General features: G+C 67.0%; 104 protein-coding genes, 30 pseudogenes and 1 other annotated feature (2 of these 135 running past the window's edge). Of the genes and pseudogenes, 68 read left to right on the top strand and 66 right to left on the bottom strand.

Features of this window, described 5'->3' with window-relative positions; all coding sequences use genetic code 11:
• Together H0B43_RS39365 and H0B43_RS39360 are read right to left on the bottom strand one after the other, a co-directional pair.
• Window positions 1–464 carry the beginning of a GAF domain-containing sensor histidine kinase gene (locus H0B43_RS39365; RefSeq protein ID WP_185723533.1) on the bottom strand. It extends 631 nt beyond the left edge of the window, so the window shows 464 of its 1095 coding nt (coding positions 1–464); it begins with the start codon at window positions 462–464; its stop codon lies beyond the left edge, outside the window.
• Window positions 465–700: 236 nt separating this feature from the next.
• Entirely contained in the window at window positions 701–1066 is a 366-nt protein-coding gene (locus tag H0B43_RS39360) for a hypothetical protein (protein WP_005560602.1), read from the bottom strand.
• A gap of 471 nt (window positions 1067–1537) precedes the next feature.
• Between H0B43_RS39360 and H0B43_RS39355 the strand changes: the two genes are divergently transcribed.
• The 4 genes and pseudogenes from H0B43_RS39355 to H0B43_RS43400 form a co-directional block, all read left to right on the top strand.
• A complete protein-coding gene (locus H0B43_RS39355) occupies window positions 1538–3073 on the top strand; it encodes an AMP-binding protein (protein WP_005560605.1) in 1536 nt (511 codons plus the stop codon).
• Window positions 3074–3185: 112 nt separating this feature from the next.
• Entirely contained in the window at window positions 3186–3347 is a 162-nt protein-coding gene (locus H0B43_RS42715) for an EthD family reductase (protein WP_312033592.1), read from the top strand.
• Window positions 3340–3765: an SRPBCC domain-containing protein gene (locus tag H0B43_RS39345; protein WP_005560606.1), complete on the top strand. Its 426-nt coding sequence runs from the start codon at window positions 3340–3342 to the stop codon at window positions 3763–3765. The genes H0B43_RS42715 and H0B43_RS39345 overlap by 8 nt, the downstream gene beginning before the upstream one ends.
• Before the next feature lie 151 nt (window positions 3766–3916).
• Window positions 3917–4117, top strand: a pseudogene (locus tag H0B43_RS43400) (hypothetical protein); the annotation flags it as partial.
• Here the strand turns inward: H0B43_RS43400 and H0B43_RS39335 are convergent.
• The 7 genes and pseudogenes from H0B43_RS39335 to H0B43_RS39310 form a co-directional block, all read right to left on the bottom strand.
• Window positions 4098–4259 (bottom strand): annotated as a pseudogene (locus H0B43_RS39335) (IS256 family transposase); the annotation flags it as partial. The pseudogenes H0B43_RS43400 and H0B43_RS39335 sit on opposite strands and share 20 nt — an antisense overlap.
• A gap of 12 nt (window positions 4260–4271) precedes the next feature.
• A complete protein-coding gene (locus H0B43_RS39330) occupies window positions 4272–6563 on the bottom strand; it encodes a tyrosine-type recombinase/integrase (RefSeq protein WP_185726419.1) in 2292 nt (763 codons plus the stop codon).
• Window positions 6560–7204 carry a site-specific integrase gene (locus tag H0B43_RS43020; protein ID WP_312037659.1) on the bottom strand — a complete coding sequence of 215 codons (645 nt, stop codon included), beginning with the start codon at window positions 7202–7204 and terminating at the stop codon, window positions 6560–6562. The genes H0B43_RS39330 and H0B43_RS43020 overlap by 4 nt, the downstream gene beginning before the upstream one ends.
• Before the next feature lie 135 nt (window positions 7205–7339).
• Window positions 7340–7552: pseudogene (locus H0B43_RS43015) on the bottom strand (integrase); the annotation flags it as partial.
• A 148-nt stretch (window positions 7553–7700) separates the two neighbouring features.
• Window positions 7701–8807: pseudogene (locus H0B43_RS39320) on the bottom strand (IS256 family transposase); the annotation flags it as partial.
• 412 nt (window positions 8808–9219) lie between these two features.
• A pseudogene (locus H0B43_RS39315) lies at window positions 9220–9441 on the bottom strand (transposase); the annotation flags it as partial.
• Between the two features lie 214 nt (window positions 9442–9655).
• Window positions 9656–10862, bottom strand: a pseudogene (locus H0B43_RS39310) (IS4 family transposase).
• 109 nt (window positions 10863–10971) lie between these two features.
• Here H0B43_RS39310 and H0B43_RS39305 point away from each other — a divergent pair.
• Window positions 10972–11556 (top strand): heme-binding protein, encoded by a 585-nt coding sequence (locus H0B43_RS39305; RefSeq protein ID WP_005573216.1) that lies wholly within the window; start codon window positions 10972–10974, stop codon window positions 11554–11556.
• Between the two features lie 86 nt (window positions 11557–11642).
• Here the strand turns inward: H0B43_RS39305 and H0B43_RS39300 are convergent, their stop codons facing one another.
• From H0B43_RS39300 to H0B43_RS39290, 3 genes are all read right to left on the bottom strand, one after another.
• Window positions 11643–13283: an AMP-binding protein gene (locus H0B43_RS39300; protein WP_005568324.1), complete on the bottom strand. Its 1641-nt coding sequence runs from the start codon at window positions 13281–13283 to the stop codon at window positions 11643–11645.
• 161 nt (window positions 13284–13444) lie between these two features.
• Window positions 13445–14785 (bottom strand): MFS transporter, encoded by a 1341-nt coding sequence (locus H0B43_RS39295; protein WP_005568326.1) that lies wholly within the window; start codon window positions 14783–14785, stop codon window positions 13445–13447.
• Between the two features lie 120 nt (window positions 14786–14905).
• Window positions 14906–15451: a hypothetical protein gene (locus H0B43_RS39290; RefSeq protein WP_005568328.1), complete on the bottom strand. Its 546-nt coding sequence runs from the start codon at window positions 15449–15451 to the stop codon at window positions 14906–14908.
• 201 nt (window positions 15452–15652) lie between these two features.
• Here H0B43_RS39290 and H0B43_RS39285 point away from each other — a divergent pair.
• Window positions 15653–17102: pseudogene (locus H0B43_RS39285) on the top strand (IS1380 family transposase).
• 219 nt (window positions 17103–17321) lie between these two features.
• Here H0B43_RS39285 and H0B43_RS39280 read toward each other — a convergent pair.
• Window positions 17322–18110 (bottom strand): NAD(P)-binding domain-containing protein, encoded by a 789-nt coding sequence (locus H0B43_RS39280; RefSeq protein WP_185723520.1) that lies wholly within the window; start codon window positions 18108–18110, stop codon window positions 17322–17324.
• Between the two features lie 122 nt (window positions 18111–18232).
• Entirely contained in the window at window positions 18233–18646 is a 414-nt protein-coding gene (locus H0B43_RS39275; RefSeq protein WP_005562944.1) for a carboxymuconolactone decarboxylase family protein, read from the bottom strand.
• 108 nt (window positions 18647–18754) lie between these two features.
• Between H0B43_RS39275 and H0B43_RS39270 the strand changes: the two genes are divergently transcribed.
• On the top strand, window positions 18755–19372 hold the full coding sequence (locus H0B43_RS39270) for a TetR/AcrR family transcriptional regulator (protein WP_005562946.1): 618 nt from the start codon (window positions 18755–18757) through the stop codon (window positions 19370–19372).
• A gap of 86 nt (window positions 19373–19458) precedes the next feature.
• On the opposite strand, the gene H0B43_RS39265 is transcribed toward H0B43_RS39270, so the two are convergent.
• The 6 genes and pseudogenes from H0B43_RS39265 to H0B43_RS39240 form a co-directional block, all read right to left on the bottom strand.
• The gene (locus tag H0B43_RS39265) at window positions 19459–20217 is read right to left on the bottom strand and encodes a glucose 1-dehydrogenase (protein ID WP_005562947.1); all 759 of its coding nucleotides are present in this window, start codon (window positions 20215–20217) and stop codon (window positions 19459–19461) included.
• Complete coding sequence (locus tag H0B43_RS39260; RefSeq protein WP_005562949.1) at window positions 20214–21596, bottom strand: NAD-dependent succinate-semialdehyde dehydrogenase; 1383 nt, start codon at window positions 21594–21596, stop codon at window positions 20214–20216. Before H0B43_RS39260 ends, H0B43_RS39265 begins: the two co-directional genes overlap by 4 nt.
• Before the next feature lie 82 nt (window positions 21597–21678).
• Complete coding sequence (locus H0B43_RS39255) at window positions 21679–23304, bottom strand: NAD(P)/FAD-dependent oxidoreductase (RefSeq protein ID WP_005562951.1); 1626 nt, start codon at window positions 23302–23304, stop codon at window positions 21679–21681.
• Between the two features lie 64 nt (window positions 23305–23368).
• Window positions 23369–24304, bottom strand: a complete 936-nt coding sequence (locus H0B43_RS39250) for an alpha/beta hydrolase (RefSeq protein WP_005562953.1) — start codon at window positions 24302–24304, stop codon at window positions 23369–23371.
• 304 nt (window positions 24305–24608) lie between these two features.
• Window positions 24609–24920 (bottom strand): annotated as a pseudogene (locus tag H0B43_RS39245) (integrase core domain-containing protein); the annotation flags it as partial.
• A gap of 28 nt (window positions 24921–24948) precedes the next feature.
• Window positions 24949–25452 (bottom strand): annotated as a pseudogene (locus H0B43_RS39240) (IS30 family transposase); the annotation flags it as partial.
• 242 nt (window positions 25453–25694) lie between these two features.
• Between H0B43_RS39240 and H0B43_RS42340 the strand changes: the two are divergent.
• The 5 genes and pseudogenes from H0B43_RS42340 to H0B43_RS39215 all read left to right on the top strand — a co-directional run.
• Window positions 25695–26000 (top strand): annotated as a pseudogene (locus tag H0B43_RS42340) (transposase); the annotation flags it as partial.
• A gap of 76 nt (window positions 26001–26076) precedes the next feature.
• Window positions 26077–26556 (top strand): hypothetical protein, encoded by a 480-nt coding sequence (locus H0B43_RS39230; protein ID WP_005562957.1) that lies wholly within the window; start codon window positions 26077–26079, stop codon window positions 26554–26556.
• A 109-nt stretch (window positions 26557–26665) separates the two neighbouring features.
• The gene (locus tag H0B43_RS42710; RefSeq protein WP_005562959.1) at window positions 26666–27787 is read left to right on the top strand and encodes a tyrosine-type recombinase/integrase; all 1122 of its coding nucleotides are present in this window, start codon (window positions 26666–26668) and stop codon (window positions 27785–27787) included.
• A gap of 701 nt (window positions 27788–28488) precedes the next feature.
• Window positions 28489–30303: a site-specific integrase gene (locus tag H0B43_RS39220; protein WP_185723519.1), complete on the top strand. Its 1815-nt coding sequence runs from the start codon at window positions 28489–28491 to the stop codon at window positions 30301–30303.
• On the top strand, window positions 30300–30878 hold the full coding sequence (locus H0B43_RS39215; RefSeq protein WP_185723518.1) for a DUF6262 family protein: 579 nt from the start codon (window positions 30300–30302) through the stop codon (window positions 30876–30878). Before H0B43_RS39220 ends, H0B43_RS39215 begins: the two co-directional genes overlap by 4 nt.
• 214 nt (window positions 30879–31092) lie before the next feature.
• Here the strand turns inward: H0B43_RS39215 and H0B43_RS39210 are convergent, their stop codons facing one another.
• The gene (locus H0B43_RS39210; protein WP_252190984.1) at window positions 31093–32355 is read right to left on the bottom strand and encodes an IS110 family transposase; all 1263 of its coding nucleotides are present in this window, start codon (window positions 32353–32355) and stop codon (window positions 31093–31095) included.
• Between the two features lie 183 nt (window positions 32356–32538).
• Window positions 32539–32960, bottom strand: a pseudogene (locus H0B43_RS39205) (transposase); the annotation flags it as partial.
• Window positions 32545–32676: a sequence feature (AL1L pseudoknot), on the bottom strand. (Overlaps the previous pseudogene by 132 nt.)
• Before the next feature lie 97 nt (window positions 32961–33057).
• Here H0B43_RS39205 and H0B43_RS43395 point away from each other — a divergent pair.
• From H0B43_RS43395 to H0B43_RS39195, 3 genes and pseudogenes are all read left to right on the top strand, one after another.
• Window positions 33058–33330, top strand: a pseudogene (locus H0B43_RS43395) (alcohol dehydrogenase catalytic domain-containing protein); the annotation flags it as partial.
• A 157-nt stretch (window positions 33331–33487) separates the two neighbouring features.
• A complete protein-coding gene (locus H0B43_RS41100; RefSeq protein WP_397517420.1) occupies window positions 33488–33973 on the top strand; it encodes a zinc-binding dehydrogenase in 486 nt (161 codons plus the stop codon).
• A 13-nt stretch (window positions 33974–33986) separates the two neighbouring features.
• Complete coding sequence (locus H0B43_RS39195; RefSeq protein ID WP_185723517.1) at window positions 33987–35810, top strand: sigma-54-dependent Fis family transcriptional regulator; 1824 nt, start codon at window positions 33987–33989, stop codon at window positions 35808–35810.
• Window positions 35811–35949: 139 nt separating this feature from the next.
• On the opposite strand, the pseudogene H0B43_RS43390 reads toward H0B43_RS39195, so the two are convergent.
• A pseudogene (locus H0B43_RS43390) lies at window positions 35950–37087 on the bottom strand (3-hydroxyacyl-CoA dehydrogenase NAD-binding domain-containing protein); the annotation flags it as partial.
• 161 nt (window positions 37088–37248) lie between these two features.
• A complete protein-coding gene (locus tag H0B43_RS41085) occupies window positions 37249–38037 on the bottom strand; it encodes an enoyl-CoA hydratase/isomerase family protein (RefSeq protein ID WP_052024115.1) in 789 nt (262 codons plus the stop codon).
• A 267-nt stretch (window positions 38038–38304) separates the two neighbouring features.
• On the opposite strand from H0B43_RS41085, the pseudogene H0B43_RS39185 reads away from it, so the two are divergent.
• Window positions 38305–39468, top strand: a pseudogene (locus H0B43_RS39185) (acyl-CoA dehydrogenase family protein); the annotation flags it as partial.
• Window positions 39469–39507: 39 nt separating this feature from the next.
• Window positions 39508–39891 carry a WhiB family transcriptional regulator gene (locus H0B43_RS42705; RefSeq protein ID WP_312033593.1) on the top strand — a complete coding sequence of 128 codons (384 nt, stop codon included), beginning with the start codon at window positions 39508–39510 and terminating at the stop codon, window positions 39889–39891.
• Between the two features lie 147 nt (window positions 39892–40038).
• Here H0B43_RS42705 and H0B43_RS39175 read toward each other — a convergent pair.
• The 4 genes and pseudogenes from H0B43_RS39175 to H0B43_RS39160 form a co-directional block, all read right to left on the bottom strand.
• Window positions 40039–41488 (bottom strand): annotated as a pseudogene (locus tag H0B43_RS39175) (IS1380 family transposase).
• A gap of 27 nt (window positions 41489–41515) precedes the next feature.
• Window positions 41516–41644, bottom strand: a pseudogene (locus tag H0B43_RS42700) (IS3 family transposase); the annotation flags it as partial.
• A gap of 127 nt (window positions 41645–41771) precedes the next feature.
• Window positions 41772–42080 carry a transposase gene (locus H0B43_RS39165; RefSeq protein WP_185723516.1) on the bottom strand — a complete coding sequence of 103 codons (309 nt, stop codon included), beginning with the start codon at window positions 42078–42080 and terminating at the stop codon, window positions 41772–41774.
• Window positions 42081–43344: 1264 nt separating this feature from the next.
• On the bottom strand, window positions 43345–44520 hold the full coding sequence (locus H0B43_RS39160) for an AAA family ATPase (RefSeq protein WP_005574424.1): 1176 nt from the start codon (window positions 44518–44520) through the stop codon (window positions 43345–43347).
• Window positions 44521–44778: 258 nt separating this feature from the next.
• Here H0B43_RS39160 and H0B43_RS39155 point away from each other — a divergent pair, with 258 nt between their 5' ends.
• The 9 genes and pseudogenes from H0B43_RS39155 to H0B43_RS39120 all read left to right on the top strand — a co-directional run bounded on the left by H0B43_RS39155 (window position 44779) and on the right by H0B43_RS39120 (window position 51495).
• On the top strand, window positions 44779–45090 hold the full coding sequence (locus H0B43_RS39155; protein WP_005575208.1) for a hypothetical protein: 312 nt from the start codon (window positions 44779–44781) through the stop codon (window positions 45088–45090).
• Window positions 45091–45456: 366 nt separating this feature from the next.
• Window positions 45457–46510 (top strand): annotated as a pseudogene (locus tag H0B43_RS39150) (Ig-like domain-containing protein).
• Window positions 46511–46799: 289 nt separating this feature from the next.
• Entirely contained in the window at window positions 46800–47033 is a 234-nt protein-coding gene (locus H0B43_RS39145; protein WP_312033591.1) for a hypothetical protein, read from the top strand.
• Between the two features lie 353 nt (window positions 47034–47386).
• Window positions 47387–48586, top strand: a pseudogene (locus H0B43_RS39140) (ISAzo13 family transposase); the annotation flags it as partial.
• A 307-nt stretch (window positions 48587–48893) separates the two neighbouring features.
• On the top strand, window positions 48894–49199 hold the full coding sequence (locus tag H0B43_RS39135) for a hypothetical protein (RefSeq protein ID WP_052024045.1): 306 nt from the start codon (window positions 48894–48896) through the stop codon (window positions 49197–49199).
• 62 nt (window positions 49200–49261) lie between these two features.
• Window positions 49262–49675, top strand: coding sequence for a hypothetical protein (locus H0B43_RS42315; RefSeq protein ID WP_252190983.1), 414 nt, complete (start codon window positions 49262–49264; stop codon window positions 49673–49675).
• Window positions 49560–50126 carry a GAF and ANTAR domain-containing protein gene (locus H0B43_RS42310; RefSeq protein WP_312037658.1) on the top strand — a complete coding sequence of 189 codons (567 nt, stop codon included), beginning with the start codon at window positions 49560–49562 and terminating at the stop codon, window positions 50124–50126. The genes H0B43_RS42315 and H0B43_RS42310 overlap by 116 nt, the downstream gene beginning before the upstream one ends.
• A gap of 120 nt (window positions 50127–50246) precedes the next feature.
• On the top strand, window positions 50247–50843 hold the full coding sequence (locus H0B43_RS39125; RefSeq protein ID WP_252190982.1) for a hypothetical protein: 597 nt from the start codon (window positions 50247–50249) through the stop codon (window positions 50841–50843).
• A 181-nt stretch (window positions 50844–51024) separates the two neighbouring features.
• The gene (locus tag H0B43_RS39120; protein WP_185723514.1) at window positions 51025–51495 is read left to right on the top strand and encodes a hypothetical protein; all 471 of its coding nucleotides are present in this window, start codon (window positions 51025–51027) and stop codon (window positions 51493–51495) included.
• 200 nt (window positions 51496–51695) lie between these two features.
• Here H0B43_RS39120 and H0B43_RS39115 read toward each other — a convergent pair whose 3' ends face one another.
• The gene (locus H0B43_RS39115; RefSeq protein ID WP_213016568.1) at window positions 51696–51986 is read right to left on the bottom strand and encodes a hypothetical protein; all 291 of its coding nucleotides are present in this window, start codon (window positions 51984–51986) and stop codon (window positions 51696–51698) included.
• 833 nt (window positions 51987–52819) lie between these two features.
• Between H0B43_RS39115 and H0B43_RS39110 the strand changes: the two genes are divergently transcribed.
• Complete coding sequence (locus H0B43_RS39110) at window positions 52820–53788, top strand: hypothetical protein (protein WP_005565443.1); 969 nt, start codon at window positions 52820–52822, stop codon at window positions 53786–53788.
• A gap of 68 nt (window positions 53789–53856) precedes the next feature.
• Here H0B43_RS39110 and H0B43_RS39105 read toward each other — a convergent pair whose 3' ends face one another.
• The 3 genes from H0B43_RS39105 to H0B43_RS39095 all read right to left on the bottom strand — a co-directional run bounded on the left by H0B43_RS39105 (window position 53857) and on the right by H0B43_RS39095 (window position 55486).
• Window positions 53857–54270, bottom strand: coding sequence for a DnaJ domain-containing protein (locus tag H0B43_RS39105; RefSeq protein WP_005565445.1), 414 nt, complete (start codon window positions 54268–54270; stop codon window positions 53857–53859).
• Window positions 54271–54700: 430 nt separating this feature from the next.
• Complete coding sequence (locus H0B43_RS39100; protein ID WP_043789076.1) at window positions 54701–54991, bottom strand: hypothetical protein; 291 nt, start codon at window positions 54989–54991, stop codon at window positions 54701–54703.
• A 69-nt stretch (window positions 54992–55060) separates the two neighbouring features.
• Window positions 55061–55486, bottom strand: a complete 426-nt coding sequence (locus tag H0B43_RS39095) for an Hsp20/alpha crystallin family protein (RefSeq protein WP_185723530.1) — start codon at window positions 55484–55486, stop codon at window positions 55061–55063.
• Window positions 55487–55618: 132 nt separating this feature from the next.
• On the opposite strand from H0B43_RS39095, the gene H0B43_RS39090 reads away from it, so the two are divergent.
• Complete coding sequence (locus tag H0B43_RS39090; RefSeq protein WP_005574054.1) at window positions 55619–56116, top strand: MerR family transcriptional regulator; 498 nt, start codon at window positions 55619–55621, stop codon at window positions 56114–56116.
• Between the two features lie 234 nt (window positions 56117–56350).
• Here H0B43_RS39090 and H0B43_RS39085 read toward each other — a convergent pair whose 3' ends face one another.
• On the bottom strand, window positions 56351–56911 hold the full coding sequence (locus H0B43_RS39085; RefSeq protein ID WP_052024100.1) for an ANTAR domain-containing protein: 561 nt from the start codon (window positions 56909–56911) through the stop codon (window positions 56351–56353).
• A 2-nt stretch (window positions 56912–56913) separates the two neighbouring features.
• A complete protein-coding gene (locus H0B43_RS39080) occupies window positions 56914–57054 on the bottom strand; it encodes a hypothetical protein (RefSeq protein ID WP_185723513.1) in 141 nt (46 codons plus the stop codon).
• Window positions 57055–57125: 71 nt separating this feature from the next.
• Here H0B43_RS39080 and H0B43_RS42305 point away from each other — a divergent pair, with 71 nt between their 5' ends.
• From H0B43_RS42305 to H0B43_RS42295, 4 genes are all read left to right on the top strand, one after another.
• Complete coding sequence (locus H0B43_RS42305; RefSeq protein ID WP_252189595.1) at window positions 57126–57266, top strand: hypothetical protein; 141 nt, start codon at window positions 57126–57128, stop codon at window positions 57264–57266.
• 24 nt (window positions 57267–57290) lie between these two features.
• Window positions 57291–58163: a transposase gene (locus tag H0B43_RS43010; protein ID WP_312037657.1), complete on the top strand. Its 873-nt coding sequence runs from the start codon at window positions 57291–57293 to the stop codon at window positions 58161–58163.
• Window positions 58164–58804: 641 nt separating this feature from the next.
• Complete coding sequence (locus tag H0B43_RS42695) at window positions 58805–58927, top strand: hypothetical protein (protein WP_282555416.1); 123 nt, start codon at window positions 58805–58807, stop codon at window positions 58925–58927.
• A 284-nt stretch (window positions 58928–59211) separates the two neighbouring features.
• A complete protein-coding gene (locus H0B43_RS42295) occupies window positions 59212–59850 on the top strand; it encodes a hypothetical protein (RefSeq protein ID WP_005574050.1) in 639 nt (212 codons plus the stop codon).
• Here the strand turns inward: H0B43_RS42295 and H0B43_RS39065 are convergent.
• Entirely contained in the window at window positions 59838–60191 is a 354-nt protein-coding gene (locus tag H0B43_RS39065) for a hypothetical protein (protein WP_005574049.1), read from the bottom strand. The two genes, H0B43_RS42295 and H0B43_RS39065, sit on opposite strands and share 13 nt — an antisense overlap.
• 628 nt (window positions 60192–60819) lie before the next feature.
• Here H0B43_RS39065 and H0B43_RS39060 point away from each other — a divergent pair.
• Window positions 60820–61098 (top strand): hypothetical protein, encoded by a 279-nt coding sequence (locus H0B43_RS39060; protein WP_005574564.1) that lies wholly within the window; start codon window positions 60820–60822, stop codon window positions 61096–61098.
• Between the two features lie 96 nt (window positions 61099–61194).
• On the opposite strand, the pseudogene H0B43_RS39055 reads toward H0B43_RS39060, so the two are convergent.
• From H0B43_RS39055 to H0B43_RS39045, 3 genes and pseudogenes are all read right to left on the bottom strand, one after another.
• Window positions 61195–61481: pseudogene (locus H0B43_RS39055) on the bottom strand (IS5/IS1182 family transposase); the annotation flags it as partial.
• Window positions 61478–61626, bottom strand: a pseudogene (locus H0B43_RS39050) (IS3 family transposase); the annotation flags it as partial. The pseudogenes H0B43_RS39050 and H0B43_RS39055, both read right to left, overlap by 4 nt.
• 258 nt (window positions 61627–61884) lie before the next feature.
• Window positions 61885–62304, bottom strand: a complete 420-nt coding sequence (locus H0B43_RS39045) for a DUF6292 family protein (RefSeq protein ID WP_043793918.1) — start codon at window positions 62302–62304, stop codon at window positions 61885–61887.
• A gap of 202 nt (window positions 62305–62506) precedes the next feature.
• Between H0B43_RS39045 and H0B43_RS39040 the strand changes: the two genes are divergently transcribed.
• Together H0B43_RS39040 and H0B43_RS39035 are read left to right on the top strand one after the other, a co-directional pair.
• Entirely contained in the window at window positions 62507–62923 is a 417-nt protein-coding gene (locus tag H0B43_RS39040) for an ANTAR domain-containing protein (RefSeq protein WP_252189594.1), read from the top strand.
• A 192-nt stretch (window positions 62924–63115) separates the two neighbouring features.
• A pseudogene (locus tag H0B43_RS39035) lies at window positions 63116–63482 on the top strand (DUF3052 family protein).
• A gap of 79 nt (window positions 63483–63561) precedes the next feature.
• Here the strand turns inward: H0B43_RS39035 and H0B43_RS39030 are convergent.
• The 7 genes and pseudogenes from H0B43_RS39030 to H0B43_RS39005 form a co-directional block, all read right to left on the bottom strand.
• On the bottom strand, window positions 63562–63825 hold the full coding sequence (locus tag H0B43_RS39030) for a DUF2267 domain-containing protein (protein WP_005573320.1): 264 nt from the start codon (window positions 63823–63825) through the stop codon (window positions 63562–63564).
• Between the two features lie 237 nt (window positions 63826–64062).
• The gene (locus H0B43_RS39025; protein WP_185723512.1) at window positions 64063–64308 is read right to left on the bottom strand and encodes a hypothetical protein; all 246 of its coding nucleotides are present in this window, start codon (window positions 64306–64308) and stop codon (window positions 64063–64065) included.
• A gap of 36 nt (window positions 64309–64344) precedes the next feature.
• Window positions 64345–64572 (bottom strand): Hsp20 family protein, encoded by a 228-nt coding sequence (locus H0B43_RS42285; protein ID WP_005573323.1) that lies wholly within the window; start codon window positions 64570–64572, stop codon window positions 64345–64347.
• 79 nt (window positions 64573–64651) lie between these two features.
• Complete coding sequence (locus tag H0B43_RS42280; RefSeq protein ID WP_005560731.1) at window positions 64652–64894, bottom strand: hypothetical protein; 243 nt, start codon at window positions 64892–64894, stop codon at window positions 64652–64654.
• On the bottom strand, window positions 64894–65724 hold the full coding sequence (locus H0B43_RS39015; protein ID WP_185723511.1) for a hypothetical protein: 831 nt from the start codon (window positions 65722–65724) through the stop codon (window positions 64894–64896). The genes H0B43_RS42280 and H0B43_RS39015 overlap by 1 nt, the downstream gene beginning before the upstream one ends.
• 64 nt (window positions 65725–65788) lie before the next feature.
• On the bottom strand, window positions 65789–65926 hold the full coding sequence (locus tag H0B43_RS42275; RefSeq protein WP_005560733.1) for a hypothetical protein: 138 nt from the start codon (window positions 65924–65926) through the stop codon (window positions 65789–65791).
• A 207-nt stretch (window positions 65927–66133) separates the two neighbouring features.
• Window positions 66134–66439, bottom strand: a pseudogene (locus H0B43_RS39005) (transposase); the annotation flags it as partial.
• Between the two features lie 229 nt (window positions 66440–66668).
• On the opposite strand from H0B43_RS39005, the gene H0B43_RS39000 reads away from it, so the two are divergent.
• Window positions 66669–66809: a hypothetical protein gene (locus H0B43_RS39000; protein WP_185723510.1), complete on the top strand. Its 141-nt coding sequence runs from the start codon at window positions 66669–66671 to the stop codon at window positions 66807–66809.
• A gap of 91 nt (window positions 66810–66900) precedes the next feature.
• On the opposite strand, the pseudogene H0B43_RS38995 reads toward H0B43_RS39000, so the two are convergent.
• The 3 genes and pseudogenes from H0B43_RS38995 to H0B43_RS38985 all read right to left on the bottom strand — a co-directional run.
• Window positions 66901–67823: pseudogene (locus H0B43_RS38995) on the bottom strand (IS3 family transposase); the annotation flags it as partial.
• Window positions 67824–67948: 125 nt separating this feature from the next.
• Window positions 67949–68143: a hypothetical protein gene (locus tag H0B43_RS38990; protein WP_043791493.1), complete on the bottom strand. Its 195-nt coding sequence runs from the start codon at window positions 68141–68143 to the stop codon at window positions 67949–67951.
• Between the two features lie 136 nt (window positions 68144–68279).
• Entirely contained in the window at window positions 68280–69545 is a 1266-nt protein-coding gene (locus tag H0B43_RS38985) for an alpha/beta fold hydrolase (protein WP_005563254.1), read from the bottom strand.
• 402 nt (window positions 69546–69947) lie between these two features.
• On the opposite strand from H0B43_RS38985, the gene dnaK reads away from it, so the two are divergent.
• From dnaK to dnaJ, 3 genes are all read left to right on the top strand, one after another.
• Window positions 69948–71831, top strand: coding sequence for a molecular chaperone DnaK (dnaK, locus tag H0B43_RS38980; RefSeq protein ID WP_185723509.1), 1884 nt, complete (start codon window positions 69948–69950; stop codon window positions 71829–71831).
• On the top strand, window positions 71828–72778 hold the full coding sequence (grpE, locus tag H0B43_RS38975; RefSeq protein WP_005562286.1) for a nucleotide exchange factor GrpE: 951 nt from the start codon (window positions 71828–71830) through the stop codon (window positions 72776–72778). Before dnaK ends, grpE begins: the two co-directional genes overlap by 4 nt.
• Before the next feature lie 112 nt (window positions 72779–72890).
• The gene (dnaJ, locus tag H0B43_RS38970) at window positions 72891–74084 is read left to right on the top strand and encodes a molecular chaperone DnaJ (protein WP_043790713.1); all 1194 of its coding nucleotides are present in this window, start codon (window positions 72891–72893) and stop codon (window positions 74082–74084) included.
• Between the two features lie 71 nt (window positions 74085–74155).
• Here dnaJ and H0B43_RS38965 read toward each other — a convergent pair.
• The 4 genes and pseudogenes from H0B43_RS38965 to H0B43_RS38950 form a co-directional block, all read right to left on the bottom strand.
• Window positions 74156–74530: pseudogene (locus tag H0B43_RS38965) on the bottom strand (DUF4383 domain-containing protein); the annotation flags it as partial.
• The gene (locus H0B43_RS42270; protein WP_252190981.1) at window positions 74506–75891 is read right to left on the bottom strand and encodes an ABC transporter permease; all 1386 of its coding nucleotides are present in this window, start codon (window positions 75889–75891) and stop codon (window positions 74506–74508) included. The pseudogene H0B43_RS38965 and the gene H0B43_RS42270, both read right to left, overlap by 25 nt.
• Window positions 75888–76802 (bottom strand): ABC transporter ATP-binding protein, encoded by a 915-nt coding sequence (locus tag H0B43_RS38955; RefSeq protein WP_005564999.1) that lies wholly within the window; start codon window positions 76800–76802, stop codon window positions 75888–75890. Before H0B43_RS38955 ends, H0B43_RS42270 begins: the two co-directional genes overlap by 4 nt.
• A 33-nt stretch (window positions 76803–76835) precedes the next feature.
• The gene (locus H0B43_RS38950) at window positions 76836–77552 is read right to left on the bottom strand and encodes a TetR/AcrR family transcriptional regulator (protein ID WP_005564996.1); all 717 of its coding nucleotides are present in this window, start codon (window positions 77550–77552) and stop codon (window positions 76836–76838) included.
• A 198-nt stretch (window positions 77553–77750) separates the two neighbouring features.
• Here H0B43_RS38950 and H0B43_RS42265 point away from each other — a divergent pair, with 198 nt between their 5' ends.
• From H0B43_RS42265 to H0B43_RS38915, 7 genes and pseudogenes are all read left to right on the top strand, one after another.
• Entirely contained in the window at window positions 77751–78224 is a 474-nt protein-coding gene (locus H0B43_RS42265) for a UPF0182 family protein (protein ID WP_312033601.1), read from the top strand.
• A gap of 208 nt (window positions 78225–78432) precedes the next feature.
• Window positions 78433–79347 carry a tyrosine-type recombinase/integrase gene (locus H0B43_RS43005; protein ID WP_005564994.1) on the top strand — a complete coding sequence of 305 codons (915 nt, stop codon included), beginning with the start codon at window positions 78433–78435 and terminating at the stop codon, window positions 79345–79347.
• Window positions 79348–79372: 25 nt separating this feature from the next.
• A pseudogene (locus H0B43_RS38935) lies at window positions 79373–79660 on the top strand (transposase); the annotation flags it as partial.
• A 111-nt stretch (window positions 79661–79771) separates the two neighbouring features.
• Window positions 79772–80424, top strand: a pseudogene (locus H0B43_RS38930) (IS3 family transposase); the annotation flags it as partial.
• A 204-nt stretch (window positions 80425–80628) separates the two neighbouring features.
• Window positions 80629–80769 carry a hypothetical protein gene (locus H0B43_RS38925; protein ID WP_185723510.1) on the top strand — a complete coding sequence of 47 codons (141 nt, stop codon included), beginning with the start codon at window positions 80629–80631 and terminating at the stop codon, window positions 80767–80769.
• A 113-nt stretch (window positions 80770–80882) separates the two neighbouring features.
• Window positions 80883–81191, top strand: a pseudogene (locus tag H0B43_RS38920) (transposase); the annotation flags it as partial.
• Between the two features lie 431 nt (window positions 81192–81622).
• The gene (locus tag H0B43_RS38915) at window positions 81623–81940 is read left to right on the top strand and encodes a hypothetical protein (RefSeq protein WP_043788418.1); all 318 of its coding nucleotides are present in this window, start codon (window positions 81623–81625) and stop codon (window positions 81938–81940) included.
• A 44-nt stretch (window positions 81941–81984) separates the two neighbouring features.
• On the opposite strand, the gene H0B43_RS38910 is transcribed toward H0B43_RS38915, so the two are convergent.
• Both H0B43_RS38910 and H0B43_RS38905 read right to left on the bottom strand, forming a co-directional pair.
• Window positions 81985–82383, bottom strand: coding sequence for a hypothetical protein (locus H0B43_RS38910; RefSeq protein ID WP_185723578.1), 399 nt, complete (start codon window positions 82381–82383; stop codon window positions 81985–81987).
• 208 nt (window positions 82384–82591) lie between these two features.
• Window positions 82592–83092 (bottom strand): transposase family protein, encoded by a 501-nt coding sequence (locus H0B43_RS38905; RefSeq protein ID WP_252189611.1) that lies wholly within the window; start codon window positions 83090–83092, stop codon window positions 82592–82594.
• Window positions 83093–83668: 576 nt separating this feature from the next.
• Here H0B43_RS38905 and H0B43_RS38900 point away from each other — a divergent pair.
• Window positions 83669–84766 (top strand): annotated as a pseudogene (locus tag H0B43_RS38900) (IS110 family transposase).
• 2 nt (window positions 84767–84768) lie between these two features.
• Here the strand turns inward: H0B43_RS38900 and H0B43_RS42255 are convergent.
• The 5 genes from H0B43_RS42255 to H0B43_RS38880 form a co-directional block, all read right to left on the bottom strand.
• The gene (locus H0B43_RS42255) at window positions 84769–85503 is read right to left on the bottom strand and encodes an IS30 family transposase (RefSeq protein WP_252189614.1); all 735 of its coding nucleotides are present in this window, start codon (window positions 85501–85503) and stop codon (window positions 84769–84771) included.
• Window positions 85500–85784, bottom strand: coding sequence for a helix-turn-helix domain-containing protein (locus tag H0B43_RS42250; RefSeq protein WP_312033600.1), 285 nt, complete (start codon window positions 85782–85784; stop codon window positions 85500–85502). Before H0B43_RS42250 ends, H0B43_RS42255 begins: the two co-directional genes overlap by 4 nt.
• Before the next feature lie 198 nt (window positions 85785–85982).
• Window positions 85983–86609 (bottom strand): PaaI family thioesterase, encoded by a 627-nt coding sequence (locus H0B43_RS38890; protein ID WP_005574668.1) that lies wholly within the window; start codon window positions 86607–86609, stop codon window positions 85983–85985.
• Window positions 86606–87082 (bottom strand): universal stress protein, encoded by a 477-nt coding sequence (locus H0B43_RS38885; protein ID WP_005574667.1) that lies wholly within the window; start codon window positions 87080–87082, stop codon window positions 86606–86608. The genes H0B43_RS38890 and H0B43_RS38885 overlap by 4 nt, the downstream gene beginning before the upstream one ends.
• Before the next feature lie 12 nt (window positions 87083–87094).
• On the bottom strand, window positions 87095–88678 hold the full coding sequence (locus tag H0B43_RS38880) for an MFS transporter (RefSeq protein WP_185723576.1): 1584 nt from the start codon (window positions 88676–88678) through the stop codon (window positions 87095–87097).
• Window positions 88679–88807: 129 nt separating this feature from the next.
• Here H0B43_RS38880 and H0B43_RS38875 point away from each other — a divergent pair, with 129 nt between their 5' ends.
• From H0B43_RS38875 to H0B43_RS38865, 3 genes are all read left to right on the top strand, one after another.
• The gene (locus H0B43_RS38875) at window positions 88808–88948 is read left to right on the top strand and encodes a hypothetical protein (protein WP_252189610.1); all 141 of its coding nucleotides are present in this window, start codon (window positions 88808–88810) and stop codon (window positions 88946–88948) included.
• 24 nt (window positions 88949–88972) lie between these two features.
• The gene (locus H0B43_RS38870; protein WP_185723575.1) at window positions 88973–89110 is read left to right on the top strand and encodes a hypothetical protein; all 138 of its coding nucleotides are present in this window, start codon (window positions 88973–88975) and stop codon (window positions 89108–89110) included.
• 66 nt (window positions 89111–89176) lie between these two features.
• On the top strand, window positions 89177–89461 hold the full coding sequence (locus H0B43_RS38865; protein ID WP_100229439.1) for an IS3 family transposase: 285 nt from the start codon (window positions 89177–89179) through the stop codon (window positions 89459–89461).
• A gap of 29 nt (window positions 89462–89490) precedes the next feature.
• Here the strand turns inward: H0B43_RS38865 and H0B43_RS42690 are convergent, their stop codons facing one another.
• Both H0B43_RS42690 and H0B43_RS38860 read right to left on the bottom strand, forming a co-directional pair.
• Window positions 89491–89622, bottom strand: a complete 132-nt coding sequence (locus H0B43_RS42690) for a hypothetical protein (RefSeq protein WP_005560904.1) — start codon at window positions 89620–89622, stop codon at window positions 89491–89493.
• A gap of 281 nt (window positions 89623–89903) precedes the next feature.
• Complete coding sequence (locus H0B43_RS38860; protein WP_005560906.1) at window positions 89904–90905, bottom strand: AraC family transcriptional regulator; 1002 nt, start codon at window positions 90903–90905, stop codon at window positions 89904–89906.
• A 128-nt stretch (window positions 90906–91033) separates the two neighbouring features.
• Between H0B43_RS38860 and H0B43_RS38855 the strand changes: the two genes are divergently transcribed.
• The 11 genes from H0B43_RS38855 (at window position 91034) to H0B43_RS38805 (ending at window position 103432) form a co-directional block, all read left to right on the top strand.
• Complete coding sequence (locus H0B43_RS38855; RefSeq protein ID WP_005560908.1) at window positions 91034–91354, top strand: 2Fe-2S iron-sulfur cluster-binding protein; 321 nt, start codon at window positions 91034–91036, stop codon at window positions 91352–91354.
• A 25-nt stretch (window positions 91355–91379) separates the two neighbouring features.
• The gene (locus tag H0B43_RS38850) at window positions 91380–92768 is read left to right on the top strand and encodes a cytochrome P450 (RefSeq protein WP_005560910.1); all 1389 of its coding nucleotides are present in this window, start codon (window positions 91380–91382) and stop codon (window positions 92766–92768) included.
• Window positions 92765–93967 (top strand): NAD(P)/FAD-dependent oxidoreductase, encoded by a 1203-nt coding sequence (locus tag H0B43_RS38845; protein ID WP_005560912.1) that lies wholly within the window; start codon window positions 92765–92767, stop codon window positions 93965–93967. Before H0B43_RS38850 ends, H0B43_RS38845 begins: the two co-directional genes overlap by 4 nt.
• Before the next feature lie 68 nt (window positions 93968–94035).
• Complete coding sequence (locus H0B43_RS38840) at window positions 94036–95496, top strand: cytochrome P450 (RefSeq protein ID WP_005560914.1); 1461 nt, start codon at window positions 94036–94038, stop codon at window positions 95494–95496.
• Complete coding sequence (locus tag H0B43_RS38835; RefSeq protein WP_005560916.1) at window positions 95493–96218, top strand: transglutaminase-like domain-containing protein; 726 nt, start codon at window positions 95493–95495, stop codon at window positions 96216–96218. Before H0B43_RS38840 ends, H0B43_RS38835 begins: the two co-directional genes overlap by 4 nt.
• Complete coding sequence (locus tag H0B43_RS38830; protein ID WP_005560917.1) at window positions 96215–97744, top strand: aldehyde dehydrogenase family protein; 1530 nt, start codon at window positions 96215–96217, stop codon at window positions 97742–97744. Before H0B43_RS38835 ends, H0B43_RS38830 begins: the two co-directional genes overlap by 4 nt.
• Window positions 97741–98577, top strand: a complete 837-nt coding sequence (locus H0B43_RS38825; protein ID WP_005560919.1) for an SDR family oxidoreductase — start codon at window positions 97741–97743, stop codon at window positions 98575–98577. The genes H0B43_RS38830 and H0B43_RS38825 overlap by 4 nt, the downstream gene beginning before the upstream one ends.
• A 49-nt stretch (window positions 98578–98626) precedes the next feature.
• Window positions 98627–99694 (top strand): BtrH N-terminal domain-containing protein, encoded by a 1068-nt coding sequence (locus tag H0B43_RS38820; RefSeq protein ID WP_005560920.1) that lies wholly within the window; start codon window positions 98627–98629, stop codon window positions 99692–99694.
• Between the two features lie 83 nt (window positions 99695–99777).
• The gene (locus tag H0B43_RS38815; RefSeq protein ID WP_005560921.1) at window positions 99778–101409 is read left to right on the top strand and encodes a long-chain fatty acid--CoA ligase; all 1632 of its coding nucleotides are present in this window, start codon (window positions 99778–99780) and stop codon (window positions 101407–101409) included.
• A gap of 281 nt (window positions 101410–101690) precedes the next feature.
• Complete coding sequence (locus tag H0B43_RS38810; protein ID WP_005560922.1) at window positions 101691–102221, top strand: PaaI family thioesterase; 531 nt, start codon at window positions 101691–101693, stop codon at window positions 102219–102221.
• Window positions 102218–103432 (top strand): cytochrome P450, encoded by a 1215-nt coding sequence (locus H0B43_RS38805; RefSeq protein ID WP_005560923.1) that lies wholly within the window; start codon window positions 102218–102220, stop codon window positions 103430–103432. Before H0B43_RS38810 ends, H0B43_RS38805 begins: the two co-directional genes overlap by 4 nt.
• Window positions 103433–103688: 256 nt before the next feature.
• Here H0B43_RS38805 and H0B43_RS38800 read toward each other — a convergent pair.
• Window positions 103689–103976: pseudogene (locus H0B43_RS38800) on the bottom strand (MFS transporter); the annotation flags it as partial.
• Window positions 103977–104105: 129 nt separating this feature from the next.
• On the opposite strand from H0B43_RS38800, the gene H0B43_RS38795 reads away from it, so the two are divergent.
• Window positions 104106–104795: a TetR/AcrR family transcriptional regulator gene (locus H0B43_RS38795; RefSeq protein WP_005570696.1), complete on the top strand. Its 690-nt coding sequence runs from the start codon at window positions 104106–104108 to the stop codon at window positions 104793–104795.
• Between the two features lie 25 nt (window positions 104796–104820).
• A pseudogene (locus H0B43_RS41075) lies at window positions 104821–105131 on the top strand (phosphoadenosine phosphosulfate reductase family protein); the annotation flags it as partial.
• 461 nt (window positions 105132–105592) lie between these two features.
• On the opposite strand, the gene H0B43_RS38790 reads toward H0B43_RS41075, so the two are convergent.
• Window positions 105593–105787 (bottom strand): hypothetical protein, encoded by a 195-nt coding sequence (locus H0B43_RS38790; RefSeq protein WP_005573335.1) that lies wholly within the window; start codon window positions 105785–105787, stop codon window positions 105593–105595.
• A 163-nt stretch (window positions 105788–105950) separates the two neighbouring features.
• Here H0B43_RS38790 and H0B43_RS38785 point away from each other — a divergent pair, with 163 nt between their 5' ends.
• The 5 genes from H0B43_RS38785 (at window position 105951) to H0B43_RS38765 (ending at window position 109785) form a co-directional block, all read left to right on the top strand.
• The gene (locus tag H0B43_RS38785; RefSeq protein WP_005573336.1) at window positions 105951–106304 is read left to right on the top strand and encodes a hypothetical protein; all 354 of its coding nucleotides are present in this window, start codon (window positions 105951–105953) and stop codon (window positions 106302–106304) included.
• Window positions 106305–107280: 976 nt separating this feature from the next.
• On the top strand, window positions 107281–107859 hold the full coding sequence (locus tag H0B43_RS38780) for a TetR/AcrR family transcriptional regulator (protein ID WP_185723574.1): 579 nt from the start codon (window positions 107281–107283) through the stop codon (window positions 107857–107859).
• A 5-nt stretch (window positions 107860–107864) separates the two neighbouring features.
• Window positions 107865–108596, top strand: coding sequence for an ABC transporter ATP-binding protein (locus H0B43_RS38775; RefSeq protein ID WP_312033599.1), 732 nt, complete (start codon window positions 107865–107867; stop codon window positions 108594–108596).
• Window positions 108593–109375, top strand: a complete 783-nt coding sequence (locus H0B43_RS38770) for an ABC transporter permease (RefSeq protein ID WP_185723573.1) — start codon at window positions 108593–108595, stop codon at window positions 109373–109375. Before H0B43_RS38775 ends, H0B43_RS38770 begins: the two co-directional genes overlap by 4 nt.
• Window positions 109376–109401: 26 nt before the next feature.
• Window positions 109402–109785, top strand: a complete 384-nt coding sequence (locus tag H0B43_RS38765; RefSeq protein ID WP_005572287.1) for a hypothetical protein — start codon at window positions 109402–109404, stop codon at window positions 109783–109785.
• 368 nt (window positions 109786–110153) lie between these two features.
• Here H0B43_RS38765 and H0B43_RS38760 read toward each other — a convergent pair whose 3' ends face one another.
• The 3 genes from H0B43_RS38760 to H0B43_RS38750 form a co-directional block, all read right to left on the bottom strand.
• Entirely contained in the window at window positions 110154–111221 is a 1068-nt protein-coding gene (locus H0B43_RS38760; protein ID WP_005572286.1) for a TrkA family potassium uptake protein, read from the bottom strand.
• Between the two features lie 322 nt (window positions 111222–111543).
• Window positions 111544–112209, bottom strand: coding sequence for a TrkA family potassium uptake protein (locus H0B43_RS38755; protein ID WP_043793088.1), 666 nt, complete (start codon window positions 112207–112209; stop codon window positions 111544–111546).
• On the bottom strand, window positions 112202–112944 hold the 3' portion of the coding sequence (locus H0B43_RS38750) for a TrkH family potassium uptake protein (protein ID WP_397517421.1). Its footprint extends 580 nt past the window's final position; the window shows 743 of its 1323 coding nt (coding positions 581–1323); the start codon falls outside the window, past its right edge; the stop codon is at window positions 112202–112204. Before H0B43_RS38750 ends, H0B43_RS38755 begins: the two co-directional genes overlap by 8 nt.

The following is a 112944-nucleotide window of genomic DNA, read 5'->3' as shown; positions in this document are numbered from 1 at the left end:
GCCATCTCGCGCGCGCTGTCTGCGACCTCCATCGCCACCGCAGTCTGTCGGGCGAGGCCAAGCAGCTCGGCCCGGTCGCCGTCGGTCCACGGAACCGCGGACCGACGGGCCGCGTAGAGCAGCCCGTAGAGCCGGTGGGCGCGCACGATCGGGGCAGCCATCACCGCCCGCAGCCCCTCCGCCCGAACCGCGTGGTCGAAGTCGTGGGTGATGGCCCGGCTCAGGCAGTAGTCCTCGACCGCCGCGGTCCGACGCAACACCGCCGCCTGGCCCCCGAGGCCCGCCTGCGGCCCGACGACCAGCCCGTTGAGCTCCTCCGTGCACCCGCCCACCACCGCCACGACCTCCATCGTGTCGTCCTCGGCGATCCGGTTCGCACCGGCCGCTAGGTCCGCGCCGAGCACACGATGGACAATTTCCGCGCTGTGTCGCAGCGCCGCGGTTCGGTCGAGCAGGGAGAGCACAGGGTTGAACTCAGGATCGATACCTAGGACAGTCATGTCGACGCCCCCCTCTCTGCGGCGAGGTAGCCGACAAACATCACACTAACGCCTCCGAACCCGTCACGCAGGGCCGGAACCGCCGGCTGCGGTCCACGGGGTCCTTCTAACCAGGGTCGCCAACCGAGTAACACCACTTTTGGGGGCCCATCGCCCCGGTACCGTCAGCTGCCCGCAGGTGTCCAAGAAGGTGGCCTCGACTACGTCGCAGACGGGCTCCCGGGCGCCGAATGATCGGCCAGCATGCTGCGTATTCGGCCAAGCGCATCCCGTATGTCTTCGGCGATCCTCGACCCCACTTCGCCGTGATCCCCGACGAACGAACGCTGCCATTCGCCCCACCACGTACCCAGGCCGGGGCTCGCTTCCCGCACACTGACGGCCCAATCGGTGTCCCACCGAGATCGGGGTGCGGGCCTCGACAGCCGTATGACGAAATCCGCCTCCACAAAGAAGACGCGGAGCGCATCCGGCGAGGCCCGCACGTCGCGTACCCCGGGCAGCGACGCCGCCTCGAGCGCGGCAAGTTCGATTGGTTTGGTGAGTGCGGTTCCGCGGCGGTCCATGCTGGCTTCCTTAGGCTGGTGTCTGAGATCGATGTCCTAGGTGTGCAGGGCGGGCATGCAAGGGTGCCGATAGGTCGAAGCGGCCCTTTCGCGCTTTGAGCAGAGCGGCCGATTGTGGGTGCACGAGGAGCGCGCCAGCGAATCGCTGCCCCCACAACCACGCATTCCCCGTGCGGCCCGACTCCTCGCCCACTACCTCGGGCGACGGACAACCATCACTCACCGCCAGGCGCCCTGACACTTCGCGGCGGCAAGACTCACCATCACACCAACTGCATCCGGCGGACTACCTCCGATCGGAGGTAGGAGTTGTCGGTGGGGGTTCCGCACGCCCCGAGGTGCTACCTACAGTGAACCGTGGACCCGACGACGGGGCGGCGCGAGGCGGCGCTGGATTCAGGTTCGGCTTCGACCGGAGAGCTTCGGATGGCTCTTCTTGCCGGGTCTCGAGACAATAATGAGGAAAACTCCATGAGGGTTCCATTGACCACCAACGACTTTATCGATCGCGCCGAACTCGTCTACGGCGACCGGATCGGTGTGGTTGACGAGCCGATACAGCCCGCGGCCGCCGTCGAAGAATTGACCTACCGTGAAATGGCGCGCAGAGGTCGAGCAATCCAGGCCGGCCTCGATGAGCTGGGCGTACCCGAAGGTGCCCGGGTGGCGGTGGTCAGCCATAACTCGGCGCGATTGCTAGAGCTGCTGCTGGCGGTGCCCTCGTCGGGACGAATCCTCGTACCGGTCAACTTTCGTTTGCAGCCCGAGGAAGTCGCCTACATCGTCGGCGACTGCGAAGCCGACGTCATTCTGATCGACCCTGAACTCGACGACGACCTCATCGGTGTCGGCGCCCGCCACAGGTTCGTGCTCGGCGCCGACTCCGATCGGGCGTTGCTGCGGCTCGACATCGAACCGCGACGATGGCAACAACCCGACGAGGACGCCACCGCAACACTGAACTACACCAGCGGTACGACTGCAAAACCCAAGGGCGTGCGACTCACGCACCGCAACATCTGGATCAACTCGGTCACATTCGGGATGCACATGCAGGTCAGCGACCGCGATGTGCTGATGCACGTCCTACCGATGTTCCACTGCAACGGCTGGGGAATGCCCTACACCGCAACCGGGTTGGGCATCAAGCAGGTCGTCCTCCGCAAAGTCGACGGCGCAGAAATTCTGCGCAGAGTAGACGAACACGGGGTCACGTTGATGTGCGGCGCACCGACCGTGTGGAACATGGTCCTCGACGCCGCCCAGAACTGGGAAGGTGAGATCCCCGGCCGCGGGCAGGTGCGGCTGGTCGTTGCCGGAGCGCCACCGCCGTCGCGCACGATTGCCCGCATCGAAGAAGAACTGGGTTGGCAGTTCAACCAGATCTACGGCCTCACCGAAACCTCGCCGCTGTTGACCGTGAACCGCTCGCGCGCCGAGTACGACAGCCTTCCGGCGATCGAGCGCGCCAAGATGCTGTCCAAAGCAGGTGCGCCGTCGCTGGGAACCCGCCTCTGCACCGACGCGGACGGGGAAATACTGGTCGCGTCGAACACCGTGATGGACAGCTACTGGAACAATCCGCAGGAAACCGCCATCGCGATGCGTGGCGGACAATTCCACACCGGCGACGGTGGATCCATCGACGCAGGCGGGTATCTGACGATTTCCGACCGCAAAAAGGACGTCATTATCACCGGCGGGGAAAACGTCAGCTCCATCGAGGTCGAGGATGTCCTGTTCACTCACCCGGCGGTAGCCGAGGTGGCCGTCATCGCCGTTCCCGATGACAAATGGGGTGAAATGGTCACTGCGTTGGTGGTGCTTCGAGACGGCGAAAACGTGACCGAGACCGAATTGATCGACCACACACGTCACAGTCTCGCCGGATACAAGATCCCCAAACAAGTGCTGTTCACGGACAGCATCCCGCGTACCGCGACCGGAAAGGTCCAGAAATTCAGACTTCGCGCAGAATTCTGGACTGGTGGCCGCCAGGTGAACTAACAGCGACAACGCCGCTGTCAGACCGGTATCAACTCGATTTGCGACAGCATTCGTCTGGTCGTCCCGTGCCTGGCGCCCAGTACCTCAGAGCATTGTTCACTCCGACACTACAATGGAGGACAGGACCGCTATGTACCAGCTCACTGCTACCTACAACCACCCGCAGGACCCCGATGCATTCCTTGGGCACTACCGCTCCACACACGTCCCGATCGCCCGAGAATTCCCGAAAGCCGCAATTCGGCAGTCTCGAGGCGAGGGTGGCAATGACTGAGAAATCCTTCCGTTACCAGATCGCGGTCGCTGACCTCTTCTCGTTGTTGATTTCCGAGGACGCGGCAGGTCAATGGATGGGTGCTGTCGTCGAGTTGGAGCCGGAGGCTGGTGGGGTCGTAGTGGTTGCCGCGCCGGGATGGCCAGTGGTGTCAGGACACGTCGAAAGCATCCGCCAGCCAGACTCGGTGACATTCGTGTGGCGAGCACCGGACTGGCCAGGGCCGTTGCGGACCGTGATCACTCTCGAGCCGGAGGCAGATGGTGCCCGGCTACGTCTCACCGAGACCGGCTACGGCACCGACGACGACCTTCTGCGCAGGCGCGACTACCTGTGGTCGCACTGGCTTGTCCGGCTGGCCGCCACCGGTGCGCAGTACAGACCAGGCGGCGGTGCCGGCAGGAAATACAGGAAATAGAGGCCCGTAGGCTGAGCCTCCAATAGGGCGACTGACTCCTGTGCAACAACGAGATTCGCTCACTCGACGAGCCCACCGCTCGCATATTGTCGAGATGCGTGAAGCCCACGCCCCCATGCGAGCGACATCATCGACATAGGGCTGCGCGGTTGGCGATTTCACGACTGCCAGACCCAAACTCGCCGCCTACGCGGTCCTCGAAATAGGCAACGGAGTCCAGGCCTGGTTCAGCCCGTACGCGGAGTTCACCAAAGCTCAGGTCGCTCGCGAATACGGTGAGTTTGCGATCGGGAGTGTCAGAATATCGGTGGATCCAGTTCTGGCACATGAATCTAGATCATCGTTGGGGTGATGCGGCCTTCGAATGTGATAGCAAACGCGTTGAGGGCCGGCTTCCACCTCGTCACCCATCGTGCTCTTCCTTTACCAGTGGGGTCCAGTGCCCGGGTGGCCAGGTAGAGACACTTGAGCGCGGCCTGCTCGCTGGTTCTGTGGAATCAAGATTGTCAAGTTCGTGCTGGTCGGCCATGGTTGACGGCGACGATCGGCAACGGGGTGGCGGTCAGTTGGCGTGGTGTTGTTCCGGCCGGGGTCGGAACGTCGGCGAGGCGTTGCAGTAGCTGGTCGAGGGCGGCTTGGCCGTCTTCGACGGCTGCTTGTTCATCGTCGGTGAGTGGGATGCTGACGAGCATGCGCTGAAGGTTCGATTTCGCCTGCAAGAGTTCACTTTTGCTGGACTCTTTGGGTATGTAGAAGTCACAGCGGGCGCAGGCCATGCGGTGCGGGCATTGCTCGAAGAAGGTGTAGCTGCAGAATCCGTGGCCGAGGTCGTAGTGCTGCCAAGGCTCACCAACGGCGGCAGCGCCGGAAGTCGCAGCGTCGCGGTCAACGAGGACTTCGATGGTGCGGACGTTGCGCGCGAAGTAACCGGCGTCGTTGTATGCCTTGGCCAGGGTATTCGGGGTAATTCTGGCGTAGTGCTGGGTCGATTCCGGGCTGCGGTGCCCGAGCCAAGCCTGCAGCTCGAACAGCGTCATCGGTTCCTTGGCGTTGTAGAGCTGTGTCGCGATGGTGGAGCGAGCGCGGTGGCTGGTGATCGGCCCGCGAACGTCGGCGGCAGGAATGTCGGCCTTGCGGCAGAGCGCGGGGATGATCGTGTCGTTGATGTAGTTCTTGCTGATCCGCCCGGCCCGGACTGCGAACAGGAAGTGCACCTTCTCACCGGTTTTCCGGTCCAGCATCGGTGGTTGCGCGGGGCGCAGGGCCTGCCATGCTTCGATCGCCCGGCCCAACAACGGGTCGACGGGCTTGGTGAACGCGGTGCCAGTCTTGTGGGTAGGGATATCGAGCAGACAGACCGATGAGTCGGTCTGCTGTCGGTCATCGACGACGGCGGGCTGATCGTGTTGCCAGCGGATGCAGCCGACCCGAAGCCGGGCGATTTCGTCGCTGCGCTGGCCGGCGAACAGCCAGGTCAGCGTGACGGCGCGGACCATGTCGACCGGGTGGGCCCCGGGTCCTGCGGGCAGGTCGCCGGGATCGAGGTTGAGGCCGGCCCAGAGAAGTTTGGCCCAGAGGTCATCGGCGATCACTCGCGGGTCGGGTCCTTGCAGTGCCCGGATGCTGCGCGGGGTTTCCAATGCTCGCGCGGGGTCGAATCGACGCGGGATCCAGTCCCAGTCCTGGATATCGCGGAAGAAAGTGCGGACGATCCGGATGTAGGTGCGTTTCGTTTTCGCCGACAATGGTTTTCCGAGCTGTTCGATGCGGCTCTCACGCCAGCTCTCCGATTGGATGTGGTCGCCGACATGCATGCGGTCGACGGCGGCGATCCAGGCCGAGCAGGTCTGCCGTGTCCAGTCAGCGGGCCCGGTGATATCGGGATGGTCGGCGGCGAGCCAACGGCCGATCTTGGCCAGCACGACGCGATGGGTGTCGCGGGTACTCGGTTGGACCGTCGCGGTGGCGTGCCAGCGTTCGACCGCCTGCGCCCAGCCCGGGGCGGTGCCGGTGATGGGGACGGGCCCGTCCCCGTATCGCGGTGCCGGTGGAGGGCCGGTGTGGCCGAGCGTGGCCAGAGCCCGGTGAACGCCGTGCAGGTGGCGGCCGTGGAAGTGCCGTTCGATCGCCGCGTCCGCCCGCAGCCGGTCCAGCGCCGATGAGGTGAGCTCGTTCAGCATCGGGCTGCGGTTGAGCAGCAACAAGGTGCAGATCATCGACTCCAGATTCGCGGCACGATATCCCCATCCGTTCAGCACCGCGCGAACCGGCTCGACCGCCTGATCGACGCTGACGGAACCGAATATCCGCTGCGCCAACGTCTGCCGCGCGAACGGGCCGACCAGATCGAATGCGGTGAACCCGGTGAGCAAATAGGCATGAACGAGCAGATAGGGACGTGCCTGCATGCCGACCTGCCCCCGGAAACGCTCCCGCAGCTGCTGTGGGCGCAGCAGCTCGGCCCACTCCTGCGTCGACCAGGACCAGAAGTCGCGGCCCAGCTCACCGCAGCGATGCAGGACGATCGCGGTGGCGTAGCGGGCGAACCGTCGCTGGAACACGGTGTCGGGATGCCAGTGCAGAGCCGCGATCGCCTCGTCCAGTGGTGCGGTCAACCGCGCAATCGCCTGCCACTGCGGGTGTTCGCGCTCCCGGTCGAGCCGTAGCAGGTCGAAACCGAGGGTCTGCAGCGCATCGGACTCGTTCTTCGAGAGCCGCCCGTGGCGACGGAAACGATCCAGCCGTAGCGGCCACTCCCAAACGGATGGTGCTGTCTGCGAATTCATCATCATTGTCATCGGCGACTGGTCTCCTGCTCGTCGAGGCGAGCCAGCATCTCCACCCGCCATGAGTGGATGTGGTTCATGCCGAGAGCGAGCTTGTCGGCCAGCTCCCGCCCGGACAGGTGGATATAGGTGAGTGTGGTTTCGGTGCTGCGATGTCCGGCGAAGGTGGCGATCGCGTGTAGTTCCCAACCCGTCCGTGCCAGGTCCGTCAAGCACAGATGCCGGGTCGTGTGGGTGGAGAACTGCGGCACTCCCGCATCGACTGCGATGCGTCGCACCACTTTCGACCATGTCCACAAACTCAACGGATCGGCATGGTTGCGGCGTGACTCGGACAGAAACAGCGGTCCTCGGGCCTGGCTTATGGTCGCTCGATGCGTCAAATACTTTTGCAGCAACACCCCGGTTGGCGCCGAATACGGCACTATTCGCTCGAGCCGGTTCTTCGTCGTCTCCGCCCGCACTCGTAACATCCGACGAGCTGGATCCAGGTCGTCGGTGCGCAGGGAGCACAACTCCTCGCGGCGCAGCGCGGCGTCGTAGGCCAGTGCGAGCATCAGCCGGTTACGCGGCGGCTCGGCCGCGGCGACGGCGAGGATGTCGAGCCACTGCTGCTCGGTTGGAATCCACGGAAGTTTCACGAGCCGTGGCACCAGGCCACGCTGCTGTCCACCCCACTTCCGCCCTGGCGTATACCTGCCTCGACCAACAGGATTAGATTCCCGAACACCTTCCTCCACCAAAAAGTCGAAAAATAACCGCACCGGCACCAGCCGCTGCTGGATCGTGGCATTTGCCAATCCACACCCGGAATCGATCGACACCACGTTCCTGCCGCGACGGCTGGCCCGCCCGGTCAGCTCGCGAACGAACACCGCGACATCCGCCCGGTTCGCGGCGACCGGGTCGATGCCATGGTCCTCACAGACCTGCAGGAACTCCGCCAGCCCGCGCGCATACGCGTCGATCGTCCGCGGTGCTCGACCCAGATCGACCCACACTCGCAACCAGCCTGCCGCGCGTTCGTGTCTGCCGAGCACCGGCCACTTCTCCTCCAGCACCACCGTTCCCAAGCCTGCCTCCCAGTTCCGTGGTTTCCTTGGCCGAGATCGTTCCAGCCTCGTTCTGATTCCACGTAACTAATAGGAAGTGTCCCCTCGCCCGCACCGACCGTCGGTAGCGCGCGTTGAGGGACTCGATCGCGTTCGTCGAGCAAATGACCCGGCGGATCTCGGGGTCGTAGTCGAGGAACGGCACGAACTCGCTCCAGGCGCTCTCCCACAGGCGGACGATCGCCGGATACTTCGGGCCCCATTTGCCGGCAAACTCGGTGAACTGCTCCTTGGCCGCGGTCTCGTTGACTGCGGTGTATATCGGCCGCAGGTCCCGTGACATCTCGTCCCAGTACTGGCGTGATGCGTAACGGAAGGTGTTGCGCAGCAGGTGGATCAGGCAGGTCTGGACCACGGTTCGTGGCCACACGGTCGTGATCGCGTCGGGTAGCCCCTTGAGTCCGTCGCAGACGGCGATGCACACGTCGGTGACCCCGCGGTTGCGAATTTCCGTCAGGACGGCGAGCCAGAACTTGGCGCCCTCACCACCGTCACCTGCCCACAGTCCGAGGATGTCGCGTTGCCCGGCGGTAGTGACGCCGACCGCGACGTAGACGGGCCGGTTGGCGACCTGACCGTCGCGGATCTTGACGTGGATGGCATCGATGAACATCACTGGATACACCGGGTCGAGGGGGCGGACGGACCATTCGGTCATCTCCGTGAGGACCTTGTCGGTGATCTTGCTGATGGTCTCCTTGGAGACCGATGCGCCGTAGACGTCGTCGAAGTGTGCCGCGACTTCCCCCGTGGTCAGGCCTTTCGCCGAGAGGGACAGAATGATCTCGTCGACCCCGGTCAGGCGTCGCTGCCGTTTCCTGACGATCTGCGGGTCGAACGAGGCATCAGTGTCCCGTGGAACCTGGATCTGTACCGGTCCGATTTCGGTGAGCACGGTCTTCGTCCGCCTCCCATTCCGGGAGTTTTCGCCGTTTCGCCCCGTGACGTGGTGTTTCTCGTAGCCGAGGTGCTCGTCCATCTCGGCTTCGAGTGCGGTTTCCAGGACGTTCGCGGTGAGCTGGTTGAGCAGTCCGTTTGGGCCGACCAGCTCGACACCCTCGGCTTTCGCCTGCGCCAACAGTTGTTGGGCCAGCTTCTGGTGGTCAATCTTCGTCTGATCCATAGGATCGAGTGTTTCGGTCATTGTCTTGCCTTCTCGCCAAGCTAACTCGGCGTGTCGGCCAGATCCAGTTCAACCGTTATCCCGACAGTCCCTTGCGATCCGCATCGTCGGTGGGCCATCAGGTCGTAAGTGTTGACTATGACAGCTTGATTCGGGACCACTGTGACGGTTTGATCTGAGCCCATCTTCGACTCGCCGTGGTGGTGGTGACGGTTTGAGCTGAGCCCGGTTCAGTGGTGGTGGCATCTGGTTTATGCCGCCAGCATTGAAGGGCAGTGATGAGGATTCCCGTGGAGCTGTTTGCTCGGATTCGGCGTGACGCGCGGGTTGAGGAGTTATCGATTCGAGAACTTGCCCGTCGGCACCAGGTCGGGCGGGGGTCAAGTCCCGTGAGGTGGTGTACGACGTCGTCGTGTGATTCCTCGGCTGGTGGTTATGCGGTCAGGGCCGCCGGTGTCACCTCCTCGGCGGGTTCGGATGGTGTGTGGGTTCCGCGGGAGCGGGCCAGCACGTCGAGACCGAGGTAGCGGCGGGCTTCGATCCATTCGTCGTGCTGTTCGGCCAGGACTGCGCCGACGAGCCGGATGAGGGCGGTGCGGTCGGGGAAGATCCCGACGACATCGGTCCGCCGCCGGATCTCCTTGTTGAGTCTCTCCTTTAACCGCAATACCGTTCAGTTAGTGAACAAGGATGTGCATTTCGGCGGTTGAGTGGGTTGTGGATGGTGTTGGTGGTGTGCGCGTTTGGCGGGCCATTTGAGGACTTTGCGTTTGACGACGCGGGGGTTGGCGCGGTGTCGGCGTGCTGGGTTGATGCGGCGCAGGAGTTTGGCGATGCCCTGATTCCACAATCGGGTGGCGGCGTGGTGGTTATGAGGGGGAAAAAGAGCTGTGGGACAGGGATCGTCGGGTGATCCGCAGGGCGGCGACGAAGGACATCCGGTCTTCGGTCGTGACTGCCGGCGGTCGCGGCGTCGCGCATCAGGGTGCGGATGGCGTAGTGGCAGCACAGGTGCCCCCAGATTTCCTGCTCGACCAGCGGTGGGGATTTCGACCGCAGGACCGCTCGCGGCCCGCGTTGGTGGGTTTTGAGTTCGTCGAAGGTGTTCTCGATCTCCCAGCGTTGGGCGTAGGCGAGGGCGAGTTCTTCCGCGGATGCGTCGGCGGGGTCGAGGATGGTGGTCAGCAGCCGGTACTGCTCAGGGTTTCCCCGCCCGTCGTCGAGGGTGTAGTCGATCACGCGCACCGTCAGTGGTGTGCGCTGCTGCCGATTCTTTCCGGAGGTGGGGACGATCTGTGCCAGCCAGGATCCGTCGTCGAGGGTCTCGAGGTGGCGAGGTGAGAGGGTCGATGTGACCCGCCACAGTAGGTCGGCGCCGGTGGCGGCGGCCCGGGTCCACATGTCGAATCCGTACAGGCTGCGGTCGGCGAGCAGCAGCATTCCCGGTTCGAGGGTGTCGAACAGATCGTGCGCGAGCTCCCGCTCGGAGGTGCGGCACGGTCCGATCGCGGCGTCGAAGACCGCGTGGGTGCCGCATTCGGCGAGGGCCACCAATCGTGCCTGCGGGAACGCGGACTTCTCGCCGCGACTCGATCCGGGCCGCCCGAAATGCTCGGCGTTGGCCGGGGTGTCGGGCAGGTCGAGGCAGGTCCCGTCGAGGGCCACCAACCGGCGCCCGGCGAGCCAGGATCCGGGTGTATCCGCGTCGGCGAGCGGTCGTGCGACACGGCGGAACAGCTCCCGCACCGGTTCGTGCCCCAGCCGGGACCGGGCCTGGAAGATCGCCGATTTCGTCGGCGACGACCAGGACTGCGACCATCCCGACGACCACGACAAACCGTCGGTGAGCTGCTCGAAGACCTCCTCGTAGGAGCCTTGCGAATTCAATGCCATCCCGATCGAGAAATACGCCGTCACGCGAGCGGTCAACGACCTACTGCGCTGCTCGGTCCGCCCGCATTCCGCGATCACCTCATCGACCAGGGACGCGGGAAACACCCTGGTCAACAACCCCACCGACACCACATCCGACAACCGCCGATCCGAGACCGGTTTCACCCATCCACTCCGAGGCACACCTCATCGTAACGCAACCCGCACTAACTGAACGGTATTGCGGTAAAACCCGCAACACCGCAGGGTGTTACGGGTAGCCGTGAAGTACATACATCCGAAAGGCCCTCCGATGCGCACCTTCCACCGCCTGCCCCGCATTCTGGCGATCACCGTCCCGCTCGCCGCGATCGTCGCCACCTCGGCGTGCGGCACGTCCGCGTCCGACGAGGCGAGTCCGACGTCCATTCCGGTGGCGACCGCCGCCGCGCCGGCCGCGATCGACGGTGCGGACGGCGTGGTGAGCCAGAACCGTCTCGGTATCGGCACTGCGCAGGCCGCAGCGCAGGCGGCGCTCGCGAAGTGCCAGGCCGACGGGCTCGGGTTCGTCACCGTGTCGGTGGTCGATCGCGCCGGCAACGTGCAGGCGATGTTGCGCGGGGACAATGCCGCTCAGCACACCGTGGAGGCGGCGCGTCAGAAGGCGTACACCGCTGCCGCGTTCGGCGCGAACACCAGTGATCTGAGCGAACGGGCCAAGGGCGACGGCGCGACGGTCGCCGACCTTCCCGGCACGTTGTTCCTCGCCGGCGGGGTGAGCGTGAAGTCGGCCGGCGGGTCGATCGCGGGAATCGGCGTCGGCGGCGCTCCCGACGGAATGCGGGATCAGGCGTGTGCGGCCGCCGGGCTCGACGCGATCACCGGGACGCTGGGGTGAAGCGCCGCCCCGTGTCGACGCCCGAACTGGAACACACGCTGTTCGACACCGTCGCGACGTTGCTGCGGACCAGGTGACGAGGCGGGTCAGGTGCGCCCGATCAAAAGGTCGAGAGACTGCTCGCGCATCTCGACCTTGCGCACCTTGCCCGTCACCGTCATCGGGAACTCGTCGACGACGTGCACGTATTTCGGGATCTTGTAGTGGGCGAGCTTTCCGGTGCAGAATTCGCGCACCTTCGCCGCGTCCAGGGGTTCGGTACCGTCCTTCATCCGCACCCACACCATCAGTTCCTCGCCGTACTTCGCGTCCGGCACCCCGATGACCTGTGCGTCGAGGATGTCCGGATGCGTGTACAGGAACTCCTCGATCTCGCGGGGATAGACGTTCTCGCCGCCGCGGATGACCATGTCCTTGATCCGCCCGGTGATCGCGACGTAGCCGTCGGAATCCATCACACCGATGTCGCCGGTGTGCATCCATCGTCCGGCGTCGATCGCTTCGGCGGTCTTCTCCGGGTTGTTCCAGTACCCGAGCATGACCGAGTAACCCCGGGTGCAGAGCTCGCCCGGCGTGCCCCGCGGAACGGTCAACCCCGTTGCCGGATCGACGATCTTGACCTCGAGATGCGGGCCGACCCGGCCGACCGTCGACACGCGCTGATCGATCGTGTCGTCCGACCGGGTCTGCAACGACACCGGCGACGTCTCGGTCATGCCGTAACAGATGGAGACCTCGGCCATCCCCATCTGTTCGATGACCTGCTTCATCACCTCCACCGGGCAGGGTGATCCGGCCATGATTCCGGTCCGCAGGCTCGACAGGTCGAACGATGCGAAGTCCGGTTCGGCGAGTTCGGCGATGAACATCGTCGGCACCCCGTACAGCGACGTGCACTTCTCCGCTTCGACGGCTTGCAGCGTGGCTTTCGGGTCGAAGGACGGCCCGGGGATGACCATGGTCGCGCCGTGACTCGTGCAGGCCAGGTTGCCCATCACCATGCCGAAGCAGTGGTAGAACGGCACCGGGATGCAGACGCGGTCGTTCTCCGTGTAGTGGCACAGCTCGCCGACGAAGTACCCGTTGTTCAGGATGTTGTGGTGGCTGAGCGTCGCACCCTTGGGGAATCCGGTTGTCCCCGAGGTGTATTGGATATTGATCGGGTCGTCCGAGGACAGGGCCGCCTGCGCGGCAGGCAGCAGGGACGGGTCGGCGGCGTGCGCAGCCATGCCGTCCGACGCCAGCCGGCTCCACTCGGCACTGCCGAGGAGCACCACCATCTCGAGGTCGGGGCACTGGGGCCGGACCTCCTCGATCATGGCCGCGTAGTCGGAGGACTTGAACTCGGGCGCCGACACCAGCAGACGGATACCGGCCTGATCGAGCACATACTTCAACTCGTGCGCCCGGTAGGCGGGGTTGATGTTGACGAGCACGGCGCCGATCTTGGCCGTCGCGAACTGGATCAGCGTCCACTCCGGGCAGTTCGGCGCCCAGATCCCCACCCGGTCGCCCTTCCCGATACCCCGCTTCAGCAACCCCGCCGCCGCGGCGTCGACGTCCCGCCTCAGCTCCGCGTACGTCCACCGCCGCCCCGAGGGCCGGTCGACCAGGGCGTCACGATCACCGTGGGCTGCCACGGTCCGGTCGAAGTTGTCTCCGATGGTGTCGCCGAGCATCGGGGCGTCCCACACGCCGTTGGTGTAGCTGGGAAGCGGGGTTGTCATCACTCTTCCTCTCCAGGAGCCCGTTCGGGCACCTACGGGACGGGCAGACCCGAAGGCCCTTCCGCGGTCGAACTTACTCTTGGTTGATGTGATCCAGGGCATACTGCACGGCGAGGGGCGCCGGTATCTGTGCGAAGTCCGGACACCCCTCGCCGGCCCTGTCAGAGCGCGTCGTCTTTCGTTTCCACCAGGGCCTTCGTGCACAGCAGGCTGACCACGCCGAGGACGGCGAGCATCACGCCGATCGCGGCGCTGCCGTACGCGGACGCCAGCGGTGCGGCGATCAGCGGCGGCACGGCACCGCCGAGCACGCCGGCGAGGTTGTAGCCGAGTCCGGCGCCGGTGTAGCGGTAGCGCGTCTGGAACATTTCCGGAAGCAGAGCCCCGCAGGGGCCGTACGCGATTCCGAAGATGGCGAGCGTGACCATCACGCCGATCGTGAACGCGACGGGTGAACCGGTGTCGAGCAGCGGGAACAGCGCGAGCGCCCACACGACGGCCAGTCCGCAGGAGATCATGATGACCCGCCGACGCCCGATCCGATCCGAGTACAGAGCGGAGACGACGATCGTGAATCCGAAGACCACGGCCGAGGCGATCCCGACCGTCAGCACGAACGGGCGGCCGAACCCGAGGGTCTTGGTGCCGTAGCTGGTGAGAAACGCTGTGCCCATGTAGAAGAACGCGAACAGTGTGGCGAGCGCGCCGGCCGAGAGGAGGATCTCCTTGGTCTGGTACCGCCAGGCGTCCATCAGCGGGAGGCTCCGCGGGGTCGCGTCGGCACGGTCGGCCAGCTGGGCCGCGCGGAACACCGGTGTCTCCTCGATCGCCAGCCGCATGTAGAGGCCGATGCCGACCAGGACGGCACTGAACAGGAAGGGAATCCGCCACCCGTACTCGAGGAAGACCTCGTTGGTGTCGCCGAGCAGGGTGCCGGTGACGAGGAACGTGGCACTGGAGAGGATGAAGGCCACCGCGGGGCCGAGTTGCGGGAACATCGCGTAGAGACCGCGCTTGCCCGGGGGTGCGTACTCCGCCGTCAGCAGTGTGGCGCCCGCCCACTCGCCGCCGACGGCGAATCCCTGACCGAAACGCAGCAGCACCAGCAGGATCGGGGCCGCGACCCCGATCGTCGCGGCACCGGGCAGCAGGCCGATCAGGAACGTCGAGACACCCATCAGGATGAGCGTGGAGATCAGCGTCTTCTTACGTCCGATCCGGTCACCGTAGTGGCCGAACAGCATCGCACCCACGGGCCTGGCGACGAACGCGACGGCGAAGGTCGCGAAGGAGGCGACGGTGCCGGCGGTGGAGCCGAGGGCGGGAAAGAACACCGTGGGGAACACCAGGGCTGCGGCGGTGCCGTAGATGAAGAAGTCGTAGAACTCGATGGTCGTGCCGATGCCGCTGGCGATGGCCACCTTGCGGACACTGGTACCGCCCTGGCGCACCGGTGTGGGGGCATGGGGGGCGCCCGCACCCGAGTTGGAGACTGTGGTCACTCGATTCCTCCGTGGTCCGTGGGGAACACCCTGGTGGGCGTATCCCGGATGAGAGGAAAAGTAGTGATCCGGCTCACTGCGTCACCACCCCCGAATAGGGGGGTGGTGACGCGTGTCACGTCACTCGGCGGTGCCGGACGCGCCGAGCAGCTCCTTGCGGAGTTCGGTCCACACGGTGGCGTACGAGTCGATCACGGGTTCCGAGATCCACTTCGTCTCCCCCGCAGCCACTTTCGCGAGGGCGTCGGCGAACAGGTCCTGGTAGCGGGACAACCGGGGCACGAACGCCGACAGGTCGTCGAACACGACCGACGCCCGGCGGTCCAGGTCGGCCAGCTGATCGGCGTCGGCCGAATCGATCAGTCCGACGAACTCCTCATGGAACGGCACGAAGCTCTCGTACACCTCCGCGATGGAGTCCTCGTCGATGGACACCCGCTCGGCGTCGAGCTGATCCTCGAGCTCCGACAGTCCGGCCTCGGTCAGACCGATCCGGCCCTCCGAGACTTCCCGCGCCTTGCCCTGGGTCAGCAGCGCGTCGTAGGCGGCCTGCGCGGACGCGGCGCTCACACCGAGATGCTCGTCCAGAACAGCCGCGCTGACCTGCTCTTTCAACCGGACCGCCTGCAGCAGGGCCAACTCGTCCACATTGCCAGCGAAGGCCATAGATCTCTCCTCAGATCTCTCCTCGTCACACCCCGTCCAGGGCGGTTCTCCGCAGGCCCGGTCGGACCTGCCGCCCTTTAGCCTGGAAGCACCGATTGGTATGAGCGGCTGAGAGTGTCATAAAGGCGAAATGCCCTGTCGTAGTGGAAGAATAGGACTTCTCTAGGGTCGGATTCAGCCACACAGAAGGACATCTCGCGGATGCAACTATCTCACACCCGACCCGTCGCCGCGGCCAGGTTCGACGACCCCAATCTCGTGGCGACCGCCGGCCTGGTGCCGGTGATGGCATTGGCCCAGGCCAGCGGCCTGCTCACCCTCGCCGACGAGCACCTGAGCGTGCCGACGGACAAGGGTGCCAACCCGGGCCGCAAGGTCGGGTCCCTGGTCGGTGGGATGGTCGCCGGCGCCGACAGCATCGCCGACCTGGCACTGTTGCGGCACGGGGCGATGGGGACCGTCTTCGACCGGCCGTACGCACCGTCGACGCTGGGATCGTTCCTCCGTCAGTTCACCTTCGGGCACGTGCGGCACTCGATGCCGTCGCCTCGAGGTTCCTGTGCGCTCTCGCCCAGCGATCACCGCTGGTTTCGGGGATCGGCACCGGCCGGGTGCTGGTCGATATCGACGACACGATCATCGAAGTTCATGGTCACGGCAAGCAGGGTTCCGGATACGGGTACTCCGGGGTCCGCGGTCTGAACGCACTGCTCGCTACAGTCACCACCGACACCTGCGCGCCGGTGATCGTGGGGCAGCGCCTGCGCCGGGGTGCCTGCGGCTCGCCGCGCGGGGCCGCCCGGATGGTTGCCGACGCCCTGGCCACCGTCGACCGCCTCCGCACGGCGGCCACCGATCCAGCCACTGACGCAGCCACGGACGCCACGGACGTACCGAAGGCACTGGTTCGGGTCGACTCCGCGTTCTACGGATACCCCACCCTCGGCGCCGCGATCGCAGCCGGAGCCGACGTCTCGGCGACCGTACGCCTGACCTCCACCATCAAGGGAGCGATCGAATCGATCGACGACGACAACGCCTGGACGCCGATCGAATACACCGACGCCGTCTACGACGAGGACACCGAACAATGGATCTCGCGTGCGGAGGTCGCCGAGATACCGTTCACCGCGTTCGCCTCCCAGAAGAACGCACACCGGATTCCGGGGCGTCTGGTGGTGCGGCGCATCCCCGACCTGCGACCGAAGAGGGACCCGGGCCAAGGTGAGCTGTTCGATATCTGGCGGTTCCACGCGTTCTTCACCACCACCGACTCCGACGAGGTCGGTACCGTCGCCGCGCGGACAAGCTGCACCGTGAGCACGCGATCGTCGAGCAGGTGAACGCGGATCTGAAGAACTCCGCGCTCGCGCATCTGCCCTCGGGCCGGTTCACCGCGAACGCCGCCTGGCCGGTCTGCGCGGTGATGGCCTTCAATCTCACCCGCGCCGCCGGCACCCTCACCGACGACCCGAAGCTGGTCAAAGCGACCACCGGGACCATCCGGCGGACCGTGGTCGCGGTGCCCGCACGCATCGCCTCCTCCGCCCGGAAGTTGACGCTGCACCTACCCACACATTGGCCCTGGGAAACAGGATGGATAGCCCTGTTCGACAACGCATTCGGGCGCTCCGATCCGATCATCGTCTAACACCCGCGATACCTGTCCAGCATCGACGCGAAAGCTCCAGTGGAACAACCCGATACGAGAGATCGGACGATCACCCATGCCCGCACCCCACCCGCTGCCGCACAGCGACACTCACGGCGACCCCATCAGCTGATCGGTGCATTCGGGTTTAGAGGAATGACATCGACGCCGGACCGAGCAGTGGTGACGCGGGAACAGTTTCACCGTCCCGCACGAGGCTCATGCCTGGGGATCGGCGCCGAGCAGCGCTCTCGCCTGAAGGATCGCCTGTTCGACGTCGTCGTCAAGATTTGCGGCGGGCAGTGAACCGAGTTCGCCGCGGAGCAGTCCGACGTCCTTGAGCAGCAAGTCGTACTGGACGTCGACGAGGTTATCGCTCATCCAGCTCTGGCCGGTCGACACGCCGATCACCTCGAAAAGGCCCTTGGCCGGTACCCCGTGCTCGGCCGCGAGGTTGAGCATCCGCGCGGTGGCGGCCAGGTTGTAGGTGGCCAGCGCGTTGTTGAGGAGTTTCACCAGGGCCGGCTGCCCGTAGGACTCCATCGAGAAGACGCGGCCAGAGATGTCGGCCAGCAGCCGGTCCTCCGCGGGGGTGGTGGCGGGTCCGGCGAGGAAGATGGTCATCGAGCCTTGACGGGCACCCTGGGGGCCACCCGAGACGGGGGCCTCGAAGACGCGCCAGTTGCCCGGGGCCGAGGACATGATCTTCCGGGCGTCCGCGGGCGCGAGCGTGGTGTGGACGAAGACGGTCAGCGGCCGCGCGGTGTGGTCCTGGAGCGCCGTGAACACGGACGAGACCTGGTCCGCCAGCCGCACCGCGACGTGAACGCCGTCCACGGACGGCCAGTCGAGTGCCGCCAGGTCGCTGCCGGCCGGCGACGCGGTCTCCTCCGACCACTCGCGGATGCGCTCCGCGTTGAAGTCGTAGCCATAGGCTTCCTGCCCCAGCTCGGCGAGATGTGCGCCGATGTTTCCGCCGATGGGTCCGAGTCCGATTACCAAGTGCATGAGCGTTCCTCGAGTGTGAGAGAGAAGGTTGTGCGAGAAGGTGCCGGACCGGCATAGCAAGTCATCGAGCTGTCGGCGGGTTCGGCGGGCGTCATGAGGACGCCGGTGTGGGCGAAATCGGCTCAGTCCGTCGGGGATTCCGCGTCGAGACCCCGCTCTGCCATGACCTGCTTGACGAGGGTCAGGCCGTTGAGCACGCGCGGGAACCCGATGTAGGGGATGCACTGGATCAGGGCCCCGACGATCTTCTCTTTGGTCAGGCCCACGTTGAAGCCGGTGTTGATGTGCAACTTCAACTGGGGTTCGGTGCCCAGGGCGACCAGCGTGGAGATGGTCACCATCGTCTGCTCCTGCTGGGTCAGGCTGGTTCGGGAATAGATATCTCCGAAGGCGAAGGAGACGATGTAGTCGGACAGGTCCGCGTCCAGGCTCTTGTAGGACTCCACGAGCTTGACGTGGTCGAAGGTGTTCGTGTGCTCGGGTGAGACGAGCTCCATCATGCGGTCGAGGCCGCGCTGGTAGCGATCTGTGGTCATGGGGGATTCCTCTTCGATGTGCCGATAGGCGACGAGCCGTAGCGATAAAACGCTACGTTGCGTAGCGATGTTAGCATCTGCCTGCGGACAATGGAAAGGGCGACCGAAGTGAAATTCTCCAAGGCGGGCGGCGGCGGAACACCCCGGAGCGCAGGATCCGGGCACGACAAACGGCGCGCCCGGACGGAGCGGACGGTCCTCGACGCCACACGGGAATTGCTCGCGGAGAACGGATTCGGCAACCTGACGGTCGAAGGCGTGGCGGCCCGGTCGGGAGTAGCGAAGACCACGATCTACCGGCGGTACCGGTCCAAGAACGATCTGGCACTGGCTGTCCTGCTGGACATGGTCGATGAGGTGAGCACCCAGCCGTATCGTGCGGACACGTGGTCCGAACTGGTGATCCTGGTCGACCGGACCGTCGAGCTCATGTGCACCTCTCTGATGGGCCTGGTCATGAAGGGTCTGGTGTCGGAGGTCGCTGCGGATCCTGAGCTCGCACGTGTCTACCGGGACCAGGTGGTGAGCCACCGGTTGGCGGACGTGAGCGCGCTGGTGGAACGCGGCATCTCCAGAGGAGAGTTGAGGGCTGACCTCGACTCCGAAATGGTCACCGCTCTGTTGCTCGGCCCCATCTATTACCGGTTCTTCCTGAGTGGCGCGCCCATGGACGACGGTTTTGGGCAACGGCTGGTCACCACACTGCGCCCCTCTTTCGCATCCTGATCTGGAGCAGTCCAGAACGGCCGCAGTGCACCGCTCCTCGGCTGATGCCACCCGAGGTGCGGTGCACTGATCAAGCAAAGCCGCTCCTATTGAGCGATGTAGCCGCCGTCGACGACGACTTCGGACCCGGTCATGAACGACGATTCCTCCGAGGCCAGGAACAGCACCACGGTGGACACCTCCTCCGGCTGGGCCGCGCGGCCCAGGATGGTGGTGCCCAAGAGGGCCTTTTCCCCTTCGGGATCGGCCAGGATGTCGTTTGTCATCGCAGTGGCAATGACCCCCGGGTGCACAGAGTTCACGCGAATCCCGAACTCTTGCAGGTCCACTGCAGCGGCCTTCGTCAGAGTCCGCACGGCACCCTTCGATGCCTCGTAGGCGGCCGCATTGGGCGCGCCGATGATCCCGTACATCGATGAGATGTTGACGATCGACGGCGCCTTAGACTCTTTCATCGCAGGGATGATCGTCTTGCAGCCCAGGTACGTGCCCTTGGCGTTGACCGCGAAGATGCGGTCCCACACGTCTTCCTCGGTGTCCTGCAGTGACTTGAAGGCGAGGATGCCCGCATTGTTCACCAGGATGTCGACGCGGCCGTGGGCCTGGACGGCATGGTCGACGACTACCTTCCAGTCGGCCGAACTCGAGACGTCGTGCTGCACGAAAGACGCAGTTCCGCCGTCCTTCTCGATCAGCTTGACGGTCTCCCTGCCACCCTCGACGTCGATGTCGGTGACGACGACGGCGGCACCTTCTTTCGCCAACAGCTGGGCGTGCGTGCGTCCCATGCCTGTGGCACCACCGGTCACGACGGCGATTTTGCCTTCAACACGTTTCTTGGTCATTTCGTTCCCTTCGGATTTCGAACCAGCTTCTTGTTGGCAAACTCGTTGAAGCCGAACTTGGCGAGCTCGCGGCCGAACCCCGACCCCTTGACGCCGCCGAACGGCAGGTCCGGCGAACTCTTGCTGGTGCCGTTGATCCACACCATGCCGGTCTCGAGCTCCTCGGCCACGCGGTCGGCTTTTTCCGGGTCCGAGGTGAACACGCTGGACGAGAGGCCGAACGGGGAGTCGTTGGCCAGGTCGATCGCCTCGTCCATCGACCCGACGCGGTACACGACCGCCACCGGACCGAACAACTCCTCACGGAACGCACGCATCTCACGCGTGACACCCGCCAGGACGGTGGGCGGGTAATACGCCCCGGCCCCCTCCGGCCGGTTACCACCCAAGAGGGCCTCGGCTCCACGGGAGATCGCGTCCTGGACAAGCTCGTCGAGTTCCTCGACCCCCGCGTTCGACGCCATCGGTCCGAGCTTCGTCTCGGGGCTGGTCGGGTCGCCGGGCTGCCAGCCGGCCATCCCGTCGACGAATTTCTGCACGAACTCCTCGTACACACGTTCCTCGACGAGGAACCGCTTCGACGCGGTGCAGGCCTGCCCTCCGTTACCGAGCCGCCCGACGACGGCGGCGGCCGCCGCCGCCTCGACATCGGCGTCGTCGAGGACGATGAACGGGTCCGAGCCGCCGAGTTCGAGCACGCATTTCTTCATGTGCCGGCCTGCGACCTCGCCGACGGCGGACCCGGCCTTCTCGGATCCGGTCAGCGACACACCCTGGACACGGGAATCCGCAACGGTATTCGCGACCTGAGCGGAGGAGATGAAGGCGTTGAGGTACACACCCACGGGCAACCCGGCCTCGGCCAGCACCCGTTCGATGGCGAGGGCGGACTGCGGGCAATTCCGCGCATGCTTGAGGATGATCGTGTTGCCCAACGCGATATTCGGGGCGGCGAAACGGGCCACCTGGTAGTAGGGGTAGTTCCACGGCATGACCCCGACCAGCGGGCCGATCGGCTCGGTGCGCACGACGGCCGTGCCCGGCCCTGTGATGTCGAGGGGCTCGTCCGCCGTGTACTCCTCCACGTGGTCGGCGTAGAACTGGTAGATCGACGCGACCAGCGCCACCTCCCCCTTGGCCTGCGCGATCGGCTTGCCCATTTCCAGGGTGAGGACCTTCGCCAGCTCTTCGGCCTGCTCCCGGTGGATCTCGGCGGCCCGCGTGAGAACAGCGCGGCGCTGCTCCAACGGCGTGGTGCGCCAGGCGCGGTATGCCGCCGTGCTGCGTCCGATGAGATCGTCCAGTTCCGTATCCGAGATCTCCGGGTACTGGGCGATCTGATCCCCGGTGACCGGGTCGATGGTGGTGTACACACCCATGGGTGTTCTCCTGTGTGGTTGAGACGGGGCCGGGTGCCATCGGTCCGGTGGCACCCGGCGGTGCTCGACGAGGACTGTGGCGTCAGGCCGAGATGGTGTCGGCGGATTTCAGCGCGAAGCCGCGGTAACCGTCGGCGGTGACGTCGGCAAGGACGCTGCGGTAGTTGCCCAGGCCACCCAGATAGAACAGGACACTGGGCTTCTTGCCCGGGATGTTCGCGCCGAAGATCCACGAGTCGACCTTCGTGAATACCGTCATGTTGGCGATCTCGGTGCAGGTCTCGGTCCATTCGGCCTCGGCCTCCGGCGTGGGCTCGATCGCACGCAGCCCGGTACGTTTGGCGTAGTCGATGGTGTCGCTGATCCACTCGACCTGCGTCTCGATGCTCGGCGGCAGGTTCGTGAACGGGCCGTTGGGACCCAAAATCATGAACCAGTTGGGGAACTTCGCGGTGGAGATGCCCAGATAGCTGGTGGGCTGCCCGTCCCAGTGGTCGTTGATGTTCAGGCCGCCCCGGCCGCGGATCTCCATCCGCCGGTAATTGCCATCCACCGCATCGAACCCGGTCGCGAAGACGAGCACGTCCAGCTCGTGCAGGACCCCGTCCTCGGTCACCACACCCTTGGCGGTGACCTCGCGGATCGAATTCTCCTTGATAGCGACGGCCTCGACGTTCGGCCGGTTGAAGACCTGGAAATAGCCGTCGTCACAGAGCGGGCGCCGGGCGAACAGGCCGGTCGGCATCAGTTTGCGGGCCGTCTCCGGGTCCTCGATCGTCTCGGCGATCTTGGACCGGATGAACGAGGCCGCGGTCTCGTTGGCCTCCTCGTCCGTGGCAATGTCACCGAAGGTGGCGAACATGAACCGGAAACCGCCTCCATGCTGCCAGGCCTCCTCGTAGACGCGGTTGCGCTCCTCCTCGGAGACGCTCATCGCCGGCACGGCAGACTCCTCGAAGCCGAAGGCCACCGACGAACCCTTGACCTGCGTCCAGATCCCCTCGTACTCCGCCTTGACCGCATCGATCTGCTCCGCGGTCACGGGACGCTTACCAACGGGAACGGAGTACTGCGGGGTCCGGACGAACACGGTGAGGTGCTCGACCTCCGGCGCCAGGGCCGTGATGACCTGCTGGCCGGTGGAACCGGTACCGATCACCCCGACCCGGCGGCCGGCAAGGCTCTTGCCCTCGGGCCAGGCGGCGGTATGGATGGTCTCGCCCTCGAACGTGTCCAGACCGGGCAGGTTCGGGAAGTTGATGGCGGAGAGCAGTCCGACGGCGTTGACGACATAGGTGGCCCGGTACACGGCGCCGGTATCGGTGGTGACCTCCCACAGGCCCTCGTCGTCCAGGTAGATCGCAGACTTGACCTCGGTGCCGAAGCGGAAGTGGCGGCGCAGGTCGAAACGGTCGACGACACCCTCGAGGTACTCGAGGATCTCGGGCTGGGTGATATACGTGTGCTTCCAGGTGCCGTCCTGCAGCAAATCCTCGTCGAAAGAGAAACGGTAGACGTGGCTTTCCGTATCGGAGAGGGCGCCCGGGTAGCGGTTCCAGTACCAGGTCCCGCCGGGACCGTCCGCCTTGTCGAAACCGACCGTGGTGAGGCCGAGTTCGTTGTGCAGCTTGTGGACGGCGTAGATCCCACCGAAACCGGCGCCGATGACAACGGCGTCGACGGTGCGCAAAGAGGTCTGGGCAGACATGGCGAACTCCTGTGTCGTTCTGATGCAGGGAAAGAAGTGGTGAAAGATGAAGGGGGCCGGGTAGTTACGTGCGGTACCAGGCGGCGAGCTTCTCGAACTCCTCGGCCACGAGGGCGGAACGTCCGGCCAGGAACGGGTAGACGTGCTGCTGGCCCTCCCCGATGGACAGGGTGACATCCACACCTGCCGCCCTGGCGCGCTCCTCCACACGGGTGGCGTTGTCGAAGAGCGATTCGACGCTGCCGGCTGTGACGTACAGCCGCGGGAAGCCGGTGAAGTCGGCGTGCAGCGGGTTGGCCAGCGGGGTCGTCGGGTCGATCGTGTCCCCGAGGACGCCGGCGATCATGCCTTCGAGCAGTTCCGGGGTGATCAGGGCGTCGGTCTCGTTGTTGGTGGCAAGCGTCTCGCCCTTGTTCTCCATGTCGAGCCACGGGGAGAAGGCGATGACCCCGCCGGGGCCTTGCTTGTCCTGTTCCTTCAGGGCCAGCGCGATGGCGATGGCGAGGTTGCCGCCGGCGGAATCACCGATGGTGGTGATGCCCTGCGGGGCGATGCCGGAGGCTACGAGCGCATCGAACGCGGCCACCCCGTCCTCGACCTGAGCCGGGTGCTGGAACTCGGGGGCCCGGCGGTAGTCCAGCACGAAGCTGACGGAGCCGAGCGCCTTGGCGACGTGGGCGGCGAGCTTGCGGTGGCTGGCCGCCGAGCCGACGGCGAACCCGCCGCCGTGCGTGTAGAGGAGCACCTCGGACGTGTCCGCTCCCTCCGGCAGGCACCAGATGCCGGGAACTCCGCCGACGGTGTCCTCGCGATACGTCACGCCCTCCGGCTCGACCGTCGGCTGGTGCCACTCGTCGAACAGGGAACGGAACAGGCGCATGGTCAGGTCCGGCGTCGCCGCCATGATCTGGGACCAATCGGCGTAGAGGTCGCGCAGCACGTCCCGGCCTTCGGCATCGGTGGACGTGGCGTTGGGCTGTTCGGAGATGTTGGTGGTCATGGTTGCCTTCGTCTCGGTGTCGGACCAGGTGAGATGCCTCGTCCGCTTTGTTACCCATCTGCCGCGGCCGTCCCGATGTGATGGCCGCCACGGCGCTTGGGTCAACGGTAGGACTTGGTCCCACCCCAATCGTGTTCCGATGTGAAACACTCCGCGCCCGGAACTTGGGCACATGATGAGGAGATCCCTGACAGCCACACTGAATGAGGTGCCCCCGATGCATGCATTTGCCGTCCTCCCCGACGACACCACGATCCACGACCTGGATATTCTGAACTGCCCTGGATCGAGTGGAGACTCCGGTTCAGGCCACCTCAGGGGTTGAGGCGGCGGTGGGACGCTGTTCACGATAGCGGGTCTCGTACTCGATCGGCGACAGGTAGTCGATCGAGGAATGCAGCCGGTCCGCATTGAACCACCGCACCCACTCGGCGGTTTCCCGCTCCACCTCGGCCCGACCGCTCCACGACGCGGCACGGTCGATCAGCTCGGTTTTGTAGAGACCGATCGTCGATTCCATCAATCCGTTGTCGAGGGCGTCCCCGACGCTGCCGATCGAGCCCGCGATGCCCGATTCGGTCAGCGCGTCGACGAAGATCCGTGAGGTGTATTGGGCGAGTTCAACCGGTCGATGCAACACCGGGCTACTGGAGTGAGCGTAGCTGTTCGTCAAAGACCTCGGCGGGGGTTTTCCATCCGAGGACCTTCCGCGGCCTGTTGTTCACAGCCAAGGCGACCGCCTCGAGGTCCTCGACGTTCCACCGAGAGAGGTCGGTTCCCTTCGGGAAGTACTGCCGCAACAGACCATTCGTGTTCTCGTTCGTCGGTCGCTGCCACGGCGAGTGCGGATCGGCGAAGAACACCCTCGTACCGGTATCGAACGCGAACTGGGCATGACCGGAGAGCTCCTTCCCGCGGTCCCAGGTGAGAGTCTTGCGGAGCTGTCCGGGGAGTCCCGTCATCGAGGCCGTCAGAGCGGCGTTCATCGCGACGGCGCCGTAACCGCCGAGCGATGTACCGTTCTTCACGGGTGGTTTCTCGCCCCAGCCCTCCAGCCGAGGAAGATGCACGAGGAGTGTGGATCGGCTGCTGCGCTCGACGAGCGTGCCGATCGCGGACCGGCCCGTCCCGATGATCAAATCACCCTCCTTACGTTGTAGCGGTGGGCGATATCAGGGTCCGGATATAGGGTCTTGATCGCTCTCCTTGGGACAGCGGGTATGGCTGAGATCTCCCTGCCGCGTCGACGGCTCACTGGGAATGGCCGCCCGCTGTCCTGCTGTCAGCTCGACCGCTCATTGAGACTCGCGCACCGATCGTTGGGTAAGGACGTGCCGGCGTGGCTGTCAGGCAAGGAGGCACCACGCAAGACGACGACGGGAGGGATTTCGTGAGCGAGCTATGGGTTGGGGTCGATGCCGGTAAACGCGCCCACCACTGCGTCGCGATTGACGCAGCAGGTGCCGTGGTCTTGTCCAAGAGGGTCGACAACGACGAGAGCGCCCTACTCGACCTGATCGCGGCAGTGCTCACCATGGCGGACGGCGACCCCGTGGTGTGGGCCACCGACCTCAATACCGGTGGGCCGGCGCTGTTGATCGCTGTACTCGAAGCGCACGGCCAGCAGGTGCTCTACATTCCTGGGCGGATCGTGCACCACGCGGCGGCGACGTATCGCGGGGACGGCAAAACCGACTTGTTGACCGAACTATCGGGCCGGTCTTTTGGAAGGTGCGTGCGGGGTTCGACTGGGCTCGCTAGGTTCGCTTCTCATGACCGACGACGGGGATGTGCCGCGGGAGTTCTCCGGGTTGGTGGTGCCGCTGCTGGGGTCGCTCGAGGCGACAGGAGATCTGTTCGAGCCGTATCAGCTCGTTGACGGCGATGGCGCGGTGGTCGTGCCGGTCGCGGTGTTCTTCGCCGAGTTGGGGGCATGCGGGCGTCCGGCGACGACGCAGCGTTCGTATGGGATGGATCTGTTGCGCTGGTTCCGCTTCTTGTGGGCGCTCGGGGTGGGCTGGGATCAGGCGACTCGGATCGAGGCACGTGATTTTTGCCGCTGGTTGCAGGTCGCGGTCAAGCCGCACCGTCGGCATTGGCGTTATCCCGACGGTGATGCCCCGCAGTCGGGTGGGCAGCGGACCGCATCGGGGTCGAATGCGGTGACCGGCAAGGCTGTTCGCGGTGACCGGTACGAGGCGGCGACGGTTGCGCACTGTGAGAGCGTTATCTATAGGTGTTGTAAGGCGTGAGGCACGTGCGAAGCGCGTGCTCTTCTCTACGTCACTGAGAGGTATCTGCTAGGTGTCTGTCACATCTGTTACGTCTGTCTTTACGCAAAGATTCAGAGCTGAACGTGCCGTGTCTCCGACCGATGAGACCGTCGCGTGGGTTGTCGTCTCGGACTCGTACGAGATCCACCGCCAGGCGTCGACGTATCTGGAGTCGTTGCGGGCCAGGGACTGTTCGCCGAACACCGAGCGCGTGTATGCGGGCCGGCTCGCCCTGTATCTGTCGTATTGCGCTGCGCACGGCCTGGACTGGGCTGCACCGGGCTTCATCGCTCTGACGCGGTTCTTGCACTGGCTCGTGAAGGAGCCACTACCGCCACGGGGCCGGCGGGCCAGTACCAGGCCGCGCTACCGGGAGAAGTCGACCGCGAATCACATTCTGACGACGGTGGGTGAGTTCCTGAAGTTCTGTGTCCCGTTCGGATGGGTCGAGCCCGCGACGGCGGCGATTCTGTCCGAGACCAAGTACCTGTCGTTCCTTCCGCCCGGATACAGCGCGGGCGAGGACGAGCAGTTCCGGACAGTCGAGACCAAGACGATCAGGTACCGGGTCGCGGTACCGGGCTACGAGTGGCTGAGCGACGAACAGTTCGGGCAGCTGGTCGCGTTGACAGTGCGGGCCCGGGACCGCTTCCTGGTTTATCTGCTCGGGGCCACCGGCATGCGGATCGGTGAGGCCCTGGGCCTGCACCGCCAGGACATGCATCTGCTGCCGGACTCCTCGGTGCTGGGCTGCCAAGTCCCTGGCGCACACGTGCATGTGCGGCGGCGGATGAACACCAACGGCGCGTTGGCGAAAGCCCGCAGCCCACGGTGGATCCCGACCGACGCGGACGTGGCCAGCTTGTACTCCGACTACGTCTACGAGCGCGAACAGGTCCCAGAGGCCGCACAGAGCGAGATGGTGTTCGTCAACCTCTTCAAGGACCCGCTCGGGCAGCCGATGAAGTACCCGAACGCGAAAGACCTCTTCAACCGCCTGGCCGCCAAAGCCGACTTCGCCGCCCGCCCCCACATGCTTCGGCACACCGCCGCCACACGGTGGAAGCGCAACGGCACCCCCGACGACGTGACGCAGAACCTCATGGGGCACGTCTCCTCGTCCTCGATGGCTCCTTACGTCCACGCCACCGACACCGACAAGCGCGAGGCCGTTGAGCGGCTCACCGCCCTGCGGAAGGACCGCTCATGACCACCGCCCCCGAGTTGATCGAGCACCTCACACCACCCGCGGCACAACATGACGCTCGCCTGGAAGACTGGCGAACCTACCTCGCCGGCCGCATCGACCCCGACTGGCGCACAGACGAGTGGGATGCGGCTCTGTGGCTGTTCACCGGTGACCTGGACAACCCGCGAACCGTCTCCTACAGGTGTTGGACACCCGAATGCCCACGAGTGAATGCTGCCGCCAACATGAGGTGCAGGAGTTGCGAGAAAGCCTTCGCGCGAAGGGGGCTGAGTGTGGAGGAGTTCGACGCTACTTATATCCCCACCACAAGGCTCGAAGCCTACAAGGCGCCTGACCAATGTGTGGCCGGCCCTGAAAATGGCCGGTGCCAACGACGGGTATCGGTGCGTGGGCTCTGCAGATCTCATTACAGCCTTTGGGTCGCAACGTTCAAGCGGGAGAGGATAGAGGACTCCGACCGGAATCTGGCCATCTGGGCTGGCACGGCGCAAGGCTACGAACTACGGCCCCCGTGCTCGGTGCTCGGATGCTTCACGGAGTCCTCAGTCAGTGCGGGTCTATGTCCAACTCACTACGGCCGCTGGATGAAGAGCAACGCCGAGACACGAGGGGCAGTTGAGAACTGGGCTAGTCGACAGGCCCCTTACTTGATGGGAAATCAGATATCCCTGGCCCCGTTGCTACCCACAATGCGGCTTGAGGTGCTGTTCGCACTGCAGCAGCGGGATGCAGCCAGCAGGAAACTGGACCCGAGGGCCACACGATCGATCGTGTCCCGGGTTGTCAATCTACCCAGTCTTGTGCTCGCCCCTCCGGGGAGCGTCTCTCCAAATATGTTCGGCCGAACTACGAGTGTCATAGCCCATTTCCATGAAATGCTTCGGCATCTGCGTCTGGCCTTCGACCATTTCAACGGCATCGACCCCACCGAGCGGATTGTATGGGACCTGTCAGCGCTAGGGATAGGTTCGGCAACCGGTATCCGGGCTCGCCGCAATGCAGGAACGGCGGATTTTGCCGAGATTCAGCAACCATGGCTGCAGGCGGTCGTGATGCAGTGGGCCCGCAGCAGCAATCCCACCGGCTCCAAGCTGGCCACGCGTATCTCAGCGTGCATGGTGGCCTCCAAGGTCCTGACGCTTCGGCCAGGCGGAGGGATGGAACCCTCCGAGCTGGGATTCGCGGACATGACTGCCGTCGTTGCGGCCTTTCGCATACTGCTCAGAAAAGACGGAAACCCCTACAGCGAGAAGCGCCGGCACACCGCGCTTTCGAGCTTCTGGCAGGTTCTGGATTTCGGGCGCCTCGCAGGGATGCTCGATACTCTTCCGGCCCTGTTTGGTCGCCACCCTGAGCATCGAATCGCATTGCCTGAAATCAACGAAGACGAGATCGGAAAGGCGGTGCCCGAGACAGTGATCGCCCAACTTGACCGCTCGCAGGAAACGCTGGGTGATGGTACTTTCAACGGCTCCATGACTGCCGAAGACGTCAAGGAGATGTGTCGTACTCTTTACGCATTGATGCGAGATACGGGCCGCCGTCCCAACGAAATAGTTTCCCTGAAGATGGGGTGCCTGGAGAAGGTCGACGGCCACTACAACCTAATTTGGGACAACAATAAGGGTAAGCGGCTACGGCGGCGACTTCCCATCGATATCGAATCAGCGGGAATCATCCAGAAATGGCAAGCCACACGGGCATCCCTGGACGGTTTCGCGCACGGAGACGGCTACCTCTTTCCCGCCGCAACAGAGCGCAAAGAGACCGCACATTTGGGATCGGACTTCCTCTCCAGGATGCTCCGATCTTGGGTAGATACTCTTCCTCATCTGGACTCTGAGACACCTGGCCCAGACGGCGGCGCGTTGCCGTTTGAGCGGCCACTGATATTCCCTTACGCATTTCGCTTCGCGTTCGCGCAACGCTGTGCGGATGCCGGAATTCCGCTGGACATACTCAGAGAATTCATGGATCACAAAGACCCCAAAACAACACTTGGATACTACAAAGTCTCACTGAACCGGAAGCGGGCGGCGGTGGAACTGGTGCGCAAGCACGCCGTGGACCGTGGCGGACGCCCGGCGCCGATGCCATCGATGGCCGCCTACGAGCGAAGTTCCGTGGCGGCACCGTTCGGCGGCTGCGCTGAACCCAGCAACGTCAAGGCTGGCGGGAAGGCATGCCCGCTTCGCTTCCGTTGCGCCGGCTGCGACTTCTACCGGCCCGACCCGTCCTATCTACCCGTCATCGAGGACCACATCCGCACGCTGAAAGCCGAACGGGAGACCGCCGAAGCGTTGGACGCCGCGGCCTGGGTGACAGGGAACATGAATGACGAGATCGACGCCTACAAACGCGTCGCCGCCAACATGAAGAGAAAGATGGAGGAGTTGACCGCAGACGAGCGGGCCGAGATCGAGGAGGCGAGCAAGATCCTTCGCAAGACCCGGGCCGCGAACGGCCGCACCCTGTTTCCCCTGACCGTCGTCCAGCCGAACGGGGAAACACTGTGAGGGACAAGCGAGTACCGGCCGAAGTCCTCAAGGAAGCCCGGCGTCGAGACAGCCAGGCCAAGCGGACCAAAGTCCTCGCAGTCCTCCAGGACATGGTCGCCCGCGGCGAAGCGGTCACCTTTGCGACGGTCGCCAAGCAGGCCGGGGTATCGAACTGGCTGGTCTACGCCGAAGGCGTCCGCGAGCACATCGAGGCCGCCCGCACACGACAGGCCACGCAGCCGCAAAAGGCCCCCACGGGATCCGCGGTGGGTGCAGCCGGCCTCAAGACCGACCTGGCCCTGGCGCGGCACGAGATCGCCGAACTACGACATGAGCGAGACCAGCTCAAGGACGTCGTCCGACGGCAGCTGGGGCACCAGCTCGATCAGGTCGGCACGAGCGAACTCGTCGCACGCGTCGACGAACTGACCTGCCAGAACAGCGAACTCACAGCGAGAGTAGACGCCCTCCAGCGCAGCAACACCGACCTGCAGGAGAAGCTCACCGAGTCGGAGGACGATCTCCAAGCAGCCCGCACAAGCCTGCGAAGGATGATCCGCACACGGCCGGCCCCGTCCCCCGCCAGCACGTGACTCAACCGCCCAGCCATACAGGCACATCGCTCTATGGCTGGGCGTGGCGTGCCTAATGTGCCTGCAAAGAGCGCAACCGGTTTACCTGCAAGAAGACTTGACACCTATAGATAAAGAGCGTGTTGCGTGGCTTCTACGACTTCCATCTGGAGGCGGGCACTGGGCCGATGGTCAATCCGTTCCCATTGTCTCGGCAGCGCCGCGCAGGTCGGACTCATGCGCACCACAACCCGATGGATCCGTTCCCCGGGCAACGCAGCGGCCGGTATCGGCCGAAGGTCGTGACGCGGGCGCCGCGCTGCATCCCGGACGCCCGGTTCGATGAGCTGTTCGCACAGCTGGGTTCGCACCGTGACCGGGCACTGGTCGCGTTCTGGGCCAGTCGTTTGTTGCGGACCTTGCGGGCCTTGACGTAGTGCGATCGGCCTGATGACATTGTCACCGGCGCTGTGCCGGCGTACGAGCGAAGGTTGTTCGGGTGGGTGAATCGTTCAGGGTCGTCGCCGATTTCGCCGAGGACTCGAGCGGCCAGGACGGGGCCCAGGCCGGGCGCCGACCGCAGAATAGCGGCTTGCGGGTGCGCTTCGAACTGCTGCCCGAGCTGCGCCTCGAGGGCGTCGACGGCTTCTCGCATCGCCACCAGGACGGCGATCAGCCCGGTGGCGGTGTGGCCGTATGCGGTCTCGACTTGCGGGGGTTGCCGCAAAGCCGGTGCCCGCAGGAGGGTGAGGATCTGCTCGGCCAGGGCAGGGTGGTTGCCGCGACCCGAGCGTTGCAGCAGGGTAACGACGCGGCGGCTTGTCAGCTTGGCCGCAGCCGCGGGTGTCGGGACCGCCGCGAGCACAGTCGTCGCCGCGCGATGCTTGAGATTCGGGAATGCCTGCACCGCTTGTGGATAGAATTCCAGTAGCAATGAGCGGAGTCGGCTGACCGTTTGATTCAGCGCCCACACCGCCTCCTGATGTTGACGTGCGAGCGTCTTCACCGCGCGCCCCTGCTCGCTGATGGCCGGTAGCGGCCTGTGCATGTGCCGGTCGGTTCGCAGTACGTGCGCGAGGACCGCGGCGTCGCCCGGGTCGGACTTCCCGCCGGCTTGCCCGTGGCGTTCGCGGTAGCGGGCCACCGCGCGTGGGTTTATCGGGTATAAGGTGAACCCGGCGTCGGCGAGGGCGACGACAAGCAGATTCTTGTCGGTTTCGATGGCAATAGGGATGTCCTCGACGCTGTCGCAGTGTTCCGCTATCAGTGCCAGGAAATCAGTGAATCCGGCTGCGCCGGTGTCGATTCGGGTGCGTGCAATGATATCGCCATTCGTGTCGACCAAAGACACATCGTGATGCGCCTCGGCCCAGTCGATCCCGCAGGTGATGCCCATACATCCTCCTTGTGCCGGTGACCTTCCGTTGAGCTCAAGGCGGGTGCGGCAACCTAATGGACAGCGCTCTGTGGCGCGGCATCTCACCAGCCGTTCACACATACACCTCGTGGCGGACCGGCAGGGTCACCGTCTACATACGAGATCTCCGGTGCGTTCCGTGTCATCACATGCAGTGATCACCTGCCGGCAGCTCACCAGCTATTCTGCACCCGGATCCGTGGACGGGCAGTGATCTCCTGCCGGTTGCCTCTTCCGTGTCGGGACAAGCCGACCCACCCATTAGGTGGACGGGGCGATACTGATGCCGTGCTCGGTGAGCACGGCACAGATCGGGTCGACCCCGAAACGGGAACGGTAGGCGTCGATGAAGTCGACGATCACCGCAGTCGGCGGTCGACCTCCGCCGCCGCGAAAAACGCGCTCGCGGTCTTCAGAATCTCGTTGGCTCTGCGTAATTCGGATACTTCTCGGCGAAGCCGGGCGACCTCGTCCGACACGTCAGATGTTACAGACGATGCGCCGGGTGCCTGACGGCTCTCCTCCCGCTCGATCCAGTTCCGCAGCGTCGCCGGCGCGATGTCGAGCAGCTCGCCGACATGGCGACGGGCTGCGACCTTCGAGCCTCCGCGCTCCTCGATCCGGTCCCGATACATCCGGACGGCACGCTCCTGGGTCTCGGCGTCGTACTTCTTCGGTGCAGGCATACCAGCATTCTCCTTGCTAGATCAGCAGCATCCACCTCGTCCAGGACGGTTCATTCCGACCCCGAGCCCGGCCGGCCGGAAGGTCCTTTTGAGGGTCATGCGGGCCGGCGTCTGCCACACCGACACCCACCTGCGGGCGGGTGGATACGATCTGGGCAGCCGCGGGCTGATGAGCATGAAGGACCGCGGCATCGAGTACCCGATGGTGCTCGGCCACGAGGTGGTCGGCGTCGTCGAACAGGTCGGCGACGACGTCGAATCCGTTCGCGTGGGTGACGTGCGGCTGATCTACCCGTGGGTCGGCTGCGGCGAATGCCGGCACTGCCGCGACGGTAACGACAACCGTTGTGCGGCAGGACGAAACCTGGGTGTGGCCCGGCACGGCGGCTACGCCGAATACATTCTCGTGCCCGACGAGAAGTACCTCGTGGACATCGAAGGTCTCGACCCGAGTTGGGCTGCCACCCTGGCCTGTTCGGGTCTGACCGCCTACAGCGCGGTCGACAGGATACTTCCCCTCGAACCGGATGAGCCCGTCGTCCTGTTCGGTGCGGGAGGACTCGGCCTCACCGCCGTCGCGTTGCTCCGTGCCCGGGGCCACCGCAACATCTGCGCGGTCGATGTCGCCGAGGGGAACCTCTCCCTTGCCCGGGACATGGGCGCGTCGAGCACCGTCCTCTCCGGCGAGCGCCGTCGTCGACTTCGTCAACAACGGTGTCACGGCCACGTCGGCGTTCGAGGTCCTGACCAAGGCGGGGCACATGGTCCAGGTCGGACTCTTCGGCGGCGAAGTCACCATCCCGACCGCACTCCTGGCCCTGCGCATGATCCACATCGAAGGCAGCTTTGTGGGGACTCTTTCGCAGCTGCAGGACCTGGTGCGGATCGCCCAGAGCGGAAAGCTGCCGAACATCCCGGTCGTCGAACGGACGCTGTCCGCGGCGGAGGTCTCCCGCGCCCTGGACGACCTCACCGCCGGGGGCATTGCTGGACGCATCGTCTTGACTGCTTGACACTGGGATGGTGATGGAAAAGTCCCGCCGTGAGGACGAGGTCCGGAGTGCCCGCGAACTGCTGATCACGCAGGGGCTGGTCCGAGCCTCCGTTCCCGCGTCCCTCGTCGCCGAGGAGATCGAGCAGAGCTGGCGCCGCTCGGTCTCGCACCGCGTCGATCCCGGGGTCGGACCCCACATTCTGGGGGAGATCGACCCGGACAGCGCCATCCTCCGTGCCGCGGGCCGGATCCTGGACCAGTGGCAGACCAACCTCACCGACTCGCGGATGACTCTCTTCCTCGCCGACGAGGACGGGCGCATCGTGTCCCGGCGCATCGTCGACACCCAGGATGAGCGGGCACTGGACCAGGCCAACGCGGTGGAAGGTTTCGACTTCTCCGAACAGTCCCTGGGCACCAACGGTCTCGGCACCCCGATCGAGTCACGGGGCATCGTATTCGTCCGCGGCACCGAGCATTTCAACGATGCCCTCGCCCAACTGGCGTGCGCAGGGGCTCCGATCAAGCACCCCATCACCGGGCGGATCGTGGGTTCACTCTCCATCGCCTCTCACATCGACGTCGCCAGCCCGTTGATGGTCGCGATGGTGCGGCAGGCCGGATATCAGATCGCCGAAGCGCTCGAGCTCATGGCCGACTCCCGGGACCTCGAACTGGCGCGCACCTACCGCCTCTTCCGGTCGTCCCGGCACCCGGTCCTGGTCATGAACTCGGAAACGGTGATGACGGACTTGCCCGCCCTCGCCCACTTCGACGCGGAGTCGCACGCCGATTTGTGGGAAAAGCTACGCCGCCACCGCTGGGATCAGGACGAACTGCAGCTCGAGCTGCCCACGCTCGGCACCGAGGCCATGGTTCGGCGCCTCGGCCGCGCCGGTCAGGACGCGATCTTCGCACTGGAGTTCACCGAGCAGGCCGCCGCGGCCGCGTCCGAACAGGTGACCGTCGCCCACAGCCAGGACAGTACGGCCGGACCTGCCGACGGCGTTGCGCTGGACGGCGTGGCGTCCCGTCGGACCCGGCCGACCCCGTATGGCGACGTGCAACGGCAGCTCACCGCATCCGCTGACGTCGACGGGCTCATTCGCGTCGTCGGAGGCCCCGGCAGCGGCAAACGCCACCAGGCCTCGAGATGGCTTCGCCGGCGCACCAGCCAGGAGCCCGAGGTCATCGCCGCCCGCGACCTCGCTGCGGATGACGCGGTCCGGGCTCGCGGGGAAGCCGCGTTGCGCGACGGTCGCGGGATCGTCGTGGTGGGAGGAGACGATCTCTCCGGCGACCTGCGTGCGCGTCTCGGGGACTTCGCCATGATCCCTCGCCCCGGAGTCCCCGCGGGTGCCCGGGTCATCCTCACCGAACGCACCGGCGATGTGGACAACGGCGGTGCAGACGCCGGTCCGGCGGCGGTACGCGTCCCCTCCCTCACGGAACTGCGCGACGAGCTGCCCGCCGTCGTGCGCGAGGTTGCTGCCGAGCTCTTCCCGGGCGCGCCGGCATTCCGGTTCTCCCCCGCTGCGCTCCAGTGCCTGCTGGCCTGGCGTTGGCCCGGCAACGTCGCCGAGTTGACCCGGCTCCTCACCGCCCTGCCCCAGCCGGTTCGCAGCGGCCTGATTCAGACCAAGGACCTGCCGGCCGACATGCAGCAGACGTCCTGGTCCTCGCTGAGTCGCTACGAGAAGGCCGAGCGCGAGACGATCGAGGGCGCCCTGCGCGAAGCCGACGGAAACAAGGCGCGCGCCGCCAAGATTCTGGGCATCGGCCGCACCACCCTGTACCGCAAGATGCGGGCCCTGAAAATCGATGCCGACGAACGAATGATCGCCCCCGGTCGATGACCTCGAGGCCCGTCGGCCGCCACGGTGGACACTCCTGCGGTACGTCTCCGTGGACTGACCGCACGCTTCATGGGCTGCAGCACCGTCGCGCACCCAAGTCCCAGCGACTGGACCTGGGGCAACCCGTTGTGCCCGAGGTCTAGAAGCTGGTGCGGCCGTCGGCGACGAGTTGCTCGAGGAGCGGTGCCGGCGTCCAGGTTTCGCCGTGGATCTTCTCGAGGTGGCGGATCTTGCCGAGGCTCAGATCGAGGCCGAGGGTGTTCGCGTAGTGCATCGGACCCCCTCGATAGGCGGGGAATCCGTAGCCGTCGACGTAGACGACGTCGATATCGGAGGCACGTTGGGCGATTCCTTCACCGAGCAGTGTGGCGCCTTCGTTGACGAGGGCGAGGATGCAACGCTCGACGATCTCCTCGTCGGTGATCGTGCGGCGCTCGATCCCGTCCTCGGCGGCGCAGGCGCGGATGATCTCGTCGACGGCCGCGTCCGGGATCTGGGTGCGGCTGCCCTTCTCGTACCGGTAGTACCCGGCGCCGCTCTTCTGCCCGAATCGCTCGTTCTCACAGAGGATGTCGGCGACCCGCGCATACCGCAGATGCTTCGGCCGACTGGGGGCCAGCCGCTTGCGGGCGACCCAGGCAATGTCGAGACCGGCCAGATCCGACATCGCACACGGTCCCATCGCCATGCCGAAGTTCTGCAGCGCGGTGTCGATCTGCTGCGGGGTGGCGCCTTCCTCGAGGAGGAACTCCGCTTCGCGGCGATAGGGGGTGAGCATGCGGTTGCCGATGAACCCCTCGCACACCTTCGACAGCACCGGGATCTTCCCGATCGCCTTGGCCAGGCGCAGACCGGTCACGACGACGTCGTCACCGGTCGCCTTCCCACGGACGACCTCGACGAGCTTCATGATTGGCAGGGCTGAAGAAGTGCAGCCCGATCACGTCCTGCGGGTGGGAGGTGGCACGGGCGATCTCGTCGAGATCCAGTCGAGAGGTGTTCGACGCCAGGATGGTCCCGGGTGTGCAGAGCGCATCGAGCTTGCCGAACACCTCCGCCTTGACGCCCATGTCCTCGAAAACCGCCTCGACCATGAGGTCGACGCCGGTGACGGCATCGAAATGCAGGCTCGGCTCGATCAACGCGGTCCGCTCACGCGCCTGCGTGTCGGTGAGTTTGCCCTTCGCGGCGAAGGTTTCGTAGGTGCTGCGGATCCGGGCCAAGCCGCGGTCGAGTGCGTCCTGATCCTGCTCGATGACGGTGACCGGGAGGCCGCCGTTGGCGAATGCCATCGCGATGCCGCTGCCCATGGTGCCGGCGCCGATGACCGCGACCCGACCGATCGGGCGGGGCACGGTGTCGGCGGGGATGTCGGTGGCCTTCGCGGCGGTCTTCTCGGCGAGGAAGACGTGCCGCAGGCCCGCGGCGTCGGGGCTGTTCAGCAGGCGCAGCCGGCCAGCCCATCGGCGATCGGGAGCCGAGTGGCGGTCTCGACGGCGTCGATGGCGGCGAGCTGGGCGCGGCCGTTGCGGGTGCTCGGGCGCACCGTGCGGCAGGCGGCATCGAAGTCGATGCCGGTCGCGGCGGCCGGTGGCAGGGCGTCGACGACCGGCCCCGGGGTGCTGGTATCGATCTGGGTGCGGAGGAAGTCGAGGGCGGCGGTGATCGGGTCGCCGTCAACGCAGGCGTCGACCAGGCCGAGGTCGGCGGCCTCGGTGCCGGTGACCGGCACTCCCCGCTGAATCATGCGCAGCGCGGCCACGGCGCCGATCAGGCGGGGCAAGCGCTGGGTGCCGCCGGAGCCGGGGATCAGGCCGACGTTGACCTCGGGGAGGCCGAGCTTCGCGTCGGGGTGGGCGATGCGGTACTGGCAGGCGAGTTCGAGGCCGCCGCCGAGGGCGAAGCCGTGGATGGCGGCGATCACCGGCTTGGGTAGTTGCCCGATCGTGCTGAGTACGTCCGGGAGGGTGGGGTCGGCGGTGGCGGCGGGGGTGCCGAATTGGCGCAGGTCGGCACCGCCACAGAAGCCCTTGCCATCACCGACGAGGATGACGGCGTGCACCTGATCGTCGGTGGCGGCACGGCCGACGGCGGCGGCCAGGCCGACGCGGACGGTGTCCCCGAGGCCGTTGACCGGCGGGTTGGTGAGGCGGATGACGGCGGCACCGTCGCGGACCTCGTACCGCACGGTCGGTGACGGCTGGTCGAAATGCTGGGACGTACTCATGGACCCTTCCTCGATGCTGATGGCGGGCGTTGTGATCTACGCCGATATCTCCTCTCATCGTGTCCGATGCCGCGGCGGCGGGGTGTTCCGCTTTGGAACACCCCGAGGGCCGCGGTGTGACACATCATGGGAATACCGCGCCAGATAACCAATCGGCGCCTCGAGAGCGGCTGGAACGTGTGCGCTGAGGCACTGGTGCACCGCCGCGCACGCTTCGACCGATCCCGCCGGTCGGCCCATCATCAGGAGATTGACGTGACCTCAACCGTGAACAGTGATCCGACAACGCAGTTGGACGACGACGACTTCCGCGACATCCTGGCCCACACCCGGACCTTCGTTCGGAACGCGGTGCTTCCACGAGAGCAGGAGATCGACGAGGCCGACGCGATCCCCGCCGATGTCCGGGCCGCGGCCAAGGACATGGGGTTGTTCGGGTTCGCCATCCCCCAGGAATGGGGCGGTCTCGGCATGAACCTCGCGCAGGACGTCGAACTGGCGATGGAATTGGGATACACCACCCTTGCCCTGCGGTCGATGTTCGGAACCAACAACGGTATCGCCGGTCAGGTGCTGGTCAACTACGGCACCGAGGAGCAGAAGACGACCTGGCTCGAGGGCATCGCGTCCGGTGACGTGGTCGCCTCGTTCGCCCTCACCGAGGCCGGCGCCGGCTCCAACCCGGCCGGGCTGCGCACCAAGGCGGTGCGCGACGGCGACGACTGGGTGATCACCGGGGAGAAACGGTTCATCACCAACGCCTCGATCGCGAACCTTTTCGTGGTGTTCGCCCGCACCCGGCCCGCCGACGGCCCCGGCATCGCCGTGTTCCTGGTCCCGGCCGATACCTCCGGCGTTGCGGTGGGGGGCAAGGACCGCAAGATGGGGCACGCGGGATCGACCACCGCCACAGTCCACCTCGACGACGTGCGGGTACCATCCACGGCCCTGGTCGGCGGCAGCGAGGACGTCGGCTTCCGCGCGGCGATGACCTCGCTGGCCCGCGGCCGGGTGCACGTCGCGGCGCTGGCCGTCGGACAGACGCAGCGTGCGCTCGACGAGTCCGTCGCCTACGCGGCGACCGCGACGCAAGGCGGCACCGCGATCGGTGATTTCCAGTTGGTGCAAGCGATGCTCGCCGACCAGCAGACCGGCGTCATGGCGGGGCGGGCGCTGGTACGCGACGCCGCCCGCGCCTGGGTCGAGGACACCGACCGCCGGATCGCCCCGTCCGTCGCGAAGCTGTACTGCACCGAGATGGTCGGCAAGGTCGCCGACCTGGCCGTACAGATCCACGGCGGCAGCGGATACATCCGCGAGGTCGCCGTCGAGCGCATCTACCGGGATATCCGGCTGCTGTGCCTCTACGAGGGCACCAGCGAGATCCAGCGGCTGATCATCGGCGGCGGCCTGGTCAAGCAGGCGGTCCGCACCGCGGCGGGCGGTCCGCACCGCGGCGGGCGGTCCGCGGTGAGCGGACTGCGCCGGGAAGATTCCGCCCACCGCAGGAACACCGCCAGTACCGTTTCCGGCGACTGGTGGGCGCACGCCGCGTGCCGTGGCGCCGAACTGGCCGTGTTCTTCTCACCTGACGATGAGCGCGGCCACGCCCGCGACCGGCGCGAGGCGCGGGCGCGGCGGATTTGCCAGCGCTGCCCCGTGCTTGCGCAGTGCCGCGATCACGCGCTCGCGGTGGGTGAACCCTACGGTGTCTGGGGTGGCATGACCGAAGGGGACCGACGCACGCACCGCCGCCGATTCCGCCGCGGTGAGCGTCGACCGCTCGAATCCCTGCGCACGCGAACCGTTGCCGACGTCCCGCGGATGCGACGGTCTGCACTGGCTCTTCCTTAGCCCGAATGCACCGATCAGCTGATGGGGTCGCCGTGAGTGTCGCTGTGCGGCAGCGGGTGGGGTGCGGGCATGGGTGATCGTCCGATCTCTCGTATCGGGTTGTTCCACTGGAGCTTTCGCGTCGATGCTGGACAGGTATCGCGGGTGTTAGACGATGATCGGATCGGAGCGCCCGAATGCGTTGTCGAACAGGGCTATCCATCCTGTTTCCCAGGGCCAATGTGTGGGTAGGTGCAGCGTCAACTTCCGGGCGGAGGAGGCGATGCGTGCGGGCACCGCGACCACGGTCCGCCGGATGGTCCCGGTGGTCGCTTTGACCAGCTTCGGGTCGTCGGTGAGGGTGCCGGCGGCGCGGGTGAGATTGAAGGCCATCACCGCGCAGACCGGCCAGGCGGCGTTCGCGGTGAACCGGCCCGAGGGCAGATGCGCGAGCGCGGAGTTCTTCAGATCCGCGTTCACCTGCTCGACGATCGCGTGCTCACGGTGCAGCTTGTCCGCGCGGCGACGGTACCGACCTCGTCGGAGTCGGTGGTGGTGAAGAACGCGTGGAACCGCCAGATATCGAACAGCTCACCTTGGCCCGGGTCCCTCTTCGGTCGCAGGTCGGGGATGCGCCGCACCACCAGACGCCCCGGAATCCGGTGTGCGTTCTTCTGGGAGGCGAACGCGGTGAACGGTATCTCGGCGACCTCCGCACGCGAGATCCATTGTTCGGTGTCCTCGTCGTAGACGGCGTCGGTGTATTCGATCGGCGTCCAGGCGTTGTCGTCGTCGATCGATTCGATCGCTCCCTTGATGGTGGAGGTCAGGCGTACGGTCGCCGAGACGTCGGCTCCGGCTGCGATCGCGGCGCCGAGGGTGGGGTATCCGTAGAACGCGGAGTCGACCCGAACCAGTGCCTTCGGTACGTCCGTGGCGTCCGTGGCTGCGTCAGTGGCTGGATCGGTGGCCGCCGTGCGGAGGCGGTCGACGGTGGCCAGGGCGTCGGCAACCATCCGGGCGGCCCCGCGCGGCGAGCCGCAGGCACCCCGGCGCAGGCGCTGCCCCACGATCACCGGCGCGCAGGTGTCGGTGGTGACTGTAGCGAGCAGTGCGTTCAGACCGCGGACCCCGGAGTACCCGTATCCGGAACCCTGCTTGCCGTGACCATGAACTTCGATGATCGTGTCGTCGATATCGACCAGCACCCGGCCGGTGCCGATCCCCGAAACCAGCGGTGATCGCTGGGCGAGAGCGCACAGGAACCTCGAGGCGACGGCATCGAGTGCCGCACGTGCCCGAAGGTGAACTGACGGAGGAACGATCCCAGCGTCGACGGTGCGTACGGCCGGTCGAAGACGGTCCCCATCGCCCCGTGCCGCAACAGTGCCAGGTCGGCGATGCTGTCGGCGCCGGCGACCATCCCACCGACCAGGGACCCGACCTTGCGGCCCGGGTTGGCACCCTTGTCCGTCGGCACGCTCAGGTGCTCGTCGGCGAGGGTGAGCAGGCCGCTGGCCTGGGCCAATGCCATCACCGGCACCAGGCCGGCGGTCGCCACGAGATTGGGGTCGTCGAACCTGGCCGCGGCGACGGGTCGGGTGTGAGATAGTTGCATCCGCGAGATGCGGCGCCCGTTCTCCCGCATGATCCGCTCGACACGCTTGCGGCCGACCCGCACCCCGCGGCGACGCAGCTCCAACCAGACCCGCGGGGACCCGTAGGTGCCGGCGAACTCGTGTGAGGCGCGGACCTCGTCGATCCACCCGAGCAGCTCGGCATCCTCCCGCCGCCGCCGGGCGGGCAGCGTCGCCCGTGCCCGCCAGTCGTAGTAGGTCGACGAGGCGATTTCCAGGACCCGTAGTACGAGAGCGATCGGAAGTCATGGGCGTCGATGAACCTCATGACCGCCTCCGGGTCGGGTCGATCTCGGACGCGAAAAACGCACTCGCCGCCCGTAACACATCGTTGACACGGCGCAGTTCGGCGTTCTCCTTCGCCAATCGCCGGTTCTCCTCCAGCATCGACGTCGACGGCCGGTCGTCGCGCTCGCCGTGATCGGCCTCGGCCTGGCGGATCCAGTTCCGCAACGCCTCCGGGTGCACGTTCAGCTGCTCGGCCAGCCGTCGGATCACCGGCCTCGGCTCCGACTCCCGGTACAACCGCGCCGCACGCTCCCGCAGCTCCGGCGGATACTTCCTCGTTCCCACAGTGACATCCTCCTCCGTCTACCCAGGATCACACCTGGCGCGGAAGTCTTCGGGAAACGGGGGAAGCTCAACCCGGCGGCGAGCTCGTCGACCCGCGCGGCAGTACCGAGAACGGTGCTGGCGGTCCCCGCGGCGTGCGGGTTGTGGTTGTGGGCGGCCGGGACCGCTACCGGCGCCGCGGCGGTTGCCAGGACACGCCGGGTCCTGGTCCGGTCCCGGCTGCGGGTCTGGGTGTGGGATCAAGCCTGGGAGAAGTTCGCGCAACCACCGCGCTGACCCCCATGCTTCACCTCGGGAGCGTCGGCGAGGGTGCCGACGCGCTCCACCTCAACCTTCGCGTCGGCGAGGATGTGACGCAGGGCCGAATGCGGCGACGGTCAGCCGGCTGCGTTGCTCGCGGAGCCCGTTTCCGGTCGCGGCGAGGGCGGACCGGGCCGCACAGCCGACGAACCGGTGCCGAGCAGGTCGAAGAGGACGCTGAGCCCGCGCAGGATGACCTCATCGAGGCAGGCGACCATGGCCGTGCGATGGCCGCGGCGAGATCGCCGCTCCCCCACAGCACAACCGGCCCGCCGACAGGTTCGTCGATCTCGAGGGTGAAGCCGGTCTCGTCGGGATCGACCTGGTCCCTGGCCGCGGCACCATGCGCAACGGCGGCGTGTGCGGCCTACCGCGTCGTTCGACGAACTGCGCTGTGAGCCTGGATTCGAACGACTATCGGGGACCACCTGCGAGGGTCTCGGGTGCGGGTCGGAGAACCGCACCCGGCGCGGCTGGTACCTGTCGGGAACCGGCGACTGCGCGGCGACAAATGAGGCGGATATATTTCTGACCGCGACGAAACAGTCGCTGCCGACGCTCGCCATGGGTGGTCTCTCAGGTCGACGGTCTCCTCCAACCCGGCGTCGAATGGAGCGGCGACCCAGTAGTTCTCATGCGTCTCGCGGGTTCCGCGGGATCCGGGAGACCAACGTCGCCATCGTCACTGCGGAGTGATCCTGTGAGCGGGGCCTGGGAGCGGCTGGACATCCCGCCCCGCTCCCCGACCATGACCATGACCATGACCATGACCATGATGGTCCTGACGCGACCCACGCGCATCGGACGGGGAATCGACGATCGTTGCACCGCTGCCGTCACGACGAAAAGACACACGTGCGTTGAATTCGCACCCGTTGCGTGCCCCGCTTCTGCACCGACCGGGTTGTCTCCGGCGCGTCTGCGGGGCGTCGACAGCACGGCACGGCCGCATCGAGCAGTCAGGTCAGTCGTGTTCGCGGATGAACTGGTGGAAACCCGGCACCGTGAAGGCGAGGACTCCGCGTTCGGGCGCGTAGACGAGACCCTTCTTGATCAGTTCGTCGCGCGGAACCGACAGCGCCGACGCGCTGGGCTTGCCCATCGCCCGGGCCAGGTCCCGGACGACGACACCCTCGCCCTCGCCTTCCTCCGCCAGGGCACGCAACAGGTCCTTCTGCGCCGGTGTCGCACGGTCCCACCGCGACTGGTAGAGACCAGCATTCACCTCATCTCGCGCGATCTCGGTACCGACCTGCGCGTCCTCGACCGTGAAGACCGGGCCTTGGGCGTTGTTCCACACCGCCTTGCCCACCTCCTGCAGAAAATAGGGGTAGCCGCCTGCTGCATCCAGGGCCAGCCGCAGTGCCGCTTCGTCCCACTCGGCGTCCCGCTCGATGACCGGTTGGACAAGCGCCGCCCGCGAGTCCAGCTCGCTCAGGATCGACAACGCCCGGAACTGGTACAGCCGCTCGGCATAGCTGTTGGCCGTGGCCAACTGCGACGGCAGCGACGGCAGACCCGCCCCGACAAGGAACAGGGGCAACACCGGTGAGGTCTGACTGATCTGATGGATCGCGGTGCTGACCGCCGCCATCTCGTCGGCCGTGGCCTCCTGCAGCTCGTCGATCAGGATGAGCGCACCGACACCCAGCTCACGCACGGTCTCCCCGAGAACGACGAACAGGTCGGTCAGGTCGGTGGACAATCGGCCGGTATCCGCGAACCCGGCAGCCGGGTCGATATCGACGCCGACGGTGACCACACCGAGGTTCAGTGACACCGTGAACGACTTGAACACCCCCAACAACGGGGTGAGCTTGCTCGGGTCGAAGCGTCGCGTCGCGGTCCGCAGACTGGTAGCGAGCGTGGTGGCGAGTTCCTCGGCCAGCCGGTCACCCTTGCGAACCTCCAGCTTGGCGACAATCCAGCCACCGTTGATGGCCGTGCGCGCGAGTTCCCCGATCAACACGGTCTTGCCGACCCCGCGCAGACCGGTGAGAATCCAGCTGCGGTCCCCCTCGCCCAGTTCGGTGATCCGCCGACGCACGATGTCGAAGTCCCCGAACAGAGCGTCACGACCAGCAAGAATGGGCGGTCGCAGACCTGCCCCGGGCTTGAACGGGTTGAGGACAGGATCCATCCATCAGACATTATCAGTCTTTATAAGAACACCCCTTATAAAGGGCTATACGGGAGCGTCTCAGCGTGCAGCGCGGGGTGGCCGCGTGCACCGACCAGCGCCGATGTGACCGGGACGAAAACCCCTGACCCGTAGCTGCTTGCTGCTGCAACCACGGGGCGCGGATGCCACTGGCACCGTCGACGAGCCCGCGTGATGTGATTCGGTCCAGATGCCCGCGATCGACGACTGCCGTCGGCACGACAAGGGAGGACCGAGATGACCGAGGTCGACCACATCGACGTGGTCGGGGCGCAGTCCGTGCTCGAGGTGGCCGAAGTGGTCGCCGCGGTGCTCGGGGCCCGGATGGAGATGGGCGGCGAACCCGGCCGCATCGTCATCACCGAAGCGCCCGACCCCGATCTTCGAATCGTCATCGGGCTGGCGATCAACGACCGCGGCCTGCCCGACAGATGGACCCGGCGGATCACGATCACCCACGACCGCGGGAGCGCCGAACGTCGCGGCTGGACACAGCACCTCCACCGCGCCCTCACCGAGCGCCGCGGCTGGACACTCACCTCGCCATGAGGATCAGACCCTTGAACGGAAGGCCCGGGCTGGCCGCGCGGATTTCCCGTCGAAATTCCCGCCGCAGCACACCCATCGATACCCCCGCCCGACCGGTGCACTCCTCCCCCGGCCGTCACATCCCGGCGCCCACCGCCCGTGAGGGTGTGGTCCCCTCGCGAATCCAGCCTTGCGGAGAAAGGTCGGCCGCGAACACACGCCGCAGTGCCGGTCGCGCCGGCCGACGACGACCGCCGCGTCCCGCTGCCGTGGTGACGCCCATCGCCCGGTCACTGCATGCGCCCGGTCCCGTCTGCACGGAACAATGACTGTCATGCACGTCCGTCACACCGTCCCGGTCGGCTCGCCGAGGTCCTCGTCGTCCTGATGCTCGTTCTCGTGGCCGCTGCCTGCGCACCGTCCACCGACCAACCCGCTGGCCCGGCCGCGCCGCCCCATCGGGTCCTCCGATCGTCGTGGCGCCGACCGACGGCGCCGCCGCGGTCAACCCGCTCGATCCGGTAGTGGTGGCCACAAACCATGGCACCCTCGAGTCGGTCACCATGACCAACGACGAGGGCCGGGTCGTCGAGGGGATCTTCACCCCCGATCGGCTGTCCTGGAAACCGGGCGTGCCTCTCGGCTACGGTCGCACCTACACCCTCACCGTGTCCGCGGTCGGCGACCAGGGTGCCCGGAGCGAGAAGACCAGCACCTTCACCACGGTCACCCCCCGGCAACCAGACCATGCCGTCCTTCGTCACCACCGGCGGGAACTTGCTCGCCGACGGCGGTCACATTCGGCGTCGGCGCCGTGATCGTCACCCATTTCGACGAACCGATCACCGACCGCGTCGCCGCCGAGAAGGCCCTGCACGTAGACACCGCACCCCCGGTGACCGGATCCTGGTACTGGGCCGGCGATCAGAACGTGCACTGGCGACCGGAGAACTACTGGGCGCCGGGCACGAAGGTTACCGTCCGCGCCGACGTCTACGGCCTTCCGCTCGGGGACGACCTGTTCGGCCAGGCGGATGCGCAGACCTCGTTCACCATCGGCGACGCGCACATCTCCGTCGCCGACGACACCACACCAAAGAGGTCACCGTCACCGAACAACGGGCAGGTGGTTCGCACGATGCCGACCTCGATGGGCCGGGGCGGTACCGAAGTCGTGAATGGTCAGACCCTGTCGTTCTGGACCCAGCCCGGCATCTACACCGTCCTCGACAAGGCCAACGACGGCATCTACCTCCACGAACTCGCCGACACCAGCTGGGCGCAGGGCAACACCAACGTCTCGCACGGCTGCCTGAACCTCAGCCCCGACAACGCCCGCTGGTTCTACGACTTCTCGGTCCCCGGCGACGTCGTGGAGGTGCGAAACACCGGCGGCGCCCCACTCGAGCTGCGGCAGAACGGCGACTGGTCCGTGCCCTAGGAGCAATGGCAGGCCGGCAGCGCCCTGGACTGACGAGGAGACGGGCCGGTTCGTGACCGTCGCAGAGGCGCTCGTGCGTCCCCGACGAACCAAGGAGCCGAGGAGGTTGCTCCGCGCCGTTCGCCCAACGGTCCTCGTCGGCCATGTGATCACCCCCGCTCCTGGTGAATCCGCCCCGGGTGCACGGGCACCGTCACTGCGTTACGTGCCCGTGTCGCGGACGCGGTTTTGCCGTACACCGGTCCGGGGTATGTGGTGACTGGGGTGTGTTGTCGAGGTGGTGAGTGCGGTGTCCGATTCCTACGCCGACGTCGTCGAGCGGCTGTGCGGCGAATTCGACGGCCGGGTGCCGCTGCCGATGGTCACGCAGATCGTGCGGCAGTGCCGCCGCGAAGCGAGCGGCACCGACGCCCACTCCCCTGCCGACCCGAATCCACCCGGACTCGAAGGCCTCGCGCGCCAACGACTGCTGGCCGTCTCGACACCCGGCGGGACGACCTGCCGGGGAGACGAAACGTCCTGAGGCACTCCGGTCCGCTGACACCCGGGTGGGTGGTACCGGTACCGCCGGAACTGCGCGGCTCGGGGCCGCAGCGCGCCGATCCTGGCACCGGCGAACAGCCCGGCGGGGTTCTTGCGTGCTGCTGGGTGCGGTGGCGCCCGGGGCAGGGATGAGCGGTCGATGATCGAGGCTCACCAGTGTCCGAGATTTCCCTCCCCCAGCGCCGAGATGACGTACAAGACGATGACCAGCGGATAGTACCGATTGAGCACCGCACTCACCTCCGGGACAGGGGACGGACGGGCGGTTGTCGCCCTTAGGACTCGCGTCAAAATAGAGTAGGTTTTTGATGCCGCTGCGGCTACGGTTGTGCTATGGCAGGCAAGTCGGGCGTCGCGGAATCGGTCGCGTCGAGGTATGCGGTGCTACGCCCGCATCTTGACGAGCGACAACGTCGCCTACTGCTGGGGGTGGAGGCGCAGCAGTTGGGGCGGGGCGGAATCAAGGCGGTCGCGGAGGCGACCGGTGTTCATCCCGACACCGTGGCGCGTGGGGTGCGGGAGCTGGACGGCACGCCGGAACCGTCGGCGAGGGTGCGGGCTGCCGGGGGTGGCCGGAAGAAGCTGGCCGAGACCGACCCGGGGCTGGCGGTCGAACTGACGGCGCTGGTGGACCCGGAGACCCGCGGGGATCCGATGTCGCTGCTGGTGTGGACGACCAAGTCGACGAGGAAGCTGGCCGGCGCGTTGACCGAGGCCGGGCATCCGGTCTCCGAGCGGACGGTGGCGCGGATGTTGCGGGCGATGGGTTTCAGCCTGCAGGGCAACGCCAAGGTGATCGAGGGTCGCCAGCACGAGGATCGTGATGCCCAGTTCCGCTACCTCAACCGTTGTGTCGGTGAGCATGTCGATGCCGGGCAGCCGGTCGTATCGGTCGATACGAAGAAGAAGGAACCGGTCGGCGAGTTCAAGAACGGCGGCCGGGAGTACCAGCCGGCGGGGCAGCCAGAGCGTGTCAACGTGCACGACTTCGCCGACACCGAACTCGGCAAGGCCATCCCGTACGGCATCTATGACGTCTCGGCCAACTCCGGATGGGTGTCGGTGGGCACCGACCACGACACGTCCGCGTTCGCCGTACAGACACTGCGCCGCTGGTGGGACGGCATCGGACGCCACCGCTACCCGCAGGCCCACCAGCTGCTGATCTGCGCCGACGGCGGCGGCTCCAACGGTTACCGGATCCGCGCCTGGAAGATCGAGCTGGCCAAGCTCGCCGCCGAAACCGGTCTGGCCATCACCGTCTGCCACCTGCCACCGGGCACGAGCAAGTGGAACAAGATCGAACACCGGCTGTTCTCACAGATCACCATGAACTGGCGCGGAAGACCGCTCGAGACCCATCAGATCATCGTCGACCTGATCGGCAACACGACCACGACCACAGGGCTGACCGTTCACTGTGTTCTGGACACCGACCAGTACCCCATCGGCGTCAAATACTCGATGAAAGATGTTGCCGCCCTGCCGATCACACGCCACGACTTCCACGGCGAGTGGAACTACACCGTGCGCTCCGCGACACGCCCGTAACCACCGACCTTATTTTGACGCGCGTCCTTACCGGAGTTCGGGTACCCGCTGTGCCGGCGAATACCCGCGCACTTCCCCCCATCAGTTGTTGATGCCCCACGCGATCAGGCGAGCGCACCCCCCGCCGGACAGGTGACCGGTGGCGGCGCAGCACCGGCGGTGCCACACACCCTTCTCGATCTTGACCAGATGCCATAGATTTACTCCTCTCTGGATCGTAGAATATGTCCAGAATTTCGTTGGATGTTCGGGAGCACGTCTCCCGGTTCGAGCGGAAGGGGTGAGTGCCGTGGACAATCCGTTGCACACCGTGCCCGAGGCCGATCGCCTCGAACAGGACCTGCCCGCCGACCCAGGTCTGCTCCTCACTGCGTCCCCGACCGATGACTGGGACCCGGCGTGGGATGTTCCGGAGGCCGACCGGTTCGAGCAGATCCAACCGGTCGCCCCCGTCGACGACCCGCTGCACGCTGGTGGTCTCGAGGCGGGATGGGATGCGCCCGAAGGGGACCGGCTCGAGCAGGCAGTCTCCGTCGCCTTCGACGCCGAGTGGGATCAGACCGGTGATGAGGCGTTCGAGGAGGATCGGCAGTAGCAGCACGACCGTCGTTCCGCAGCCGTCCGGCCGGAACGGCGCCTCCCGGAAAGGGAAGCGTCATGAGGGAGAACACCACCGATCAACTGTCGCTGGCCGAGGCGGCGCAGGCCCTCGACACCGTCACCGATGCGCTGACGGAGCTGCGTGACGAGGGCGCCGCGCAGGAGCCGCTCGAGGAGGTACTCGGCCGGCTGGCCCGAACGGCGGCCGCGGCGGTGCCGGATGCAGACGCGGTCACCGTCACGCATCTCGACGACACCGGCCCCCGCACCGTGGCCCTGACCGACGACTCCGTCGCCGACATCGACGCCGACCAGTACGCCGCCGGCCGCGGCCCGTGCCTGCACGCGGCGCACCGTGGCCCTGACCGACGACTCCGTCGCCGACATCGACGCCGACCAGTACGCCGCCGGCCGCGGCCCGTGCCTGCACGCGGCGGCGTCGCGGCGGCCGGTGCGTGCGGTGGTTGGTGAGTATGCCGAGCGGTGGCCGGAATTCACCGCTGCCGCACGGGCGGCGGGGGTCCGGGCGTATCTGTCGGTGCCTTTGATCATCGACACCCCCGGCGAGGGCCCCGGGGAATTGGTGGGTTCGTTCAACGTCTACGCCCGCACCGCCGCGGCGTTCGATCCGTTCGACGAGAAGATGATGCAGTTGCTGACCACCGCCGCGTCGGCGGCGATCAGCAATGCCCGCCGGTGGTGGCGCGCACAGCGGCAGGTCGAGCAGCTCAATCAGGCGCTGACCTCCCGGGCGGACATCGATCAGGCCAAGGGGATGATGATGGTGATGCACGGCATCGGCGCCGACGAGGCGTTCGCCCGGCTGATCGAGATCTCCCAACGCACCAACACCAAGGTGCACCGCGTCGCCCACGACCTGATCGGCAAATTCAGCAGCCCGGACCGCTCTCCGACTCGGTGACATCACCGGTTGCATCGCAAGCGGCGGGAAGTGACGGTACGGCGATGACGGCGAGGGGGCATGCACGCGGGGTTTCGGCACGAACACTGAAGGCACAAGAGAACATCCGGAGGCGACACCATGGCGGGGCGGGCACCGGGTCCGGTGCGGTGGTGGCGGTTGCAGCCGTGCAGCCGTAATCCGTTGATGCGCCGCACCGATCGGGTCGAGTCGGCGCTGGTGGCGCTGGTGGTGGTACTGGTGTTGTTGTGGGTGCCGGTGTGCGCGGTGGTGGGGACCGAAACGTTCGCCTCGTTGCAGCAGCAGAGCCGGACGCTGCAGGCACAGTCGCGGCCGGTCCCGGCGGTCCTGCTGATCGACGCCGTCTCCGATCCGCAGGACGAACCGGCGATGCGGATCATCGACACCGGCACCGCCTCGTGGGCGCGGTGGACGGTGGACGTGGACGGGCGTGAGCACACCGGACAGGTTCCGGCTCCCCCGCAGGCCCGGTCGGGAGACACGGTCACCATCGAGGTGGGACCGGACGGGGACCTGCGTGAAGCCCACGGGAGCACCGAGAACGCGGTGCTGGCCGTCTCGGCCGCGTGCGGGTTGTGGGCGGCCGGAGCCGCCACCGGCGCAGCGGCGGTCACCGGGACACACCGGCTGCTGGTCCGGTCCCGGCTGCGGGGGTGGGATCAGGCGTGGGAGAAGTTCGCACAACCACCCCGCTGACCCGGCACCCCCGGTGTCCGGATACAGCCCCCGAGGGCCCTACCGACTGCCGTATCCGGACCGGACCGGAATGCACACCGGATCCACTTTCCGACGCTACTCCCCACCGCCCCCGCAGCGTTCCGCACTGCCTCACCCAGAGGTCAGGCACTCATCGATCGGTTGTGCGGGACGGTGCGCGGTGACCGGGCGCCGGCGCGGGGGGATCGGCTGGTCGCGCATGGGCCGCGGCGGCACCAGCTCCAGCACGGAGGCGGACCGGGTGTGGGCTGCGGTGAACGCGTCGGCGACGGTGCCGAAGCGCTGCACCGCATCGATCCCGGCGTGGTCGAGGATGCGGCGCAGGGGTCCGAGTGCGGCGACGGTCAGCCGGCTGCGTTGGCTCACGGAGTCGGGTTCCGGCGTCGGCGAGGACGGACAGTGCGGCGCAGCCGACGAAACCGGTGGGCAGCAGGTCGACGACAGCGCTGCGCCCGCGCAGGACGACTTCGTCGAGGCAGTCGGCCAGAATGGGGGCGGTGCCCGTAACGAGGTCGCCGCGCACCCGGAGCACGATCGGGCCGCCGACGGGTTCGTCGATCTCGAGGGTGAAACCGGTCTCGTCGGGGTCGGTCTGGTCCCAGGCGGCGGTCTGGGACAGGGCCAGGCGTAGATGCTGCGCGGTGTCGATGACGGAACGCAGATAGGCCATGGGTGTGCTCTTCCCGGGTGCGCGGTCGGGAGCCGAACTTCGGGGGAGGATGTCCCCCGCCAAGGGTGTTTTCGCACCGGCCACGGTGCGGGTTGACTGCCGGGCTGGTGTCTCAACCTGCGTCCTTTGACGGTAATCGGATCCGGTCGGCGACGGAACCCTCAACCGGAGGGTGATCCATGGTGGTCACTGCTCCGCCCCAGTTTCGGCGGTCCGCCGGATTCGGTGGAGAACGGGCTGACTCCGAGGTCGAGGACGTCGACGGAGACGGGCAGGCCGATCTGGTGCCAGCTGGTGGTCAGTGTGAGGGCACCGGTGCTCGGGTAGCCGGGGATCCAGTAGCGCGGCGCGGTGCGGTACGTCTCCGCCGGTGCGGGGGCCGCCGCACACGACAGCGGTTCGAACGGGTCGGCGTCCCCGGCGATGTCGCGACCAGTGCGTGGACTCATCACGGGGGGTCGGTCAGCGGGCGGGTCTCGTTGCGGGCTCGTTCGGCGGCACACCGGTGGCCACCAGGACCAGGCACACCGACACCCCGCCCGGGAACGCGGTCACCCCGTCAGCTGCACCGACACCTCAGGCCGAGCGATCAGGACCCGGTGGCCGTGCACCGCCACGCCACCGGTTCCGGGTGGGGCGATCCCGGGCCATCGGTTCCGCGCCATATCCCATGGTCGCACCGGGTTCGCCGCCGCTGCCACCTCCGCACCGGTCCACGTCGTCCCCCGCTCGCAGCCCGCCCGGTTCGGATGATCACCGCCCGCGCCGGCGTTGTACCGGAGGGAGAACGATCAACTACTCGGCGGAGGCGGCCAGGGCGTCGCCGGCACAGCGCCGGACGTTACCTGCCACCGCCGACCGATAGTGGGGTAGAGCACAAATGAACAGGCACGTGCGATACGCCGTCGCACGGTTCCTCGGGGTGGATCTGGCCGCAGAGCAGCTCCGGCGAGTCGACTTCTGCACCACCCTGGTGGAGGCGCAGGCCGTTCGAATATTGCTGCGGGCACCCGACTTTCACCCCTCCTGGGAGTTGAGACCCGGCGTCGCCGCGGGATCGCCACGGGATGGGCGAACACGCGGCTCCATCAACGATGGTCCGTTCGGTTGTACGGGAGCCGATGCATTGTGGTCTGCCGGGTCCGGTATCCCCCTCGCCCCTGGCGACCCGCGCGGCCCGGTCAGGGGTTTCCGGCTTCCCGAACGGGGTAGTCCTGCGAGCGGTGCCCCGTGGCGGGCGCCGCGCACCGATCCGAACCATTCTTCTGTGAAGGAGTGATGCCCTATGGCTTCGACCCCGAATACCGACGCCACCCTGCTGGCGCAGCTGCGCGCGATCCACGAGCTGACCCACACCGAAATCCAGATCGCCGAGACCCGCACCGCCCAGGCCCGCACCGAGGCGGTGCGCCGCGAGCTGGCCGAGAACGCCGACCACGCCCGCGAGCGTATGGCGGCGATCGAGGCGGCGATCCGCGACCTCGGCGGTCTGCCCGAGGTGGTCGGCCCGCTGGTCGGGCGCGCCGCCGCCGCGGTGAAGGCGGTGACCGAGCAGGCCCAGTCGTTCGACGAGGCCCTGCTCGGGGATCTCGCGCTCGAGCACCAGCTCCTGGACCGGGCCCGGTACCTCAAGGCCCTCGCCGTCGCCAGCAGACGCACCGACATCGAGGAGCTGGCGTTCCGGTTGATCACCGCGCACTCGGCCACCGTGGACTGGTTGACGACCGTCCTCGCCGAGGACGCCCTCGGTGGACCGGCGGCGTTGCGGCGCACCCCGATGCAGGCGGCGACTGGCACCGCGGTCCGATTGATCAACACCCCGATCACCTGGTCCGCCCGCGGCCTGGACCGGGCCATCGACACCGCCCGTGCCACCCGCCCACGGCTCGGGGCGCTGCTCGGCCGCGGCGCGCACGCTGGCGACGTCGCCGTCAAAACCCTGTCCGCCTCCCGCGACGCCGCCCTCGAGACGGCCGAAGACGTGACCCGGCGCGAAGGCGCCACCGCGGTCGCCGGGGTGATCCATTCCGCCCGCACCGCCGCCGGGGCCCTCGAACCCGGCGAGCTGCCGATCGGCGACTACGACGAACTCAACGTCCCCCAGGCTGTCGCCGCGGTCAAGGACCTGACCGACCCCGCCGACGTCCGGGCCGTCGTGGCGTACGAGGAAGCCCACAAGAGGCGGCACGGGGTGGTCTCCGCCGCCCAGACCCGGCTGGCCGCGATCGCCCAGGAGGTCGCCGGCATCGACTGACTCCTCGCGCCCAGCCCACCTGTCACCCGAGGTATCCCTTCTAGTCGATACCGCCGATCGGCCGCACCTCAGCGGTGCCGTCGTACCGGTCCGATCCACAATCCGGTCGCGGGTGGTCGCGGGGGCGGTGCGTCGACCACGACCACGCGGACGCGGGTCGGGGTGGTCGGCGAGATCGGGACCCGCGGCGCTCGCCCGGGTCGCCTCCGAGGGGAAGGCACTTTCACCTCGGCCGGCCCTGCTGCCGCCCGCTCAGTCACTGCCCGGTCGTAGACGGCCCGGACCTGCGGGTCGCGCAACAAGGCGTAGGCGGACAGGACCTGCTGGAGATGCTCGTCCGCCGCCGGGTCGGCCGGCGGATGAGCGGCGCGGGTGTCCGGATGGTGTGCGTGCACCAGGCGTCGGTAGGCGCTGGCAATCTCGGCCTGGGACGCCGAGGAGGACAGGCCCAGCACCCGATACGGATCCCGCTCGGTAGCCATCGCCTCGCCTCATTCGTGGTGCACGGGAAAAGGTGGTTCCGGGCTCGGGATGCCGGAACCACCAGGGCGGGGCGGGCCCCGGGCCGCACGAAGGGACCCGCCCCCGCTTGTCGGCGTCATTGCCGTCCGGGTGGGCACTACCGCCCGGAACGGCCGACGGGAGACCGTGTGCCAGTCAATGGCGATGCGCCCCGATCGAATTCGGCACCCGAGCGCGGGTTGCCGGATCGGTGGTCGGCGCCGCGGTGGGTTTCCGTGGGTCGGCGGTGCCGGGCGGTGTGCTCGAATGGGGCTCGCCGCGCCGCGCGGGGAGCAAAGACAGGTGAAGGAGGCGGCAGCGGGCGAACCCGTCAGCTGATGCACTCGTCTGGTTCATCACCCCTTGCGTGTTCGACGATCAACCGTGCTCGACTGTGGACAGATCGGATTTCTACGGTCTCGGAGGTGAGCGCTGCGTGGCCCGGATCTCCGGCAACGGTGGTGCCGTCACCGTCCACCACACCGGAGCGGGAGGGGATGGACGCGGCGGACCGGCCGGTGCGGTGGCCACCCGATGGAGCAGGACTACGGCCTGCGGCGTGAGCGCGTCGGCGAGGATGCGGTCCGAATCGGCCACGAGCAGTGCGTAGTCGAGCTCGTGCCACGGCCACACCGTCTCGCGTTCGGTGCGCCCCCCTGTCTCGGTGGCGTTCACCTCGGCGACCATGTTCGCCCATGTCATCGTCTGTTCACCCCCTCCCGAACCACTTCCATCTCGGTCAGGTGCAGCGGATCGTGTCATCCCGTGCGGTCAGGCGTTGACGGCCTTCTGTTCGGAATGACCGTTGCTGCTGATCTCGATCTTGCGGGGCTTGGCCTTCTCCGCGATCGGGATCGTCAACCGCAGCACACCGGCGTCATAGTTCGCCTCGATCTTGTCGACATCGAGATTCTCACCGAGGAACAGCTGCCGACTGAACACCCCACGCGGGCGCTCCGCGGCCACCATCTCCCGGTTCTCGTCCAGCGCGGCCCGTTCGGCGCGCACCGTCAGAGTGCTCTTCTCGACGTCCAGATCCAGCGAGTCGGCCTCGACCCCGGGCAGATCGAACTCCACCACGAACCGGTCCTCTTCCCGCCAGGCGTCCATCGGCATCACCGCCGGACGGGCCGCGGTACCGAAGATCTGCTGCGTCAGACGGTCCAGATCACGGAACGGATCCGTGCGCATCAACATCATGTCCACCTACCTCCAGAATCCTTTCACCCCATCAGGTAAACTTCCTACAGATGCTGTAGGTTCGTTATAGCATCTGCCGTAGACTATGACAAGAGAGTGTGCGAGAAAATTCCCGATCGGAGCAAAAAAATGTCCGAAGAATCCGCCCCCCGGGAGCCCGAATCGCCTTCGGTGCGTGGTGTTTACGGCATCTCGGTGGCCGCGGAGCTGTCCGGGTTCGGGGTCTCGGCGCTGCGCCTGTACGAGGAGTACGGGCTGATCACCCCGGGCCGCACAGGCGGGGGAACCCGCCGCTACAGCGACTACGACCTGGCCCGGCTCAAACGCATCGCCGAACTCATCGACGCCGGAGTCAACCTCGTCGGCATCGGCCGGGTCCTCGACCTCGAAACCCGCACCGGCGAACTCGAACGCGACAACCTGCGCCTGGAAGCGGACAACGCGCAACTACGCGCCGAACAAGACCCCGCAACCGCCACCGCCTCCGCCGAGGAAGACACCGCCGGTGAGGCGGCACCGGAGCCGGGGACCACCCGAACCGGGCGACGACGGCACCCGGCGTCCCGCGGCCGAACCCGCCTGGGGGACCGTCCCGCCCGGGAACGAGCCGGCGGCGACCACCACTGAGGGACACCGGGCCCTCACCCGGCCTCAACGAGTGCCGACCAGGAACTTCGCTGACGTCCGGACAGTGAGGGGCCCCGGCGTCGGGGGGTTACGTCGGGACCCGATGTTCCTCGAATCCGGACTCGGATAGGGGATTTTCTCGAGGAACACCGTCGAGAATACGCCGCACCCGCGGCGGTGAATAGCACCTTTTCACCCCGGTCACACGGGATAGCCGACCGACCCGGGACGGGGTCAGTCAGGTACCCGGTGCGACGGTGCGCGCGTCAGGTGCAGGTGTCCGTCGATCACCGCCTGGGCGACATCGTGCACGCTGGTGCGGTGCCGGCGGGCATGTCGGCGCAACCGGTCGAACGTCTCGTCGACGGTGAGGTTGCCCTCGGCGGCGACGATGCCCTTGGGCTGCTCGATCACCACCCGCGATTCCAGCGCGTTCTCGAGTTGCTCGGTCGACTGTTGCCGCTTCCGCAGGGTGGCATCGGTCGCCAGAGGCCCAGCGACCACCCGGACCAGGACCGCGGCCGCGGACAGATCGCCAGGCATCCACGGGCGTGGAGTGGCCGAATGCAAATCCAGGCATCCCAGGCTCTGCCCGCCCCACCGCAACGGCACCGCCGCGGTGGCGGCGATCCCGCCACGCTGCCGGCGGCGACGAGTCGGGCCACCGCCCCCGCGCCTGCGCCAGATCCCCACCGCCACCACCGCACCCCGGCGCTGCGCCTCGCAGGCCGGGCCGCGCCGGGATCGTTGTTTGGGCACGTTCGAGTCCTGCACCGGCGCCGATGCCGCGGCCACGGTCAACTCTCCGTCGGCGGGCAGTAGGACCGCGGCCCCGGCCAGATCGAACCCGATTCGGTCAGCTCGGAGCCGATGCCGCCGATCGGTGACGGCTCCTCGAACATCTGCAAGATCCGGCTCAGAGCTGCCACATACGACATGTGATGAGGACCCCCTCAGCTCGGGCGCACGATAGTGGCGTCAGAGTTTTCGGGAGCTTGAGGAGGTCCCAATGACTGTCGTAGGCGGGTTCGACGTGCACCGGCAGCAGATCACCTTCGACTATGTGGACACCGACACCGATCGGGTGTGGTGGGGGCAGATCCGTCCGGCGACTCGGCACACGCTGCGGGCCTGGCTGGCCGAGTACTGACCCGGCGGGGACGCCGAGATCGCGGTGGAGGGCTGCACCGGGTGGCGGTACGTCGTGGAGGAGCTGACCGCCGCCGGGGCGACGGCACAGCTGGCCGACCCGGCCGAGACCGCCGGGCTGCGCGGCCCGAAGAAACGCGCGAAGACCGACCGCGCCGACGCCCGGCTGCTGCGCACGCTGCTGCTGGAGGATCGGTTGCCGCGGTCGTGGATCCCGCCCGAACAGGTCCTCGAGGCCCGGACGTTGGGCCGGTTGTACTGCGCGTTGATGGACGAGCGCCGGGCCTGGCAGCAGCGCATCCACGCGCAGCTCTTCCATCAGGGCTGCCCGCCGATCACCGGACTGTTGACCGTGGCCGGCCGCGACGGGCTCGCCCGGGCCGAGTTGTCGGTCGCGGGCCGGCAGTACGTGGACACCGCACTACGCACGATCGACTCGCTCACCGTCGAGATCGACTCGCTGCGAAAACAATTGATGGCGTTCGCGCGCCGCCAGCCGGGCTGTCGGGCGCTGCAGGCCGACCACTACGGAGTGGGATGGCTCTGCGCGGTGATCATCTGGGCCGAGATCGGCGACGCCCGCCGGTTCCGCAGTTCCGACCAGGTGCGCTTCGCCGGACTCGACATCACCGTGTACTCCTCGGACGGCAAACGCTCACCAGGGCACCTGTCCCGGCAGGGCTCGCCGGAGCTGCGATGGGCGGCGTTCGAGGCCGCCCGGTGCGCCGCCCGCCGCGGGTCCCCCGACTACGCCTACTACCACAAGGTGGCCGCCGTGCTGGACGGCAAACGGCCCGCGTTGGCGGTGGAACGGAAACTGCTGCGCCGCTGCTACCACACCCTGCGTGAGCTGGGCGAGGTCTCGATGGCGCCGGTCATCGAACGGGAGGTCGCCTGACATGGCCTGTGCGCGTGCCCTGCCCATGATTCACCTGATGCCTGCGGTCGGCTCCCGCCAAGATCCTGACGCCACCCCGCCACGTCCCGGAAGAATGAGCAGCCGCACCCTTTTCGGCCCGGCATGCCGGGCACCCCATCGATCATCATGTCACCGGGCTCGTCGCCCGTGGACCCAGATAAGGCTGGGTGCCGGCACGCGCCACCACACACAGTTGCTCCCCGACCAGAACGCCGGGAGGCACCCGCGACCTGAACCACACGTGTTCGCCCTCGTCGTCCCGGGCTCTCAGCATGCGGCGGATCCTCGCCCGGCATCAAGGTCGTTCGTCCTCGCTGCGCTGCGGGCGCTCCACCTTGACCCCCGGCTGCGGTCCCCCGCGGCCCACGGGCGACAACGAGGGCAAACACTGGAAATGACCCAAATGACCAACGGATCCTACCTTTACGGGGGTCCGCATCACAGATAAGGATCCATGACCTCCCCCGCACCTTCACGCCGCACCATCGTCCGCCGACTGGGACTGGCAGCATCACGGATGCTGCCGCGGTGCCGGCACCGCGCTGTTCTTCTCCCCCGACGGCGAACGGGCATCGGCTGCCGGCTCCGAACGATCGCCCGCCCCGAAGGAAGGCATTCCGATGACCAACATTGTCCTGTTGCTCCTGGTGCTCGTCACCGGGCTCGCCGTGTGCCGGGCGCTGCACCATCACTTCGAGCACGCCACCGCACCCCCGAACATTCCGCCGACCCGATTCCGCTGACTCCGACCGCCCACCTCTTTGTGGTTCACGCTGGTGCGCTGCTGGGTTCGGGACTCGGTGGAACACCGGAACATCGGCCGGCGATTGGTGGCCGGGTCCGGCGGGCACCCTGAAACCCAGGAGCGGCAGTGGGACCGGTACCGGTGCCGCTACAGGTTCCGCGGGTTCAACAGTGAGCCCGCGGAACCGCCTGACCCCGCCACTTCACCGGCGCAGCACGGGCACCCGGCTATCCCCTCGCTCGTCAGGTCCTACACCGCCCGAACACAGTTGGGAACTTCCTCATGTGGTTTCCTCCGGACGCTGTCGCGTTCGACCTGAACCAGCCCACCCCGGCACCACCGGCCCTGACCCCACCGGGCGGGGTGGGGATTCTTGGCACCCTTATCGCCGCGCTCCGCATGCCCGGGCGGACCCCCGCTGCGACCGCGCGTCCGCGTCCGCGGATCGGATACCGCACGGCCGTGACCGCGGACCACGTCCACGCCACCACCCCGCAGTCCCGGATCGGGGGCCGGCTGCTGCGGGCGGTCGGCGAGCGGGACGTGCCGGCGGTGATCGAGCAGACGTGTGCGGTGGCCTGCGCGCACGGCCCCTGTGCTCCCCTGCTCCACCCGGTGATGCTCTGGCTGCTGACCCAGCTCGGGCTTCTGCTGCGCGAGCGCGTCGGAGTCGACGGGGAGTCGTTCGCGTTCGAGATGCTCACCGGGGCGGAGGTGCGGTCCGAGCCGACCGCACTGTCCGACGATGATGCCTGCGGCCTCCGGATCCGGGTGCTTGCCGCCCTGTCCCAGGACCACACGCCGCCGCCGTGGGCGCCGCGGACCACCGGTCCGGCCGTCGTCCCCATACCGCCGGAACGGGTCCGGATGCTGCTCGACGCCCTGCTCTGGCTCGACGACCTCCTCGATTACAACCTCTGACCCATCCTGACGGGGACGGTGGCGTGGTGACGGTGGCCGCTACCGGGTGGGCGGTGCAGGCAGGACAGTTCCCGGGCGGCGTCGTCGAGGCCGACGCAGGGGATCCCGCGGCGGCACACTTCCTGCAGGGTCTGCGCCTCGTCCGGGGTGCACAGGCCGTCGAGAACGTCGTCGGTGGCGATGGCGACCAGGGCGTCCTCACTGCAGGTGTGGACCTGTTCGACGTCGTGCCCGCGGGCCCATTCGGTGATGGTGGACCAGCGGTCCCGGTCGGCGGGATCGGTGAACGCGCCCAGCAGCACGATGCTGCCGGTGCGGGTGGTCAGATTGTGCACAGTCATGTCGGTCCTTCCTCGTTCGTTCAGTTCGGGCCGTCGCACAGCCGCAGCGGCATGCACTGGGAAAGAAAGAGCCGATAAGAAACCGTTCCTGCGCCCGAGGCGCCGCAGACACACCGGTACCAGAGCAGCGGCCACCCACCGACTCCTCGCCGGGGTCCGGGGCGATAACCGCACGGGTACCCAACCCCGCCGCGTGCGAACCCGCGATTCCGATAGGAGCGGGTTCGTGGACCTTCGGCCCTGGCCAGCGCGGTCTCGTGATCGTTATGATCGGATTCTGCCGTCCCCGGGAAGAGGGCGGCGCCGCGAAAACTGGACCCACCGCAGGATGTTTCCCGCCGCGGTGCACCGATGATCGGCGTCGAACCCGGGAGGACATTCTTGGTCTCGGGCTCGGTGCGCGACGCGTGCCGCGTGCCGCCGCGGTCGCGGTCGCCGAAACACTCCCTGACACCGAGCAGTGTCGGCCCGGCCGGTCACCACCTCTGGGCGCTCCGCCCCTGGGCCGGTCCGCAGAGGTGCTGTGCGGCTGAGTGTTCCACCTGTCGTGCGGGTGGCTGTTTCACCGGATCAGGGACCGGGTCATGTCGTGGCAGCGTGTTCCCAGGACCCAGGAAGGCTGAGGTCGATGACAACGTCACCGCATATCACCACCGATCACGACGAGATCCGCCGCTGGATCCAGGCGCATCACGGTGCGCCGGCACGCGACGGGGCGGGCGGTCTGCGGATCGACTTCCTCGGTGTCGCCGCGGGAGTGGAGCATCTGCCGTGGGATGAGTGGTTCTCCGTCTTCGAGGAGCGGGGTCTGGCCCTGTGCTATCCCGAACCCCATGTTCGCGGCGGAAGAAGTGCCTGGTTCGAATTCGTGCCGCGCGCCCGAACCGCCGCCGGTTCGGTCCGATGAGCACACCGACCCGATCACCGTCCCGCCCCGGCACAGCCGACACCCTGCCCGGCCCGGGGGACCGACACCGGCCGGCCGGTACTCGCTCTCATCGGCCGCCGCGGACACATCGACGACCAGCGGGATGCCGTTGGCTTCGGACAGGACGTGGATCTTCGACCCCTTCTTGCCGCGATCGACCGGACTCGGCCCTGTCAGCGATCCCCCTTTTTCGCCCGGACGCTCGCGGCGTCCAGGATCGCGGCCGTCCAGTCGAGTTCACCGGCGTTTCCGAGCCGGTCGAGCACCTCGCGGTGCAGTCTCTCGAACACCCCGGCCGCCGCCCAGGCGGTAAATCTTCGGTGCGCGGTAGGCACGGTGACCCCGAACGAGGGCGGCAGATGTAGTCGACGATCACCGCAGTCGGCGGTCGACCTCCGCCGCCGCGAAAAACGCGCTCGCGGTCTTCAATATTTCGCTGGCTCTGCGTAATTCGGCGACTTCTCGGCGAAGCCGGGCGACCTCGTCCGACGACGACACCGATCCTGCCAGCCAGCCCCGGGCCAGCCACTACAAACACTTACAGGCGGTTCACTTCGTGCTCCGGTTCGAACCGGGTGCGCTCCGGGACCGGTACCGATCGTTTCTGCGGTGGCGGTCAGTGCCAGTCCGGATCCGAGTCCCCGCGGGCGGCCACGGCGCGTAGCAGCGCCGCTGCCGCCACACGGCCGGGACGCGGCGGAATCGTGGTCATGTCTCCAGCCTCCTCTTCTTTCCGGTCCCTGCCACCGGCGAGCGGATACGTTCTCACCAACCGGACGACCCGCGATCGGTGGGGCCGGTGCCGCTGTCGAGCCGGTGGACCACGGTGGGGACCGGAAAGGCGTCCCGGGCACGGAATTCAAGCTGCAGCAGGTCCGCGATCACCTCATTAGTGCGGTCGGCGATGACCTCCGGGTGCGGCCGCCGGCCGAGCCCGAGCCCGCAGATGATCAGGACCCGATCGGCGCACTGTCCCTCGAGGCCCAACGTCCACCCGAAATACCGGTTCCAGGCGACCAGGATGCGGCGCCCGCTGTAGTACCGGAACTGCTGCGACACCACCACCACCGCATCGAAGGTGACCTCGTCCCATCGGCGGATCGTCTCGGCGTTCAAGGCCCGCGCCACCGCGCACACATACGCATTGCTGTCGGGATTGTCGCCGGCGCCGACGCCGCTGCTCATCGTGACCACTTCCTCCACCTCGACACACGTACCCGTCCGCGGTGACGTCGAAACTACCCGGTCGACGCTGGTCAGGAAGATAAACAGGGCGACCCGGCGCCCGGTCCTGCCCGGTGGAGGGAGCAGGGCGATGTTTGGGATCGGGCCCCATCGGGCACGACCCACACACATCCGCTCCCAGACTTCGACAGAGGTGTACTCGATGGCGGCATTGCCCAGTCACACCACCACCCCTCCCCGCGGTACGGGATCGCGTACCCGCGCCCTCGACACCGCCGAGGGGGTGCTGATCGGGATCCGCCGGATCCCGGCTGCGGACGCCTTCGACGAACTGGTCGGTGCGGCCCGCCGCCGCGGCGTGTCCGTCTTCGCCCTCGCCGAGGCCCTCTGGTCGCGCTCGCCGGCGGAACCGAGCCACCCGATTCCGTCGCCGCCCGCACGGCCCGACCGAATGGGGCGCACTGTTCTGGCCCTGAAACCGGAAAGCACCGTTTCGGGATACGTACTCAGCAACCTGGTCCCCGGATCCGCTTTCGCCGGTTTCGGAGATCGTGGCGGCGGATACTCTACGAAAACCACCGTCCGAGTTCCTTCGGACACACCGCGATTCGGGCGATAGGGTCCACCAGCCGCGGTGACCGATAGGGCGCTCACTCCGGTTGGTGGGCCACCGTGCCCACCGCGAGCGACCGGACACGCACAGGCGAGACCCAGTGTGAGGTCGACAGGTCCACTGCCGGGGCACGAGCGCGGAAGGAGGGGCTGATGTCGACGGCGCGGCACGCCGACGGACAGTCCACCGACCGAGGAGATGATGGTGCAGGAACTGGGATGGGACGACGACGTCGACGAGGACCTGCGTCGACGCATCGAGGACATCCTCGGGGACGAACTGGTCGACGACAATTTCGGCGAGAGGGTCGACGCGGTTGTTGTGGTGGCGCAGCGGGGACGGTGACCTCACCGACGAGCTGATCACCACGCGCACGGTGTTGTCCGACACCGGTTTCGTGTGGTTGATGACCCCGAAACCCACCCGAGCCGATCCCGTGGACGCGGCGGAGGTGACCGAAGCCGCCGACCTCGCCGGGCTGCACGGGACCCGCCTCACCCAGTCCAGCCCACCCGCCTCGCGGGCGCGGTCGTCCTCGACCGCGGCGCGGCCCGCCCCCTGGTGACAGGCACAGGGGAGGGCGCCGGGTGACCACGTCACCCGAACGAGCCGAGGCCGTGATATCGCGCCCGGATTTGAGGGCGTCACACCGTTTCGGGGCGGCCGAACAGCGGCGCGAAACCCTCGGGCAGTGACCCCAGGACGGTGTGCAGGCAGTCGTCGACGGCCTGGGCCCCCGTGGCCAGCACCGCGCTGGTGTCCCATTCGGCGGTGGCGGGGTGGGTGCCCAGGGCCTGGGTGATGCGGCGCCGGAACTCCTCGATCCCGTAGTCGGGTGCGGACCGTCCGTCCTCGATGGGGCCGAGCGCGTCACGTGCCAGCGGCGGCTGCGCGGCCAGTGCCCGCACCTCCCCGGCGCCAGCCGCGCCACGAGCTTTCGGAGCACCACCGTGATCACCCCAGTGGCCTCCCCCAGGCTGTCGTATTCTCCGTATTCGCGGACCCGTGACAGGAATTCAGTGTCGTCCATCATATCCTTTCTGTGCTCCCGTGTGTTCTCCTTCTCTCGCTCGCGAGGTGCTTCGCACACATCGGCCGATCCACCCCCGGCCGCCTCCTCGCACACACTCGACAGGGGGCGGTGGTCAGGGCAGGGGAACCGGAGGTGTCGGCGGGATCAGCGACAGAAGGAACAGCATTCCCAGGGCGATACCGACCGCTCCGGCGGCGATCCCGGCCAGGGCGTCGCGGTCGTCGCCGTCGAGGACCGCCCCCAGCCCGAACGCCCAGAACAAAGCGACCGACACTCCACCGCACACCATCGCCGCATCGCTGTGGCGCCGCACCGAATCGGGTTGCCGGGTACCAGGATCCTGTCCAGCACAAGTCATGCGCGGGGCTTCCTTTCGTGTTCCGATCGAGTGCTGTCACCGTTCCCGGCGCACGGGTGCGCGTCGGGAACGGCGGCGCCAGACGGTTAGTCGGTAGTGCCCCATGCGCCGCGATCGGGCGCTCGCGCTCTTGGGGAGCGTCACGGTCAGGGCACCGTCGGCGAGTGCGGCGGTGATCTTGTCGGCATCGACGTCGAGGGCCAGCAGGGTGCGGAATACGAAGCCGTTAGGGTGGCGGGTGCGGCTGCGGGTGTGCGCAGCCACCCGAGCTTCTTCTTCTCCACGAACTCACCACTGATCTCGAGTTTGTTGGCGGAGAGGGTGATGTTCAGGTCCTCGCGTTTCACCCCGGCACCTCGACCTCCAGGACGTACCCGTCGTCGGTCTCGGACACATCCACCAGCGGCCGACACGCCTGCCCGTCACCGGACGATGCGCCCAGCATCGAATCCCGCAGAGGACTGATCCGGCCGCGCAATGTCGTTGTGCTCGGCGGCCGGATCCCACCGCCCGGACTCTCCACCGCTGCGATTCGCAGATGCAGCCATGGCACGACACCTCCCGCTTGCCGCTGCGTCTTGTTCATCACCGATGAGGGTAGACATCCCGGGAGCGGTTCTCCTGCAACAGTATTGGTATCCGCAATGCCGGTATCCGAAACCGGCCACTACCGCCCAACCGGTGGCAGATTCGGCTGGCCGCGCGGGCTCGGCCGGCGGCCGGGGTGGCCCTGGGGCCTGCGGTGTCGGCGGCTGGGAGGTGGGGTCGTCCGCGGCCGCCGACGCAGACGGAGTCGGAGGTGATCGACAGGTCCGCGAGCAGGCCGAGGAAGACCCGCGCGTAGCGCGACTGTGCGGTCGCGGCGGCCACGGCCGCCCAGTCGACGTGCTCGGCGAGCTGCCGGGCGATCTGCACCAACGGCACGAAGTCGTGCCGCTGCCGGCCCAGGGCGTCGAGTTTGTCGATCATCACCTCGGTGGGGGCGAGCACCGGCACCGTGGTGTCGCCGATCCTCCCGCGTACCGTGTGCTCGAGCAGGGCGGCAGTGACCTCGCCCCCGCCGGGGCGACGGAACACCACGTGCACCCGGTGATCGTCGGCGAAGAACCGGTGGGTGCGCCCGTCGAGGCAGCCAACTGTGCGCAGACCGGCCGACACCAGCACCGAGCAGGCCCGGGGCGCGTCGATGGGGGTGACGGCGATCTCCACCGAGTGGTCGGCCGGCGGCCCGCCCAGGGCGGACGCGGCCCAGTCGCCGGTGATCGCGCACCGAATGTCGTTGCCCCGCAGCAGGTCGACCACCATGGCCACCGTTCGGGCCTGCCGGTAATCCCGGTCCTGGACGGCCCGCGGACCGGGAAAGTCCCCCGGCCCAGGGTGCCGGTGCTGCCTGGGGTGGGTCTGCTCGGTGCTCATATCTTCGCGGGTACCCCGGCGGGCTCGGGTGAATCGTCGTGCCGCACGCATACACCGCCCGGCGTCAGCGGGTGTCGGCGCCCACCGCGGCGAGATCGCCGATCGCCGCGACAGTGCGGCCGATGTGCGGATCGACCCAGCACGGGTGGGCGTCCCGGACCCGGGGCACCCACACGGCGGCGTCGCGGCAGTGCCATTGCACCCCTCGGTTGCCGCAGCAGCGCCGCCTGCACGGTGTTCGCCACCCATATCGTCGCATCGACCGCCGGCAGCCGCGGGGCCAGGCCGCGGCCGAGGATCCGCCGGCCCCCGCCGATCTCATCGAGCCGGGCGAGGCCAGGTGGGGCGGGATCCCAGGCAAGGAGCACCTGTCCTGGGGGGCTTGCCCCTGAGATGTGGACACCAATTCCTATGCGGCGGTGGCCAGCGTAGCCGATCGCTGCTCGAACTCGACCGGACAGATTTGGCCGAGAGTGGAATGCCTCCTTCGTGTGTTGTATCGCGTGACCCAGCGGAAGACTGCGGCCCGCGCCTCACCAGCGCCGTTCCAGCGCTTTCTGCCCTGCAGCGTTTCCCGTTTCAACGTCGCGTTCAGCGATTCGGCACCGGCGTTGTCCGCCGACGTTCCGACCGCACCCCGCGATCTGATGACACCCAACTCCCGACACACGTCGGCGAACTCCCTCGAGACGTATTGGGCGCCGTTGTCGCTGTTAAGCGGAATTCGGCTTAACAGCGATTAAGCCGAGGTTTTCGTTACGCCGAGAAAGCGCGAGTTCGTGTGCCCGCTTAGATATTCTGTGGACTTCTTCGGCTTAACGATTGATTGTCTGGCTTACGTTTGTCGTGTCCACTGTCGCAATGGAAGGAGACTGCGATGGATACGACAATCACCAGATCGGTGCGGTCGTTATTGCCGACTTGCGACACCTCGCCCACGAAAGGTGTCGACCACCAACACCTTCTACGTAATCGCCTCCATCGATATGATGCGCGCTGCCGTCAACGCCGCCTCCTCAGCCCGGCGCCTCGCCGAACACCACCTCGCCGAAGACACACTGCGAGCCCTCTACAGCCTGCGATGAACCTGAAACGTTAAGCCGAGAAATCCGACCGAAATATGCAGCTGACCAGACCCAACCCTGAATTCCTCGGCTTAACGAAAACCTCGGCTTAATCGGAGTGGAAGATTGCGCCGTCGAGGCCGGCGGCACCGCGTGCGGCGGCCGCCGCCCGCAACGCATCGGTCACAAACCCGGTGCGCATATGTGGGGCGATCGACCAACCCGCCAACCGTTTCGAATAGAGATCCAAGACCGTTGCCAGATAAAGGAAGTCACCTTCACCCACCGGCAGGTAGGTAATGTCGCCGACGTACTTGGTGTTCGGCTCACTCGAGGTGAAATCCCGCCGGATCAGGTCCGGAACCGGGGTCGCGGACGGCTCGGGCACCGTGGTGCGGACCGTCTTGCGCAAGTGCACCCCGACGATCCCGTTCTCACGCATCACCCGTTCCACCCGCTTGTGGTTGACAACTACCCCGTCCGCGCGCAGCTCCGCAGTCACCCGCGGGACACCGTAGGTGCCGTCAGAGTCGGCATGGATGGCGCGGATCCGCGCGACCAGCTCCTCGTCGGCCCGGGCCCGGGCGGCGCGGGCCGACGCGCAGGCCCGCCACCGGTAGAAGCCGGACCGGGACACCTCGAGGATCTGGCACAGCCACTTCACCGGAACGGTGTCGCAGTGGTCGTCAATGAACTGAAAGCGGCTCACCAATTCGTCTCGCCCGCGAAATACTTCGCGGCCCTGCGCAGAATCTCCCGCTCGGTCTCGAGCTTCCGGATCTGGGCCTTGAGCTGCCTGTTCTCGTCCTCCAACACGGACTCGGACGATACCTCGCCTGCCCGCGAAGCCCCACTGGCCCGGAGCTCGGCAGTGGACGTACCGGTGCGTTTGCGCTCGGCCCGGACCCAATTGCGCAGAGTCTCGCGGCTGACTCCCCGGTCGTTGCCGATGCCCTCGAAGGTGTGGCTCGGATCGGACAGATACAGCGCGACGGCATCGGCCTTGAACTCCGCCGAGTACTCCTTCATCGCCATCAGTGACATCTCTTCCTCTGGGACCCTCACGTCCCAGTGTTCACGATGTCCTCACTCAGGGGGCAACCCCCACCCACCCGCGGCACTCCACCCGTGTCTCGACCGGTGCCACGCTCGCCGGACGATCAGTCCGCGTCGCGGCGGGCGAAGCATTCGGTGGCCGGGGTGAACCCCGGCTGGGCGAGCATGTCGATGTCCGCCCACCCGTCGTCGCCGAACACCACCGAATCGGTGTGCCAGACCAGGCTGACGTTCTCGCAGCCGTGCTCGAGGATCAGGTATTCGTAGTTCTTCAGTGCCACCAGGGTTTCGTCCGTCATCGCCACCACCCCCGACCACATGTGCGGGCGCCGACCGCCCGAGCCTGCCAGGGCGGTTCCATTATGCCACAGATCTACCGCGAATCGAGGAGGAAATCTCGACCACACGTCTCCGCTTCGGCGGTTGCACACCGTGTCAGCCGGTCGCGGCGGTGCGGGGGTAACAGGCGGTGCGAGTGAGGAAGTCGTCGATCAGGGCACCGGTGGCCTCGGGCCATTCGAACTGCGGGAGGTGCCCGCAGTCCGGCAAGATCACCGACCGCACCTGCGGTGCGGTGACGGTGAGGTGGTCGGCGAAGCGTGCCGGGACCAGGGGGTCGTCGGCGCCCCACACGCACAGGGTGGGCACCGCCAACTGCGGCAGGCGGCTCCACACCCCCCGGTCGCCGAACGGTTCGTCCAGGTACAGACCGAGCGTGGCCGACCACAGCGCCCGCCGGTGGGCGGGGTCGCGCAGGGTGATCTCCCATTCGTCGGCGGCGGCGTCGAACCAGTGCCGGGCCACCCGGTCCGGGTCGGCGAACAAGGTCCGGTAGGCGCCGCGGGTGCCGTCGCGGAGCAGCCGCTGCGGAACGGCGAGGGGCAGCCGGGCGAGATCGGCGGGGATCCGGCGGGCCAGCGCGGTAAGTGGGCGTCGCCGCCCGGCGGCCAGCGCCGGGCACAGCAGCACGAGGGCCCGGACCGTCTCGGGCTCGCGCAGGGCGAGTTCGAGGGCGACCCGACCGCCGAGCGAGTGCCCGATCACCGCACTCGCGGGTGCGGCGACGGTATCGAGGAAGGCGCGCAACCAGCGCTGCAACTGTACGGGGTCGTAGTCCCAGTTCGGTGCCGCCGACGAGCCGAATCCGGGCAGGTCCGGGGCGAGTACCCGATGCTCGGCGACCAGGTCGGCCAGCACCGGCAGCATCGAAGCGCTGGTGGCACCGAGACCGTGCAACAGCACCACCGACGACCCGCCCGGGGCACCGGCATCGAGGTAGGCGGTGCGCACCCCGAAGACGGCGGCCTCCCGGACCCGGGCCCGGACCGGCAGGTCCGCCGCCGGGGACAGGATGCCGCCGAGGGCGAGCACCGCGGCCATGCTGCCCCGCACCCGCAGCCCCCCGGTCAGGAACGCCTCCACCAGGCTGTACTGTCCGGCCAGCAGCGGCACCACCGCCGCCGGGTCGGCGGTGATCGTGGCCGTCGGCCGCGCCGGGATACGGGTGTCCACGCTGACCGTGCCGAACCGGGTGCGCACAACCCACCGGCCGAGGCCGACGAGGTCGAACACCACGCTCACCGGCCGGTGCGCCAGCACCCCGTCGCGCACCCTCTCGGGCAGCGCGGTCGCCAGTGCCCGGCCCAGATCGTCATCCCGCCGCTGCAGCGGAAGTTGCGTCCGCGTCACCTCGCGGGTCATCTCCTCTCATCAAGTAAACGCCGCTTCACTCGTATAACAACAACAGGCACCGAAATCTTTCACCCGTGAGCGTGAAAGACGATATTGTGCCGCGCTTTCGCGCCGCTCTGATGCCGTGGCCGCCGACACATGTGATCAGATAATCTCGCTGTCGCCACACCGTGGTCGCCGTTCCGGCGTCCGACATCGATGGGTGCGGGCCCTACGGACGTGACCGACTCGACCACGCGATGTGGCACTCGGCGACCTGCCCAGCGCCCGGGAACAGAGCACTTGAGAAAACTTCCTGTGTTTGCGGCATATTTTCTTGACGGTGGTTGTTGTACGGAGAGAAAATTGAACTGTCAATGAAGGGTTTCGGCGGGTGCGCCGAGGGTGTGCCCGGGGTGTGGAGGGAAGGTCATGGCACGGGCGGTCGGGATCGATCTGGGCACTACGAACTCGGTGGTGTGCGTGCTCGAGGGCGGCGACCCGGTGGTGGTCGCCAACTCGGAGGGTTCGCGCACGACACCGTCGGTGGTGGCGTTCGCGAAGAACGGTGAGGTGCTGGTCGGCCAGCCCGCCAAGAACCAGGCGGTGACGAACGTGGACCGGACGGTGCGATCGGTGAAACGGGAGATCGGCACCGACTGGCATGTGGCGATCGACGACAAGAAGTACAGCGCGCAGGAGATCAGTGCCCGGGTGCTGATGAAACTGAAGCGGGACGCGGAGTCGTATCTGGGTGAGGACATCACCGACGCGGTGATCACCGTCCCCGCGTACTTCGAGGACGCCCAGCGTCAGGCCACGAAGGAAGCCGGCCAGATCGCCGGGTTGAACGTCCTGCGCATCGTCAACGAGCCCACCGCGGCCGCACTGGCCTACGGCCTCGACAAGGGCGAGAAGGAACAGACCATCCTGGTCTTCGACCTCGGTGGCGGCACCTTCGACGTCTCGCTGCTCGAAATCGGCGAGGGCGTCGTCGAAGTCCGGGCCACCTCCGGTGACAACCACCTCGGTGGTGACGACTGGGACGACCGGATCGTGAAGTGGCTCGTCGACAAGTTCAGGGCTCAGAACGGCATCGATCTGACCAAGGACAAGATGGCCCTGCAGCGTCTCCGCGAGGCTGCCGAGAAGGCCAAGATCGAACTGTCCTCCTCGCAGAGCACGTCGATCAACCTGCCCTACATCACCGTCGATGCGGACAAGAACCCGCTGTTCCTCGACGAGCAGCTGTCGCGCAGTGAGTTCGAGAAGATCACGTCCGATCTCCTCGACCGCACCCGGGCCCCGTTCCAATCGGTGATCAAGGACGCGAAGATCTCCGTCAAGGACATCGACCAGGTCGTGCTCGTCGGTGGTTCCACCCGTATGCCGGCCGTGACGAATCTGGTGCGCGAGCTGACCGGCGGAAAGGAACCGAACAAGGGTGTCAATCCGGACGAGGTCGTCGCCGTCGGCGCCGCCCTGCAGGCCGGTGTCCTCAAGGGCGAGGTCAAGGACGTGCTGCTCCTCGACGTCACCCCGCTCTCGCTCGGTATCGAGACCAAGGGTGGCGTGATGACCAAGCTCATCGAGCGCAACACCACCATCCCGACCAAGCGTTCCGAGACCTTCACCACCGCTGACGACAACCAGCCGTCGGTGCAGATCCAGGTGTTCCAGGGTGAGCGCGAAATCGCCTCGCACAACAAGCTGCTCGGCTCGTTCGAGCTCGCGGGGATTCCGCCGGCACCGCGGGGGGTGCCGCAGATCGAGGTCACCTTCGACATCGACGCCAACGGCATCGTGCACGTGACCGCGAAGGACAAGGGCACGGGCAAGGAGAACACGATCAAGATCCAGGAGGGGTCCGGTCTGTCCAAGGAGGAGATCGACCGGATGATCCGCGACGCCGAGGCGCACGCCGCCGAGGACAGCCGCCGCCGGGAGGAGGCCGAAACCCGCAATCAGGCCGAGTCGCTGGTGTATCAGACCGAGAAGATCATCACCGACAACGAGGACAAGGTGCCCGCCGACGTCAAAGACAAGGTCCGATCGGCGATCAAGAACGTCCAGGACGCGTTGACCGGCAGCGACATCGGCGTGATCAAGACCGCGGTGGAGAAACTGGCCACCGAATCCCAAGCCCTCGGTCAGGCCATCTACGCCGCCCAGGCGCCGCAAGGTACGGCAGCCGGTGGTGACGGCGCCGACGCGGCAGCCGGAGCTGGGGGCGCGGGGTCGGGGAACGGTCAGGGCGCCGACGACGACGTCGTCGACGCCGAGGTGGTGGACGAACCCCGGGAGGGACGCTCATGAACACCCCCCACGACGAGCAGCAACGTTCCGAAACATCCGGTCGCAGGGGCAACGGGCGGCAGCCGCCCCGCGAACCGATCGCGATCACCGACCGCCGTCGCATCGACCCGGTCACCGGGCAGGTCCGCGAGGACACGGGTCCTACCCGCTCCTCGCACAGCGGCCAGGGCGGGCACCCGATCACGACGACCAGCGGGAAGGCGCCGCCGGGCGAGAAGATGGGCGCCCCACCCCCGGTTCGCGGGCCGGGTGGCGCACGCCCGGAGTCCCGGCAGGTCGATGCCGGCCGGGCGGCGGAGCTGACTGAGAAGGTGGCGGAGCTGACGGCCGATCTGCAGCGTCTACAGGCCGAGTACGCCAACTACCGGCGCCGGGTCAAGCGGGATCGGGCGGCGGCGACGGAGAACGCGAAAGCGACGGTCGCCGCCCAGTTCCTCGGGGTCCTCGACGATCTGGACTGGGCGCGTGAGCACGGCGACACCGCCCGTGAGCCGCTGCACAGTCTGTATCGGAAGATCCGGACCATCCTGGCCCGGATGGGCGTCGCGGCGTTCGGGGAAGGTGGCGACCAGTTCGATCCCACCCTGCACGAGGCCGCCAGCCACGAAGGCCACGGCACCGACCTGGTGGTGGACACCGTGCTCCGCCGCGGCTACACCGTCGGCGTGAACAAGGTGCTGCGCACCGCGTTGGTCACCGTGATCGATCGCGACCGGTACGAGAAGACCGATGACGCCGGCGACCCGCCCGGGTCCGAGCAGGCGCCGGGGGCGGGCGCACCCGACGCCCACGCACCCAACACCTCACCGAACCCCGGTGCAGCGGACCCTGTCCCACCGGCCGATCCGCACCCACCGGCGGACCCTGACGCCCGGTCGGGGGCCTGGGACCGCGGCGCCGGGCCCGAGAACCAAGGTTTGGACCCGAATCCCTACCGCTGCGGGTGACGTATCCCGCAGCTTGGGTGCGGTGCAGACTCGGCCATCGATCCCCGGCGGCCAAGCGGCTGTCGGCGGGACGGCCGTGATTCCCACGGACGAGGGACGGAGGAGATTCGCTGTGACGCAGCAGGAGTGGATCGAACGTGACTTCTACGCGGACCTGGGTGTGCCCTCCACGGCGTCGGCGGAGGAGATCAAACGCGCCTACCGCAAACTGGCCCGGCAACTGCACCCGGACGCCAACCCGGGCGACGCGGCGTCCGGGGAACGGTTCAAGTCGGTCAGCGAGGCGCATGCAGTGCTCTCTGATCCGGCCACCCGCACCGAGTACGACCGCACCCGGCGGCTGTACCGATCCGGAGATGGCGCCTTTAGCCGGGCCGGAACCCGAGCCGGCGCCGGCGCCCGGCCGGGCGGCGGGATGGGCGGGTTCGACTTCTCCGACCTGTTCGGTAACGGGGGATCCGCGTTCACCGAGACGGCGGGGTTCGGGGACGTGTTCGGGGATCTGTTCCGCCGCGCCGGCACCCGCACCACCACCGCCTCGTCCCGCCGGCGCCGCGGCAGCGACGTCGAGGTGCAGGCCCGGCTCCCGTTCCGGCAGGCGGTCACCGGAGTGGTGCTGCCGCTGCAGGTCCGCGGACCCACGGTATGCACCACCTGCCACGGCAGCGGTACCCGGCCCGGAACCCATCCGCGGCGCTGCCCCTCGTGCGGCGGGTCCGGGACCCTGAGCCGCAATCAGGGCGGATTCGGGTTCAGCGAATCATGTGACGACTGCCGCGGCACCGGGGTGATCGTCGACAACCCGTGCGCGGACTGCCAGGGCACCGGGGTCGGGCACCGCACCCGCACCATCAACGTGCGTATCCCCCCGGGGGTCACCGACGGTGAGCGGATCCGGTTGCCCGCCCACGGCGAACCCGGACTGCGCGGCGCCCCCGCGGGAGATCTGTACGTCGCCGTCACGGTGGTTCCGGATGCGGTCTTCGGTCGCGACGGCGACGATCTGACCGTGACCGTGCCGGTGGGGTTCGGCGAACTCGCCCTCGGCACCACCGTCTCGGTGCCTGCCCTCGACGGCCGGGTCAGTGTGAAGATCCCCGCCGGCACCCCGTCGGGGCGCACCTTCCGGCTGCGTGGACGCGGCGTCCCGCACCGTAGCGGCCCCGCGGGTGATCTGCGGGTGACCGTGCAGGTGACGGTCCCGACCCGGCTGGACCGGAAGGCCGTCGACGCGCTGCGCGCCTACGAGAAGGCCGAGAAGGCCACCGGATTCGACCACCGCGCCTCCTGGCCCGGCCGCCGATAACGCCCGCGGTCACCGATGCCGGCGGCAGGATCGACTGCGCCACATCGCCGGTGAACGGGTGCGGAGCCTTGTCGCGGGGTCGCCGTGGTTGCCCCGGTGGTGCGCAGCCGCGGCAGCAACAGCCCGAGGGCGACCATCCCGGCACCGAGGACGAGGTGCAGCCAGTTGTCCGCGGTGTTGACCGGCACGAAGTTCGCGCTGCTGTCCTGGTCGATGACCAGCCCGTAGATCCACGGCACCAGATAGATGATGCCGCCGACGATCAGGAAGCCTTTCGCGGCGGCGGCGGTGCGCGCCGGCACGATCCCGCCGACACCGAACAGCAGATGCACAATGTTGTGCAGGATGGACGCCTGGAAGATACCCAGCAGCGCGGCCTCGGAATGATGACCGGCGAAGGTGAGCGTGTCGTAGTCGGTGGTCACTCCGGGAATGAACCCGAGCACCCCGACCGAACAGCAGCGCGGCGACCGCGGCCACGACCAGAACCGCCGGGGTGTGCGCGAGGTAGGCGAGCTTGAGTGTCACGACGTACCCGGGGTCCCCGGTCACCAACGCCGCGCCGAGACCGGTGGCGGCGCCGGAGAGGCCGAGCAGCACGATCGAGCTGGCCGCGGCCGGCCACACCCGATCCCATCCACCCTGCCCGGCTGGTTTTCGTGGCCAACACCGGGTCGGCGCGCCCGGCCTGTTCCTCGCTGTGCAGGCGGCGGACGGACACGATCGCGAAGCAGGAGACGAGGAAGGCCATCGTGAAGCCCATCAGACCGAGGTAGCCGTCGACGAGGTTGCCGGTGGCGCCGCCCATGATCACCAGAATGTCGTCGGGCAGGTCCCCGAACGCGTCGGCGATCGATTCGGTGAACGCACCGTAGAACAGCCCGGCCACACTCAGTCCCACCGCCCAGCCGATGATGGCGCCGCGCTGCAGCCGCAACGCCATGGTGAACGGATGCGACAGTGCCGCAGACGCTTCCGCAGCCCCGAGCCGCGGCGCCACCAGGCCGGCGCCGACGTCCCGGCGGCCGACGAGCACGTAGGCGCCGACCAACGCGGCACCGGCGAACCCGATCGACAGGGTCAGTGGCCACCAGCGGGGGTCGACGAAGACCCGGGTTTGCTGCGACCACGCGATCGGGGACAGCCAGGACAGGGCACTGCCGTGCTCGGCCGTCAGGTCCCCGATCCCGCGGATCAGGAAGGCGGCCCCGAGGACCGCGGCGGCCAGCCCGGTGGCGGCCCGCGCGTGTTCGGTCACCTGACACATCAGGGCCGTGATCGCGGCGAACACCAGGCCGAGGGCGGCAAACCCGGTCAGGAGCAGCAGGGAGCCGGCGGTGTCGAACCCGGTGCCGGCCAGGGCCAGGGTTCCGGCCACGACCAGGGCGGTGTTCGCGACGAGTGCGGTGAGCATCGCCGCGGTCAGCGGCGCGTTTCGGCCGACCACCCCGGCGAGGATCAGTTCGGTGCGCCCGCCCTCCTCCTCGAGGCGGGTGTGGCGCACGGTCAGCAGGATGTTCATCAATGCCGCGGCGACCATCAGGTACAGGGCGTACTGATTGGCGAGGAACGCCTCCAGGGTGGGGTTGTCCATGCCGTAGCCGGGGCCGGACATCATGATCGCGGCGGGACTGTTGGCGAAGGACGCGACGTTGGCGATGTCCTGCTCGGTGGGGTACGCCAGCTTCAGCGCGTTGCCGAAGTACATCGTCATCACCGCGATGCCGAGCACCCAGGCGGGCAGCTTGATCCGGTCCCGCCGCAGGTTCAGCCGCAGCAGGGCCGGGGTGGCGCGCTGTGCCCTCATCGCGCACCCCCCACCGGATCGCTCTCGCGGGAATCACCGTAGTGGCGCAGGAACAGTTCCTCGAGTGAGGGCGGTGCGCTCTCGAGGCTGCGGACCCCGTACTCGGCGAGAGCCCGGATCACCTCGTCGAGGTGGGCGTTGTCCACCTCGAAGACGGTGCGGCCCCGTTCGATCCGCAGCTCGTGTACGCCGGGCAGCTGGGCGAGCGGGGCGGCGTCCCGGTCGGTGGCGGCGGTGATCGTCGAGCGGGTCAGGTGCCGCAGCTGCTCGAGGGTTCCGGTTTCCACGGCTCGGCCGTCCCGGATGATGGTGACGGTGTCGCAGAGCTTTTCGACCTCGGCGAGGATGTGACTGGACAGCAGGACGGATCGGCCTTGCTGTTTCACCTCGTCGATGCACCGCTGGAACACCTGCTCCATCAGCGGGTCCAGCCCCGACGTCGGCTCGTCGAGGATGAGCAGTTCCACATCGGTGGCCAACCCGGCGATCAGGGCGACCTTCTGCCGGTTGCCCTTGGAGTAGGTGCGGCATTTCTTGCGGGGGTCGAGTTCGAAGCGGTCGATGAGTTCGGTGCGCCGGGCGGGGTCGACGTTGCCGCGCAGCCGGCACAGCAGGTCGATGACCTCGCCGCCGGTCAGGGTCGGCCACAGGCTGACGTCCCCGGGCACGTAGGCCAGCCGCTGATGGAGCTCGACCGTGTCGCGCCACGGGTCCAGTCCGAGGACGCTCGCTCTTCCGGCGTCGGCGCGCAGCAGCCCGAGCAGCACTCGGATGGTGGTGGTCTTGCCGGCGCCGTTGGGTCCGAGGAAGCCGGCGACCTCTCCGCGGCCGACGGTCAGGTCGAGTTCGTCGAGGGCGGTGACGGTTCCGAAGGTTTTCGTGAGGTTCTCGACCTCGATGACAGTGTTCATGGAGGTTCCTGATGTGGGGAGGATCTGCTGTTGTCAGGGTTGGGCGGCGGCGCTATCGCCGTCGTCTGTCCTGGCAGGCGGATCCGTCACATACATCAGGTAGTCGTCGAGCATCTGCCGATCGGTGAGCAATCCTTGGGTGTAGAGCTCGAGGCCGGGCCCGGTGGTGGCGTCCGCGATGGCCTGGAAGAAGCCGGTGAAGTCGCCGTCGCGCAGCATCTGCGGGCGCAGCGACATCTCCAGCAGCACCGTTCCCACGCTCATACCGGTGAGAAACCTCGCCCGCGCGTACGGGTCCCGGGACGGGGTGATCACACCGCTGCGTACGCCCTCTTCGAGGTAGCCGGCCGCGTCGTCGACCAGGTGATCGAAAAACGCCGCGGCGGCCTCCCCGCCGGCCTGCAAGGTGCGGGCCACATACATCGCCAGCGGCGCGAAGTGGTCGGTCTGCCCGAGCTGCGCCAGCCACGGCCCGGTCTCACCGGTGCCCAGCACCGCGCGCTTGGACTCCCGGATCTCCGCGAGCACCCACTCGTCGCACGCGCGGCGCAGCCCCGCCTTGGTCCCGAAGTGATACAGGATCAACCCGCCGCTGACCTGGGCATCCTCGGCCACCGTGCGGAGGCTGACCCCGAACCCGTCCCGCCCGAAGCGAAGAATCGCCGCGTCGCGGATCCGCGCCGCCGCCGTCAGATCACTGGTGTCGCGGGCGGTGGCAAGCGGTCGAAGTGGGCGCTCGTTTGAACGCATACTCAGGATTTTATTTGCATGTTCCATCCGGGGCAAGGAATTTGCGGCTGACCACCTGTCCCGACGGCCGCCGAATTCGCGTGGTGGGCGGGGATCGGATCCGTAGAATGGGACGAAACGGTCACTCGTCTGCGTGGCGGCGCGTCGGTGAAGTGGGCTGCCACGCACGCCGAACCCGCCCCTGGGAGCGCCGACGAAATGAGCAGTCCACCGGCGGAAAGTCTGCAGATGCCCCGGGGTGCGAAAATCCTGCTCATCGCGGTGGCGGCGTTCGTGGCCCTGCTGGTCATCGCGCCGGCCCTGATCAACGCCTACACGGACTGGCTGTGGTTCGGTGAGGTAGGTTTTCGCACCGTCTGGGGCACGGTGCTGCTCACCCGAATCGTGCTGTTTCTGGCGGTGACGCTCTGGTGGGTGGGACCTTGTTCGCGGCCCTCCTGCCCGCCTACCGATCGAGACCGCTGTTCGTGCCCGCCGCCGGGGCGCACGACCCGCTCGAGCCCTGACCTCTCCCCCATCCCGGTGCCGGACGCGGAACAGACCCTCGCACCTCGGACACCCCACCCCCGCCTCCGGGCCGACCACCGGATCGCCTGTCAAGGGACATTGGGTTCTGGATCTGGCGCAATTTTCGTGACTACTATGGGGCGCTTGACTATCCGGTGTGTATGACGCGTTTGCGGAGTAGGTCGAAGTTGGCTCGCCCGTACATCTGCCGGTTGAGCATCTTAAAAGTTACGTGGAATCTGGCCGTGGGGATGATCACGTCTCCTCGGTGTTGACCACGGAACTGAGGAGATGGCTTGAGCGGCACGGTGGTGTTGGACAGGAGAAGTGGCCGGTATGGGGCCGGCATGTGTAGGCGGCCGGGTGGCTGCGGGTGTGGACCGATCTCGGGCGGGCGCCTCGGACGATCGACGCCTACTCCCGGGGGCTTGCCGAGTATCTGGAGATGTGCGAGCGGGAGGGTGTCGACCCGCTCACGGCGAGCCGGGCGCATGTCGGCGTCGATGTGCGGGAGTTGACAGAACGGCCCAGCCGCCGTGGCGCGAATGTGGTGTCGCTCGATTCCGGCTCCGGTCTGGCGAATGCCACGATTCAGCAGCGGCTGGTGCCGGTGCGGCTGTTCTACGACCACCTCATGGAGGAGGGCCTGTGCGAGTCCAATCCCGTTGGTCGGGACCGTTTCGCGCCCGGCCGACGCGGCGGCGGGCATCAGCGTGGGTTGGTGCCTCGGTTGACGAAGCTGCCCTGGATCCCCAGCGAGCGGCAGTGGGCGGACATCCTGACCGCCGCCGCCGAGGAACCGGTTCGGAACCGTGTGATGCTGGCGCTGGCCTACGATGCCGCGCTGCGCCGTGAGGAGCTGTGCTCGCCGCGCACCGACGATCTCGACCCAGCCCACCGCACCCTGCGGATCAGGGCGGAGACGACGAAGAACCGGCTCGAGCGGGTCGTGCCGTATTCGGCTGCGACCGGGGTGCTGCTGTCGGACTATCTCGCGTACCGGGCACGTCTGAGCAGGGCACGCGGACCGCTATTCGTGTCGGAGTCCCGCCGCAATCACGCCCAGCCACCCAAGTCTGTGGACGTGGTCGAAGGTGGTGCGACGGATTGCCCTGGCCGCCGATGTTCCGCGGTTCTCCACGCACACCACTCGGCATCTGTGTCTGACCGATCTGGCCCGGATGGGCTGGGAGCTGCACACGATTGCGACCTCGCCGGGCATCGCCATACGGACTCGAGGCTGGGGGCTTCCCCCCTGAGTGAGGACATCATGAACACTGGGTCGTGAAGACCCAGAGGAAGAGATGTCACTGATGGCGATGAAGGCGTACTCGGCGGAGTTCAAGGCCGATGCCGTCGCGCTGTACCTGTCCGATCCGAGCCACACCTTCGAGGGCATCGGCAAGGATCTGGGAGTCAGCCGCGAGACGCTGCGCACCTGGGTGCGGGCCGAACGCAAACGCACCGGCGCTCCCGCGGCCGAGCTCCGGGCCAGTGGGGCGGCGCGGCCGGCATCGCGGGCCGGCGGGGTATCGTCCGAGTCCGTGTTGGAGGAAGAGAACAGGCAGCTCAAGGCCCAGATCCGCAAGCTCGAAACCGAACGGGAGATCCTCTCCGCCCCTCCCCCCGCTCCGCTCCCCTGCGCGGCCGCGCCTCGCGGCGGCGCCCGCTCCCCGGTCCGTTTCGTCCTCGGCTCCTCCGCACTCGAAACCGAACGGGAGATCCTGCGGAGGGCCGCGAAATATTTCGCCGGGGAGACGAATTGGTGAGCAGCCACTTCCAATTCGTTGACGACCACTGCGACACCTTTCCGGTGAAGTGGCTGTGCCAGATGCTCGAGGTCTCCCGCTCGGGGTTCTACCGGTGGCGGGCCGCCGCGCCGGCCCGGGACGCCCGCACCTCCGCCGACGAGCAGTTGGCCGCCCGGATCCGCGCCATCCACGACGACTCCGACGGCACCTACGGGGCCCCACGGGTGACCGCCGAGCTGCGCGATGCCGGGATCGAGGTCAATCACAAGCGGGTCGAACGGGTCATGCGCGTGAAGGGGATCGTCGGGCTGCATCTGCGCAAACCGGTGCGCACCACGATTCCCGCCCCGGACGCGGCCCCGGTGCCGGACCTGATCCGGCGGGATTTCACGGCGAGCGCACCGAACACCAGGTACGTCGGGGACATCACCTACCTGCCGGTGGGTGACGGTGAATTTCTGTATCTGGCGACGGTGTTGGACCTGGGTTCGCGACGGTTGGCGGGGTGGTCGATCGCCGACCATATGCGCACCGAGTTGGTCACCGATGCGCTGCGGGCGGCGGCCGCCTGTCGTGGCGCCGCCGGGCTCGATGGATCAATATTCCACTCCGATTAAGCCGAGGTTTTCGTTAAGCCGAGAAAGCGCGAGTTCGTGTGCCCGCTTAGATATTCTGTGGACTTCTTCGGCTTAACGATTGATTGTCTGGCTTACGTTTGTCGTGTCCACTGTCGCAATGGAAGGAGACTGCGATGGATACGACAATCACCAGATCGGTGCGGTCGTTATTGCCGACTTGCGACACCTCGCCCACGAAAGGTGTCGACCACCAACACCTTCTACGTAATCGCCTCCATCGATATGATGCGCGCTGCCGTCAACGCCGCCTCCTCAGCCCGGCGCCTCGCCGAACACCACCTCGCCGAAGACACACTGCGAGCCCTCTACAGCCTGCGATGAACCTGAAACGTTAAGCCGAGAAATCCGACCGAAATATGCAGCTGACCAGACCCAACCCTGAATTCCTCGGCTTAACGAAAACCTCGGCTTAATCGGAGTTAAGCGGAATTCGGCTTAACAGCGACAACGGAGCTCAATATGCATCGGCGGAATTCGCCGAACTCTGCTGCGAGTTGGGGGTGACCAGATCGCGGGGTGCGGTCGGAACGTCGGCGGACAACGCGGCCGCCGAGTCGCTGAATGCGACGTTGAAACGGGAGACGCTGAAGGGGCGGAAACGCTGGAACAGTGCGGGCGAGGCGCGCGCTGCCGTGTTCCGCTGGATCACGCGATACAACACCAGAAGGAGGCATTCCACTCTCGGCCAAATCTGTCCGGTCGAGTTCGAGCAGCGATCGGCTACGCTGGCCACCGCCGCATAGGAATAGGTGTCCACATCTCGGGGGAACGCCCGCTGCGATATATCCACCTGTCCGGGCGGGATCTGGCCGACAAGCTCGGCCGCGGCATGGACCGCATCCATGCCTGGCGCATCGCAATGCTCACCGGCATGCACGCCGCGGCGGCAGGAACGCCGCGGTGACCGTGCCGCTGTCGGGGACCCCCGAACCGGTCCCTGAATCGCGTTGGTGCCCACCGCTTGTCGCGCATCGCTTGGACACCACTATCGACCTCCGAGACGAGGAGGTGAGGGCCATCGGCGAACTCGGCGTTCGCAACCTGCGGCGGCTGCAGTATCACGATCCGAACGCGCCGGGCTGGCGCGTGATCGGACGACTGCTGCGAACACTGGAGACGGTCAACGCAGGACTGGATTCCCCGGTCACCGCGCATCGGCGGCGCGCCATGGCCGATGCGGTCGCGGTGCTGCTGGTGTGGCGCCGAGAAGGAGCGGACCTTCTGGGGTTGGACCGCGGAGGAATGGGTCCATCTGCCCGGCAGGGATCAGGCCGAGTTCCGCCGGAACGCACCCGCCTGGGCCGGCGACGAGGTCCGCCCCTACCTCGCCGCGCACGCCTACCTGCTGGGCTCCTTCACTGAGTTCCACCGGCTCGGCAGCTTCCAACGACTGACCCTGTCGTGGCGGATCTTCGGGCGCGACCGAGTCAACGGCGAGATCGCCCGGCTTCGTAGGGTGCTTGCCGGGTGGGGGTTATCGGCTCGGACGTGACGACGACACGCTGCTGCCGATGGTGATCTGCCAGCTGTTCCTGCTCAATCGCAGCCCACCGCGCCATACTTCCACTGGAAGACAACGAAATCACCGAGGCGACGGGTGCGGCAACCACACCAGCGACCCGCCTCGCCGTCGCCCTGGCCGCCATCCACGCCGCCCGCTCCAAGGACATCGGCGAGCTGCTGCTCGACGACGTCGACCTCGGTGACCGTCGGCTGACCATCGCCGGCCGATCCCGACCATTGGACGACCTCACCTACCGAGCGCTGACGGACTGGCTGAGCTACCGACGCACCCACTGGCCCAACACAGCAAACCCCCACCTGTTGGTCAACCGCGTGACCGCGGTGCGCACTTGCCCGGTCGGCAAAGTGTGGATCACCCGGGCATTCTGGGGGCTGACTGCCACCCTCGATCGGCTGCACGTCGATCGTCAACTCGAAGAATCACTCACGCACGGCCCAGACCCACTCCACCTCGCCGCAGTGTTGGCATCAGCCCGGGCACCGCGATCCGCTATGCCGCCGCGGCCCGGCACCTCCTCGAGACCCCTGCAGAACACCACGACCTCCACAGTTGACCGCGAACCCACGCACTATCATTGGTTCCGAGTCCAACTGTCCTTGAGTTCGCGCCGAGATTCCTTCAGTTTGGCTGAACTCCGGGCTTTCCGACGGTGCCGTAGACGTGGCCTCGGCGGAGTGCGAAGTCGTCGATACCGAGGACGGGCACCTCACCGATGGGTCGGTCGGGTATCGACCGCACTGCCCGCAGCAGGGTGTCCCGGCTGACGGCGACACCGAGTCGGCCGGAGAGTCGGGCGCCGGCCCGTCCTGCCGCGGCCAGGCCGATCGCTTCGATCATCGCTGTCCCCGCCGGTGTTCGCCGACTCCAACGCTCGGTCAACCCCGCGATCTGCTCGGCGAAAGTTCTTGCCCCGCAGTCAGTGGTGTCGCAGAAGAACCGGCGGGCCCGGACATCGATCAAGACCGGATGCCCGCCGATCGCGGTGTCGGTCAACTGTCGGCGATACCGCGAATGCACACGAGTGGCCTCACCACCGCACCGCGGGCACCACGCTCGGTCACCTCGGGAACGGGCCTGGATTCGGATCGTCGATCCGACTCGCCAAACACCGACAAACATCGATACTTGCCAGATGCGGGAGTAGGACCCGCACACCGTCTTCAGCGCACCCGGAGAATCCTCACCCGACCTCGTCGATGCAGGTCAGTGACACGCCAAGCGGCTTCACGAAAATTGCGCCAGATCCAGTTTTTCATGTCCGCCGACAATCGCCTCCCCCAGCCTGCGGACCGCGCTGCTCCGACTGTGGAACCTCTGAACCACCGCGAGAACTAAGCACTTTGACCACGCGAACGACATAGCCCCACCTATATCGGCGCCCCAACTCGCCGCGGACGTCCTCCGATCACCAGCCCAAGGACCTTCCCGAACTCGCGCACCCGGACGCCGAGATGCTGGGTCTGCTCGCCCGCGACCTGGACGCACGTTCACGGGCGGTGGCTCTGGTGTGAGCACACCCCGCGAACCGGAGCCGGCGCGAGCCACCGGGCTGGACGGGCGACGCCTCGGGGACTGTCGGGGCGAAGACGGCGCCGACCCTCCGTGTAGACGATATGAGGGGCTGGGCTGGGGCCCCACGCACATGTGAACGTGGGTTTCCGACAGGAAACGGGTCCTGGCCGGTAGAGCCACAAGATGTGGGAGGCCCCAGCAATGAATCAGCGTACGAGCGTCGGATTGGATGTGCACGCACGATCGGTCGTCGCGTGCGGCCTCGACGGGCGGACCGGTGAGCTGTTCGAGCGCCGATTGACGCCCGCTCATCGCGAGATATTCGAGTGGATCCGGTCGCTGCCGGATCCGGTGAAGGTGACGTACGAGGCCGGGCCGACCGGCTTCGGGCTGGCCAGGTCACTGACCGCGGTGGGCATCGAGTGCCTGGTCGCGGCACCGTCGAAGCTGCAGCGCCCGCCCGGAGATCGGGTCAAAACCGACGCGCGCGACGCGCGGCATCTGGCTCGTCTGCTGCACCTCGGTCAGATTGTCGAGGTGGCGGTGCCGAGCGTCGAGCAGGAGGCGGCCCGGGATCTGGTGCGTGCCCGGGAGGACTGTCGTGGGGATCTGATGTCGGCCCGGCATCGGGTGGCGAAACTATTTCTGCGGCAAGGGATCGTCTACTACGGCGGCCACGCGTGGACGAAGGTGCATGACACCTGGCTGCGCACCCAGCACTTCGATGCGCCCGGTCTGCAGCTGGCGTACGAGACTGCCTACGACACCATGCTCGCGGCGGTGGACCGGCGGGATCGGCTGGATGTGGCGATCGCGGCGATGGCCACCGACAGCGACTACACCCCGGTGGTGACTCGGCTCGGCTGCCTGCGCGGGGTCTCGACGCTGACCGCGTTCGGGCTGGCCGTGGAGATCGGCGACTGGCAGCGCCTGACCGGACGCTCAATCGGCGCCTACCTCGGGCTGGTGCCCACCGAACACTCCTCGGGCACGTCGCGCTCGCAGGGATCGATCACCAAGACCGGCAACGGCCACGCCCGACGACTGCTCATCGAGGCCGCCTGACACCACCGACCCCGGTATCGCCCCGGAGCGGAGCTGCGGCGCCGCTGGGAGCAGGCCAGTCCCGCGGCCCGTGCCCGCGGACAGCAAGCAAACCGGCGCCTGCACGCCCGCTGGGCCGGGTTCGACGCCCGTAACAAACGCCCCGCACTGGCGAACACCGCGATCGCCCGCGAACTCGCCGGCTGGTGTTGGTCGCTGGCCGTGCTCGACACCTGAAATCAGGGTCCCCGTTCCGCATCCCCGATTGCGAGTGTGGTCGTCACCTCGTCAGGCGGCAAGGTCGGTTCTCCTCGCTGCACTGCGGGGACTCCACCTTGCCCCCTCGTCGCCGACCGACCGTTGAGCAAGGACCGGAACGGGAACCCCCCACAACGTCCGGACGAATCATGCGGTGGTGACGGCAGCGCCTGGGAGTGATCCGCGAGGAACCTATGAGCAATCTCCAACTGTACGTGGGGATCACGCTCGACATTAGACGAGCGATCCACTCCAGCCGAACAACCGTCCTGCGGTACCCAACCCGCGAATATCAGAGTTGACCACGCGTCGAAACCGACACGCTCGCCACCACCCCAGATCGACCGGGCCCACAGAGGCGGCGCCCACGACGACGGTCCTGGACGCCGCCTCGCCCTGCGCCCTTGACAAACCGGCGTACATATCAGGTCGCCTTCCCAATGTCCTGGTACTGCACGGTCTTTCACGTCTTTGGGGCGGTCGGCGATGTTGGCCATGTCGGGGATACGGTTCTTGCGCTGGCCGGCCTTGCGGCTGGGTCGGCGCAGCCCACGTCCGGTCCGCAGCGATCGGGTGAGGGTGTGTTCGAGTCCGCCGCGCGAGGGTTGGTAGAGCGATTGGTAGATGGTCTCGGTGCTCACGCGCATCTGTGGATCGTCGGGGAACTCGAGTTGGAGGCGGCCCGCGATCTGTTCGGGTGAATGGCGCTCGGTCAGGGATTCTCCACTGTCTCACGCAGCTGCGGGTGGGTGGCGAGCTTGGACGGTTTGGGTCGCGAGGCCCGATGGTAGGCGGCTGCGTGCGCTGATCTGGCTCGGTACCGCCCGGACGGCTCACGGTTGCGCGCGATCTCGCGTGAGATCGTCGAGGGACTCCGGTTCAGGGCTTTCGCGATGTCACGAAGCGTTTGACCTGCGGCGATGCCGATGGCGATCTCTTCACGTTCGGCGAACGTCAAACACCGGCCCTTGAGGTTGCGGCCACGCCGGGGGCGCACCCCACCGAGCACCCTGTTTGCGGTACGAGCCGGCCGCCTCGGCCGCGTCCGTGATGAACTCACCCGCAGCCATCCCCGCCCAGAACGTTTGAAAGATCTCCGGAACCATCCGATGAGAATATTTGGCCATGTGCAACACCCTTTGATCAGTGGTGTTGCGATCACCGCACGAACCCAAGGATCGGCTTGCGGAATACGTCAGGGTCTGTCCATATGCGGGCGTTGTTGGTCTTCGTGTGCGGTGGGCGTGGTCGCCGCCGGGGCGTTATCGGTGTGGGGGGTGGTGTGTCGTGGGGTCAGGAAGTGGTCGATGTCGACGATGAGGAACACGGCGGTGGCGGTGGTGACCACGTGGGCGTGGTTGTCTTCGATGGTGGCTCGCAGGTGCAGTTTGCGGCCGTCGCGGGCGTGGATGTGGGCGCGAAGGGTGTAGGGGGTGTAGAGCAGCACCGGGGCGAGGTAGTCGACGGCGAGGTGGCGGGTGACGGCGAGTTCCCCCACGGTGTAGAGCAGGAATCCGAACAGGTCGTCGAGGACGGTGGCGACCGCGCCGCCGTGGGCGATCGCTGGGGCGCCGACGTGGCGGGAGTCGAAGCTGTGGTGGGCGTGGACGCCGTGTGCGTCGCGCCGGGCGCGCAGCTGGTGGCCGTGGGGGTTGGCCGGCCCGCAACCGAGGCAGTGGTCGTGGTGGGGCGGCAGGTCGGCGTGTTCGGGTGGGACCACAGGGAAGGCGCGGATCCAGTCCTCGGCCTCGGAAGGTCCGGGTCCGGCGGTCTCGGGTGTGCCGGTGCTGGGTGTGCCGGTGCTGGGTGTGTCCTCGGTCATGGGTGCTTCCCGTGGGTGTCGTCACCGGGTGGGGTGGCGATGAGGATGTCGCAGTGGGCTTTGCGGGCGAGCTCGATCGGCGGGATGGACAGCAGCCGGGCCAGCAGTGATGACCGGTGGGGGTTGCCGGTGACGATGAGGTCGGCGGCGGCGGTGGCGGCCAGGTGCAGCAGTGCGTGCAGGGTGGGTTCGGACAAAATGTGGGTGTCGATGTCGGTGGCGCCGTGGGCGAGGGCGTGCTGGTGGGCGGTGCGCAGGATGGCGTCGGTGGGGGCGGTGCCGCGCAGCCGGTAGACGTCGGGCCCGAGCCGGTCGAGGTCGGTGCCGAAGGCGCGTTCGTCGATGTCGTGGCGGGCGCAGCTGATCAGGAGTCGGGCGTGGGTGGCGTGGGCCAGTTCGGCGGCCTGGTCGACCACGCGGTAGGAGTGGTCGGATCCGTCGGTGTCGACGAGGATCGTGCGATAGGCCGTCATGACGGGCCTCTTTCACGAGAAGGGGGTGTTCGAGCGGGACGGGGTGGACGTGTGCGGGCGTGGTGTGCGGGAGCGGCGGGTGGTGGGGCCGGGAGCGAGGACCGCCAGCACGATCGCCCCGGCGGCGGTGAGGGCGGCCAGCGCGAGCGCGGCCTGGCTGCTGCCGTGCACGAACGCGTCCTTGGCGAACTCGGCCAGCGGCTGGGCCGCCGGTCCGGCCTGGTCGGCGACCTGCAGGGCGGCGGCCAGGGAATCGGCGACCGGGCCGCGGGCGGGCTCGGGCAGCCGGGGCAGGGCGGGCTGGATGTGGTGGGTATAGCCGGCGGCGAGCACGCTGCCGGCCACGGCGATCCCGATCGCGGCGCCGATCTCGCGGGCGGCGTCGTTGACCGCGGCGGCGACCCCGTGTTTGGCCTCCGGGGTGTCGGCGACGATGGCGTAGGTCGCCGGGGCGGTGCACAATCCCAGGCCCGCGCTCGTGATCAGTAGCGGCCACAGCAGGTCGGGGTAGTGCGCGGCGACGGTGAACCGGCTCACCAGCACCAGTCCGGCGGCGATGGTGAGCAGGCCGGTGACGGTCATCACCCGCAACCCGACCAGGCTCGACAGCCACGGCGCGATCACCGAAATCACGATCAGCGGAACCACCATCGGCGCCAACGCCAGTGCCGAGGCCAGTGGCCCGTAGCCGAGGATCAGCTGCAGGTACTGCACCAGCAGCAGGAACACTCCGAAGGTGACCAGGAACTGGATGGTCACCGACAGCGAGCCGGCACCGAAACCGCGGCGCGCGAACAACCGCACGTCCAGCAGCGGTGCCGAGGACCGCAGCTCGATGACCACGAACACCACCGTCGCGAGGACACCGACCCCGGCGGTGGCGGCGACGAGCGGGTCGGCCCAGCCGCGCGCGGGGACCTCGATCACGGCGAACACGATCGCCGCGACCGCGACGGCCACCGCCGCCGCGCCCACCCAGTCCACCGGCGGATGCTCACGCTGGCGGGACTCGGCGATGGTGCACGCCAACCCCCCCAGCACCACCCCGGCCACGGTCAACCCGACGAACACCGAGGGCCACGACCACCGCTCGAGCAGCAACCCGGTACCGAGGATGCCCAGCACCGCCCCGGACCCGGCGACCCCGGCCCACACCCCCACCGCCCGGCCGCGATGAGCAGGGGCGAACCCCGCGGTCAGGATCGACAGCGTCGAGGGCATCACCAGCGCCGCGCCCGCACCGGCCAGCGCGCGCGCCGCGATCAGCCACACCGGGTCGGCCAGCAGCAGCGGCAGCGCCGAGGCGACCGAGAACACCGCCAGCCCCGCCACCAACACCCCGCGGCGCCCGTAACGGTCACCGATGGCTCCGGCGGGCAGCACCAGACACGCCAGCACCAGCGTGTAGCCGTCGACGATCCAGGTCAGCTGGGCTTGCGTCGCCCCGGTCGCGACCGCGATCTGCGGCAACGCCGAATACAACGCCGCCATGGCCGCGACCACCAGCGCCACCGCCAGGCACGACACCGTCAGCATCCACCACTGGGCCCTGGTCCACCGGGCGATCTCGACAGTGTCCGTCCCGGGTGTGTTCACCGGACACCTCCCGACTTAAAGACCAACGGTCTCGGTACGAGACCATTCGTATCATAGTGGTCGGGGCTTGGGATAGAGTCCACACATACACCCAGGGCTGAACGACACGAATCGGAGGAGTGCGCGTCCATGACCGCCCCGGACCCCGCCGCGACCGACCCACTCACCGCGGCCGACGAGCAGGCCGATCCGCGGCTGGCACGCTCACGCAACCGGTTGCTCGACGCGGCCGGGCGACCGCGCCCAACACCAAGTGGGTGGCCGACCTGACGCGGATCCTCACGGGAGGGGGCGTTGTGGTTGGCGAGTGTGCGCGACGCGATCCCGAACAAGGTGGTCGGCTGGCGATCCGGCCCGCGGGCGGACACCGACCTGGTGCTCTCGGCGCTCGACTGCGCCCTGTTCTCCCGCGATGTCCGGGCGGGGAGTTGATTTTCCACAGACAAGGGCCGTCAATTTACGGCGGTTCGGTTCACCCAGCGGCTCGTCGACGCGGGCATCGCCCCGTCTACCGGAGGCATCGGGGACAGCTTCGACAATGCGCTCGCCGACAACCTGCGGTCGACACCCCAGATCGAGCTTATCTACCGGCCCGCAATAATATTCGCCACCAGAGCCGAGGCGGAGGCGGCGTTGTTCCGCTACATCGATGGTTGGTACAACCCGCGCAGGATTCAGGCCGGCCTGCGCGGACTGTCATCCGACGAATACGAGCGCGCCTACTACGACCGACCAGACGGACAGGAGGCAGATATCATCGAACCCGAGCTCGTCGGAGCCTGATGGAAAGTCTCCGGAGAAGCGTGGGAATCTCAGGCGCTGCGGCCCTTCTTCATCGAAGTGTGCGTGTTGGCCATGTTGTGCAGGTCCTCGAGGGTGTCGTCGATGAGCAGTGCGCAACTGCCGCAGTGCCTGCCTTCGATCCGGAGAATGTGGGTTGCCATGCGGAGTTGTCCCTTTCCGAGAATGGTGATTTGCCCGAGTACATGCCCATGCCGCAGGCATAGCCCACTCGGCCTGGCTGCAAAGTGCCCAGGGTCGACGCGGATTCCACCACTGGTCGCGCCGTCGTGGTGCCCCCGAGACTCGGGAAGACCATGTCGGACCGAAACCTTGGTCGGTCCCCTGGACCTGCGCCACTGGTCTCACGCACTGGGGACGGACCCACACGTCTCTAGCACATCCGGCAGCCCCTTCAACCCGTCGGAGACGGGACGGCTCAGGGTTATGGGTGCCGGAACTCGTTCGGAGAGCGGCCGGTCCATCGCTTGAAGGCGTGTGAGAAGTTGGTGAGGTCGCTGTATCCGAGCTCCGTGGCGACCTCACTCACCGACATTGATCGGTCGAGTAGCCGCAGCATCGCGCGCTCGCGCAGGAATGACTGGCGCAACTCGCGGAAGGTGGTCCCCTCTTCGGAGAGGCGCCGCTTGAGTGTGCTGGTGGATATCGACAGCTCGTGTGCGACCCAGTGGCTACTTCCCTGTCCGGGATCCTCCTCCAGCAGCCGTCTCACCTTCTCCGAGAACGACGTGGTTCTGCCCCGCTGGTCGAGAGTTCGCTGCAGATCGCCGATGGCGAGTCGGTACGTGAGGGGATCGGAGAACCGGCAAACCTCGTTGAGCGTGTCCGCGGGAACATGGAGGAACGACATCGGAGCGTCGAAGAACAGGCGCCCGGCTAGTACGTCCTCATGATTGGTCAGGAGGGGCGGCGCTGGCCAACTCAGGTGGAGTGTGACGGTCGGCATGTCGCCGGCGAGCATGTCAAGCAGTCGCAGTAGCGCCGACCCGCAGTAGGTGACGACCAGGCAGTCCAGGGCCGGATCGCTTGTGTGTGCGGTGAACCCGACGGTGAGGCCGTGCTCACTTGGATGGAACTGTGGACTGAGGGCTGTCGAGATCAACGGCAGATAGGTGAGCAGCTCCACGATCTCGGCTACCGAGCCTGCGCTGACCAGCGGAAAACTCAACGGGCCGAAGGACGTCAACTGGGCCTGTTCAGCGAACGCGAAGCCGAGCAGGGTTGCCTGGTCGACGTCGAGTTCGGGGTAGACCTCCCGAAACCACCGTATCGGGGCCTGGACGTCATGCTGGATCAGCGTCGCCTCGTCGGTTCCTTCGCGAGACATGATGTTGCGAAGCCGCGCGAGTGCGTCTGGGTCGAGCGCTTGGCGCTCGAGCAGTTGCACGAACAGAAGCGGGGGCACACCCTCGTCATTGAGGATCACTGGCTCACCATGATCCCTTTGAGCCGAATTCACAAGTTTCTGACTCCGCCGAACATAGCCGCCGCGCTCATCCTCGACAACACTTTGACCAAGTTCCCAAGCCGAGGACAACGTATCAGGAGTTGGCTATGGCAGTTGTCACCTTTGTCTCCCACGACGGCGAGAAACACGAGGCGCCTTTCGAGGAAGGTCAGTCGCTGATGCAGGTCGCGACCAACAACGCGGTGCCCGGCATCGACGGCGACTGCGGAGGCGAGGCCGCGTGCGGCACCTGCCATGTGATCGTCGATCCGCAGTGGTCCGAGGAGGTGGGCCTCTCCGGCGCCGATGAGGAGGAGATGCTCGCGATGAACCCTGAGCGTCAGCCGACCTCTCGACTGTCCTGCCAGATGCCGGTCTCCCAGGCGTGGGACGGCCTGATCGTCCGAATGCCTGAGTTTCAGATGTGACGACGAGAGAAACGGATAAGACGCGATGAAGATTTCTGAGGCAATCGCCGCCAAGGTTCAGTCGACTATCCCGATGGAGCGGCAGATCCAGGGCGCACAGCTGTACGACAAGACCCGGCGATGGGTGACCGGAACGAATGGAGAGAGGCTCTTTGTCGAGAGCCCCATCCCGCCGGTGGAGGACGTCGAACTCGCCGACATCGACCTCAGTAACCCTTTTCTCTATCGACAGGGGCGCTGGCAGTCGTACTTCGAGCGCGTGCGCAACGAGGCTCCGGTCCACTATCAGCCCAACAGTCCGTTCGGTCCGTTCTGGTCCGTCACGAGGCATGCCGACATCGTGGCCGTCGACAAGAACCATGAGGTCTTCTCCGCCGAGCCGTTGATCGTCATCGGGGTCCCGCCTCGTTTTCTTGATATCGAGATGTTCATCGCGATGGATCCGCCACGCCACGACGCGCAGCGGTCCGCTGTCCAAGGCGTGGTCGCGCCGAAGAACCTGCGTGAGATGGAGGGTCTGATTCGATCGCGCGTCCAGGAGGTGCTGGACAACCTGCCCGTGGATCAGCCGTTCGACTGGGTCCAGAGCGTCTCGGTCGAGTTGACCGCTCGGATGCTTGCGACCCTCCTGGACTTTCCGTACGAGCAGCGTCGCAAGCTCGCTTACTGGTCTGATCTCGCATCCTCGATGGAGCAAGCCAACGGCGGTCCCTCGGACAATGACGAGGTGTTCCGCGGCATGCGCGACATGGCGCGAGGTCTCAGCGCTCTCTGGCATGACAAGGCGGCCCGGACAGCTGCCGGGGAGGAACCCGGCTTCGACTTGATCACCCTGTTGCAGAGCAACGAAGACACCAAGGATCTGATCGACCGACCGATGGAGTTCCTGGGCAACCTTGTGTTGCTGATCGTCGGAGGCAACGACACGACGCGGAACTCGATGAGCGGCGGTGTTCTCGCGTTGAACCGGTTCCCTGACCAGTTCGAGAAGCTGAAGGCGAACCCTGACCTGATCCCCAATATGGTCTCGGAGATCATCCGGTGGCAAACACCGTTGGCCTACATGCGCCGGATCGCCAAGGCCGACACCGTGCTGAACGGGCAGTTCATCCGCAAGGGCGACAAGGTCGTGATGTGGTACGCCTCGGGTAACCGCGACGAGCGCATGTTCGATCGGCCCGATGAGCTGATCATCGACCGGCCCAACGCCCGTAACCACATCTCCTTCGGCTTTGGCGTCCACCGCTGTATGGGCAACCGGCTGGCCGAGCTGCAGCTGCGGATTCTGTGGGAGGAGTTGCTTCCACGTTTCGAGAACATCGAGGTCGTCGGTGAGCCCGAGTACGTGCAGTCCAACTTCGTGAGGGGCATCAGCAAGCTGATGGTCCGCCTCACCCCGAAAGTTGGCGCATGACCTTGCAGCGAGCGGTCATCGTCGGGGCCAGCCATGCCGGGGCCCAACTCGCAGCCGGCCTGCGCCAGGAAGGGTGGACCGGTGAGATCGTCCTCATCGGCGAGGAGTCGGCGCTGCCCTACCAACGCCCTCCGCTGTCGAAGGCATACCTGGCCGGGAAGAGCACACTCGGCGAGCTCGCGATCCGCAGCGCCGAGTTCTACAGCAAGCAGGGAATCCAACTCCTGGAGGCGACGGTGGAGGCGATCGACCGCTCGGCTGGTCACCTCTCACTGAGCACCGGCGACGCACTGCCCTACGACAAGCTCGCGCTGTGCACTGGCGCCCGCCCTCGTCGGCTCCCCACCCCGGGAGCCGACCTGGCCGGAGTCTACTACCTACGCACCGCCGCGGACGTCGAGAAGATCCGAGAGGCCACCAGCCCCGGGCGTCGGGCCGTGATCGTCGGCGGCGGCTACATCGGACTGGAGACGGCCGCCTCGTTGCGTGCACTGGGTCTGGAGGTCACCGTGCTCGAGGCGACCGGGCGCGTCCTCGAGCGGGTCACCGCCCCGGAGGTATCGGCGTTCTTCGACCGGATCCACCGGGAGGAGGGCGTGAACATCCGGACGGGCGCGCGGGTCGAGGCTCTGTCCGGCGACGGCAGGGTCCGCGAAGTGATCCTGGCCAGTGGCGAATCAATTCCCGCCGACCTCGTCATTGTCGGCATCGGCGTTGAGCCGAACACCGAGCTCGCCGCCGCCGCCGGTCTGGTCGTCGACAACGGCGTCGTGATCGACGACCAGACCCGGACCAGCGACCCCGACATCGTCGCCGCCGGGGACTGCGCCAGTCACGACATGGCCCGTTACGGCCGTCGCATACGCCTGGAGTCCGTGCCGAGCGCGGGCGAGCAGGCCAAGGTCGCCGCCGCGACCGTCTGCGGGAAGTCCAAGAAGATAGCGGCGCTTCCATGGTTCTGGTCAGATCAATACGATCTCAAGCTCCAGATCGCCGGTCTCAACACCGGGTACGACGAAGTCGTCCTCCGCGGCGACCCCACCCGGGACCGCGACTTCACCTGCTTCTACCTCCGTGCCGGCGAGCTCATTGCCGCCGACTGCATCAAACGCCCCCGCGACTTCATGTTCAGCAAGCGGGTCATCACGCAGCAACTCCCCATTGACCGGGCCGAATTGGTGCTCGCCGGCTCGGCCTGAGATGACGGGTCCTTGGGCGATGGGTACGACGACTGCGAGTGCGGACCGCGTTTCGGAAAGGAACATCAGTGACGAACGTCATCCATCTCCCGCTGGCGAAGGGTCGTGAGCGGCTCTCGTCGGTCCTCATGGTGCCACTGCCGAGTCGGGTCGACGCGGCCCTGCTAGGGGCCAGTGACCGGTGGCCTGTCCGTGAGCTCGCCCCGCCCCCGGCGGGGTCGGGCCTCGAGCCGGTCCTAGGGACCGCCGGCTTGCCTCTGCTCGGTCACACCCTGGACTACATCCGGTTCGGCTCTAACTTCTCCCGGGCCAGGTACCAGCGGTTAGGACCTGTCTCGTGGATGGGCGCCTTCGGCACGAAAATAGTGGCGGTGGCCGGCCCGGATGCCACACAGGAGGTGCTGACGGCCAAGGCGAAGTCGTTCTCCCAGGACGGGTGGACCTATCTCATCGATGCCTTTTTTCACCGGGGCCTGATGTTGATGAGCTTCGACGAACACAGGATGCATCGGCGGATCATGCAGGAGGCGTTCACCCGTGACCGGCTCGCCGGCTACGTCGACCAGCTCGGCCCGACGCTGGAGACCAGCATCCCCGGGTGGACAGCGGGCCAATCCACGCGCATCTACCCGCTGCTGAAGGCCCTGACTCTCGACGTCGCAACGAAGGTCTTCATGGCAGGTCGGGGGGGAAGCGAGGACACCGACGCCATCAACGACGCCTTCGTGGCCACCGTGCGTGCAGCCAGCTCGCTCATCCGTTTCCCGCTGCCGGGGACTCGTTGGCGAGCCGGAGTCCGTGGGCGCGCGCTCTTGGAGGACTACTTCACCCGGCACCTGCCGGCGGCTCGAAGTGGCCAGGGAGGCGACCTCTTTGCGGGGCTGTGCCATGCGCGCACGGCCGACGGTGAGGCGTTCACCGATGAGGACGTCGTCAGCCACATGATCTTCTTGATGATGGCGGCCCACGACACATCGACCATCACCACCACCGCTGCCGCCTACTTCCTCGCCAAGCACCCGGCCTGGCAGGAACGGGCGCGGGCCGAGTCCGACCAACTCGGTGGACGCCGCCCGGACATCGACGACCTGGACTCGCTGGGGACTCTCGACCTGGTGATCAAGGAGACGCTGCGTCTAGTGGCGCCCGTGCCGATCGTGATGCGCAAGACGGTCGAGAACGTGGAGATTGCCGGACACCACATCCCGGCGAACACCCTGGTGGCCGTGGCTCCGTCGGTGAACCACTTCGACGAGTCGTGCTGGACCGACCCCGACACCTTTGACCCTGACCGCTTCAGCGAACCGCGGCGTGAGGACCAGAATCACCGCCTCGGGTGGATCCCCTTCGGAGGAGGGGTACACAAGTGCATCGGTCTGCACTTCGGCACCCTCGAGGTCAAGGCGATTCTGCACCACATGCTGCGCACCTACACCTGGACGGTCCCCGACCAGTATGAAGCGAGGTGGGACAACACCTCGCTCCCCATTCCGGTCGACGGGTTGCCGATCACCCTGGAGCGCAGATGAATCAGGCACCGGTGGCGTACTTGGGGGCGACCGACTTCCTCGACATCGAGCACGAGTCCGTCCGGGCGTTCACCGCCGCCGCGGTTGGGGATGCGAGCACCGACCGGGACAAGGCGAAGCGCCTCTTCGCCGCCGTCCGCGACCAGATCTGGTACGACCCCTACACGGTGTCGGACGATCCCGCCCATTATCGAGCGAGCTTCGTCCTCGAGACCGGGCGCGCCTATTGCGTCCCGAAGGCGGTGCTCTTGACCGCGGTGTGCCGTGCGGCAGGGATTCCGGCGCTGCTGGGCTTTGCCGACGTCCGAAATCATTTGCAGACCGAAGCGTTGCGAGCGCTCATGGGCGGCACAGACCTGTTCGTCTATCACGGCTACAGCCATCTCTACATCGACGGCCGGTGGTTGAAGGCGACGCCGGCGTTCAACACCGAGTTGTGTGCGCGTTTCGGTGTGCCGCCGGTGGATTTCGACGGCGAGCGCGACGCCCTCCTGCACGCCTTCACCGCCGACGGAGCCCAGCATATGGAGTACGTCCGCGAGCGCGGCGTCTTCGACGACCTGCCTTTGAACGCGATCCTGACCGAGCTTCGGCACACCTATGGACCGCTGATCTTTAAGTGCGCTCACGTGATCGCTGACGCTTTCACCGACACACCCGCCAGCCGCGCCCAGCCCGACGGGATCTCCCGCGGGCCCCACTCACCCCTGGAGGCCCGATGAGCACGGCGACCACAGCGGACGCCTTGGACGTGCGTAACCCGGCCGACGGCCGGCTGGTCGCAACCGTCCCCGTCGATGATCGCGAGACCGTGAACGGCATCGCGGCTGACCTCCGCCGCGCTCAGGTCGGGTGGGCCGAAGCAGGCCCGCGGCACCGCGCCAGATGGTTGCATCGCTGGCGGGACTGGATCCTGGCTCACACCGACGAGCTCACCGACCTGCTGCAAGCCGAAACGGGCAAGGTGCGCCCTGACGCCCTGGTGGAGACGGCAGCATCGTGTGAGTTCATCACCTACTACGCCAACCATGCCGAGAAGTTTCTCGCTGGCGAGCAGGTCAGGTCCTCGGGTCTGCTGAGTCTGCCGAAGCGGCTGTCCAAGACCTACCACCCGTACCCGGTTGTCGGGCTCATCACGCCGTGGAACTTCCCGATCACCCTCTTCCTCATGGATGCAGCGCCCGCGTTGGCTGCCGGATGCGCGGTCCTGGCGAAGTCCTCGGAGGAGACGCCACTGACGTGTGCGCGGGTCGTGGAGGGCTGGCACGAGATCGGCGCCCCTCCGGTTCTGGCGCATGTTGTGGGTGCTGGCGAAGCGGGTGCGGCGGTGGTGGACGCCGCTGACTTCGTGCAGTTCACCGGCTCGACAGCCACCGGGCGGGCGGTCGCGATCCGCTGTGCCGAGCACTTGAAGCCGGTGAGCCTGGAGCTGGGCGGCAAGGATCCGGCGATCGTGCTGGAGGACGCCGACCTTGCTCGTGCGGTGGAGGGGATCGCGTGGGGCGGTCTGTTCAACGCGGGGCAGGTCTGCATCTCCGTCGAGCGGGTGTATGTGGTCTCTGAGATCTACGACGAGTTCGTGGCCCGGCTGACGCACCGGGTGCGGTCCCTGACCCAGGGTGCGGCGGCAGGTGACGACGTGGGTGCGATGGTCACTGCGAGGCAGGTCGAGATCGCCGATCGCCACGTCAGCCAGGCAGTGGCGGCGGGTGCGCGGGTCCTGGCCGGCGGAACCCGGAGTGCGGTCGGGAACTACTACGCTCCGACCGTCCTGGTCGGCGTCGACCACACGATGGCCTGCATGACCGAGGAGACCTTCGGCCCCACGATCCCGGTGATGCGGGCCGCGGATGAGGACGAGGCCATCCGCCTGGCCAACGACTCGGCGTACGGCCTGTCTGCGACGGTGTGGACCCGCGACCATGCTCGTGCGCAGCGCATCGCGCGACGGCTGGATGCGGGTGCGGTCAACATCAACGACGTCTTCAGCAACCTCTTCGCCACCACACTGCCGCACAGTGGATGGAAGGCCTCAGGTATCGGTGCGCGGCTCGGCGGCGCCTACGGGCTGCACAAGTACTGCCGGGTCCAGGCGGTGACCGAGCCGCGGATCCCTGTCCTGGCACGAGAACTCACGTGGTACCCGTACACCTCCCGGCGTGCGGCCATCGCCGGAAGAGTGTTGCGCGCGGCAGCCGGTCGCGGCCTGCGGCAACGCCTCGGCCTGAACAAGGAGCACAGCAAGTGACGACGCACAGCCCCCACACCGCCGCCAAGACCGTGGCGATCACAGGTGGAGCCCGCGGCATCGGTTACCAGACCGCGAAGGAGCTGATCCGACGAGGCCACCGCGTCGCCATCGGCGACATCGACGAGGCGCGTGCCAAGGAGACCGCCGCCGAGCTCGGGGTGAAGGTTGTCACCCGCCTCGACGTCACCGACCCTGACTCGTTCAGAGACTTTCTCGACCTGGTCGAGGGGGACCTCGGCCCCCTCGACGTGCTGATCAACAACGCGGGCATCATGCCCACCGGGCACGCCCACGAGGAAGACGACGCGGTGACCCGGCGGCAGGTCGAGATCAACGTCCTGGGAGTCATCTTTGGGACCAAGCTCGCCCTTCAGCGGATGCTGCCGCGGCGTGCCGGGCACATCATCAACACCGCATCACTGGCCGGCGAGCTCGCCGTGCCCGGTCTGGCGACCTATTGCGGCACCAAGTTCGCGGTCATCGGATTCACGGAGGCAGCACGACTGGAATACCGCAAGTCCGGGGTCCAGCTGTCCACCGTCCGGCCCACGTTCACCAACACCGAGCTCGTTGCTGGGACAGCTGGAGCCAAGGGACTGCGCAACGCCGAGCCCGAGGAGATCGCTCGAGTGACAGCCGATCTAATCGAGAGCCCGCGTCCCTTCGTGCGCGTCACCCGCCTCGCAGGCGGCATGGTCGCGGCGATGAAGTTCGTCCCCGGACGGCTGGCCGCCAGGCTCGGATCGGCCCTGGACACGGACTCGGTGTTCCTCGACGACGTCGACATGGGGGCCCGCCAGGCCTACCTGGACAGAATCCGGAACAACTGACCTAGTCGTCGAACCCATCGTCCGCCCCTCCACCCGAAGAGGAAGCAACATGCCCCGCAGGACCCTGATCAAGGACTACCCCCATCAGATGGGGGGGCACTGTGGTTCTGGCGCAATGCGGGATCTTCTGCACTGGCAGGGTCTGGGGTGGGACGGACCGCCCGATGAAGGTCTGGTGTTCGCGCTCGGCGGCGCGCTGGGGCTAGCGTACCTCCCATCGAGCGACCTCGTTCCACCGCTGTACCTGGTAGGACGAGGCGCCGACTTCGAAATCGATCTACCCCGCCGGCTCGGCGGACAGGTCCACGTTCTCACCACCGACGATCCCCGCGAGGGCTGGTCGTGGGTTCTCGACGAGATCGACGCAGGCAGACCCAGCCTGGTGTGGGGCGACATCGCCGAGCTGCCGTACCTGCGGGTCCAGTTACAGATGAGTCGCCACGACATCGTGGTGATCGGCTACGACGAGGCCAAGGGGATTGCCTTTGTCGTAGACAATGACCGCGCCGAGGTGCAGGAAGTCCCGCTCGATGCCCTGGCTCGGGCGCGGTCTTCGACGTCCTTCCCACAACCGACGCGCCACTGCACGTACCGCATCACCTGGCCGGGCGCGCTGCCGGACGTGGCAGGAGTGGCGGCAGAGGCATTTCGCCAGTCCGCGGCCAGCATGCGCCGCCCGTCGCAGCCGGGGATCGTCGATCTCACGACAGCGACGGCCGGGGCCGAGGGCTTAGCTGCGGTCGCGCAGCTGGCGGCCGACGTTCGGACCTGGGCCGACCTTCCGGTAGGCGACCTCGAGATCCTCCTGTTCAGCCTGAGCGCTTTCATCGAGAAGGCAGGCACCGGCGGCGGGCTGTTCCGCCGGTTGCTCGCCGATGGCTGCGCGGATGTCGCACGTCTGACCGGTGACCTCGCCACCGCAGACCTCGCTGTCGCCGCCAGCCGTTGTGCGCAGGCATGGACCGAGACTGCACGTGCCGGGATCCAGCGCGACGTAGATGTGCGAGCTCGCGTGGCCGGGGTGGCCATGGCGGCTAGCCGGCTGCCAGAACTCGAGTTGGACCTGGTCGAGTCCCTGGAGTTCGCTTCAAGCTCGCTGACGGCTGCAGATCGGTGACAGCCCACTAGTCCCCGGGACGCTCGGCGAATCGATCTCCGGATCGCTGTTCGTTCGAAGGCACTCTTGAATGAAGGAATGTTATGCAGAGCACGATGATGAACGTCCCGTTGACAACTGCGGCGATTCTGCGCCACGGCTCGAGTGTGCATGGCTCGGCGACCGTGCGGACCTTGCAGCCCGACGGGAGCGTGAAGGTCGGCACGTTCGCTGAAGTCGGACGGAGGGCCGCCCAGTTGGCCAACGCGTTGCGCGGATGCGGGATCACAGGCGATGAGCGTGTTGCGACCTTTATGTGGAACAACCAGGAGCATGTGGAGGCCTACTGTGCGGTGCCCTCGATGGGCGCGGTGCTGCACACCCTCAACCTACGTCTCACCTCAGACCAACTTGTCTACATCGGCAACCACGCCGAGGACCGGGTCGTCATTCTCGATGGAAGCCTGGTCCCCCTGCTGACCCCCGTGCTGCTGCAGCTCACCAGCGTGCACACCGTCGTCGTGACCGGCGAGGTGGACCTCGCCCCGCTGCACCGTGACGGGCTCATGGTCGTGGGTTACGAGGAGTTCATCTCCGCTCAGCCCGAGACGTTCGACTGGCCCGACCTCGATGAGCAGTCAGCAGCCGCCATGTGTTACACCTCCGGCACCACCGGCAACCCCAAAGGTGTCGCTTATAGCCACCGGTCGACCTACCTGCACTCGATGGCGGCCTGCGCCGCCGACGGACTGCGAGTCAGCTGCGATGACCGGATCCTCGCCATCGTGCCGATGTTCCATGCCAACGCCTGGGGACTGGTCTATGCCGCCCTCATGGCAGGCACCGACCTGCTGATGCCTGACAGGTTTCTACAGGCCGAGCCGCTGGTGCGGCTCATCGACGCCCAGAAGCCAACCGTCGCAGGCGCGGTCCCGACGATCTGGAACGACGTCTTGAACTTCTTGGAGGCTAACCCCAGCTACGACGTCTCCTCTCTCAGCCTGGTCGCCTGCGGTGGCTCCGCAGTGCCCGTTCACCTGATGAAGGCCTTCGAGGAAAAGTACGGCGTGCAGGTCGTCCAGGCGTGGGGAATGACCGAAACCTCGCCGCTGGCCGCCATCGCTCGTCCGCCGGCATCGCTCGACGTGCAGGAGCGGTGGCGCCTGCGCGCCACCCAGGGCCGTCCGGTTGCAGGAGTGGAGCTGAGGATCGTCGACGACGCGGGCAATGAGCTCCCGCACGACGGCGAAGCGGTCGGTGAGCTGCAGGCGCGGGGACCCTGGATCACCGGCTCGTACGTCGGCGAGGAGCATCACGGTGAGAAGTTTCAGGAAGGTTGGTTGCGCACCGGCGACGTCGGGCGGATCGACGAACGCAGTTTCGTCACGCTGACCGACCGCACCAAGGACGTGATCAAGTCCGGCGGGGAGTGGATCTCCTCGGTCGAGCTCGAGCTGCTGCTTGCCGGTCACCCCGACGTGCTCGAGGCATCTGTGATCGGGGTGCCGGACGAGAAGTGGCAAGAACGTCCCCTCGCGGTGATCGTCGTACGTGACGGTCGCGAGCCCACACCTGCTCATCTGCGCGACTTCCTCGACGGCAAGGTCGCCAAGTGGTGGCTGCCTGAGCGATGGTGCTTCATCTCCGAGGTACCCAAGACCTCGGTCGGCAAGTTCGACAAGAAGCGCCTGCGCTCCCTGCACGCCGAAGGAGAGCTGGCCGTCATCGAAATCTAGGAATCCTCTCCAGCCGCAGATCTGGGTAGGACGGAGCAGAGAAATTGATACGCGGGGCGGGAAGTTCTCACGACCATCGCGCGCACTACGGCACCGGTGAAGGAGACGCCCAGGAGAGATGGGGCAGTGATCTCCCGGTGGACGGCACACCTCGCCCTGGCCAAGGTGGAGTTGGGCCACAGGCTGCCACCGCGCTCCCCGGAGTGCGCCAGGGGTATTTGCATAACGGTCACACTCGAGACCGGTGTTGGGCGCGGTTTCATCGACAGGAAGGTCTGACCATGGGCAAGGCTTCGGATGCGGTCGGCGGGTCGTCCGACCCCGACATGGAGGACTGGGTGCGCTCGTTCCGGCTCCTGGAATCTGGCTCGCCTGAGTTGCCGCCCCACCATCCCAACTGTCTTGGTTGCGGGCCGGCGAACCCGCACGGGCATGCCCTGTCGGTACGGCGTTGCGGAGACGGCGTCGTTGCTCACCACCTTTTCGACCAGCGTCACGTAGGAGCGCCCGGGATAGCACACGGCGGCGCGGTGGCGACCGTAATCGACGACCTGTTCGGCTTCCTGCTCTACACGGTCGGCGAACTCGCCGTGACGCGCCGGCTCGACCTCGACTATCTCGCGCCGGTTCTGCTCGCCACTCCCTACACCCTGCACGCCGATATACGGTCTCGCGATGGCCGGAAATTGAATCTCGCGGCCAGGATCGAGGATATAGAGGGTCGCTCGGTCGCCACGGCGACCGCCCTGTTCATCGTGGTCGAGGTCGAACATTTCCTGCAGTCGCAGGCGAATGCTAGGAGGCAGGCATGACCGTACCGACCGAGAGGGAACTGCTCCTGGACGCCTTGCTCACCGATCACGGCGCAGCCGGACCTTACGAGGCGTTCCGACGACTGCGGGAGACGCGACCCGTCTTGGTTACACGATCGGGGGTGCTGGTGTTGAGTCGCTACGACGACTGCGCGGCGGCGCTCCGCGACCGCAGCCTCGGCAAGGCCGACGAGTCGCTGGGCTTCGGCTTGTCCGAGATCCCCGAAGAGTTGCAACGTCGGGCCATGCATCGATTCCGGCGCACCATGCTGTTCCGCAACCCCCCTGACCACCACCGGCTGCGTCGGCTGGTCGCCGACGTGTTCACCCCTCGGCACATTGACGAGTTGCGCAGCCGCGTCATCACACAGATCCATCACCTGCTCAACGTCATGGAGGAACAGGTCTTCGTCGACATCATCACCGATCTGGCGCTCCCGCTGCCTGTGAATGTGATAGGCGAACTTCTGGGGGTTCCCATGGCCGATCGGGCAGTAGCCGCGCCCCTGGTGCGTGCCCTGCTCGCCTCGCTGGAACCCGGAGCCAATGTTGAGGCTCTGACCGCCGCCTGTGAAGCCGAAGACCAACTTGCCACGTATTTCGCTGACCTGTTGGCGGTCAAACGCGCCCGCCCCGCCGATGACCTACTCAGCCGACTCGCCGTCGCGCACGGCGACGACGTCTTGGATGACAACGAATGCGTCGGCACCGCGATTCTGTTGTTCGCCGCAGGGTTCGAAACCACCACAAACCTCATCGGCAACGGCGTCGCCGCGCTGCTCGCTCACCCCGACCAAATGCGCCAACTGCGTGCCAGGCCCGACTTGGCGAGCAATGCCGTCGAAGAATTGTTGCGTTACGACTCCCCCGTCCAGACCAACGGGCGCACGGTGCTCGAGCCGACACGGCTGGCAGGAGTCGATCTACATCCCGGTCAGGTCGTATTGACCCTGCTCGGGGCGGCCAACAGAGACCCGGACCGATTCTGTGACCCGGATAGGCTCGACATCACCCGAACCGGGGTCCCGCCGTTGTCGTTCGGCGCCGGCATCCACTTCTGTCTCGGCGCGCCGCTGGCCCGGCTCGAAGGATCCATACTGTTCCCGCTCCTGGTGGCCCGTTTTCCCGGTCTCGGGCTCGTCGAGCAGCCTCGCTGGCGTACCGGGCTGTCCTTCCGCGGGCTGTCGAGTTTAAAGGTGGCCACCGGATGAGTCGGGTAGTCCTGCACTACCCCACCAGAAGGGCTCGAAGGTCCCGGGAGTGAGTGGGAGTTGAACCCGCGACCGAACCACCGCGAACGATCGGGATCACAGCGTCAGCGCGCGGCCTCTCCTTAGGCCTTGCAGGTCGGGCGCCGACTCGCCCGCACGGCGTGACCGGAACCGGAGTTTGCCAGATGCACTCTCAGGGGGACGGGGTGAAGGCCTGCGGACGTGGTGCGCGCGAGCGGCGGGTGGTGGGGCCGGGAGCGAGGACCGCCAGCTCCGCCACCAGCACACCGCGGCGCCCGTAACGGTCACCGATGGCTCCGGCGGGCAGCACCAGACACGCCAGCACCAGCGTGTAGCCGTCGACGATCCAGGTCAGCTGGGCTTGCGTCGCCCCGGTCGCGACCGCGATCTGCGGCAACGCCGAATACAACGCCGCCATGGCCGCGACCACCAGCGCCACCGCCAGGCACGACACCGTCAGCATCCACCACTGGGCCCTGGTCCACCGGGCGATCTCGACAGTGTCCGTTCCGGGTGTGTTCACCGGACACCTCCCGACTTAAAGACCAATGATCTCGGTACGAGACCATTCGTATCATAGTGGTCGGGGCGTGGGATAGAGTCCACACATACACCCAGGGCTGAACGACACGAATCGGAGGAGCGCGCGTCCATGACCGCCCCGGACCCCGCCGCGACCGACCCACTCACCGCGGCCGACGAGCAGGCCGATCCGCGGCTGGCACGCTCACGCAACCGGTTGCTCGACGCGGCCACCCATCTGCTGTCCACCGGCGGTGTCGAGGCGGTCACCGTCGAGGCGGTCACCCGCGTGTCGAAGGTCGCGCGCGCCACCCTCTACCGGCACTTCGGCAGCACCACCCACCTGCTCGCGGCGACCTTCGAACGGCTACTCCCCCGCGTCGACACCCCCACCGGCACCGGACCCGTGCGCGAGCGGCTCATCGCGCTGCTCACCACCCAGGCCGACCTCATCGAGCAGGCCCCGGTACAGATGACCACCCTGGCCTGGCTGGCCATGGGATCCCTCGGCGACGACCACACCGACCCCGACCGCCGCCACCCCGATCCGGCCGCGGTCACCTCACTACGCGCCCGCGTCATCGAGCAATACCGCCAACCCTTCGACCACATCCTCACCAGCCCCGACGCCCGCGCCGTGCTCGGCGAGCTCGACACCACCTTCGCCCTCATCCAACTCCTCGGCCCGATCGTCTTCGCCCGCCTCACCGGGCTGCGCACCATCGACCACGACGACTGCGCCCGACTCGTCGACAACTTCCTCACCACCCACCGAACAGGCACGGCAGCAACCACCCCGAGCGAGCACGGAACGCCGTAACCGCAGACCCGGGACACGCGGTCGGAACAATCAAGACGTCCGACAAGGTCACCTTGCTCTAAGCAGTCATGCGACCGCCACACCCTGCGAGATTGACGGAACACATGTCTTCGGGCCCATATGGGACTGGAGCGTCGACGAGATCTGGGCCTACATCGCCCACCACCAGCTACCGGTGAACCCCGTCTACGACAAACTCCGCCAACTCGGCACACCGAACAACACCTACGGGTCTCCCACATGATCGACGGCGCCTTCCTCGAATACGGTCGCATCACCCGCCTACGACGCGGATGGCCGAACCTCTTCGAGGAACTCGCCCAACCGCGAATTCGTCTGACACCTCCGCTCTCTGCGGTGAGACTTCGATCGCTGCAGCGGCGACCGGGATGGGAAGCGTCGAGACAAGATCCGACAGAGAAGATGGCCAGGACATGTCGCTGTGGGAATGTCGAGAACCCGCGCGCGGCTTCGTCCCCCCGAGTGAAACGGCCAGAATGGGCCGTACCGCACCAGAGGAGAACATGATGGCCAAGTACCTGCTGCTCAAGCACCCGCTACGGAGTGCAGTTTTCACCACGGGTGATGACATCGGATCGCAGTGCCGGGGGCCGGCCGAGGGGCGGTAGAGAGCCTCTGTCTGCCGCGGAATCGAGGACAGAGCGGGCGCCCGGGATAGTGATCCCGGGCGCGCCCTGGTTGCCGACCTGGCCGGCCCCCGAAATCCGCAGCGCTGCCCCAACCCCACCGTGCAGATCCGCCGCCGAGCCGTCCAGGACCGTGAGCAGAGAACGCGGCTACGACTCAGCGGGCACGAGCCGCGACAGTTTGCAGTGGAACGGGAAGCGGCCCGGCGCCGTCTCGTCGACGGACTCGATCAGCGCGTCCTCACCCTCGACGCTCACGATGACGAACACCGATGTGCCTTCGGCGTGCACCTTGACACGGTCACCCACCTGCAAACCCGCGCGGGTTCCCGGATTCTCGGTCATAAGACATGACTAACCCGTCCGGTTTCGGTGTACAAGCCGCCGATATTTGCCGGGTTCGATTCGATCTTGCTCCGACTGCCGCATCGGGCGCGCCAAGCGCTTGCCGATCGGCTACATGCAGGGTCGCTATCACCTGTCCTGTTGGATCGCTACTGTGCCAGGTGTGAGGGAACCGGTGCTGGATCGGCACGTCGACGTTGCACAGCTGTGGCAACTGGCCAGTGAGGCGGCCCGGAAGGGCGAGAAGTGGGGGCAGCGCAAGAAGTCGGTGAGCGACGCCATGGTGACCTACTACGCCCAGCTGCGACGTGACCGACGCGGCGCGAAACGGTGGGTCGCCGAGGTCGTTGATCTCCTGGGATATTTCGATCTGTCAGCGGACTGGCGCGCAGTCGAGAAAGGCCTGCAAATACTCGACCAAGCTGACGGTGACGTCACCGGTGCGGGTGCTGAGCTACAGCGGCTCGAGGTCGTGCCGGCTTCCTCGATGAAGAACTCTCTCTTCAAGAGATCCTAGTAGGGCGCAGTCAGGCGAACCGCTCGCGTTCGCGACCCCCGTCGAGGACGTCACGCATTATTGGAAGACCGACCAGATCGCCGCGACGGCGAGCGTAACGATGAGGGAGCCGGGGCTATAGCCGCGTTCGGCCTGGCCCAATGGGGCTAACGGTGCACCGGTCTATCTGCCCTGGATAGATGTGCGCGACTTCGGGTTGTAATTGCGGCGGCTGCGCTCATGAACCCTTCAGGAACCTCAAATAGAACGCCGCGAACACCAGGACGATGCCGACATTCACCAGCAGCCGCTCCCAGAAGTGGTGCCTGAAGAACAGGACGTCCACGCCCGGCTACCAGCGCGAGCACGTAGAGCACGACGGCTGCCTGCCTTCCCATCTTCCCGTTCTACTCCGCGCGGTCGCAGCGAGAAAGGAGAGCCGGTGCTCGGAGAAGAGGTGCCCCAGAAATGGTCGTTAGTGGGAGCTGGCCTCATGAGACACCGCAAGGGGATCCGCTTTCGCACAAGCCGCCGCGTGTGAACCGCCCCATGATCGGATACGTCGCCGGCGGCTTACCCAAAGGCCGGAAATCTTTCCTCAGGTATCAGGCAGCTCGGAAGTCGCTATGCGGAGGGGGCGGCCGTGCCCTCGCTCTCACCGCGGCCCCTGGCCCCTGGCCCGTGGCAGGATCCTGCCAACGGCGAGACCATCGAATCCGAAGATTCCGACAAGATGACGACGATCCTGTGCTGGCATGAGCACAGGAAATCGCAGAGCCAGACATTGCACGGCCCAGCCCGCGATCGAGGTCGTCTCTCGCTTCGCCCACTCCACTACCGAGCTCTCGACTCGAAGCCCAAGCTCCTAATCCGCCGCTTGAGCGTGCTCGACGCTCACCAGATTCGATAGCCGCACATTTCGATTGTCGTCGATGGCACGCCACCGCACCCATCGCGGAGGCTTGAACCCCATAATGTTAGTGACTAACATTATGGGGTGTCCAAGTCCGAACGTACCCGGGCCCGAATCCAATCGGCCGCCGTGCAGCTGTTCGTCGAACATGGCTATGACGCCACCACCGTCGACCAGATTTCCGCGGCCGCCGGTATCTCCCATATGACGTTCTTCCGCCATTTTCCCTCGAAGGATGCAGTGCTCCTTGAGGATCCGTATGACCCGGTCATCGGCGCGGCCGTCGCCCGCCAACCCTGCGACCGCAGTCCGCTCGGGCGGGCGTGTAGTGGGCTCGCCGAGGCGTGGTCCACGGTTCCCGAGGCCGGCCTGGGGGACCTTCGCACGCGACTGCAGATCGTGACGTCCCATCCGCGGCTGCGGGCCCGGATGTGGGAAAACACTCTCGCCACCCAGGAGGCGATCGCCGAGGGGTTACGGGCGTCCGGGGCGCAGCCGCTCGAGGCTGAGGTCGCCGCCGGCGCCTGCATGGGTGCGCTGATGGCGGCGCTGACGGATTGGGCGGCCAATGGCCGGGGAACGCTCGGCGACCGGATCGCCGTCGCCCTGAATCAGTTGGTGCCCGGCGCCGGGATGGCCGGCGGGCCGAGCGCGGCGAGGTGATGGCTGTGGCCGACGACGACATCTTGCTCCGCTGTGCTCACGCCGGTAAACGCTATGGGACCCGCCGCGTGCTGCAGGACATCACCCTCGAGGTCCGCGAGGGTGAGGTCCACGCTCTCGTCGGTTTGAACGGCGCCGGCAAGACCACGTTGATGCGCCTGCTGCTGGGTATGGTGCGGGCCGACACGGGCGCGGTCCGGGTCGCGGGTTGCGACCCGTCCGTGATGGAGGCGCGGCACTGGGCGGGGGTGGGTCATCTCGTGGAGGTTCCGCTGGCGTACCCCGAATTGACTGTGACGCAGAACCTTTCGATTGCGGGTCGGCTGGCGGGATTGTCCCGGCCGGCGGCGGCGAGGGCGGCGACCCGGTGGGCCGAGGAGTTCGCCCTGACAGGGTGGGCGCGGTCCAGAGCCCGCACGCTCTCCCTCGGCAACCGCCAGCGGGTGGGGCTCGCCGCCGCCTGGATCGCCGATCCCCGCATTCTGATCTTGGACGAGCCCACGAACGCCTTGGACCCGGCCGGGATCATGATCGTGCGCACACTGCTGAAGCGCAGCCGCGAGACGGGCGCCGCCGCCCTCGTCTCGAGCCACCATCTCGACGAAGTGGCGCGGGTCGCGGACCGGATCACCGTCATGAACGGCGGCCGGCTGATCGGCATGCTCGACCCGACCGGCATCGACCTGGAACGGCAGTTCTTCGACCTGATCTACGCGGACAGTCAGGCCAGACCATGACTCGATCGGCCCAATTGGGGGCGGCCCTGTCGGTGGAGTGGGTGAAGTTTCGGCGGGCCCGCCCCGTCTGGGTCACCACCGTCTTCCTCGTGGTCGGTGTCGCGGCCATGGGCCTGTTGACGCTGCTCTCGCGCGAGGGCAGTAACCCGGTGATGGTGGCCAAGGCGCAGTCGATCGTCGGTGCCGGCGGCTGGGAGGGCTTGTTCGCTGCCGCCGACACCATTGTCTCGGTCGGTGGCCTGCTGGGATTCGGTGTGGTGATCGGCTGGGTCTTCGGCCGCGAATTCTCCGACGGCACGATCGTGGGGCTCTGTGCCTCACCCGTCTCACGCATCGCCATCGCCGCGGCGAAGCTGTCGATCCTGCTCGGCTGGGCGGTGGCCACCACACTCGCCCTGGCCGCGTCCCTGCTCACAGTGGGAACACTGTTCGATGTCGGCGCGCTCGATGTCGGCGTGCTTCGTCTGGTCGGCAAGTTCCTGGGCATCGCCGTGCTGACCGCCCTGCTCGCCGTCCCCTGCGCCTGGGCTGCGACCCTCGGCCGGGGATATCTGCCGGCGATCGGCACCATCATCGGCCTCGTCGTGCTCGCGCAGATGGCGGTCATGTCCGGCGCCGGGGGGTGGTTCCCGTTCTCCGCACCCGGCCTGTGGGCGATCAGCGGCGGCTCCGGCGCCGGCCTGGTCACCGGAATGCAGCTGCTCCTGGTCCTGCCCGTCCCGGTCGTCTTCATCGCCCTCACCCTGATCGCCTGGCAGCGACTGACTCTGACCCCGTAGCCGAAACAGCCGGGAAACAACCCCCGGTGACCACGGCGCTCGGATGCACTGCCATTGCGACCTCACGGACGCCTCGCCCCGAAGCACCGTCCGGACCTGTCGTCCTGCACGCGCAGGCTGGTGGGTCGGCGGCAGCCACAGCGTCCATCCTCAAGACGGATGGCAGCGGGCGGGCGTACGGGTACGCAGGTGACGGCAACACCCGGACGGCGGTTCCCGCCTACCTGCGGTCGGTCTTCGAATCGACGCAGCGAGCTATTCGCGGCGTCGCCGGAGGCACGCAGATGCCCGGTCCCGGCGTCGTTCACTTCGGCGGCATCGTCCTACCGCGGCGCGGGGTGGTTGTTGAGGTAGCGGAGCACCAGGGCTGCCCCGACGAAGACGCCGAGGAGCAGGACCGTGACGAGTAGATCACCGTCCATGACGAGACTTCCCTTCCCATACCGGCGGCACCCGCGTCGACACCTGTCAGTTCCTCGAGATGCCCCCGCACGTCTAGGGTTCCCCGATCATGCTCGCCGGTAACAGGCCGCATCTGCCCGGGCGGGCCTGCGTTGGCCGTACCCGGGGCTGCGCAGCCGCGACCACGGGCATCACCGCAACCGGGTTGGTAGGGGCACTTCGGTCGGCCCGCACTCCGCGCCGAAGAGCAGCGCGGCGCGGCGACTTCGGTGGGGATCGCCTGCAGAATGCGGTCGACGCCGACCTCGAATCCGGCGGCTGGGGCGACCCGACCGAGCCTGCCACCACATGTTGCGCATCGGTGTGTTGTACCCCGTCAGTCCGTCGCCCGCCGGATGTAGAGCAGCTTGTCGCCGGCCTCGATGACGTCGACCTCGGTGGTGCCGGCGCGCAGTAGCCTGTCGTCGCGCACCACCGCGAGCACGAGGTCGGACAGGTGCCGCGGCGAACCACCGATCTCTTCCCGTTCGACCGTGCGTTCGGCGATCGCCAGTCCTGATTCCGGGGTGAGGAGGTCCTCGATCATCTCCACCACTGTGGGGGTGGAGATTGCGATACCGAGTAACCGGCCCGCGGTTTCCGAGGAAATGACCACGGAGTCGGCGCCGGACTGCCGCATCAGGTGGGTGTTCTCCGATTCCCGGATCGCGGCGACGATCTTCGCCTTCGGTGCCAGCTCACGGGCGGTGAGTGTCACCAGTACCGCGGTATCGTCCCGGTTGGTTGCGACGATGATCGACGAGGCGTGCTGCGCACCCGCGAGGCGCAGCACATCGGATTTCGTCGCCGAACCCTGCACCGTGACCAGTCCCTGTCGGACGGCGGTCTCGAGTACCACGGGATCGGTGTCGACTACCACGATGTCGGTCGGGGCGACACCGTCTCCGAGCATTGCGTCGACCGCGGTGCGTCCCTTGGTGCCGTAACCGGCGACCACGGTGTGATTGCGTGCGCGGCGCCGCCAGCGTTGGATCTTGAACGACTGCCGGGAGGTCTCGGTCAGCGCGGACAGGGTGGTACCGACCAGGACGATGAGGAAGAAGATCCGCAGCGGTGTGATGACCAGGATGTTGACCAGCCGCGCCTGCGCGGTGATGGGGGTGATGTCGCCGTACCCGGTCGTCGACAGCGACACCGTCGCGTAATAGATGCAATCGAGCAGCGACAGCCCGTCTTCCTGGGTATCGGAGTATCCGTCGCGATCGAGGTACACCACGAGTACCACCAAAGCCAGCGCCGTCAGTGCGTACCCGATCCGCCGGGTGATGGCCCGCCCGGGGCTGTCCTGCATCTGCGGCACCCGCACGATTCCGACCAGTGCGAAGTCGGGGCGTTCGGTGAGCACATCCGATCGCTGGAATCGTGCCCGCAGCGCACCGCGCATCGTCTCGATCACCTCGTTCTCGTTGCCGATCTCGGGCCGCAGCCTACGCGTCGACGGCGCAGCCGGGGTGGGATCATCCTCCGGAATCGGCGGAACGCATCCAGCCCTATCAGGTCAGCACACCGGACGTAGGCAATCGGCTGCGGGTTCCCTACCCACCTACCTTCCCTACCCACTACCGTCCCGATCCGTCCCTCTGCCGGCGGCCAAGCCTGCTCGTACCGATGTCAGGCGAGATTCTGTATCTTCGCGCCGAGGACAATTGCGGGCGACGTGACGCCCGGTGTACCTGACCTGGGTCGATGCCCGCGTACCTGGTCGGTCAGGTCAGTTCGCTGAATCGTTCGGTGTCACGGACCTGGCCGGAGACGATGATCGTGTCACCCGGGGCGATGACGGTGTCGGCGGTGGCGTAGGTGAAACCCTCGCCGGGTCGTTTGATCGCGACGACGGTGACCCCGTACGTGGAGCGGACGGTGGTCTCGCCCAGCCGTTTCCCTACCACGGTGGCGGGTGGGGTGGTCTTGACCATGGCGAAGCCGTCGTCGAATTCGATGTAGTCCATCATCCGGCCGCGCACCAGGTGCGCCACCCGCTTGCCCATGTCGTGCTCGGGCCGCACGACGTGCGTGACACCGATCTGGCGGAGAATTCTCGCGTGCGCGTTGCTGATGGCCTTGGCCCACACATTCGGTACCGACATGTTGATCAACGCCGACGCGGTGAGCAGGCTGGCCTCGAGGTCGGAGCCGATCCCGACGACGGCCCGGTCGTAGTCGTGCACCGACAGCTGGCGCAGCGATTCCTCGTCGGTGGTGTCGGCGACGGCGGCGTGGGTGAGGCGGTGCGAGACCTTCTGGACCACAGCCTCGTTCGAGTCGATGCCGAGCACTTCGGTGCCCTGCTCCATCAGTTCGAGGGCGAGGGACTTGCCGAATCGGCCCAGCCCCAGCACGACGACGACATCGGAGGATGGTTTCCTAGCCAATGAAGGGCCTTTCTTCGGGGAGTTCGTAGCGGCGGTCACGGTTCCGGGCGGCGAGGGCGCTGACCAGGGTGATGGACCCGATGCGGCCCAAGTACATCAGCGCGACCAGGATCAGCTGGCCCCAGGCGGGTACTTGCGCGGTGATGCCGGTGGACAGTCCGACGGTTGCGAACGCGGAGGTGACCTCGAACAGCAGCACGTTCAGGTCGAAGTCGGTGCCCGCGAGCAGGACGATCGTGGGGACCATCACCAGGGCGACGCCGATGAGCGCGACCGACAGGGCTTGGCGCTGCACCCGCGGGGCGATCCGGCGGTCGAAGATGACCACCGCGCGGTCACCGCGCACCTCGGCGACGATCGCGAACAGCAGTAGCGCGAAGGTGGTGACCTTGATGCCGCCGGCGGTGCCGCCGCTGCCGCCGCCGATGAACATCAGCACGTCCGTCACCAGCAGGGTCGCCGGATCCATCTGGGCGTAGTCGACGCTGTTGAAGCCGGCGGTGCGGGGCATGATGCCCTGGAACGCGGCCACCAGGAGCTTCGATCCGAGATCGTGGTCGCGCAGGGTGGAGCCCCACTCGAGTGCCAGCACCAGCACCGGACCGGCCACCAGCAGCACCGCGGTGACCGCCACGGTGAGCCGGGTGTGCAGGCTCCACCGGCCGGAGGTGGTGCCGCGGACCCGCCGCCCCACCTCGAAGAGCACCGGGAACCCGATGCCGCCGAGGATCACCG

This window comes from Rhodococcus sp. 4CII, from assembly GCF_014256275.1.
Taxonomy (GTDB): domain Bacteria; phylum Actinomycetota; class Actinomycetes; order Mycobacteriales; family Mycobacteriaceae; genus Rhodococcus_F; species Rhodococcus_F wratislaviensis_A.
This window is presented reverse-complemented; position numbering and strand designations above follow the sequence as displayed.

Excerpts from the sequence above, each read along its gene's own strand:
- H0B43_RS39280 (WP_185723520.1), bottom strand. The coding sequence starts at position 18,110 with ATGCACTTGGTAATCGGACTCGGACCCATCGGCGGAAACATCGGCGCA.
- H0B43_RS39300 (WP_005568324.1), bottom strand. The coding sequence starts at position 13,283 with ATGACAACCCCGCTTCCCAGCTACACCAACGGCGTGTGGGACGCCCCG.
- H0B43_RS39045 (WP_043793918.1), bottom strand. The coding sequence starts at position 62,304 with ATGAGCAGCGGCGTCGGCGCCGGCGACAATCCCGACAGCAATGCGTAT.
- H0B43_RS39260 (WP_005562949.1), bottom strand. The coding sequence starts at position 21,596 with ATGGGTGTGTACACCACCATCGACCCGGTCACCGGGGATCAGATCGCC.
- H0B43_RS38850 (WP_005560910.1), top strand. The coding sequence starts at position 91,380 with ATGAAGATTTCTGAGGCAATCGCCGCCAAGGTTCAGTCGACTATCCCG.
- H0B43_RS39065 (WP_005574049.1), bottom strand. The coding sequence starts at position 60,191 with ATGACTGTGCACAATCTGACCACCCGCACCGGCAGCATCGTGCTGCTG.
- H0B43_RS42270 (WP_252190981.1), bottom strand. The coding sequence starts at position 75,891 with ATGAGGGCACAGCGCGCCACCCCGGCCCTGCTGCGGCTGAACCTGCGG.
- H0B43_RS39250 (WP_005562953.1), bottom strand. The coding sequence starts at position 24,304 with ATGACCACCAACATCTCCGAACAGCCCAACGCCACGTCCACCGATGCC.
- H0B43_RS39305 (WP_005573216.1), top strand. The coding sequence starts at position 10,972 with ATGCGCACCTTCCACCGCCTGCCCCGCATTCTGGCGATCACCGTCCCG.
- H0B43_RS39195 (WP_185723517.1), top strand. The coding sequence starts at position 33,987 with ATGGAAAAGTCCCGCCGTGAGGACGAGGTCCGGAGTGCCCGCGAACTG.
- H0B43_RS38855 (WP_005560908.1), top strand. The coding sequence starts at position 91,034 with ATGGCAGTTGTCACCTTTGTCTCCCACGACGGCGAGAAACACGAGGCG.
- H0B43_RS38820 (WP_005560920.1), top strand. The coding sequence starts at position 98,627 with ATGCCCCGCAGGACCCTGATCAAGGACTACCCCCATCAGATGGGGGGG.
- H0B43_RS39255 (WP_005562951.1), bottom strand. The coding sequence starts at position 23,304 with ATGTCTGCCCAGACCTCTTTGCGCACCGTCGACGCCGTTGTCATCGGC.
- H0B43_RS38990 (WP_043791493.1), bottom strand. The coding sequence starts at position 68,143 with ATGACGGACGAAACCCTGGTGGCACTGAAGAACTACGAATACCTGATC.
- H0B43_RS38885 (WP_005574667.1), bottom strand. The coding sequence starts at position 87,082 with ATGACGGCCTATCGCACGATCCTCGTCGACACCGACGGATCCGACCAC.
- H0B43_RS38875 (WP_252189610.1), top strand. The coding sequence starts at position 88,808 with ATGACCGCCCCGGACCCCGCCGCGACCGACCCACTCACCGCGGCCGAC.
- H0B43_RS42280 (WP_005560731.1), bottom strand. The coding sequence starts at position 64,894 with ATGAACAAGACGCAGCGGCAAGCGGGAGGTGTCGTGCCATGGCTGCAT.
- H0B43_RS38985 (WP_005563254.1), bottom strand. The coding sequence starts at position 69,545 with ATGACCCGCGAGGTGACGCGGACGCAACTTCCGCTGCAGCGGCGGGAT.
- H0B43_RS38770 (WP_185723573.1), top strand. The coding sequence starts at position 108,593 with ATGACTCGATCGGCCCAATTGGGGGCGGCCCTGTCGGTGGAGTGGGTG.
- H0B43_RS38805 (WP_005560923.1), top strand. The coding sequence starts at position 102,218 with ATGACCGTACCGACCGAGAGGGAACTGCTCCTGGACGCCTTGCTCACC.
- H0B43_RS39110 (WP_005565443.1), top strand. The coding sequence starts at position 52,820 with ATGGCTTCGACCCCGAATACCGACGCCACCCTGCTGGCGCAGCTGCGC.
- H0B43_RS42315 (WP_252190983.1), top strand. The coding sequence starts at position 49,262 with ATGAGGGAGAACACCACCGATCAACTGTCGCTGGCCGAGGCGGCGCAG.
- H0B43_RS39275 (WP_005562944.1), bottom strand. The coding sequence starts at position 18,646 with ATGACCACAGATCGCTACCAGCGCGGCCTCGACCGCATGATGGAGCTC.
- H0B43_RS39040 (WP_252189594.1), top strand. The coding sequence starts at position 62,507 with ATGGCGGCATTGCCCAGTCACACCACCACCCCTCCCCGCGGTACGGGA.
- H0B43_RS42295 (WP_005574050.1), top strand. The coding sequence starts at position 59,212 with ATGTGGTTTCCTCCGGACGCTGTCGCGTTCGACCTGAACCAGCCCACC.
- H0B43_RS42695 (WP_282555416.1), top strand. The coding sequence starts at position 58,805 with ATGACCAACATTGTCCTGTTGCTCCTGGTGCTCGTCACCGGGCTCGCC.
- H0B43_RS42305 (WP_252189595.1), top strand. The coding sequence starts at position 57,126 with ATGACTGTCGTAGGCGGGTTCGACGTGCACCGGCAGCAGATCACCTTC.
- H0B43_RS39105 (WP_005565445.1), bottom strand. The coding sequence starts at position 54,270 with ATGGCTACCGAGCGGGATCCGTATCGGGTGCTGGGCCTGTCCTCCTCG.
- grpE (WP_005562286.1), top strand. The coding sequence starts at position 71,828 with ATGAACACCCCCCACGACGAGCAGCAACGTTCCGAAACATCCGGTCGC.
- H0B43_RS39090 (WP_005574054.1), top strand. The coding sequence starts at position 55,619 with ATGTCCGAAGAATCCGCCCCCCGGGAGCCCGAATCGCCTTCGGTGCGT.
- H0B43_RS42690 (WP_005560904.1), bottom strand. The coding sequence starts at position 89,622 with ATGGCAACCCACATTCTCCGGATCGAAGGCAGGCACTGCGGCAGTTGC.
- H0B43_RS39330 (WP_185726419.1), bottom strand. The coding sequence starts at position 6,563 with ATGACAATGATGATGAATTCGCAGACAGCACCATCCGTTTGGGAGTGG.
- H0B43_RS39025 (WP_185723512.1), bottom strand. The coding sequence starts at position 64,308 with ATGACTTGTGCTGGACAGGATCCTGGTACCCGGCAACCCGATTCGGTG.
- H0B43_RS42715 (WP_312033592.1), top strand. The coding sequence starts at position 3,186 with ATGGAGGACAGGACCGCTATGTACCAGCTCACTGCTACCTACAACCAC.
- H0B43_RS39290 (WP_005568328.1), bottom strand. The coding sequence starts at position 15,451 with ATGGCCTTCGCTGGCAATGTGGACGAGTTGGCCCTGCTGCAGGCGGTC.
- H0B43_RS42265 (WP_312033601.1), top strand. The coding sequence starts at position 77,751 with ATGAGCAGTCCACCGGCGGAAAGTCTGCAGATGCCCCGGGGTGCGAAA.
- dnaK (WP_185723509.1), top strand. The coding sequence starts at position 69,948 with ATGGCACGGGCGGTCGGGATCGATCTGGGCACTACGAACTCGGTGGTG.
- H0B43_RS39125 (WP_252190982.1), top strand. The coding sequence starts at position 50,247 with ATGGCGGGGCGGGCACCGGGTCCGGTGCGGTGGTGGCGGTTGCAGCCG.
- H0B43_RS38815 (WP_005560921.1), top strand. The coding sequence starts at position 99,778 with ATGCAGAGCACGATGATGAACGTCCCGTTGACAACTGCGGCGATTCTG.
- H0B43_RS38950 (WP_005564996.1), bottom strand. The coding sequence starts at position 77,552 with ATGCGTTCAAACGAGCGCCCACTTCGACCGCTTGCCACCGCCCGCGAC.
- H0B43_RS39015 (WP_185723511.1), bottom strand. The coding sequence starts at position 65,724 with ATGAGCACCGAGCAGACCCACCCCAGGCAGCACCGGCACCCTGGGCCG.
- H0B43_RS38760 (WP_005572286.1), bottom strand. The coding sequence starts at position 111,221 with ATGCGCGGTGCGCTGCGGGCACGATTCCAGCGATCGGATGTGCTCACC.
- H0B43_RS41085 (WP_052024115.1), bottom strand. The coding sequence starts at position 38,037 with ATGAGTACGTCCCAGCATTTCGACCAGCCGTCACCGACCGTGCGGTAC.
- H0B43_RS39095 (WP_185723530.1), bottom strand. The coding sequence starts at position 55,486 with ATGTTGATGCGCACGGATCCGTTCCGTGATCTGGACCGTCTGACGCAG.
- H0B43_RS39265 (WP_005562947.1), bottom strand. The coding sequence starts at position 20,217 with ATGACCAAGAAACGTGTTGAAGGCAAAATCGCCGTCGTGACCGGTGGT.
- H0B43_RS39155 (WP_005575208.1), top strand. The coding sequence starts at position 44,779 with ATGACCGAGGTCGACCACATCGACGTGGTCGGGGCGCAGTCCGTGCTC.
- H0B43_RS38810 (WP_005560922.1), top strand. The coding sequence starts at position 101,691 with ATGGGCAAGGCTTCGGATGCGGTCGGCGGGTCGTCCGACCCCGACATG.
- H0B43_RS39360 (WP_005560602.1), bottom strand. The coding sequence starts at position 1,066 with ATGGACCGCCGCGGAACCGCACTCACCAAACCAATCGAACTTGCCGCG.
- H0B43_RS39080 (WP_185723513.1), bottom strand. The coding sequence starts at position 57,054 with ATGTCGTATGTGGCAGCTCTGAGCCGGATCTTGCAGATGTTCGAGGAG.
- H0B43_RS39160 (WP_005574424.1), bottom strand. The coding sequence starts at position 44,520 with ATGGATCCTGTCCTCAACCCGTTCAAGCCCGGGGCAGGTCTGCGACCG.
- H0B43_RS38955 (WP_005564999.1), bottom strand. The coding sequence starts at position 76,802 with ATGAACACTGTCATCGAGGTCGAGAACCTCACGAAAACCTTCGGAACC.
- H0B43_RS39355 (WP_005560605.1), top strand. The coding sequence starts at position 1,538 with ATGAGGGTTCCATTGACCACCAACGACTTTATCGATCGCGCCGAACTC.
- H0B43_RS38790 (WP_005573335.1), bottom strand. The coding sequence starts at position 105,787 with ATGACCGAGAATCCGGGAACCCGCGCGGGTTTGCAGGTGGGTGACCGT.
- H0B43_RS41100 (WP_397517420.1), top strand. The coding sequence starts at position 33,488 with ATGAGCCCGTCGTCCTGTTCGGTGCGGGAGGACTCGGCCTCACCGCCG.
- H0B43_RS38890 (WP_005574668.1), bottom strand. The coding sequence starts at position 86,609 with ATGACCGAGGACACACCCAGCACCGGCACACCCAGCACCGGCACACCC.
- H0B43_RS38835 (WP_005560916.1), top strand. The coding sequence starts at position 95,493 with ATGAATCAGGCACCGGTGGCGTACTTGGGGGCGACCGACTTCCTCGAC.
- H0B43_RS38845 (WP_005560912.1), top strand. The coding sequence starts at position 92,765 with ATGACCTTGCAGCGAGCGGTCATCGTCGGGGCCAGCCATGCCGGGGCC.
- H0B43_RS38905 (WP_252189611.1), bottom strand. The coding sequence starts at position 83,092 with ATGTTTGTCGGTGTTTGGCGAGTCGGATCGACGATCCGAATCCAGGCC.
- H0B43_RS38795 (WP_005570696.1), top strand. The coding sequence starts at position 104,106 with ATGACCGCCCCGGACCCCGCCGCGACCGACCCACTCACCGCGGCCGAC.
- H0B43_RS39060 (WP_005574564.1), top strand. The coding sequence starts at position 60,820 with ATGACAACGTCACCGCATATCACCACCGATCACGACGAGATCCGCCGC.
- H0B43_RS38915 (WP_043788418.1), top strand. The coding sequence starts at position 81,623 with ATGCGGTCGCGGTGCTGCTGGTGTGGCGCCGAGAAGGAGCGGACCTTC.
- H0B43_RS39210 (WP_252190984.1), bottom strand. The coding sequence starts at position 32,355 with ATGTGTGAACGGCTGGTGAGATGCCGCGCCACAGAGCGCTGTCCATTA.
- H0B43_RS39100 (WP_043789076.1), bottom strand. The coding sequence starts at position 54,991 with ATGACATGGGCGAACATGGTCGCCGAGGTGAACGCCACCGAGACAGGG.
- H0B43_RS39230 (WP_005562957.1), top strand. The coding sequence starts at position 26,077 with ATGACCGACGACGGGGATGTGCCGCGGGAGTTCTCCGGGTTGGTGGTG.
- H0B43_RS39345 (WP_005560606.1), top strand. The coding sequence starts at position 3,340 with ATGACTGAGAAATCCTTCCGTTACCAGATCGCGGTCGCTGACCTCTTC.
- H0B43_RS38830 (WP_005560917.1), top strand. The coding sequence starts at position 96,215 with ATGAGCACGGCGACCACAGCGGACGCCTTGGACGTGCGTAACCCGGCC.